101 protein-coding genes and 2 pseudogenes (2 of these 103 cut by a window edge) are annotated in these 115,343 nt (G+C 60.1%); 39 read left to right on the top strand and 64 right to left on the bottom strand.

Annotated features, from left to right (window positions below):
* Positions 1-120, top strand: the final stretch of a protein-coding gene (locus tag H097_RS25610; protein ID WP_032863349.1) for an acyl-CoA dehydrogenase family protein. Its footprint begins 1,029 nt before the window's first position; the window shows 120 of its 1,149 coding nt (coding positions 1,030-1,149); its start codon lies beyond the left edge, outside the window; its stop codon occupies positions 118-120.
* Positions 121-148: 28 nt separating this feature from the next.
* Here the strand turns inward: H097_RS25610 and H097_RS25605 are convergent, their stop codons facing one another.
* Both H097_RS25605 and fnr read right to left on the bottom strand, forming a co-directional pair.
* Positions 149-697, bottom strand: a complete 549-nt coding sequence (locus tag H097_RS25605) for an adenine phosphoribosyltransferase (RefSeq protein WP_032863448.1) — start codon at positions 695-697, stop codon at positions 149-151.
* A 90-nt stretch (positions 698-787) separates the two neighbouring features.
* Positions 788-1,522 (bottom strand): fumarate/nitrate reduction transcriptional regulator Fnr, encoded by a 735-nt coding sequence (gene fnr, locus H097_RS25600; protein WP_032863348.1) that lies wholly within the window; start codon positions 1,520-1,522, stop codon positions 788-790.
* Between the two features lie 154 nt (positions 1,523-1,676).
* Between fnr and H097_RS25595 the strand changes: the two genes are divergently transcribed.
* Complete coding sequence (locus H097_RS25595) at positions 1,677-2,147, top strand: hypothetical protein (protein WP_032863347.1); 471 nt, start codon at positions 1,677-1,679, stop codon at positions 2,145-2,147.
* A 6-nt stretch (positions 2,148-2,153) separates the two neighbouring features.
* On the opposite strand, the gene hemN is transcribed toward H097_RS25595, so the two are convergent.
* The 16 genes from hemN to ccoN (H097_RS25515) all read right to left on the bottom strand — a co-directional run bounded on the left by hemN (position 2,154) and on the right by ccoN (H097_RS25515) (position 17,071).
* Entirely contained in the window at positions 2,154-3,536 is a 1,383-nt protein-coding gene (gene hemN, locus H097_RS25590) for an oxygen-independent coproporphyrinogen III oxidase (protein ID WP_032863346.1), read from the bottom strand.
* 102 nt (positions 3,537-3,638) lie between these two features.
* A complete protein-coding gene (locus H097_RS25585) occupies positions 3,639-4,322 on the bottom strand; it encodes a sulfite exporter TauE/SafE family protein (protein ID WP_032863345.1) in 684 nt (227 codons plus the stop codon).
* Positions 4,315-4,542 (bottom strand): cbb3-type cytochrome oxidase assembly protein CcoS, encoded by a 228-nt coding sequence (ccoS, locus tag H097_RS25580; RefSeq protein WP_032863344.1) that lies wholly within the window; start codon positions 4,540-4,542, stop codon positions 4,315-4,317. Before ccoS ends, H097_RS25585 begins: the two co-directional genes overlap by 8 nt.
* A gap of 22 nt (positions 4,543-4,564) precedes the next feature.
* A complete protein-coding gene (locus tag H097_RS25575) occupies positions 4,565-7,015 on the bottom strand; it encodes a heavy metal translocating P-type ATPase (RefSeq protein ID WP_032863343.1) in 2,451 nt (816 codons plus the stop codon).
* A 115-nt stretch (positions 7,016-7,130) separates the two neighbouring features.
* Positions 7,131-7,670: a FixH family protein gene (locus H097_RS25570; RefSeq protein ID WP_032863342.1), complete on the bottom strand. Its 540-nt coding sequence runs from the start codon at positions 7,668-7,670 to the stop codon at positions 7,131-7,133.
* A 14-nt stretch (positions 7,671-7,684) separates the two neighbouring features.
* Positions 7,685-9,100, bottom strand: coding sequence for a cytochrome c oxidase accessory protein CcoG (gene ccoG / locus H097_RS25565; RefSeq protein ID WP_032863341.1), 1,416 nt, complete (start codon positions 9,098-9,100; stop codon positions 7,685-7,687).
* Between the two features lie 207 nt (positions 9,101-9,307).
* The gene (locus tag H097_RS25560) at positions 9,308-9,718 is read right to left on the bottom strand and encodes a type II toxin-antitoxin system VapC family toxin (RefSeq protein ID WP_032863340.1); all 411 of its coding nucleotides are present in this window, start codon (positions 9,716-9,718) and stop codon (positions 9,308-9,310) included.
* Positions 9,718-9,972, bottom strand: a complete 255-nt coding sequence (locus H097_RS25555; RefSeq protein ID WP_029300038.1) for a type II toxin-antitoxin system Phd/YefM family antitoxin — start codon at positions 9,970-9,972, stop codon at positions 9,718-9,720. Before H097_RS25555 ends, H097_RS25560 begins: the two co-directional genes overlap by 1 nt.
* Positions 9,973-10,127: 155 nt before the next feature.
* Positions 10,128-11,102: a cytochrome-c oxidase, cbb3-type subunit III gene (gene ccoP / locus H097_RS25550; protein ID WP_032863339.1), complete on the bottom strand. Its 975-nt coding sequence runs from the start codon at positions 11,100-11,102 to the stop codon at positions 10,128-10,130.
* Positions 11,099-11,284, bottom strand: a complete 186-nt coding sequence (locus H097_RS25545; protein ID WP_003175465.1) for a CcoQ/FixQ family Cbb3-type cytochrome c oxidase assembly chaperone — start codon at positions 11,282-11,284, stop codon at positions 11,099-11,101. The genes ccoP (H097_RS25550) and H097_RS25545 overlap by 4 nt, the downstream gene beginning before the upstream one ends.
* 5 nt (positions 11,285-11,289) lie before the next feature.
* Positions 11,290-11,898: a cytochrome-c oxidase, cbb3-type subunit II gene (gene ccoO, locus H097_RS25540; RefSeq protein ID WP_029300047.1), complete on the bottom strand. Its 609-nt coding sequence runs from the start codon at positions 11,896-11,898 to the stop codon at positions 11,290-11,292.
* Positions 11,898-13,340: a cytochrome-c oxidase, cbb3-type subunit I gene (gene ccoN / locus H097_RS25535; protein ID WP_032863338.1), complete on the bottom strand. Its 1,443-nt coding sequence runs from the start codon at positions 13,338-13,340 to the stop codon at positions 11,898-11,900. Before ccoN (H097_RS25535) ends, ccoO (H097_RS25540) begins: the two co-directional genes overlap by 1 nt.
* Before the next feature lie 545 nt (positions 13,341-13,885).
* The gene (gene ccoP, locus H097_RS25530; protein WP_032863337.1) at positions 13,886-14,809 is read right to left on the bottom strand and encodes a cytochrome-c oxidase, cbb3-type subunit III; all 924 of its coding nucleotides are present in this window, start codon (positions 14,807-14,809) and stop codon (positions 13,886-13,888) included.
* Positions 14,806-15,024 carry a cbb3-type cytochrome c oxidase subunit 3 gene (locus H097_RS25525; protein WP_032863336.1) on the bottom strand — a complete coding sequence of 73 codons (219 nt, stop codon included), beginning with the start codon at positions 15,022-15,024 and terminating at the stop codon, positions 14,806-14,808. The genes ccoP (H097_RS25530) and H097_RS25525 overlap by 4 nt, the downstream gene beginning before the upstream one ends.
* Positions 15,025-15,027: 3 nt before the next feature.
* Positions 15,028-15,636, bottom strand: a complete 609-nt coding sequence (gene ccoO / locus H097_RS25520) for a cytochrome-c oxidase, cbb3-type subunit II (protein WP_029300055.1) — start codon at positions 15,634-15,636, stop codon at positions 15,028-15,030.
* Positions 15,637-15,646: 10 nt separating this feature from the next.
* Positions 15,647-17,071 carry a cytochrome-c oxidase, cbb3-type subunit I gene (ccoN, locus tag H097_RS25515; RefSeq protein ID WP_029300057.1) on the bottom strand — a complete coding sequence of 475 codons (1,425 nt, stop codon included), beginning with the start codon at positions 17,069-17,071 and terminating at the stop codon, positions 15,647-15,649.
* Between the two features lie 79 nt (positions 17,072-17,150).
* On the opposite strand from ccoN (H097_RS25515), the gene H097_RS25510 reads away from it, so the two are divergent.
* Positions 17,151-17,843 (top strand): alpha/beta family hydrolase, encoded by a 693-nt coding sequence (locus H097_RS25510; protein ID WP_032863335.1) that lies wholly within the window; start codon positions 17,151-17,153, stop codon positions 17,841-17,843.
* Between the two features lie 83 nt (positions 17,844-17,926).
* On the opposite strand, the gene H097_RS25505 is transcribed toward H097_RS25510, so the two are convergent.
* The 11 genes and pseudogenes from H097_RS25505 to acnA form a co-directional block, all read right to left on the bottom strand.
* Positions 17,927-19,492: a PAS domain-containing methyl-accepting chemotaxis protein gene (locus H097_RS25505; protein ID WP_032863334.1), complete on the bottom strand. Its 1,566-nt coding sequence runs from the start codon at positions 19,490-19,492 to the stop codon at positions 17,927-17,929.
* Positions 19,493-19,586: 94 nt separating this feature from the next.
* Positions 19,587-20,765, bottom strand: coding sequence for a glycosyltransferase family 4 protein (locus tag H097_RS25500; RefSeq protein WP_032863333.1), 1,179 nt, complete (start codon positions 20,763-20,765; stop codon positions 19,587-19,589).
* On the bottom strand, positions 20,762-21,973 hold the full coding sequence (locus H097_RS25495; protein WP_032863332.1) for a glycosyltransferase: 1,212 nt from the start codon (positions 21,971-21,973) through the stop codon (positions 20,762-20,764). Before H097_RS25495 ends, H097_RS25500 begins: the two co-directional genes overlap by 4 nt.
* Positions 21,970-23,691, bottom strand: a complete 1,722-nt coding sequence (locus H097_RS25490; protein ID WP_032863331.1) for a hypothetical protein — start codon at positions 23,689-23,691, stop codon at positions 21,970-21,972. The genes H097_RS25495 and H097_RS25490 overlap by 4 nt, the downstream gene beginning before the upstream one ends.
* Before the next feature lie 13 nt (positions 23,692-23,704).
* A complete protein-coding gene (locus H097_RS25485; protein WP_229752172.1) occupies positions 23,705-25,903 on the bottom strand; it encodes a heparinase II/III family protein in 2,199 nt (732 codons plus the stop codon).
* A gap of 29 nt (positions 25,904-25,932) precedes the next feature.
* Positions 25,933-29,544 carry a glycosyltransferase gene (locus tag H097_RS25480; protein ID WP_050593447.1) on the bottom strand — a complete coding sequence of 1,204 codons (3,612 nt, stop codon included), beginning with the start codon at positions 29,542-29,544 and terminating at the stop codon, positions 25,933-25,935.
* A 10-nt stretch (positions 29,545-29,554) separates the two neighbouring features.
* Positions 29,555-30,817, bottom strand: a complete 1,263-nt coding sequence (wecC, locus tag H097_RS25475; protein WP_032863330.1) for a UDP-N-acetyl-D-mannosamine dehydrogenase — start codon at positions 30,815-30,817, stop codon at positions 29,555-29,557.
* Complete coding sequence (gene wecB, locus H097_RS25470) at positions 30,814-31,965, bottom strand: UDP-N-acetylglucosamine 2-epimerase (non-hydrolyzing) (RefSeq protein ID WP_032863329.1); 1,152 nt, start codon at positions 31,963-31,965, stop codon at positions 30,814-30,816. The genes wecC and wecB overlap by 4 nt, the downstream gene beginning before the upstream one ends.
* Positions 31,966-32,228: 263 nt before the next feature.
* Positions 32,229-33,020, bottom strand: a complete 792-nt coding sequence (locus H097_RS25465) for a CPBP family intramembrane glutamic endopeptidase (RefSeq protein ID WP_032863328.1) — start codon at positions 33,018-33,020, stop codon at positions 32,229-32,231.
* A gap of 10 nt (positions 33,021-33,030) precedes the next feature.
* A pseudogene (locus H097_RS28965) lies at positions 33,031-33,159 on the bottom strand (outer membrane lipoprotein carrier protein LolA); the annotation flags it as partial.
* Positions 33,160-33,229: 70 nt separating this feature from the next.
* Positions 33,230-35,971, bottom strand: a complete 2,742-nt coding sequence (gene acnA / locus H097_RS25460) for an aconitate hydratase AcnA (RefSeq protein WP_032863327.1) — start codon at positions 35,969-35,971, stop codon at positions 33,230-33,232.
* A gap of 190 nt (positions 35,972-36,161) precedes the next feature.
* On the opposite strand from acnA, the gene rlmM reads away from it, so the two are divergent.
* Both rlmM and tusA read left to right on the top strand, forming a co-directional pair.
* Positions 36,162-37,235 (top strand): 23S rRNA (cytidine(2498)-2'-O)-methyltransferase RlmM, encoded by a 1,074-nt coding sequence (rlmM, locus tag H097_RS25455; protein ID WP_032863326.1) that lies wholly within the window; start codon positions 36,162-36,164, stop codon positions 37,233-37,235.
* A 38-nt stretch (positions 37,236-37,273) separates the two neighbouring features.
* Complete coding sequence (gene tusA / locus H097_RS25450; RefSeq protein ID WP_032863325.1) at positions 37,274-37,525, top strand: sulfurtransferase TusA; 252 nt, start codon at positions 37,274-37,276, stop codon at positions 37,523-37,525.
* A 157-nt stretch (positions 37,526-37,682) separates the two neighbouring features.
* On the opposite strand, the gene H097_RS25445 is transcribed toward tusA, so the two are convergent.
* A complete protein-coding gene (locus tag H097_RS25445) occupies positions 37,683-39,065 on the bottom strand; it encodes an MATE family efflux transporter (RefSeq protein WP_032863324.1) in 1,383 nt (460 codons plus the stop codon).
* Between the two features lie 142 nt (positions 39,066-39,207).
* Here H097_RS25445 and pdxB point away from each other — a divergent pair, with 142 nt between their 5' ends.
* Complete coding sequence (gene pdxB / locus H097_RS25440; RefSeq protein WP_032863323.1) at positions 39,208-40,353, top strand: 4-phosphoerythronate dehydrogenase PdxB; 1,146 nt, start codon at positions 39,208-39,210, stop codon at positions 40,351-40,353.
* Positions 40,354-40,518: 165 nt separating this feature from the next.
* On the opposite strand, the gene H097_RS28460 is transcribed toward pdxB, so the two are convergent.
* Complete coding sequence (locus H097_RS28460; protein ID WP_032863322.1) at positions 40,519-40,692, bottom strand: PA1571 family protein; 174 nt, start codon at positions 40,690-40,692, stop codon at positions 40,519-40,521.
* Between the two features lie 245 nt (positions 40,693-40,937).
* Here H097_RS28460 and H097_RS25430 point away from each other — a divergent pair, with 245 nt between their 5' ends.
* A complete protein-coding gene (locus H097_RS25430) occupies positions 40,938-42,713 on the top strand; it encodes an ABC transporter transmembrane domain-containing protein (protein WP_162237660.1) in 1,776 nt (591 codons plus the stop codon).
* A 62-nt stretch (positions 42,714-42,775) separates the two neighbouring features.
* Here the strand turns inward: H097_RS25430 and H097_RS25425 are convergent, their stop codons facing one another.
* Positions 42,776-44,704 carry a transglycosylase SLT domain-containing protein gene (locus tag H097_RS25425; RefSeq protein WP_032863320.1) on the bottom strand — a complete coding sequence of 643 codons (1,929 nt, stop codon included), beginning with the start codon at positions 44,702-44,704 and terminating at the stop codon, positions 42,776-42,778.
* 212 nt (positions 44,705-44,916) lie between these two features.
* Between H097_RS25425 and H097_RS25420 the strand changes: the two genes are divergently transcribed.
* Positions 44,917-46,833 carry an ATP-binding cassette domain-containing protein gene (locus tag H097_RS25420; RefSeq protein ID WP_032863445.1) on the top strand — a complete coding sequence of 639 codons (1,917 nt, stop codon included), beginning with the start codon at positions 44,917-44,919 and terminating at the stop codon, positions 46,831-46,833.
* Positions 46,834-46,927: 94 nt separating this feature from the next.
* On the opposite strand, the gene H097_RS25415 is transcribed toward H097_RS25420, so the two are convergent.
* A complete protein-coding gene (locus tag H097_RS25415) occupies positions 46,928-47,365 on the bottom strand; it encodes a universal stress protein (protein ID WP_032863318.1) in 438 nt (145 codons plus the stop codon).
* 105 nt (positions 47,366-47,470) lie between these two features.
* On the opposite strand from H097_RS25415, the gene H097_RS25410 reads away from it, so the two are divergent.
* From H097_RS25410 to H097_RS25380, 8 genes and pseudogenes are all read left to right on the top strand, one after another.
* Entirely contained in the window at positions 47,471-47,908 is a 438-nt protein-coding gene (locus H097_RS25410) for a hypothetical protein (protein ID WP_032863317.1), read from the top strand.
* A 597-nt stretch (positions 47,909-48,505) separates the two neighbouring features.
* Positions 48,506-50,653: a fatty acid oxidation complex subunit alpha FadB gene (fadB, locus tag H097_RS25405; RefSeq protein WP_032863316.1), complete on the top strand. Its 2,148-nt coding sequence runs from the start codon at positions 48,506-48,508 to the stop codon at positions 50,651-50,653.
* 29 nt (positions 50,654-50,682) lie between these two features.
* Complete coding sequence (fadA, locus tag H097_RS25400) at positions 50,683-51,858, top strand: acetyl-CoA C-acyltransferase FadA (RefSeq protein ID WP_029300086.1); 1,176 nt, start codon at positions 50,683-50,685, stop codon at positions 51,856-51,858.
* Positions 51,859-51,953: 95 nt separating this feature from the next.
* Entirely contained in the window at positions 51,954-52,190 is a 237-nt protein-coding gene (locus tag H097_RS25395) for a DUF1653 domain-containing protein (protein WP_017137419.1), read from the top strand.
* 114 nt (positions 52,191-52,304) lie between these two features.
* Positions 52,305-54,926, top strand: a complete 2,622-nt coding sequence (topA, locus tag H097_RS25390; RefSeq protein ID WP_032863314.1) for a type I DNA topoisomerase — start codon at positions 52,305-52,307, stop codon at positions 54,924-54,926.
* 15 nt (positions 54,927-54,941) lie between these two features.
* Positions 54,942-55,046, top strand: a pseudogene (locus H097_RS28960) (outer membrane lipoprotein carrier protein LolA); the annotation flags it as partial.
* 20 nt (positions 55,047-55,066) lie between these two features.
* A complete protein-coding gene (locus H097_RS25385; RefSeq protein WP_032863313.1) occupies positions 55,067-55,588 on the top strand; it encodes a DUF6586 family protein in 522 nt (173 codons plus the stop codon).
* A gap of 132 nt (positions 55,589-55,720) precedes the next feature.
* Complete coding sequence (locus tag H097_RS25380) at positions 55,721-55,954, top strand: hypothetical protein (protein WP_029300092.1); 234 nt, start codon at positions 55,721-55,723, stop codon at positions 55,952-55,954.
* A gap of 148 nt (positions 55,955-56,102) precedes the next feature.
* Here H097_RS25380 and sulA read toward each other — a convergent pair whose 3' ends face one another.
* Together sulA and lexA are read right to left on the bottom strand one after the other, a co-directional pair.
* The gene (gene sulA / locus H097_RS25375; protein WP_032863311.1) at positions 56,103-56,582 is read right to left on the bottom strand and encodes an SOS-induced cell division inhibitor SulA; all 480 of its coding nucleotides are present in this window, start codon (positions 56,580-56,582) and stop codon (positions 56,103-56,105) included.
* Between the two features lie 10 nt (positions 56,583-56,592).
* The gene (lexA, locus tag H097_RS25370; protein ID WP_029300096.1) at positions 56,593-57,201 is read right to left on the bottom strand and encodes a transcriptional repressor LexA; all 609 of its coding nucleotides are present in this window, start codon (positions 57,199-57,201) and stop codon (positions 56,593-56,595) included.
* Positions 57,202-57,464: 263 nt separating this feature from the next.
* On the opposite strand from lexA, the gene psrA reads away from it, so the two are divergent.
* Both psrA and nagZ read left to right on the top strand, forming a co-directional pair.
* Positions 57,465-58,172 (top strand): transcriptional regulator PsrA, encoded by a 708-nt coding sequence (psrA, locus tag H097_RS25365; protein WP_032863310.1) that lies wholly within the window; start codon positions 57,465-57,467, stop codon positions 58,170-58,172.
* A gap of 140 nt (positions 58,173-58,312) precedes the next feature.
* Complete coding sequence (gene nagZ, locus H097_RS25360) at positions 58,313-59,323, top strand: beta-N-acetylhexosaminidase (RefSeq protein ID WP_032863309.1); 1,011 nt, start codon at positions 58,313-58,315, stop codon at positions 59,321-59,323.
* Positions 59,324-59,418: 95 nt separating this feature from the next.
* Here the strand turns inward: nagZ and H097_RS25355 are convergent, their stop codons facing one another.
* The 3 genes from H097_RS25355 to mfd are packed head-to-tail and all read right to left on the bottom strand — an operon-like array spanning position 59,419 to position 66,148.
* Complete coding sequence (locus H097_RS25355; RefSeq protein ID WP_032863308.1) at positions 59,419-62,112, bottom strand: DEAD/DEAH box helicase; 2,694 nt, start codon at positions 62,110-62,112, stop codon at positions 59,419-59,421.
* Positions 62,113-62,121: 9 nt separating this feature from the next.
* Positions 62,122-62,688 carry a CsiV family protein gene (locus tag H097_RS25350; protein ID WP_032863307.1) on the bottom strand — a complete coding sequence of 189 codons (567 nt, stop codon included), beginning with the start codon at positions 62,686-62,688 and terminating at the stop codon, positions 62,122-62,124.
* Positions 62,689-62,698: 10 nt separating this feature from the next.
* The gene (gene mfd / locus H097_RS25345) at positions 62,699-66,148 is read right to left on the bottom strand and encodes a transcription-repair coupling factor (protein WP_032863306.1); all 3,450 of its coding nucleotides are present in this window, start codon (positions 66,146-66,148) and stop codon (positions 62,699-62,701) included.
* A 338-nt stretch (positions 66,149-66,486) separates the two neighbouring features.
* Here mfd and H097_RS25340 point away from each other — a divergent pair, with 338 nt between their 5' ends.
* A complete protein-coding gene (locus tag H097_RS25340) occupies positions 66,487-67,950 on the top strand; it encodes a glyceraldehyde-3-phosphate dehydrogenase (protein ID WP_032863305.1) in 1,464 nt (487 codons plus the stop codon).
* 162 nt (positions 67,951-68,112) lie between these two features.
* Here H097_RS25340 and H097_RS25335 read toward each other — a convergent pair whose 3' ends face one another.
* The gene (locus H097_RS25335) at positions 68,113-69,411 is read right to left on the bottom strand and encodes an MFS transporter (RefSeq protein WP_032863304.1); all 1,299 of its coding nucleotides are present in this window, start codon (positions 69,409-69,411) and stop codon (positions 68,113-68,115) included.
* A gap of 263 nt (positions 69,412-69,674) precedes the next feature.
* Between H097_RS25335 and H097_RS25330 the strand changes: the two genes are divergently transcribed.
* Both H097_RS25330 and sthA read left to right on the top strand, forming a co-directional pair.
* Positions 69,675-70,688 carry an FAD:protein FMN transferase gene (locus H097_RS25330; RefSeq protein WP_050593446.1) on the top strand — a complete coding sequence of 338 codons (1,014 nt, stop codon included), beginning with the start codon at positions 69,675-69,677 and terminating at the stop codon, positions 70,686-70,688.
* Positions 70,689-70,878: 190 nt separating this feature from the next.
* The gene (gene sthA, locus H097_RS25325) at positions 70,879-72,273 is read left to right on the top strand and encodes a Si-specific NAD(P)(+) transhydrogenase (protein WP_024074093.1); all 1,395 of its coding nucleotides are present in this window, start codon (positions 70,879-70,881) and stop codon (positions 72,271-72,273) included.
* 42 nt (positions 72,274-72,315) lie between these two features.
* On the opposite strand, the gene H097_RS25320 is transcribed toward sthA, so the two are convergent.
* A complete protein-coding gene (locus tag H097_RS25320) occupies positions 72,316-73,038 on the bottom strand; it encodes a glycerophosphodiester phosphodiesterase (protein ID WP_032863302.1) in 723 nt (240 codons plus the stop codon).
* Between the two features lie 44 nt (positions 73,039-73,082).
* On the bottom strand, positions 73,083-73,667 hold the full coding sequence (locus H097_RS25315) for a PilZ domain-containing protein (protein ID WP_032863301.1): 585 nt from the start codon (positions 73,665-73,667) through the stop codon (positions 73,083-73,085).
* A 94-nt stretch (positions 73,668-73,761) separates the two neighbouring features.
* On the opposite strand from H097_RS25315, the gene H097_RS25310 reads away from it, so the two are divergent.
* Genes H097_RS25310 through H097_RS25300 form a run of 3 tightly spaced genes read left to right on the top strand, consistent with a single transcriptional unit; the run spans position 73,762 to position 77,008 of the window.
* Positions 73,762-75,012 (top strand): lipoprotein-releasing ABC transporter permease subunit, encoded by a 1,251-nt coding sequence (locus H097_RS25310; RefSeq protein WP_032863300.1) that lies wholly within the window; start codon positions 73,762-73,764, stop codon positions 75,010-75,012.
* Positions 75,013-75,019: 7 nt separating this feature from the next.
* On the top strand, positions 75,020-75,703 hold the full coding sequence (lolD, locus tag H097_RS25305; RefSeq protein ID WP_167360824.1) for a lipoprotein-releasing ABC transporter ATP-binding protein LolD: 684 nt from the start codon (positions 75,020-75,022) through the stop codon (positions 75,701-75,703).
* A gap of 60 nt (positions 75,704-75,763) precedes the next feature.
* Entirely contained in the window at positions 75,764-77,008 is a 1,245-nt protein-coding gene (locus H097_RS25300) for a lipoprotein-releasing ABC transporter permease subunit (RefSeq protein WP_032863297.1), read from the top strand.
* Positions 77,009-77,124: 116 nt separating this feature from the next.
* On the opposite strand, the gene H097_RS25295 is transcribed toward H097_RS25300, so the two are convergent.
* Together H097_RS25295 and H097_RS25290 are read right to left on the bottom strand one after the other, a co-directional pair.
* On the bottom strand, positions 77,125-78,486 hold the full coding sequence (locus tag H097_RS25295; RefSeq protein WP_032863296.1) for a heavy metal sensor histidine kinase: 1,362 nt from the start codon (positions 78,484-78,486) through the stop codon (positions 77,125-77,127).
* Complete coding sequence (locus H097_RS25290; RefSeq protein ID WP_032863294.1) at positions 78,486-79,166, bottom strand: heavy metal response regulator transcription factor; 681 nt, start codon at positions 79,164-79,166, stop codon at positions 78,486-78,488. The genes H097_RS25295 and H097_RS25290 overlap by 1 nt, the downstream gene beginning before the upstream one ends.
* A gap of 156 nt (positions 79,167-79,322) precedes the next feature.
* Between H097_RS25290 and H097_RS25285 the strand changes: the two genes are divergently transcribed.
* Together H097_RS25285 and queF are read left to right on the top strand one after the other, a co-directional pair.
* Positions 79,323-79,847, top strand: coding sequence for a cupredoxin family protein (locus H097_RS25285; protein ID WP_032863293.1), 525 nt, complete (start codon positions 79,323-79,325; stop codon positions 79,845-79,847).
* A gap of 67 nt (positions 79,848-79,914) precedes the next feature.
* Positions 79,915-80,745 carry an NADPH-dependent 7-cyano-7-deazaguanine reductase QueF gene (gene queF, locus H097_RS25280; RefSeq protein WP_032863292.1) on the top strand — a complete coding sequence of 277 codons (831 nt, stop codon included), beginning with the start codon at positions 79,915-79,917 and terminating at the stop codon, positions 80,743-80,745.
* A 523-nt stretch (positions 80,746-81,268) separates the two neighbouring features.
* Here queF and H097_RS25275 read toward each other — a convergent pair.
* A complete protein-coding gene (locus H097_RS25275; RefSeq protein ID WP_032863291.1) occupies positions 81,269-81,535 on the bottom strand; it encodes a DUF4404 family protein in 267 nt (88 codons plus the stop codon).
* 110 nt (positions 81,536-81,645) lie between these two features.
* Complete coding sequence (locus H097_RS25270; RefSeq protein WP_032863290.1) at positions 81,646-82,257, bottom strand: hypothetical protein; 612 nt, start codon at positions 82,255-82,257, stop codon at positions 81,646-81,648.
* 196 nt (positions 82,258-82,453) lie between these two features.
* Here H097_RS25270 and H097_RS25265 point away from each other — a divergent pair, with 196 nt between their 5' ends.
* The gene (locus H097_RS25265) at positions 82,454-83,140 is read left to right on the top strand and encodes a VacJ family lipoprotein (RefSeq protein WP_032863289.1); all 687 of its coding nucleotides are present in this window, start codon (positions 82,454-82,456) and stop codon (positions 83,138-83,140) included.
* Positions 83,141-83,200: 60 nt separating this feature from the next.
* Here the strand turns inward: H097_RS25265 and H097_RS25260 are convergent, their stop codons facing one another.
* A complete protein-coding gene (locus H097_RS25260) occupies positions 83,201-83,497 on the bottom strand; it encodes a PilZ domain-containing protein (protein ID WP_032863288.1) in 297 nt (98 codons plus the stop codon).
* 277 nt (positions 83,498-83,774) lie between these two features.
* On the opposite strand from H097_RS25260, the gene rssB reads away from it, so the two are divergent.
* Both rssB and rssC read left to right on the top strand, forming a co-directional pair.
* On the top strand, positions 83,775-84,956 hold the full coding sequence (rssB, locus tag H097_RS25255) for a two-component system response regulator RssB (RefSeq protein ID WP_032863287.1): 1,182 nt from the start codon (positions 83,775-83,777) through the stop codon (positions 84,954-84,956).
* Positions 84,956-85,438, top strand: a complete 483-nt coding sequence (rssC, locus tag H097_RS25250) for an anti-sigma factor antagonist RssC (RefSeq protein ID WP_032863286.1) — start codon at positions 84,956-84,958, stop codon at positions 85,436-85,438. The genes rssB and rssC overlap by 1 nt, the downstream gene beginning before the upstream one ends.
* A gap of 135 nt (positions 85,439-85,573) precedes the next feature.
* On the opposite strand, the gene tal is transcribed toward rssC, so the two are convergent.
* Positions 85,574-86,500 (bottom strand): transaldolase, encoded by a 927-nt coding sequence (gene tal / locus H097_RS25245; RefSeq protein ID WP_032863284.1) that lies wholly within the window; start codon positions 86,498-86,500, stop codon positions 85,574-85,576.
* 408 nt (positions 86,501-86,908) lie between these two features.
* On the opposite strand from tal, the gene H097_RS25240 reads away from it, so the two are divergent.
* Genes H097_RS25240 through H097_RS25230 form a run of 3 tightly spaced genes read left to right on the top strand, consistent with a single transcriptional unit; the run spans position 86,909 to position 91,539 of the window.
* Positions 86,909-88,492 carry a BCCT family transporter gene (locus H097_RS25240; protein WP_032863443.1) on the top strand — a complete coding sequence of 528 codons (1,584 nt, stop codon included), beginning with the start codon at positions 86,909-86,911 and terminating at the stop codon, positions 88,490-88,492.
* A gap of 27 nt (positions 88,493-88,519) precedes the next feature.
* Positions 88,520-90,529, top strand: coding sequence for a CocE/NonD family hydrolase (locus H097_RS25235; RefSeq protein WP_032863283.1), 2,010 nt, complete (start codon positions 88,520-88,522; stop codon positions 90,527-90,529).
* 50 nt (positions 90,530-90,579) lie between these two features.
* On the top strand, positions 90,580-91,539 hold the full coding sequence (locus H097_RS25230; RefSeq protein ID WP_032863282.1) for a LysR substrate-binding domain-containing protein: 960 nt from the start codon (positions 90,580-90,582) through the stop codon (positions 91,537-91,539).
* 39 nt (positions 91,540-91,578) lie between these two features.
* On the opposite strand, the gene H097_RS25225 is transcribed toward H097_RS25230, so the two are convergent.
* Both H097_RS25225 and H097_RS25220 read right to left on the bottom strand, forming a co-directional pair.
* Positions 91,579-92,712 carry a catalase family protein gene (locus tag H097_RS25225; RefSeq protein WP_032863280.1) on the bottom strand — a complete coding sequence of 378 codons (1,134 nt, stop codon included), beginning with the start codon at positions 92,710-92,712 and terminating at the stop codon, positions 91,579-91,581.
* A 29-nt stretch (positions 92,713-92,741) separates the two neighbouring features.
* On the bottom strand, positions 92,742-94,550 hold the full coding sequence (locus tag H097_RS25220) for a di-heme-cytochrome C peroxidase (RefSeq protein WP_032863279.1): 1,809 nt from the start codon (positions 94,548-94,550) through the stop codon (positions 92,742-92,744).
* A 258-nt stretch (positions 94,551-94,808) separates the two neighbouring features.
* On the opposite strand from H097_RS25220, the gene H097_RS25215 reads away from it, so the two are divergent.
* The 5 genes from H097_RS25215 (at position 94,809) to H097_RS25195 (ending at position 97,526) form a co-directional block, all read left to right on the top strand.
* Positions 94,809-95,537 (top strand): FKBP-type peptidyl-prolyl cis-trans isomerase, encoded by a 729-nt coding sequence (locus H097_RS25215; RefSeq protein ID WP_032863277.1) that lies wholly within the window; start codon positions 94,809-94,811, stop codon positions 95,535-95,537.
* Between the two features lie 342 nt (positions 95,538-95,879).
* Complete coding sequence (locus H097_RS25210) at positions 95,880-96,335, top strand: YkvA family protein (protein ID WP_032863275.1); 456 nt, start codon at positions 95,880-95,882, stop codon at positions 96,333-96,335.
* A 97-nt stretch (positions 96,336-96,432) separates the two neighbouring features.
* Positions 96,433-96,771: a helix-turn-helix transcriptional regulator gene (locus H097_RS25205; protein WP_032863274.1), complete on the top strand. Its 339-nt coding sequence runs from the start codon at positions 96,433-96,435 to the stop codon at positions 96,769-96,771.
* A complete protein-coding gene (locus H097_RS25200) occupies positions 96,768-97,139 on the top strand; it encodes a hypothetical protein (protein ID WP_029292807.1) in 372 nt (123 codons plus the stop codon). Before H097_RS25205 ends, H097_RS25200 begins: the two co-directional genes overlap by 4 nt.
* On the top strand, positions 97,140-97,526 hold the full coding sequence (locus tag H097_RS25195) for a sel1 repeat family protein (RefSeq protein WP_032863273.1): 387 nt from the start codon (positions 97,140-97,142) through the stop codon (positions 97,524-97,526). It begins immediately after the preceding gene.
* A gap of 78 nt (positions 97,527-97,604) precedes the next feature.
* Here H097_RS25195 and H097_RS25190 read toward each other — a convergent pair whose 3' ends face one another.
* Both H097_RS25190 and H097_RS25185 read right to left on the bottom strand, forming a co-directional pair.
* Positions 97,605-99,362: a bifunctional diguanylate cyclase/phosphodiesterase gene (locus H097_RS25190; protein WP_275656681.1), complete on the bottom strand. Its 1,758-nt coding sequence runs from the start codon at positions 99,360-99,362 to the stop codon at positions 97,605-97,607.
* 118 nt (positions 99,363-99,480) lie between these two features.
* Positions 99,481-101,562, bottom strand: coding sequence for a carboxy terminal-processing peptidase (locus tag H097_RS25185; RefSeq protein ID WP_174553288.1), 2,082 nt, complete (start codon positions 101,560-101,562; stop codon positions 99,481-99,483).
* Positions 101,563-101,700: 138 nt separating this feature from the next.
* On the opposite strand from H097_RS25185, the gene H097_RS25180 reads away from it, so the two are divergent.
* Positions 101,701-102,663, top strand: coding sequence for a zinc-binding dehydrogenase (locus H097_RS25180; protein WP_032863270.1), 963 nt, complete (start codon positions 101,701-101,703; stop codon positions 102,661-102,663).
* Between the two features lie 95 nt (positions 102,664-102,758).
* Here H097_RS25180 and H097_RS25175 read toward each other — a convergent pair whose 3' ends face one another.
* From H097_RS25175 to H097_RS25150, 6 genes are all read right to left on the bottom strand, one after another.
* Positions 102,759-103,412 carry an HAD family hydrolase gene (locus tag H097_RS25175; protein ID WP_032863269.1) on the bottom strand — a complete coding sequence of 218 codons (654 nt, stop codon included), beginning with the start codon at positions 103,410-103,412 and terminating at the stop codon, positions 102,759-102,761.
* Positions 103,413-103,443: 31 nt separating this feature from the next.
* A complete protein-coding gene (locus H097_RS25170; protein ID WP_032863268.1) occupies positions 103,444-104,433 on the bottom strand; it encodes an ABC transporter ATP-binding protein in 990 nt (329 codons plus the stop codon).
* Complete coding sequence (locus H097_RS25165) at positions 104,430-105,230, bottom strand: ABC transporter permease (protein ID WP_032863267.1); 801 nt, start codon at positions 105,228-105,230, stop codon at positions 104,430-104,432. The genes H097_RS25170 and H097_RS25165 overlap by 4 nt, the downstream gene beginning before the upstream one ends.
* Positions 105,217-106,062, bottom strand: coding sequence for an ABC transporter permease subunit (locus H097_RS25160; protein WP_032863266.1), 846 nt, complete (start codon positions 106,060-106,062; stop codon positions 105,217-105,219). The genes H097_RS25165 and H097_RS25160 overlap by 14 nt, the downstream gene beginning before the upstream one ends.
* Positions 106,059-106,865 carry an alkaline phosphatase family protein gene (locus tag H097_RS25155; protein ID WP_032863265.1) on the bottom strand — a complete coding sequence of 269 codons (807 nt, stop codon included), beginning with the start codon at positions 106,863-106,865 and terminating at the stop codon, positions 106,059-106,061. Before H097_RS25155 ends, H097_RS25160 begins: the two co-directional genes overlap by 4 nt.
* A gap of 134 nt (positions 106,866-106,999) precedes the next feature.
* Positions 107,000-108,067, bottom strand: a complete 1,068-nt coding sequence (locus H097_RS25150) for an ABC transporter substrate-binding protein (protein WP_032863264.1) — start codon at positions 108,065-108,067, stop codon at positions 107,000-107,002.
* A 349-nt stretch (positions 108,068-108,416) separates the two neighbouring features.
* Here H097_RS25150 and H097_RS25145 point away from each other — a divergent pair, with 349 nt between their 5' ends.
* Positions 108,417-109,130 carry a UTRA domain-containing protein gene (locus H097_RS25145; RefSeq protein WP_032863263.1) on the top strand — a complete coding sequence of 238 codons (714 nt, stop codon included), beginning with the start codon at positions 108,417-108,419 and terminating at the stop codon, positions 109,128-109,130.
* Here the strand turns inward: H097_RS25145 and H097_RS25140 are convergent.
* The 7 genes from H097_RS25140 to minC form a co-directional block, all read right to left on the bottom strand.
* Positions 109,106-111,283 carry a mechanosensitive ion channel domain-containing protein gene (locus H097_RS25140; RefSeq protein ID WP_032863262.1) on the bottom strand — a complete coding sequence of 726 codons (2,178 nt, stop codon included), beginning with the start codon at positions 111,281-111,283 and terminating at the stop codon, positions 109,106-109,108. The two genes, H097_RS25145 and H097_RS25140, sit on opposite strands and share 25 nt — an antisense overlap.
* A 73-nt stretch (positions 111,284-111,356) precedes the next feature.
* On the bottom strand, positions 111,357-111,533 hold the full coding sequence (locus H097_RS28455; protein WP_162843703.1) for a hypothetical protein: 177 nt from the start codon (positions 111,531-111,533) through the stop codon (positions 111,357-111,359).
* A gap of 186 nt (positions 111,534-111,719) precedes the next feature.
* Positions 111,720-113,009 carry a M18 family aminopeptidase gene (locus H097_RS25135; RefSeq protein WP_032863261.1) on the bottom strand — a complete coding sequence of 430 codons (1,290 nt, stop codon included), beginning with the start codon at positions 113,007-113,009 and terminating at the stop codon, positions 111,720-111,722.
* Between the two features lie 172 nt (positions 113,010-113,181).
* Entirely contained in the window at positions 113,182-113,817 is a 636-nt protein-coding gene (locus H097_RS25130; protein WP_032863260.1) for an RluA family pseudouridine synthase, read from the bottom strand.
* Positions 113,818-114,006: 189 nt separating this feature from the next.
* Positions 114,007-114,261 carry a cell division topological specificity factor MinE gene (gene minE / locus H097_RS25125; protein WP_032863259.1) on the bottom strand — a complete coding sequence of 85 codons (255 nt, stop codon included), beginning with the start codon at positions 114,259-114,261 and terminating at the stop codon, positions 114,007-114,009.
* Between the two features lie 3 nt (positions 114,262-114,264).
* The gene (gene minD, locus H097_RS25120; protein WP_032863258.1) at positions 114,265-115,077 is read right to left on the bottom strand and encodes a septum site-determining protein MinD; all 813 of its coding nucleotides are present in this window, start codon (positions 115,075-115,077) and stop codon (positions 114,265-114,267) included.
* Positions 115,078-115,277: 200 nt separating this feature from the next.
* Positions 115,278-115,343, bottom strand: the 3' portion of a protein-coding gene (gene minC, locus H097_RS25115; RefSeq protein ID WP_032863256.1) for a septum site-determining protein MinC. 672 nt of this gene lie beyond the right edge of the window; 66 of the gene's 738 nt are visible here — the last part of the coding sequence; its start codon lies beyond the right edge, outside the window; its stop codon occupies positions 115,278-115,280.

Genomic DNA, 115,343 nt, shown 5'->3' with positions numbered 1-115,343 from the left:
CTGGGTTATATGCGCGGCAGTCTGGTGGAGCGGCTGTACCGGGACAATCGGATCTTGTCGATTGGTGGCGGCACTCGGGAGGTGATGAACGAGATCATCAGTAAGCAGATGGGTTTGTGATTGATGAGGCCCGTCCAGGCACCGCAAATCAGCGCTCAGTCAACCCAAACTGCGTCAAACAAAACGTCGGAACCCCCATATCCTCCAACCGCTGCGAGCCACCCAGTTCCGGCAGGTCAATAATCGCCGCCGCTTCGAAAATCCGCGCACCCATACGCCGTGCCAGGTTGGCCGCAGCAATCAAGGTGCCACCTGTGGCAATCAGATCATCGAACATCAACACCGAATCCCCTTCACACAGGCTGTCGGCGTGCACCTCAAGAAAGGCCTCGCCGTATTCGGTCTGGTAGCCCTCGGACAATACGTCTGCCGGCAGCTTGCCTTGCTTGCGGAACAGGATCAGCGGCTTGTTCAGTTGGTAGGCGATGATCGAACCGATTAGAAAACCACGGGCATCCATCGCGCCGATGTGCGTGAACTCGGCTTCGACGTAGCGATGGATAAAGGTGTCGGCCACCAGGCGCATGGCCTTGGGCGATTGGAACAGCGGCGTGATATCACGAAAGATCACCCCAGGCTTGGGGAAGTCGATGACGGGGCGAATCAGGGATTTGATGTCGAATGAGTCGAAGGCCATCATCGGGAGTCCTGGGGGCAAAGACTCGTCAGTATACCTGCGGCCCAACCGGTTGGCTTGGCCGCAAGTGTCGCATCCCTTGTACGGCGATCAGCCGTCGAGGGAGCCGCCGGCCAGTGCACACAGCTGGATCGGGTCGAGGATGTGGACTTCCTTGCCCTCGGCGGCGATCAGTTCGTTTTGCTGGAAGCGGGTGAATACCCGGGACACGGTTTCCACCGCCAGGCCCAGGTAATTGCCGATTTCGTTGCGCGACATGCTCAGGCGGAACTGGTTGGCCGAAAAGCCACGGGCGCGGAAACGTGCGGACAAGTTGACCAGGAACGTGGCAATCCGTTCGTCGGCGGTTTTCTTCGATAACAGCAGCATCATTTGCTGGTCGTCGCGGATTTCCCGGCTCATCACGCGCATCAATTGGCGGCGCAACTGCGGCAATTGCAGGGCCAGCTCATCCAGGCGCTCGAATGGAATCTCGCACACCGACGTGGTTTCCAGGGCCTGGGCCGACACCGGGTGAATCTCAGTGTCCATGCCCGACAGGCCAACCAGCTCGCTGGGCAGGTGGAAGCCGGTGATCTGCTCTTCGCCGCTATCGCTCAGGCTGAACGTCTTCAAGGCGCCCGAGCGTACTGCATAGACGGAATCGAACTTGTCGCCCTGGCGAAACAGAAATTCGCCTTTCTTCAGTGGGCGACCACGTTTAACGATTTCGTCCAGCGCATCCATGTCTTCCAGATTCAGCGAAAGTGGCAAGCAGAGGGGCGCCAGGCTGCAATCCTTGCAGTGAGCCTGGCTATGAGCGCGCAGTTTGACTGGCTCGGACATTTCTTAAATCCTTGTGGGAAAACACACATAAGACGTAAGGGTACCGCACTGAGGGACTATCAGGCCAGCCTGTACAAAAAACCGGCAGGGGTATAAAGAATTTTACACAGCGGCCGATGAACTGCTATCGACCAAGAGCTTGGAGGCTCAAGATATGCTTTCCATCGACGGCAATCTCCCGTCCCGCACCACGGTGCCGACTCTGCTTGAACCGAAAAAACCCAGCACCGTCAGCGAGGCGGGCGAGACCGCAGCGCTGAGTGAAACCAAGCCTGCCGAAGGTGTGAGCGTGACCTTTTCCGGTGCTTCGTTGAGGGCGGCCAACGCCGAGAAAACGGCCAACAACGATATCGAAGAAAGCGGCCTGGACGAAAACGTGCAGAAGCTGCTGAAAATGATTCGCCAGTTGAAGCAGCAGATCGCGGAAAAGATGGCTGAGATGACGGCGATCATGGCCGACAAGCGCCTGAGCCCCGACCAGGCCCAGGCGAAACTGGGCGCCGTGCAAGCGGCGTTAGGCAGCCTGCAAGCCGCATTGACCTCCGCCTATGCGTCCTTGAACGAAGTAATGAAGAACTTGAGTGCCGAGGACGCGGTGAAAGCGGCCTCGTTGATCGCCAAGTAACCTGCTTCAGATCACCCGTGAAAATCGCTGCCTGTTCTGCTGTTGCAGATAGGCATCGAACACCATGCACACCGAGCGCACCAACAGGCGCCCAGCGGGCAATACACGAATCCCCTCGGCGTCGAGTGCGATCAGGCCATCGTTGGCCATCACTTGCAGTTGCGGCCAGACTTCGGCGAAGTAACCGCGAAAATCCACGGTGAACGCCTGCTCGATGTGCTCGAAGTCCAGGCGCAAGTTACAGATCAACTGCTGGATCACTTCCCGGCGCAGACGGTCATCGGCTGTGCAGAGCAGGCCGCGACTGGTGGCCAGTTGTGCGCCGGCCAAGGCGTTCTGGTAGTGATTCAGGTCGCTGCTGTTCTGGCAGTACAAATCCCCAATCTGACTGATGGCCGAGACTCCCAGCCCGATCAAATCGCAATGGCCGTGGGTGGTGTAGCCCTGGAAATTACGCTGCAGGGTCGATTCTTCCTGGGCGATGGCCAACTCGTCGTCGGGTAGGGCGAAATGGTCCATACCGATGTAGTTGTAACCGGCTGCGGTCAGTTGCTCGATGGTGTTGTGCAGCATCTGCAATTTGTCGGCAGGGGCCGGCAGGTCGTCGCTGTTGATCCGTCGTTGGGGCAGGAAGCGCTCCGGCAGATGGGCGTAGTTGAACACTGACAGGCGATCAGGCTGCAGGCTGATGACCTCGGCCACGGTGTGGGCGAAATGCTCTGGTGTCTGCTTGGGCAGGCCGTAGATCAAGTCGATATTGATCGAACGAAACTGCAGGGTACGCGCCGCATCGATCACCGCGCGGGTCTCTTCCAGGCTTTGCAGGCGATTGACTGCGCGCTGCACTTCGGGATCGAGGTCCTGCACGCCGATGCTTACGCGATTGAAGCCCAGTTCGCGCAGCAGGCCCATGGTGGCCCAGTCGGCCTCCCGGGGGTCGATCTCGATGCCGTAGTCGCCGGAATCGTCATCCTGCAAGTTGAAGTGGCGGCGCAGTTGGGCCATCAGTTGGCGCAGTTCGTCGTGGCTGAGAAAGGTCGGTGTGCCGCCACCCAGGTGCAGTTGCTGCACTTGCTGGTTGGGGTCCAGGTGGCAGGCCACCAGTTGGATTTCCTGTTCCAGGCGTTGCAGGTAGGCCTGGGCGCGACCGCGGTCCTTGGTGATGACTTTGTTGCAGGCGCAGTAGTAACAAATATTCGCGCAGAACGGCACGTGCACATACAGCGACAGCGGGCGTACGGCCTTGCGGCTGTCGCGCAGGGCGTGCAGCAGGTCGAAGGTGCCGACCTGGCTGTTGAACTGCGCGGCGGTGGGGTAGGAGGTATAGCGCGGCCCCGCCAGGTCGTAGCGATGAATCAGATCTGTGTCCCAACGAATGGCGTCGAGCATGCGGGCGTTCCCCGGAATGGCTAGTGGGCCGAGTCTAGGGGCATGGCTGGGCGGTCATCTTGATTTGTATCAACGGGGAGCGGCGCTATGCCACATGGCCTTTTAGTGGCCCATCAGCCAGTGCTGGTGTGGGCCAGGCAGTGTCCAGATACCGAACAGGATCACCAGCAGGCCGCCGGCCATGCGCACACTGCGCTTGCGCAAGAGCGCGGTGATGCGTTCGGCGGCGAGCCCGGTGGCCAGTAATACCGGCCAGGTGCCGAGGCCGAAAGCCAGCATCAACAGCCCGCTATCCAGTGCGTTGCCCTGGCTGGCCGCCCAGAGCAGCGTGCTGTAGACCAACCCGCACGGCAACCAGCCCCAGAGCGCGCCCAGCAGCAAGGCGCGCGGCAGGCTCGACACTGGCAGCAAACGGTTGGCAACCGGCTGGATATGGCGCCACAGGCCGCGCCCGAGGCTTTCGATGCGGGTCAGGCCGCTCCACCAGCCGGCCAGGTACAGGCCCATGCTGATCAACAGCAGGCCGGCGAGGATGCGCATGAACATCGCGGCCGGGCTGTTGGCCACTGCCCAGCCGGCCAGGCCAATCAGCACGCCGGCCGTGGCGTAGCTGAGGATACGCCCCAGGTTGTAGGCCAGCAGCAGGCGAAAGCGCCGGCTGCGCTGCTCCGCAGGGATCGCCAGGGTCAGCGCGCCCATCAGGCCGCCGCACATGCCCAGGCAATGACCGCCGCCCAGCAGGCCGAGGATCAGTGCGGAAACCAGCAGCGGCGCTAGCTCAAGCATGGGGTGGCGCCGGTTCGTCAGGCTTGCTCGGTGGCTGCGGATGGCTGCTGGCTTCGTCGACGGCGGCCAGGTGCTTGGGGTCCTGGTCATCGAACAGCACGCTGTGGGCCGGCCCGTCGAGGTCGTCATACTGGCCGCTGTCCACCGCCCAGAAGAAGATGTAGATGGCGATGGCGACGATCAGCAGTGCTGCTGGAATCATTACGTAAAGAGCTGGCATCGCTACTCCATGCCCGTGCGGCTCAAGCCGGCAGCGGACGGGGCTGAGGGGTGGCGCTCGCGGCGCTGGCGCGCGGCAGGCGAGTCAGGCGCAGGGCGTTGAGCACCACAGTCAACGAACTGAGGGACATGCCGATCGCCGCCCAGATCGGCGTGATCCAGCCAAGGGCGGCGAACGGCAACATCAGGCCATTGTATAGCCCGGCCCACAGCAGGTTTTCAATGATTACGCGGCGCGTGCGCCGTGCCAGGCTGAAGGCTTGTACCAAGGCATCGAGGCGGTTGGACAGCAGTACCGCATCGGCGCTGGTTTTCGCCAGGTCAGTGGCCGAGCCCATGGCCACGCTGATATCGGCGGCGGCCAGTACCGGCACATCGTTGACCCCGTCGCCGAGCATCAACACCTTGCGGCCGTCCTTGTGCAACTGTTGCAGCACTTGCAGCTTGTCATCCGGGCGCAGGCCACCACGGGCTTCGTCGATGCCCAACTCGGCGGCGACGCTGGCGACCATCGGTGAGCTATCCCCCGACAGCAGCAAGGTACGCCAGCCCCGTGCCTTGCACGCGGCCAGCAGCGCCGGTGCATCACTGCGCAGGCGATCATCGAGGACAAACCAGGCCAGGGCGCCGTTGGTGTCGCCCAGCAGCAGCCATTGGCCAGCGTCTTGCGGCGAGTCGGGAATTGCGCAGCCGCTCAGTTCGCAGACAAAGGCCGGCTGGCCGATACGCAGCAGGCGCTCGCCAACCCGGCCTTCCAAGCCCAGGCCAGGCGTGCTCAGCACTTCGTCGGCGGCCATCGGCGCACGGCCGAAGGCCCGGGCAATCGGGTGTTCGGAGCGGTTTTCGAGGGCGGCGGCCAGGGCCAGGGCGAGGTCGCTGCTCATGCTGCCCAGCGGCCGAATGGCGCGCAGGGCCAGGCGGCCTTCGGTCAGGGTGCCGGTCTTGTCGAAAATCACCGTGTCGATCTGATTCAGGCCTTCCAGCACATGGCCGCGGGTCAGTAGCAGGCCGAGTTTGTGCAGGGTGCCGGTGGCGGCAGTCAACGCGGTGGGGGTCGCCAGGGACAGGGCGCACGGGCAGGTCGCCACCAGCATCGCCAGGACAATCCAGAATGCCCGTGACGAATCCAGTTCCCACCACAGCAGGCCGATCACGGCGGCAGCGATCAATGAGCACAGAAGGAACCATTGCGCAGCGCGGTCGGCGATTTCGGCCAGGCGTGGCTTTTCTGCCTGGGCCCGCTCCAGCAGGCGCACGATGGCCGATAAACGGGTGTCATGGCCCAGGGCGCGCACTTCAACGGTCAACGCGCCTTCGACGTTGAGGGTGCCAGCGGTGACGCTATCGCCGGCTTGTCGTGGTTGTGGCAGGTATTCGCCGGTGAGCAGGGATTCATCGATGCTCGACTGGCCATCCAGGATCACGCCATCGGCCGGCAGGATCGCGCCCGGATGCACCAGCACCCGGTCGCCCAGGGCCAGTTCGGTGAGCAGGATGCGTTCGCTATGGCCATCGCTTTTCAGGCGCAGGCACGAGGCCGGCAGCAGGTTGACCAACTGGGCGGTGGCCGCAGCGGTGCGCTCGCGGGCCCGGCGCTCCAGGTAGCGTCCGGCCAGCAGGAACAGGGCGAACATGCCCACGGCATCGAAATACAGCTCGCCGACCCCGGTGATGGCGGTCCAGATCCCCGCCAGGTAAGCGCCGCCGATGGCCAGCGAAACCGAGACATCCATGGTCAAGTGACGGGTGCGCAGGTCACGCATGGCGCCCTTGAAAAACGCTGCGCAGCTGTAGAACACGATCGGTGTCGTCAGAAACAGCGCGACCCAGCGCAGGATCACATGCAGTTCGGGGCTGAGGTCGATATTGAATTCCGGCCAGGTGGCCATCGTCGCCATCATCGCCTGGAACCACAACAGGCCGGCAACGCCGAGTTGGCGCAGGGCCAGGCGGTTTTCGCTGGCCAACTGTTCAGCGGCACGGTCGGCTTGATAAGGGTGGGCGGCGTAGCCGATCTGGCGCAGCTCGCTGAGCACTTGGCTCAACGGCAATTGCGCGTCGGCCCAGCGTACATGCAGGCGATGGTTGGACAGATTCAGCCGCGCCTCGGCCACGGCCGGCAGGCTGCGCAGATGTTTCTCGATCAGCCAGCCACAGGCGGCGCAGCTGATGCCTTCCATCAACAGGGTAGCTTCGGCCAGGTCGCCGTCGTGGCGCACGAAAGGTTTTTGCACATCGGCGCGGTCGTACAGCGCCAGTTCGTCGACCAACTGCACGGGCAAGGCTTCGGGGTTGGCCGAGGCCTCGCTGCGGTGTTGGTAATAAGTCTCCAGGCCGCCTGCGACAATCGCCTCGGCCACCGCCTGGCAACCCGGGCAGCAGAGCTCACGGGGCTCGCCGAGGATCACCGCAGTGAAGCGGCTGCCGGGCGGGACGGGGAGGGCGCAGTGGTAGCAGGGGATTGGGGTGGTCATGGCTTTGGATCTGTGTGGGCGGGGAGGGCCTCATCGCCGGCAAGCCGACTCCTACAAGGTTATCGCACACTCCCTGTAGGAGCCGGCTTGCCGGCGATGCGCGAAGCGCAGGCTTTCAGTTCTTCAGGTCTTCGGCACCCTGCAACGGCTCGTCACCCAACTTCAGGTCGGTGCCGTGGCTGACTTCTTCCTCTTCAAACATGCGCCAGGTCCTGTCGCCTTCCACCCCCAGCAGTTCGACGAAGCGCCGGCCTTCGACCTTGTCGGTGACCTGGCCGATATACCGACCCGGCTCGCTCTCGCTACGGGTGAGCATGACCTTGCGGTCTTTCTCCGGCTGGGTCGGCGAAATCAGGTTCAGTTCCAGCGTGGCCGGCCCGCTGTTGCCGGTGAGGTGCAACTCGACTTCGCCGGTCAGCTCATCCAGATGCATGGTGGCGCGCATTTGCAGGGTCTGGGCCAGCAATTCGCGGTCCAGGGAGCGGTTGATGCCTTTGCCGGCCTCGTAGTAGTTGTCATTGACCAGGTTGTCCGGGTTGTTCACCGCGATGGTCACCATGGACAAGGTCAGCGTCACCGAACAGGCCAGGATGGCAATGATGATCCAGGGCCAGAGGTGCTTGTACCAGGGGCTTGCGGCAGTTGCTACGGGCATTGTTCTGCTCTCTTTCAACGAATTTGTGGGCCGATGAACCGGCTCTTGGCTTCAACGTGGACGCTGTCATCGTCCGCATCCTTGAGGATGAATTTCACCTCGTTGGTGGTCGATGGCATTTGTTCCGGCGCGCTCGACAGTTCCACCGGCATGGTGAAGATTTCCCCGGCGGCGACCTTGATCTCGCGCTTGCCTTGCAGCTTGAGGTCCGGCAGGCCCGTGGCGTCTAGCACGTAGGTGTGGTCGCGCTGGTCCTTGTTCATGATCTTCAGGCTGTAGACGTTCTCGATCCGCCCTTCGGCGTTTTCGCGGTACAGCACGCGGTCCTTGCTGACGTCGAAACCCACCAGCGAGCGCATGAAGAATGCGGTGGCCAGCAGGCTGATCATCGCCAGCAGCACCAGCGCATAGCCGATCAGGCGCGGGCGCAGCTTGTGGGTCTTTTGCCCCGACAGGTTATGTTCGGTGGTGTAGCTGATCAAGCCGCGCGGGTATTCCATCTTGTCCATGATGGTATCGCAGGCGTCGATACAGGCGGCGCAGCCAATGCACTCGATTTGCAGGCCGTCACGAATGTCGATACCGGTGGGGCAGACCTGCACGCACATCGTGCAGTCGATGCAATCCCCCAGGCCCTGAGCCTTGTAGTCGACACCTTTCTTGCGTGGGCCACGCACTTCGCCACGACGCGGGTCGTAGGACACGATCAGGGTGTCCTTGTCGAACATCACACTCTGGAAGCGCGCATACGGGCACATGTAGATACACACTTGCTCGCGCAGCCAGCCGGCGTTGCCATAAGTGGCGAGGGTGAAGAAACCGACCCAGAAGTACGACCAGCCATCGGCCTGGCCGGTGAAGAACTCGAACACCAGTTCGCGGATCGGCGAGAAGTAGCCGACAAAGGTCATGCCGGTGACAAAACCGATCAGCAGCCACAGCGTGTGCTTGCTGAGTTTACGCAGGAACTTGTTGGCGCTCATCGGCGCCTTGTCCAGCTTGATGCGCTGGTTGCGGTCGCCCTCGGTGACTTTTTCGCACCACATGTAGATCCAGGTCCACACACTTTGCGGGCAGGTATAGCCACACCAGATACGCCCGGCGTACACCGTGATAAAGAACAGGCCGAAGGCCGAGATGATCAGGATGCCTGACAGCAGGATGAAGTCCTGGGGCCAGAATGTCGCACCGAAGATAAAGAATTTGCGTTCTGGCAGGTTCCACCAGACCGCCTGGTGTCCGCCCCAGTTCAGCCACACCGTACCGAAGTACAACAGGAACAGGCCGGCACCGCCGAGCATCCGCAGATTGCGGAACAGCCCGGTAAAGGCACGGGTGTAGATTTTCTCTCGCGAGGCGTAGAGATCAACGGTGTTGCTGGTTTTTTTGGCAGGCGGGGTAACGTCATGTACCGGAATCTGGTTGCTCATCATTGCATCCCACGGCAGTGGAGATTTGCCTCGGCCAGTACGTGCCAGCCGGGGTCAAAATAGGGGTGTTGCAGTGGCGTAATGATACGCCTGTAGTACCGATGAACGGGTGCGACCTTTGGTCGCGTTGGGGGAAATCAATTGATGGTGTACGTGACTTGAATCAATTGACAGGTTGAGTATGGACGGTTTTTCAGGGCCCGAAGGTCATTCGTCCCATGGATTGATCAGTGTCACACCGCAGCTTTGGAAGTCGGCGACATTGCGGGTGACCACGGTCAGGCCGTGAACCAGAGCGGTTGCGGCGATCAGCGCATCACCTTCGTTGGCACGATCCGGTACATGCAGGCTGGCGCAGCGCAATGCCACGGCAGCGTCAATCGGCAGGATCCTGGCATCGAAGGCCGGCATGACGTGGCGTTTGAGCCAGGTGCGCAAGACCTTGCCCTGCGCGGGGTCACGGCGCTCCATTCGCAGCACCCCAGTCTCTAGCTCCTTCAAGGTAATCGCCGAAATGTACATGCGTGGCGCGGCGATGGTTTTGGCCCACGCCACCACATTTTTGTCGGCCTGGGGTTTGCGTAACTCGGAAATGACATTGGTGTCGAGCAGATACATCAAGAGAGGTCCACGGGTCGATGAATAATCACGGCGCGCTCGGTTTCAAATTCGATATCCGCCGCTTCTGGCATCACCAACAGATCAACAATGTCGGCGTTGATACCTGTCAGTTTTTGGTAGTCCTCAATACTTAGCAGTACATGGGCAGGCTTGCCTCGGTCGGTGATAAAAACCGGTCCTTGGCGCGCGGCTTTTTTGGCACCGCTTGTGTCTTGGTTGAATTCGCGACTGGAGATGGTCGTAATTGTCATGGGGCGCCTCCCAGTGGATGGGTGAATGTAGTTACGTTACTACGTCGCAGTGAAAAGCTACAAGCTTCAAGCTACAAGCGGTCGATGTGTTTCTCCAGAAAGAAAAAAGCCCCGCCAGCATGCGCTGTACGGGGCTTTTTCTTGCGGCTTGCCGCTTACTTCTGCTCTTGCTGCTCTTTGTGCGACAGGCTGTAAACATACGCCGCCAGCAAGTGCACCTTGTCATTACCCTGCAACTGCTCTTGTGCAGGCATCTGGCCCTGGCGGCCGTAACGGATGGTCTGCTGCAGTTGGGCGAAGCTCGAACCGTAGATGAACGCGCCCGGGTGGGTCAGGTCAGGCGCGCCCATCGCTGGGGTGCCTTTGCCGGTCGGGCCGTGGCACGCCACGCAGTTGGCGGCGAACAGTTTCTCGCCGTTGGCCACGTCGGCCTTGGCGCCTTCCGGCAGCTTGCGGCCATCGAGGTTGGTCAGCACGAAACCGGCGACGTCGGCCACGCCTTGTTCACCGATCACTTCAGCCCAGCCCGGCATGACCGCGTGACGGCCAGCCATGATGGTGGCCTTGATGGTTTCCGGTTCGCCGCCCCAGCGCCAGTCGGCGTCGGTCAGGTTGGGGAAGCCATAGGCACCCTTGGCGTCGGAACCATGGCACACCGAGCAGTTGGAGGCGAACAGGCGGCCACCCATCTTCAGGGCTTGCGGATCCTTGGCCACTTCTTCAATGGGCATGGCGGCAAACTTGGCGAAGATCGGCCCGAACTTGGCGTCCGAGCGGGCCATTTCCTTTTCCCACTCGTGCACGCCGGTCCAGCCGCTCTGGCCGTTGGCGAACGGGGTTTGCTTCTCGTTGTCGAGGTAGGCATAACCCGGCAGCAGGCCTTTCCAGTTGCCAAGGCCCGGGTACAGCACCAGGTAGCCCAAGGCGAAGATGATGGTGCCGACGAACAGCATGAACCACCACTTTGGCAGCGGGTTGTCGTATTCCTCGATGCCATCGAACGAGTGGCCAACCGTCTCGTCCGTTTGTTCGGCGCGCTGGCCCTTGCGGGTCGACAGCAGCAGCCAGGTCAGGGCAAAAATGGTACCCAGACTGAGGACTGTGACGTACAGACTCCAGAACGTAGTCATTCTTTGTTACTCCTAGAAGCTTGCTCGACGTGCTTGATGGCTTCGGGATCATCCGCAAAAGGCAGCAAGGTCGCGTCTTCAAACTCTGACTTGCGCTTGGGGCTGAACACCCACAACGCCAGGCCGATAAAGGCCACCATCACGACAACGGTGCCCAGGCCTCGAATCATCCCGATATCCATTCAGATCACCGTTTGCTTTTGATGATGGTGCCCAGGCCTTGCAGGTAGGCCACCAGCGCGTCCATTTCGGTCTTGCCCTTTACAGCTGCCTGGGCACCGGCGATGTCTTCGTCGGTGTAAGGCACGCCGAGGGTGCGCAAGACTTCCATTTTCTTGGCAGTGTCTTTGCCGTCGAGCTTGTTTTCCACGAGGAACGGGTACGCCGGCATTTTCGACTCGGGCACCACGTTGCGCGGGTTGTACAAGTGCGCACGCTGCCAGTCATCGGAGTAACGACCACCCACGCGGGCCAGGTCCGGGCCGGTACGTTTGGAACCCCACAGGAACGGGTGGTCCCACACGCTTTCACCGGCAACCGAGTAGTGGCCATAGCGTTCGGTTTCGGCACGGAACGGACGGATCATCTGCGAGTGGCAGCCGACACAGCCGTTGGCGATGTAGACGTCGCGGCCTTCCAGTTCAAGGGCGGTGCGCGGCTTCATGCCTTCGACCGGCTTGTTGGTCACGTCCTGGAAAAACAGCGGAACGATCTGGGTCAGGCCGCCGATACTCACGGCGATGACCATGAAGAAGGCCAGCAGGCCGATATTCTTCTCGACTACTTCATGCTTCATCAGTGAGCTCCCACGACAGCGATCTTGGCGGCGGCTTCAGCGGCTACAGGGTCCGCGGCACGCACGGTGCGCCAGACGTTGTAGGCCATGAACAGCATGCCGCTGGCAAAGAACGCACCACCAAGGGCGCGCACGATGAAACCAGGATGGCTGGCTTGCAGCGCTTCGACGAAGGAGTAGGTGAGGGTGCCGTCATCGTTGATTGCACGCCACATCAGGCCCTGGGTGATGCCGTTGACCCACATCGAGGCGATGTAGAGCACGGTACCGATGGTGGCCAGCCAGAAGTGCGTATTGATCAGGCTGGTGCTGTGCATCTGCGCACGGCCGTAGAGCTTGGGAATCATGTGGTACAGCGCGCCGATGGAGATCATCGCGACCCAGCCCAGAGCGCCGGCATGTACGTGGCCGATGGTCCAGTCGGTGTAGTGGGACAGCGAGTTGACGGTCTTGATCGCCATCATCGGGCCTTCGAAGGTCGACATGCCGTAGAACGCCAGCGATACCACCAAAAAGCGCAGGATCGGGTCGGTGCGCAGCTTATGCCAGGCGCCCGAGAGGGTCATCATGCCGTTGATCATGCCGCCCCAGCTTGGAGCCAGCAGGATGATCGACATGGCCATGCCCAGGGACTGTGCCCAGTCCGGCAGTGCGGTGTAGTGCAGGTGGTGAGGACCGGCCCAGATATACAGGGTGATCAGCGCCCAGAAGTGCACGATGGACAGGCGATAGGAGTAGATCGGACGCTCGGCCTGTTTCGGCACGAAGTAGTACATCATCCCCAGGAAGCCGGTGGTCAGGAAGAACCCTACGGCGTTGTGGCCGTACCACCACTGGATCATCGCATCGGTCGCACCGGCGTAGGCCGAGTAGGACTTGAAGAAACTGACCGGCAGGGACGCGTGGTTGACGATGTGCAGCATCGCGGTCACCACGATGAACGCACCGTAGAACCAGTTACCGACGTAGATGTGCTTGGTCTTGCGTTTGACGATGGTGCCAAAGAACACGATGCCGTAGGTCACCCAGACGATCGCCAGAAGGATGGCAAGGGGCCATTCCAATTCCGCGTATTCCTTGGTGGTGGTGAAGCCCATTGGCAGGGTGATGATGGCGCCGACGATGACTGCTTGCCAGCCCCAGAAGGTGAAGGCGGCGAGGCCGTCGGAAATCAGTCGCGTCTGGCAGGTTCGCTGCACGACATAGTAGGAAGTGGCAAACAGTGCACATCCGCCGAAGGCGAAGATCACCAGGTTGGTGTGCAGTGGGCGTAGGCGTCCAAACGTCGTCCATGGCAGGTCGAAGTTCAACTCCGGCCAGACCAGTTGCGAGGCGATGAAGACACCGAGCCCCATGCCAAGGATCCCCCAGACCACCGTCATGATGGCGAACTGGCGGACTACCTTATAGTTATAAGCAGTCGGACTGATTGCTGTGCTCATTCTAAGGTTCCACGGTTTAGGTGTTTTATTAGGATAAAAATCGGCCGCAAGTATGGACAATGCGAAGTGCCATTGCAACGTAACGCTGACCTGCGTCAATGCGTTTCAAGCCAGATTCTGCGCCCTTTCCCTGTTTGGCGTAAGGACAAAATCAAAAATGAAAAGCTGACGGGTTGGACAGGAATTTTGAGGGGGCGCAGGTACTTGCAACGTGATGTGTAGGGACACGCTGCCAAGGTGACGAATGGTCGGTGGCGCGATAGCCGGTAACTGTCAGCCCTTGCGCCTGTCACCCTGCTGGAATGTCTGACTCATCGCGTGCAAGTTAAGCTGCGACCGATCAACGCCGGCCCACTGTCGAAACAAGCGTAGACCCGAATGGCGAGAGGGGAAAGGTGTGCTTTAGAAGGGTGTGACAATAGGGCGCAGGGCGCAGCGGTTAGTAGCAAGCTGCAAGCGGCAAGTTTGGAGCGGGGAGAGGGAGGGTTGAAAAGGCTGCAAGAGCCGAGTTGAGGACTCTTCTCTTGCAGCGTGTAGCTTAAAGCTTACTTCTGCTCTTTCTGCGACAGACTGTAGACGTAGGCGGCCAGCAAGTGGACCTTGTCGTTGCCTTGCAGTGCTTCCTGCGCCGGCATCTGGCCTTGACGGCCGTGGCGGATGGTTTGTTGCAACTGCGCAAGGCTGGTGCCGTAGATGAAGCCGGCAGGTTGCGTCAGGTTTGGCGCGCCCATGGCTTCAACACCGTGGCCCTCTGGGCCGTGACATGCCACGCAAGTGGTGTCGTATGCTTGCTTGCCAGCGGCCAGGTCGACCTTGCTGTCAGCCGGCAGCGGCAATTTGGCCAGGTCGTGACGTACATAAGCGGCGACGTTTTTTACACCGTCTTCGCCCAGCACTTCACCCCAGGCCGGCATCGCTGCGTGGCGACCGTTCATGATGGTCAGCTTGATTGCATCAGCCGAACCACCCCAGCGCCAGTTGTCGTCCGCCAGGTTCGGGAAGCCGTAGGCGCCCTTGGCGTCGGAGCCATGGCACACCGCGCAGTTGGAGGCAAACAGGCGACCGCCCATTTTCAACGCTTGCGGGTCCTTGGCCACTTCTTCCACGGGCATGGCTGCGAATTTGGCGAAGATCGGCCCGAACTTGGCGTCGGCCTTGGCCATTTCCTTGTCCCATTCCTTGTTCTGGGTCCAGCCGTCTTCATAGCCCGGCAATACGCCTTTCCAGTTGCCCAGGCCCGGGTAGAGGATCAGATAGCCGACGGCAAACACCAGGGTGCCGGCGAACAACAGGAACCACCATTGCGGCAGGGGATTGTCATATTCCTCAATCCCGTCGAAGGCGTGGCCCATGGTCTGGTCGACGCTGCCCTTGGTCTCGCCCTTGCGGGTGCCGAACAGCAGCCAGGTCAGGCCGATCAGGCTGCCCAGGGTCAGTACACAGATCCATGTACTCCAAAAGGTAGTCATGGCCGAATGCTCCTTGTTACAGGCTCTTCTTGAGCGTCGGATGGGGTGCCAATGGCGTCAGGCTTAGGCTCATCGGCAAATGGCAGCAGGCAGGCTTCGGCGAACTCCGGGTTGCGCTTGGCGTTGAACACCCACAGCGACAGGCCGATGAAGGCAATCGCCACCACCAGCGTGCCGAGTCCGCGGATCATTCCGGTATCCAGTTCAAAACCCATGGGTCACCTCTTGCTCTTGATTGCAGTGCCGAGCACTTGCAGGTAGGAGACCAGAGCGTCCATTTCGGTCTTGCCCTTGAGGCTGTCCACGGCCGCGGTGATGTCCGCGTCGGTGTACGGCACGCCGAGGGTACGCATGACCTTGAGCTTGGTTTCGGTGTGGCTGCTGTCGACCTGGGCTGTCACCAGCCATGGGTAGGCCGGCATCTTCGACTCAGGCACGACGTTGCGCGGGTTGTACAAGTGCGCGCGGTGCCAGTCGTCGGAGTAGCGAGCGCCGACCCGGGCCAGGTCGGGACCGGTACGCTTGGAGCCCCAGAGGAACGGGTGGTCCCATACGCTTTCGCCGGCAACCGAGTAGTGGCCGTAGCGTTCGGTTTCGGCGCGGAACGGCCGGATCATTTGCGAGTGGCACTGTACGCAGCCTTCGCGGATGTAGATGTCACGGCCTTCCAGTTGCAGCGCGGTATAGGGCTTCATGCCTTCGACCGGCTTGTTGGTCACGTCCTGGAAGAACAGCGGGACGATCTGCGTCAGGCCGCCGATACTCACGGCCAGCACCATCAGTAGCATCAGCAGGCCGACGTTCTTTTCAATCGTTTCGTGTTTCATCATCGACTCCTCAGGCCATCTGCGCCGCAGCGGCTACTTCGGCAGGTTGTGCCGAACGCACGGTGCGCCAAGTGTTGTAAGCCATCAGGAACATGCCGCTGAGGAAGATCGCACCGCCCACCAACCGCACGATGAAGCCTGGGTGGCTGGCCACCAGGGTTTCGACGAAGGAGTAGGTCAAGGTGCCGTCTTCGTTGACCGCACGCCACATCAGGCCCTGGGCAATGCCGTTGACCCACATCGAAGCGATGTAGAGCACGGTGCCGATGGTGGCCAGCCAGAAGTGCGCGTTGATCAGGCCGAGGCTGTACATCTGCTCGCGACCGAAGACTTTCGGGATCATGTGATACAGCGCGCCGATGGAGATCATCGCCACCCAACCGAGGGCGCCGGCGTGTACGTGGCCGATGGTCCAGTCGGTGTAGTGGGACAGGGCGTTGACCGTCTTGATCGCCATCATCGGACCTTCAAAGGTCGACATGCCGTAGAACGCCAGCGATACCACGAGGAAGCGCAGGATCGGGTCGCTGCGCAGCTTATGCCAGGCGCCAGAGAGGGTCATCATGCCGTTGATCATGCCGCCCCAGCTGGGTGCCAGCAGGACCAGCGACATCACCATGCCCAGGGACTGTGCCCAGTCCGGCAGCGCGGTGTAGTGCAGGTGGTGAGGACCGGCCCAGATGTACAGGGTGATCAATGCCCAGAAGTGCACGATGGACAAGCGATAGGAGTAAACCGGACGCTCGGCCTGTTTCGGCACGAAGTAATACATCATGCCCAGGAAGCCCGCGGTCAGGAAGAAACCTACGGCGTTGTGGCCATACCACCACTGCACCATGGCATCCGTCGCACCACCGTAGAGGGAGTAGGACTTGGTCAGGCTGACCGGGATTTCCAGGTTGTTGACGATATGCAGGATCGCCACGGTGATGATGAAGGCACCGAAGAACCAGTTACCGACGTAGATGTGCTTGGTGTTGCGCTTGGCCACGGTGCCGAAGAACACGATGGCGTAGGCGACCCAGACGATGGTGATCAGGATGTCGATCGGCCATTCCAGCTCGGCGTATTCCTTGGAACTGGTGTAGCCCAGTGGCAAGCTGATTGCTGCCAGCAGGATCACCAATTGCCAGCCCCAGAAGCAGAACGCGGCGACTTTGGGCGCGAACAACTGGGTCTGGCAGGTGCGTTGCACCGCGTAGAAGGAGCTGGCAAACAGCGCACAGCCACCAAACGCGAAAATCACCGCGTTGGTGTGCAGTGGGCGCAATCGACCGAAACTGGTCCAAGGCAGGTTGAAGTTGAGTTCGGGCCATACCAACTGGGCGGCGAGAAAAACCCCGAGCCCCATGCCGACGATGCCCCACACCACCGTCATAATGGCGAATTGGCGGACCACCTTGTAGTTATAGGCGGTACTTAAAGTAGTGTTCATGGTTCCCCATCCACGGTTCAACCCAAGCAGATGCGGCACTTGGGCTGGAGTTATAGGCAGACTAAAAAGCGAGGCAAGCATGGGCAAAGAGCACAAGGCCAGTATTGACGGGGATCAATGGGCGCAGTGTGTGCGTGAACAGGGCTGGTTGTGGAATGCGGCTACGCGCGTTGGCGCAGGCCCATCACCGACGCTGATCCTGGCCCACGGTGCGGGTGCGCCGATGGACTCGGGTTTCATGAGCGATATGGCTGTACGCCTTGCCGGGCATGGGGTGAACGTGTTGCGCTTCGAGTTTCCCTACATGGCCCAGCGCCGTGTGGACGGGGGCAAACGCCCACCGAACCCAGCGCCGAAACTGCTGGAATGCTGGCGCGAGGTATATGCCCAGGTGCGACGTCATGTCGCTGGGCCTTTGGCGGTTGGCGGCAAGTCCATGGGCGGGCGGATGGCCAGTCTAGTGGCCGATGAGTTGGCGGCTGATGCGCTGGTGTGCCTGGGTTATCCGTTCTATGCGGTGGGCAAGCCGGAAAAACCGCGGGTCGAACACTTGGCTGGGCTGAAGACGCCGACGTTGATCGTGCAGGGCGAGCGCGATGCTCTGGGCAATCGGGCGGCGGTGGAGGGTTATGTGCTGTCGCCGAGCATCGAGGTGATGTGGCTGGTCGCGGGGGATCATGATTTGAAGCCGTTGAAGGCTTCGGGGTTCAGTCATGAGCAGCATTTGGAGGCTGCGGCGGTGAAGGTGGCTGGGTTTTTAGGCGCCTGTTAGAGCCTCATCACAGGCAAGCCAGCTCCCATTTTGATCTGTGAATACATTCAAAATGTGGGAGCTGGCTTGCCTGCGATAGCGATCTAGCGGTTAAACCGCTCCACCAGCGAATACTGCGTATTGGCCGTATGGGTCAGTTCTTCACTCAACTGCGCCGAATTCAACGCCTGCTCCGAGGTCTGGTCGGCCAACAGCGCAATGGTGCTGATATTGCGGCTGATCTCTTCGGCCACCGAGCTTTGCTCTTCAGTCGCCGCAGCGATCTGGGTGGTCATGTCGGTGATATGCGCCACCGCTTCACTGATCCCCACCAGCGCCGCGTCCGCTTCCATTACCCGCGCCACACCTTCTTCAGCCTGGCGATGCCCGGCATCCATGGTCTGCACGGCGGTGCTGGCGGTCTGTTGCAGCTTGGCGATCAGGGCATGGATCTGCCCGGTGGATTCGCTGGTACGTTGCGCCAGTTGCCGCACTTCATCGGCCACCACCGCAAAGCCCCGGCCCATCTCACCGGCACGCGCCGCTTCGATGGCCGCGTTCAAGGCCAGCAGGTTGGTCTGGTCGGCAATGCCCTTGATCACATCCACCACGCCGCCGATCTCGTCGCTGTCCTTGGCCAGTTGGGTCACGGTCACGCCGGTTTCCCCGACCACCACCGACAGGCGCTGGATGGCTTCGCGGGTTTCCCCGGCAATGTCGCGGCCGCGGCTGGTCAGGCGATTGGCTTCCTGGGTGGCATCCGCCGTGCGCTGTACATGACTGGCGACTTCCTGGGTGGTCGCGGCCATCTGATTGACGGCGGTGGCCACCTGTTCGGTCTCCACGCGCTGGCGCTCCAGCCCGGTGGAGCTGTTGTGCGCCAGGGTATTGGACTGCGCGGCCTGGTCGTTGAGGTGCTCGGCGGTGTCCTGCAAACGGGTCAGGCAGGTCTTCAGACGCGCTTCCTGGCTGAGGATCGACATCTCCAGTCGCGCCTGGGCGCCACGGCTGTCGGTGTACATCTGCGCGATCAGCGGGTCGGAGGTGGTCTGTTCGGCCAGGCGCAGCAGGCGCTTGAGGCCACGCTGTTGCCAGCTCAGGCCGAGCAGGCCCAGCGGCACCGACAAGGCGGCGGCCAAGGCAAAGCCCCAGTGGGAATTGAGCCAGATGCCAATCAGGAAACTCAGCTGGCTGACCAGGATAAACGGCAGCCAGTCCTGCAGCACCGGTAGCCACTTGTCACTGCTTGGAATCGCCGACTTGCCCTGGTTGATCCGCTGGTACAGCGCTTCGGCACGGCGGATCTGCTCGGCAGTCGGCTTGACCCGTACCGATTCGTAGCCAATCACCTGTTCGCCGTCGAACACCGGGGTCACATAGGCGTTGACCCAGTAGTGATCGCCGGTCTTGCAGCGGTTCTTGACGATGCCCATCCATGGCAAGCCTTGTTTGAGCGTCGCCCACATATGCCCGAACACCGCGGCTGGCACGTCGGGGTGACGTACCAGGTTGTGCGGGGCGCGCATCAGTTCATCCCGGGAAAACCCACTGATCTCGACAAACGCATCGTTGCAGTAGGTGATCACGCCTTTGGCATCGGTCGTGGAGATCAACCGTTGTTGAGCGGGGAAGGTACGTTCGCGCTGGGTAACGGGTTGGTTATTACGCATGATTGATCAATCCGCAAGGCTTTGACAGGTTGTCGGCCGGCGCGGGCTTTTATTTAGCTTATTTTTGCAATAATCGGCGGGGCCTTGTGCTGTTCTATGGATTGCTCCCGGTACCCAATATGTCCAGCGCCATGCGTTGCTGGATGGTCGTACGCGTGTAGTCGCGGACGAATGCTGACCGGTCGGTTGCTCCCAGATGCAGTCGCGTCAGTGCGGCAACGGCCGAATCCAGGTCGGCGGGGGTAAACACCGAGGCATTGGCGATATGCGTGTTGGTGAAGTGTTTTGCATAGCCTTCCAGGCCCGCCAGGATCGGCTTGCCGGTAGCGGCGTACTCAAACAACTTGGAGGGGATGACTTTGAGGAAGGCCTTGAACGTATTGAGGTGCAAAAACAGTACATCGGCTTGGCGGTAGTAATGGATCAACTCAGCGCGGGGTGTCGGGGCAATCAGCTCGACATTGGTTATCTGCCGGCGCTCCAGCACGTCACGCAACTTTTGTACGGTGTTGCCATGCCCAATGATGTAGAAGTACGCGCGTTCAGCCAGTCTTTCTGCCAGTTGCGGGATGATCTTTTCCAGGCCCTGGCCTGCACCGATGTTGCCGGCATACACGATTTTCAAGCGGCCTTTGTTTGGGTAAAGGCCGGCAGGAGGGAGAGGCTGAAGAAACAGTTCGTCAACACCATGGGTATAAGTGGAAAAATTTTTGTCGGGATAATGCTCTTTGAAGTAAGCGAGAAACCCCGGTGAGATCAGGTTAATCCGTGATGCCTGGTTGATGGTCAGCCGTTCGACCCGTGTAAACATACCGGCCAGTATCTTGCCGACGATTCCCGGGAACAGCTCGGGCAAGACATCGACGAAGATATCGCGAATATCAAGGTACAGCGGTGTTTTGCGCCAACGCGCGATAGCGCTGGCCAGGGCCGCCGTCATCAGGCGTGAGGAGGAACCAAGGATCATGTCGTACTCCCTGTTCTTCACCGCTTTGCGCACGCCATCGGCATAGACACAAAATCCCCACGCCTGGCCCAGGAGGCCGTTTTTATGCTTGGGCAGGGCAATGCGTGTAATGGTCAGCCCCGGGCGTGGCGGGTCGTAGTCGCCGGGGGTGTAGTGTGAGGGATAGCGGCTGGGATGGGTGGTCACTACGTCAACCTGTACGTTGTGGGTTGATTGGGCGAGTAATGCCTCCACGAGTGCTTCGATGCGAAACGCTGCAAGGTCAGGCGGGTAATGAAAGCTCAACAGCAGAATACGGACAGTCATGGATAAACCTGCGCTTTTCCCGCGAGCAGGCGCTGGTAGAGGGTTACCAATTGGCTCTCTTGCTGTTCCCAGTTCAGATGTGGCCTGGCCCTGGATGCGTTGCGAGCGTACTTGCGGCGCAGGGTGGGGGAGTCGACCAGGCTTTGGAGGGCTGTGCGCAGTTGCAGGTCGTCGCCGGCGTTGGCCAGTAGTCCTAGGTCATGGGTTTTGACGACCCGGCGGATTTCCGGAAAATCCGTAGCCACCACGGGCAGCCCGGCAATCACGTATTCGAATAGCTTGTTGGAGTCTGTGCTGAAGTGGTTCAGGCAGGTATTTTCGATAGGCTGGACGCCAATATCGGCCGATGCGGTATAGCTGGGTAAATCGGCCAGGGAAACGGTGGGGATGAAATGCACGCGTTCGCTCAAGCCCAGTTCGCGACTTAGCGCCATGAGTGGCAAGGTCAACCGGCCTGCGCCTATCAATACAAAATAGGCCTCTTGCACGTTGGCGGCTACTCGCAACAGACGCTCCAGCCCGCGCCCCTGCTGCAACCCGCCTTGATAGACGATAATTGGCCAGGCCTGTTGCAAGCCCAACTCTTCACGAATACGTTGGGTTGGCGGGCACACAGTCAATCGCGGGCGATTTTGCAGGACCAACGGGCGAACAATTCCATAGGCACGGGCAAAAAACTTTGCTCGCGTCGTCGTGGTGGTCAGGGTGGCCTGGGCCCTGGGCATCAACGTTTGCTCAATTCGCGCCACACACCCACGAAAGCGCGAGTAGCCCTCGCGGCTGGTGCTGATTTCGTGAGCGTCATAAACCAACTGCGCGCCACTGAGGCGGGCGGCCAACCAAGCGGTTGGCAGTGTATTAACGTCATGGGCGTGGATGACCGCTGCACGATGCAGGGCCATGCGTACCAGCAGGCCGACATGAGTCCATAGCCGGGCGATGAGGCGCATTGGTGACAGTGTGTTCCCCGTTGCCGATGGGGCCACGGCGTGGCCAGGCCCGGCGGCCCGTACCCGCCAGAATGGGCGCCGGGCTACGCGGATCACTTGGATGCCTTCGTTGAGGGTTTCTTTTTGCCGGGTGACGCCCGGGGTGTGCAGCGCAAACACCGTGACCTGATAGCCGGCCGCCTGCAGTGTCTGGGCCTGTTTCAATACGCGGGCGTCGTGACGGAACTCGTTCCAGACGATCATGGCGATCTTTTTCATATCCGCGACTCCTGCTGTTGCGGGGCCGTTTCCTGGGCATAGGCGGCCATGATGGGGGGAAGTAACTTGGCTGCCGAAATGAAGTGTTGCTTTGCCACAAGCCTGTCCAGCGCTGATAACAGGACTGAAAGGGTGAATAGTTGAAATGAAAGATGACGTGTGTCGTCGCGATTCAGTTGCAGGTCATGAAAAATGCCGTGCAGTTGTTGTAGCTCTTTTTTCGACGTGGGCCATCCTGCTCCGACGGGTTCGAGACTCCACAGGCCCCAGTGGCTTACATAGAGCTTGCCCTGTGGGTCGCTTAATAAATGATCTTTGTGTATGTCGAAATTTGCTATTTGCAGTGGGACTTTTTTCAAGTGGGACACTATATCTGCGCGTGCTGCTATAAACGCTTGCAGGATGTCTGCATAGTGAGTGGTGTCGATCGCTAGTTCAAATGCTGAAAGATTGTGTGGGGTGAGGCGATCCCATAGTAAGGGCTGAGAGTTTAAAAACAGCTCAGTAAGATTTGCCGCTGGCAGGGTTCTCATCATGTCTTTAAATACACTATGCATGGGGTGTTTTATGTATAAAGGGTCGCACTTTTCGAGTGAGGTCCATTCAAAGACATGACAGTTGAAATTTTCTATAGCGCTGGCCCCCAGGAACGGAAGAGTGGGTAAGTTAGTATGCTGGGTGTTCGCCAGTAACATTGCTTCACTGATGGCCAGGTTTTTTCTTTTTGAGTTGAAGATTTTTATAAGAAACCGGTGTTTCTGCGCAGTGGCCGTATGGCGGGCGGTGACCTCGAAGGCCGCAATGTCGTGTATTCCGATTTGGTGCCATTTCGCGTCGATGACGTTGTAAGAGGCTCCTGTAATTTCAGAGATGGCGTTGCCGATAAGAGAGTGGCGTACATCAGGCTTGAGAAGTGTCCATAAAATATCAGGGCTGTTGTCAGAAGTTGCGAGAAATGGCATGTTAAAAAGTAAGTTCGAAATTTTAACATGTTGAGTCATCAAGCTATGGGTGTCCTGAATCAGGATGGCCGCGCGTTGCATTATCTGGCGCGCCAACATAAGCCCAATCAATGCTGCGATTATGTTGGAGGAAGTTGTATTCAGCAGGTCGTAAAATATAAAACCGAAGGCGGCAAGAAATCCCAGTGAAGCAACGGTGTTGGGTATTTCTAGAACCTCTGTGGTGGGGGCGGGTCGTACAAATATGTACACGCTGCCCGCTAATGCGCAGATACCCAGGAGTGCGAAAAATAGTCCTTTATACATGATGCCCAGCACCATCAGGGCAGCGGTGATGAATAGCGTGTTTGCCAGGCTTCTGGTCAATCTTGAGAATGTACGGGTTGTGAGATTTTCCTGGTCTTCGAACGGAATCATATTGGCGCAGTTGACGATAAGTTGCTGGGCGCCGCGCTCGGTAAAGCTCTTGATTTTATTTTCTGCAAGCAAATGGGTCAGGTATAAAAATATTGCCGCTATGCTCAAGTAGGTAAAGAGGGTTTTGCGCCCCAGGGATGCAAGTGCTGCGGGGAAGTAATCCGGGATGAAGGGGGACCCCATCAAGATAATGGCTTTTATCGGCAGGAAAAATGCACTGAGTAAACTGAGCTGCGATACCAGCATGAGTACGATCAGCAAAAATGTATGACCGGGAACGCTGCCCACGACTTTTACGCAGACGGAGCAATACCAATGCAGTGGAGTGGCTGGGTGCATACAAGCTCCGGGTTTATGGGGTCGGCGTATTCGAAGAGGCGCTTATCTGAAAGGTTGAACACCCAGGCAGGGGGATTCTGAACGCCACCACTGTCGTTGCCTGTGCTTGCATGAAGCCGAGGCCGGCCATGGCATTCAGATCAGCGGACTCGTGCCATCCATAAATGACGGTAAAGCGGTTGCTGCTGAGAATATCCAGGCTGCATCGTGAATGGGGGTGGGACAACTGCACCCCTTGTTCAACGGGGGTCACGATGACCCCATCGCCACAATGAAAGAGGGTGAACGCCTCGGTAGTGCCGTCACCCGTCACCGTGTCCGTGATACGAAAATCCAGTACGTCGAGGGTGCCTTCAATAGACCTTGAAACCACATATCCGTGGTAGGCAGAGTGCGAGCTGTGCATGTGGAAAATTGAGTTCTCCACAGCGCCGGTGAGCTGTGCAAGATTTGGTTCAATGCTGTAATGAGCGCCCCTGATTGCGACGTTGTTATGTGCCCACGCACTTCTGAGGAATGTTTCCAGCGGTTTTTTATATTCGTGAGAGTTGAAGCTTGGATCTATCAGCCATTCAATGCCATCCATGTATAGCGTGAACGAAAGATTGTCCTCATGTTTGTGCGTCTGGCACAGAGAAGTTGCAAATAAGCACAGCATATAAGCGTGCGTTTGGTGGTTGCTCTTGATGACTGCATAGCCAGCCTTTGGCAGTATCTCGACGCTATTGTTGCTGTAAGGGGTGAGTGCTCCAGGTGCGCTCGTAGGGTTGGCCTTGCGGAACGTATCGCCTTGCGCGGGGGTTCTATTGTCGGGGTACTTTAATAGCTCCGAAAACTGCATAAGCTCATGGGCTATGTCCGGGATGCTGCTGTGTCCTCCATTCAACAAGGCCAGTTCGCCGGCAAAGGTAATCAGGCGTTGCACGCCCTGATGATAGCCAATCGAATTTTCGATAAAGATGGCGTAGCCATTGTCGCGGATGATCAAGTTGTCCAACTGATCTTCAAGGCGTACCTGCGCCCTGCAAGCCCAGTTTTGCGCACAAGGCAGCTCTGGCATGGCTAATGCTGCGGCCAAGAGTGCCGTATCCTGAAACCACGCATGGTTGTGATAACGCGTCAACTGGTGCGAAGCATAAAAGGCCTCGGAGGCCAGCAACTGCGCGTGCCTGAACATTGCACTGCGTAAGCGTGACATGAAGCGTCGGTCGAAATTGTACTGTGCACCCATGTCCCACATCAGGATAAACGCAAGCATTCGTTCGGCGGTGCCGTGGTCGTACCAGGCATATTTTTTATCGGCGTCATGGGTGAAATAACTGTGTTCGAGCCAGTTGCCGATAAACTCCCGGGCAGAAAAAACAGCGGCGATATCCTCATGGTTGCGCGCATAGACCATCAGCATTGCGGCAGGATGCAATGCGTGCCAGGAAAATCGGTAGGTTCCAGTATCTTGCAGCCTATCCGGAAGTTTTTTTTCAGCAGGCCAGGCGAGACTCACGTCACCGGACAGAGGACAGTCGCCATGGGCAAGGTAGGCTTGGACTTGCTGCTCTGAATGGGTAAAGCATTGCTCAAAATAGGCATACAGCTTTTCGATAAAAACCGCCGGTAAGCGCGATATTTTGCTTTTCTGGTTCGGGTCAATTTGATCAGGCCCGCTCGACCATGGAGGTGGCGTTGTACGTTCTCGCCAACAGATAACTTCTTCAACTTTCAGTTCGGAGCCCTCTGGCAGTGGATGCCCCTTGAAGAATATTTTTACCTCGCAAACTGTCGAATCGACGACGTGTTGCCAGTCGTTTTGTATGCCAAAAGCGAGATCGCCATAGCCAAACGAAAAATCTACCCATTGGTTGATAGCCGTGTTAGCCAGCTTTATGTGTTTATATCCTTCACTGGAGTCGTAGCCGATAGCCATGTATTTCAATGACTGCCAACCAGATATTTTAAAGCGAATGCTAAGCCCGTTTGCCACGTAGGGATTGGGGAGTGAAAGCCTTATTTGATGCGTGTTTTTGTCTTCATGGAATAAAAACGCCAAGCCGCAAACCGTTTTCCGAGCTTTGGCATTACCCTTGAATGCTGTCGCTTCAAGCGGGTAATAGTCTTCCCCGGATATCTTGTTGGTGAAATGTAAGCTGCTTTCTATTTGCCTGTCTGGAGTGCGGCATTCCGGGTGCGAGGTTTGGCTAGACGCTTTTTTTATCATGAGGTTATGTACGCTCAGTCGCTGTTTAACTAAACATCAATCAGTTTTAATTCCTGCGCCAAGATTCTGTTCATCGACGTTTGGCGTTCTATTCTTGCGCGCGCAGCCATGGATAACTCATGGAATAGTTGGGGCGTTTCTACAAGCCTGGCGATGCCCGCTGCGAGTGCTTCGGCGTCGTTGGCAGGTGCCAGGATTGCGCAACGCTCGTCGACAAATTCCGGGATGGCGGTCACGCCATTGGTGATGGGGACCAACCCTGAAGCCATTGCCTCATCGCGGGAAACACCGTGGGTATCTGCCCGACTAGGGCACAGGAAAATCCCATATTGCTTGTGTAAGGCGGCTATTTCCTGCTGCCTGAGGAAGCGGTTTTCTATCTTTACATTTGGGTATTTGCGCAGGGGGGCCAGGGTTTCCTCAAACAGGGTGCCGTCTCCCACTAGATGGAATTCCAGCTCGGCAAAGTACGGTTTGAGGGCGAGCAGTTCGATAGCCCGCACGCTCAAATCATTGGCATATTTTGCAGAGGCATAGGGGCGAATCGACAAGATTTTCCTACGCTGCTCGACGGGTTTTTCTTCATAGGAAAACAGCACTGTATCGATCGGGTTATGAATGATCTCGTACTGGGCGTCTGGCAGGCGGAAACCGAGGTCCTCCATGACTTCTTCGGCAAAATGACGGGATACGAATACCAGCTTGAGATTAGCAGGCATGGGCGCAAGCAGGTTGTGCCAGAAGTGCAGGCGCTTTTCGCTGTCAAGTTTGGCCAGTTGCCGGTGCTCTTCGCTATTGCTGTTGTATACACGACGCCACCATGGCTGGATCTCGGCGCCATGGACCCAGACGATGATGCGGATGCTCTGCGCGTACCGGCGTAGGACTTCCCACATCGACGGATCCAGGAAGTGCACCAGGACGACGTTGTACGATCCCGACTCAAGCATTTTCACCAGGCTGTCCTGGGAGCCGGTCATCACATCGACGTTTTCGAACTCCTGATAACCCGCTGATTGATTGGCGCGTAGACGGAAGACATCGACTGCAATACCGCGCTTCTGGTAGGCGATAACACGTGTGTGAACGAAACCGTTGCGATACAGGTCGTCATAGGCGGGGTAATGGTTGGTCAGCAGCAAGTGCCGGGCCTTGGCGAGCAAGGTCGAGGGTTGCAGGTTTCGATGCCCGAGCAACAGTGCCGTGATGGCTGCAGTTCCACTGCCGTAGACCCGCAGTCCCAAGCGCAGGTGCGCCGTTTCCGGCGGTATGTCACAGGTCTGATTGCGATTGGCCGGTGCCATGGAGTGTCCGATACGTTGCTCATGCGTATCCAGGAACAGGACGACCAATTGGATGTTCAGGCCGGGTGTGGCGTCCAGGCACAGTTTCAGTGGCGCGCCGCCCAGTTGCGCAACGCTCAGTACCTGCTTGGCATACCAGTACTCGTGTTTGCCATCTGCGAGGGATGAACTGATATGCCAGGTCTCCCCATCGATGCGATCCTGCAACACCCTGCTGCTGATCGGGCCAAACTGCCGGGCCAATGTCTGGCCGCTGAATTGCGCGTTGTGGGTGCTTGTTTTCAGCGCCGGGATGGCTTCTGCCCGTTGCAGTAATTGATCGAGGTGGATACCGGTATTGATCTCAAGATCGTCGACGGTCTCGCTGACCTGCTGCTCGTTGTTATTCGCGGCATTCTTGCAGTAATTGAAGGCGTCGATCGCCAGGCCCTGTGGATCCCGGTATTCAAGGGTTTGCGAGCCGTTGAGCCAATCGCCTGCGGTTTGCCTGGGCAGGGATGAGGTTTTGATCAGCGAACAACGCGCCGCGATTGCGCTTGCATGTCGGTATTCCTGATCGGCGTTGTGCAACTGGATAGCGCCGCTGTTCGCCGCGTAATGAGTTACCTTGCCGATCACCGTGGCCTGGCTGTAGCCCGCTGCCAGGGCCAGGTCCAGCAGGTAGTTGGCCCCGTAGTAGTCCTCGGCCAGCATGGTGCCGAACCAGGAGGCGCCGTTGGCCAGTTCTTCCAGCGTGAGGGTATTGAGTTGCTGATAGCTGAGTAGGCGTAAACGTGGATCCAACGGGCAGGCTTCAAAATTCACTGCAACATACATGACGACATTGGCGTAGCGCTGGCGCTGCAAGTGTCGGCCCAGGGCTTGGAACTCGGTATCGTCAGCGGCACAGGCGAGGAGGCAAATCGAGGGCAGGCTATCGTGTTTGGCACTGCCGTTTACCTTGGTCATGACATAACTCAAGCGGTGCGCGTAGGTGTGTTCCTGCATGACCTTGCGCAGCCCGGCCAAGCGCAGTTTGGCGCTGTTCTGGGGGGTGTCCGTGAGCATTGTGAGACGTTGCAGGACTTGTGCACTGTTGTCGCTGGTGATCACCAGATCGCCAAACAACAAACGCAGGCCACGGGAAAAATTGCTGACCGTCAGGGTGTTGGAACCGAGCAGCTCGAAAATGCGTCGGGCAAACATGGATTGCGATTGCTTGATCGAGTTGAGGTTGACCCCATAGCGATAGCCTTTGTAGGCCAAGTCCATGTGTGCGCTGCTCAACGTACCGACAATGTACGGTCGATACGCGAGGGGGAACTGATAGTTGGGGTCTTGTTTTTCCAGGTTGCGATCGAAGATGTCCAGCGGGCGAAACTGCGGTAGATCCCGCAGGAAATGGTCCAGATCACGGGTTCGTTCGGGATAGCGCACGTAGTACGCACCAGCAAAGCAGAGCGCATCTTTGCGCTGATACAGTTCAATCGGATTGTGCAGCACCGGTTGGCAGGCAAAAGGCAGCAAGTAGACGCGCTCATGGCCCAGTGCGCCTTTGTAACGATGAATGCAGTCGATATCGGTGGTAAAGACAGTATCGAATTGCTTGGCGGTGGAAAGGAACGTCTCAAAGTGCACCGGATCTTCTTTGTTCCAGAACACCGTGGGCACGCCTTGCGCTTTGCACCACTTCAAGACACCTCGCAGTTCCTCGCTGTTGTGACCCACCTTGTTTTTCCATAAGGCGTCCTTGCCGCACCAGGCTGACTCGATAAACAGCAGCTCGGGTTGGAATGCCTGCAACTCGGCCAGGCTGTTGGCGGGTGTCAGTTGTAATAGCTGGCATTCGTGGCGGTACGCCTCGTAGGAAAATTCGTCCATTACACAGGCGACTTTCAGGCCCTTGCTACTGTGGTTGGCACCAGGCAGCAGGTGATTGCGAATGTGCCTGGCATTCTCCAGGGGCTGGGGCGTGGGTGTCGCCATGATGGCGCGCACGGCCGGCAGTGGCACTCGCTCGATGCGCGCATTGGTTTGAGTGAGCGCACGGTTCTTGCGGGCCTGGCGGTACAACTTGAACAGCGTCGCCGGTAGGCGCACCCACCCGCCCAGGGTGCGAATGCCCACCTTCAGCTCATAGCCCAGCCGATAGGTCATGCTTGCGCGCGTCTTGATCAGCCGTTGCTCCGCCAGGTGGCGCCTGGCGTTGGCGGTGTGCAGTTGCTCATGGCTGGCTGAGACTTGTTCAAGGGCCTGGGCGAGGGCGGTCTGGAGCTGATGGATCTGTTCGGTGGCCGTGTGATGTTCCTGCTGGGTCTGGGACAGTTGTTGGCGCAAGGAGCGTTCGACTGCATTCATTGTCACCCCCTCAGGTCGCCAGCACGCCGGCAGCGTCAATCACTAGAAGGTCTGCGCCCCTGCTGGACATCAAGGCGAACTCGCGGTGCCTGACCAGTAATACATGAATCTGTGCGCGTTCCAGGGCATCGGCGGTATCGGTCAGTGAATGCATAGACATATCAGCCGGCAGTGCCTCAATGTTCGGCTCCACCAGCAACAGTTTTACCCCAAGCACCTCCCCCAACTGCTGGGCGATAAACAGGGCAGGGCTCTCGCGCAGATCATCAATGTCGGCTTTGAATGCCAGGCCATAGCAGGCAATGCGTACGTTGCCGGCCCGCAAGTCCGCGCGCTTGAGCAACAGGTTTGCCAGTGCCAGCTTGACCTGTTGGATGACCCACTGCGGTTTTCTGTCATTGACTTCGCGGGCCGTGCGGATCAATTGCGCCAGCTCAGGGGTCTTGCTGACGATGAACCACGGATCAACGGCGATACAGTGGCCACCGACCCCTGGCCCTGGCTGGAGTATGTTCACCCGCGGGTGATGGTTGGCCAGGCGAATCAGTTCCCAGGGGTTGATTTTCAATTGTGCGCAGATCATTGAAAGCTCATTGGCGAAGGCGATGTTGACGTCGCGAAAGCTGTTTTCAGTGAGCTTGCACATCTCCGCTGTACGCGCATCAGTCACGATGCACTGGCCTTTGACGAACGTCTGGTAGAGCTGTGCGGCGGCAGCGGAACAGGCTGGCGTGATACCACCGATGATCCGGTCATTGCTCACCAGCTCGCGCAGCACATGGCCCGGCAACACCCGCTCCGGGCAGTGGGCAACACGGATATCACTGGCTTCGCCGTGGGTGGTGGGGAAGGTCAGGTCGGGGCGGGCCCGGGCGAGCCACTGGGTCATGCGCTCGGTGGTACCCACCGGAGAAGTGGATTCGAGGATGACCAGGTCACGCCTTTTCAGGACCGGGGCTAGGGCTTCGACAGCCGCCCTGATGTAGCTCAAGTCAGGCTCATGGTTGTCCTTGAACGGTGTGGGGACGGCGATCAGGAATGCTTGCGCAGGCTCCACCGTGGTGGTTGCCCGCAGATAGCCTTGGGTGATCACCGCATGTACCAGCAGTTCCAGCTCGGGTTCGACAATATGCACGGCCCCGCGATTGATGATGTCCACGGTGCTCTGGTTGATATCCACCCCGATTACCTGCTTTTTGCGCGAGGCAAAAATGGCGGCCGTCGGTAAGCCGATATAACCGAGGCCCATCACACAAATCCTTGCAACACTCATGCAACTGCCTCGTTCTTTTGAGCAAGGCTCAACAGCGCAGCGCGAATACGGATGCATGCATCGCCGTCGCCATAAGGGTTATGGGCGATGCTCATTTGCCGATAATCGGCTTCGTTTTCGAGCAGCCTGCTCAGGTGATGGGTAATACAGCCGACATCGGTGCCGACCAGCTTGACCGTCCCCGCTTCGACCGCTTCGGGGCGCTCGGTGGTATCGCGCATCACCAGCACCGGCTTGCCCAGCGCAGGTGCTTCTTCCTGGATACCGCCTGAGTCAGTGAGGATCAGGTACGCACGGGTCATCAGATATACGAAGGGCAGATAGTCCTGGGGAGCGATCAGATGCACATTGTCGATCCCCGTCAGTAGGCGCTTTACTGGCGTCTGCACATTGGGGTTCAGGTGTACCGGATAAACAAAGGCTACCTCTGGAAAGCAGCGGGCACTGTTGGCCAGGGCTTGGCAAATGCGCTCAAAGCCGTCGCCAAAGTTTTCCCGGCGGTGGCCGGTCACCAGGACCATGCGTTGCCCCTCGGGCAGGAAGGCGAATTGGCAATCCAGCGCGATACGCAGCGGTGATAAGGGGGGGCCCAGTTTCTCTACCGTACTGAGGAGCGCATCGATCACCGTGTTCCCTGTGACATGGATGCGTTCAGGTGCGACGCCTTCATTGAGCAGGTTCTGCCGGGATGTGTGCGTCGGCGCAAAATGAATCGTCGCCAGGCTGCCGGTCAGGCGCCGATTGCCTTCCTCGGGCCACGGCGAGTAAAGGTCGTTGGTGCGCAGCCCGGCCTCGATATGGGCAATCGGGATTTTGCGGTGATAGGCCGCGAGGCTGGCGGCGAAGGTGGTGGCTGTATCGCCGTGTACCAGGATGATGTCTGGCGTGAAGTCGTCCAGTACCGCCTGCAGCCCTTGAATGATGGCCGTCGTTACATCCGCCAGGTTCTGGCCGGCCTTCATGAGGTTCAGGTCGTAGTCAGGTACCAGTTCAAACAGGTCAAGTACCTGGTCCAGCATCTCCCGGTGCTGTGCGGTGACACAGACTCTTGAGTTGAAGTGCGCGTCATTTGCCAGTTGGATGACCAGCGGGGCCATCTTGATGGCTTCCGGGCGAGTGCCAAAAACGGACAGGGTCTTGAGGGGCATGGGCGTGGACTCTTGTTCAAGGCCTGATGGAAAGACGCAGACGGGTCGTCCCTGGAAGGCGGGTGCGCGGGTTCCTTCAACGCAGATCAAGGCAAGTGAAGGCCTAGTGACTGGGTTGTGTTTATTGGTGTGGTATGAAGGGGTTGTGGGCATTGTGCCCAAAGGTGCTGGGGGTGCCTACTGACCGAACGGTTAGTCGAGTGGGGGCTCGAAAACACACAGCCGCCCGAAGGCGGCTGTGTGTTCACTGCGTGGGGGCTGGTTCAGCCCGCGAGCATCGGGTAGGTAAACAGTCCGAAATGCAGCAGATTCAAGCCAAAGTGCGTAGCAATCGCCGCGCCCAGGCCACCGAAGCGGTACGCCAGGCCATAACCCGCGCCGGCGATACTGGCCAGCAGCACCCACTGCCAGCCTGCGCCCACGTGTACCAGGCCAAACAGCAACGAAGCCAGCAACAAGGCGAGGTTTTCGCCATAGGGCAGTTGCTGGAAGCGTCGGCTCAAGCCGCCCTGGATGTAGCCGCGAAACAGCGCCTCCTCGACCAGGGTCACCAGCAACAGGTTGTTCAGCACCCATAGCCATGCCTGGTCCGGCCACTTTGGCGCCCAACTGATGATGCCCAGAAGCACCGCACCGCCGAGGGCGGCAATAGTTGTCAGGGTCAAGGCCAGGGCCGTGGCATAGATCGACAGGCGCAACGGGCGGCGGGCGACGATCCATGGACAGGCGAGCAGCAGCCACAAGCCAATCAGCGGTTTGTCCTGGTTCAAGTACATCGAGAAGGGCACCGCATCGGCGGTGAAGCGCTGCGGGTCGATCCCACGACCGTTGTAGAAACCGGGCAGCCAATGCATCGCCAGGCCCAGGGCCAGTACGATGAACAGGCCATGGCCGAGGTAGCGCGCCCATGGGTTGCGTTGTTGGCGCACGGCATACCCGGCCACCAGTAACAGGCCGATAGATACCAGGGCCAGTAAACCCAGTTGCCCGTAGGTCAGGGCCAGTCCATAGCCAATGGAAAGAAGTACCAGGTACAGCCAGGGTAAAGCGGGCATTGAGAATCCTTACACAGGTCGATGTAGGAGCGAGCTTGCTCGCGAAAAACCTCAAGGCACCTCGCGCGTCCAGGCTGCCCGCGTTTTCGTTGGCGACCTTCGCGAGCAAGCTCGCTCCTACAGGGAAATAGGTGCGCATTATAGCTGCGGTGACTGAACGCTAAAATGAAAACACCGCCCGAAGGCGGTGTTTTGTCTGGCTTGACGCGTTACGAAGCAATCAACTGGCGCAGCACGTAATGCAGAATCCCACCCGCCTTGAAGTATTCCACTTCATTGAGGGTGTCGATCCGGCACAGCACTTCGACCTTCTCGCTGCGGCCATCTTCGCGAGTGATCACCAGCGTCAGGTTCATGCGTGGCTCTACCTCGGTATCGGTCAGGCCCAGGATGTCGATCTTCTCCTTGCCGGTCAGCTTCAGCGCCTTGCGGTTCTGGTCCAGCTTGAACTGCAGCGGCAGCACGCCCATGCCCACCAGGTTGGAGCGGTGGATCCGCTCGAAGCTCTCGGCAATCACCGCCTTGACCCCTAGCAGGTTGGTGCCCTTGGCAGCCCAGTCACGGCTGGAGCCGGTGCCGTATTCCTGGCCGGCGATCACCACCAGCGGCGTGCCGGACGCCTGGTATTGCATGGCGGCGTCGTAGATCGGCATTTTCTCGCCTGTCGGGATGTAGAGGGTGTTGCCACCTTCTTCGCCGCCGAGCATTTCGTTGCGGATACGGATGTTGGCAAAGGTGCCGCGCATCATCACTTCATGGTTGCCGCGCCGTGAACCGTAGGAGTTGAAGTCCCGGGGTTCCACGCCCTGTTCGCGCAGGTAGTGGCCGGCCGGGCTGTCGGCCTTGATATTGCCGGCCGGGGAGATGTGGTCAGTGGTCACCGAGTCGCCGAGCAGGGCCAGGATATTGGCGCCTTGCACATCCTTGATCACCGGCAAGGGGCCGGCGATGTCATCGAAGAAGGGCGGGTGCTGGATATAGGTGGAGTCCTTTTGCCACACATAAGTCGCAGCCTGTGGCACTTCAATGGCTTGCCACTGCTCGTCACCGGCAAACACTTCGGCGTATTCCTTGTGGAACATGCTTGTGCTGACTTGCGCCACCGCGTCGGCGATCTCCTGGCTGCTGGGCCAGATATCGCGCAGGTACACAGGCTGGCCATCCTTGCCGGTGCCCAGGGGCTCGCTGCTGATGTCGATCCGCACGGTTCCGGCCAGCGCATAGGCCACCACCAGCGGCGGCGAGGCCAGCCAGTTGGTTTTCACCAGCGGATGCACGCGGCCTTCGAAGTTACGGTTGCCGGACAGCACTGACGCCACGGTCAGGTCGGCTTTCTGGATGGCTTTTTCGATCGGTTCCGGCAGTGGCCCGGAGTTGCCGATGCAGGTGGTGCAGCCGTAGCCGACCAGATCGAAGCCCAGTTGATCGAGGTACGGCGTCAGGCCGGCGGCGTTGTAGTAGTCGGTGACCACCTTGGAGCCCGGTGCCAGGGAGCTTTTTACCCAAGGCTTGCGGGTCAGGCCCTTTTCCACGGCTTTTTTCGCGACCAGGCCGGCGGCCATCATCACACTCGGGTTGGAGGTGTTGGTGCAGGAGGTAATCGCGGCGATCACCACCGCGCCGTTTTTCAGGCGATAGGTCTGGCCTTCGAAGTCGTAGTCGGCTTCGCCTACCAGGTCGGCATTGCCCACCGCGACACCGCCGCCACCTTCGCTTTCCAGGCGACCGACTTCTTTATTGGCCGGCTTGAACTGCAAGTCGAGAAAGTCAGTGAATGCCTGGCTCACGTTGGGCAGCGAGACCCGGTCCTGCGGGCGTTTCGGCCCGGCCAGGCTGGCTTCGACGCTGCCCATGTCCAGGGCCAGGCTGTCGGTGAACACTGGTTCTTCACCGGCCTTGCGCCACAGGCCCTGGGCCTTGGTATAGGCCTCGACCAGCTTGACCGTGGCGTCAGGCCGGCCGGACAGGCGCAAGTAGTCCAGGGTCACTTCATCCACCGGGAAAAAGCCACAAGTGGCGCCATATTCCGGTGCCATGTTGGCAATCGTGGCGCGGTCGGCCAGGGGTAGGTCGGCGAGGCCGTCGCCATAGAACTCGACGAATTTGCCCACCACGCCTTTTTTACGCAGCATCTGCGTGACGGTCAGCACCAGGTCGGTGGCGGTGATGCCTTCTTTCAATTTGCCGGTGAGCTTGAAGCCGATCACTTCCGGGATCAGCATCGACACCGGCTGGCCGAGCATCGCCGCCTCCGCCTCGATACCGCCCACGCCCCAGCCCAAAACGCCGAGGCCGTTGATCATGGTGGTGTGGGAGTCGGTGCCCACCAGGGTGTCGGGGAAGGCATAGGTACGGCCGTCTTCGTCCTTGGTCCACACCGTGCGGCCCAGGTATTCCAGGTTGACCTGGTGACAGATGCCCGTACCCGGCGGGACCACGCTGAAATTATCAAAGGCGCTCTGGCCCCAGCGCAGGAACGCATAGCGTTCACCGTTGCGCTGCATTTCGATATCGACGTTTTGCTCGAAGGCGTCGGCATTGCCGAACTTGTCGACCATCACCGAGTGGTCAATCACCAGGTCCACCGGCGACAGCGGGTTGATGCGCTGCGGGTCGCCACCGGCCTTGGCCACGGCGGCGCGCATGGCGGCCAGGTCGACCACGGCGGGCACGCCGGTAAAGTCCTGCATCAGCACCCGGGCCGGGCGGTACTGGATCTCGCGGTCGGAGCGGCGCTCCTTGAGCCAGGCGGCAAGCGCCTTGAGATCGGCGCCGGTCACGGTTTTTTCATCCTCCCAGCGCAGCAGGTTTTCCAGCAGCACCTTGAGGGACATCGGCAGTTTATCCAGGTCACCCAGGCTCTTGGCGGCTTCGGGCAGGCTGAAGTAGTGGTAGGTCTGGCTGTCGATTTGCAGGGTCTTAAGGGTTCTCAGGCTATCAACGGATGACATTACATGACTCCTTATGGTCCGCACGGCTACGGACCTGACGGGACGAACAGAGCTTCTAACCTAGCCTTGTTTTCAGTAGCTGGCTAATAACTGGACTCTATGGACAAGTCCAAGGTTCCGAAGTCAGTTATCATGCGCGCGTTTTCATGACAGGCATTGCGATAGAGCAAGCCAGTTGCCAGGAGAGTTGATGAACACCCTTTTTATGCACTGCCGCCCGGGTTTTGAAGGCGAAGTCTGTTCCGAGATCGCGGAACACGCCGCGCGCCTGAACGTTTCGGGCTATGCCAAGGCCAAGACCGGCAGCGCCTGCGCCGAATTTGTCTGCACCGAGGAAGACGGCGCCCAGCGCCTGATGCGCGGCCAACGCTTTGCCGAGCTGATCTTCCCGAGGCAGTGGGCGCGTGGGGTTTTCATCGATTTGCCGGAAACCGACCGCATCAGCGTCATTCTCGCGCACCTGCGGGACTTCCCGGTGTGCGGCAGCCTGTGGCTGGAGATGGTCGATACCAATGACGGCAAGGAACTGTCGAACTTCTGCAAGAAATTCGAAGTGCACCTGCGCAAGGCCCTGCTGGGCGCCGGCAAACTGGTGGAAGATGCAAGCAAGCCGCGCCTGCTGCTGACTTTCAAGAGCGGCCGCGAAGTGTTCATGGGGCTGGCCGAGTCAAACAACTCGGCCATGTGGCCGATGGGCATCCCCCGTCTGAAATTCCCTCGCGACGCACCCAGCCGCTCGACCTTGAAGCTGGAAGAGGCCTGGCACCACTTTATCCCCCGGGACCAGTGGGACGAGCGCCTGCACGGTGACATGACCGGCGTAGACCTCGGCGCAGCGCCAGGCGGCTGGACCTGGCAACTGGTCAACCGTGGCATGCTGGTCACCGCCATCGATAACGGGCCGATGGCCGAAAGCCTGATGGATACCGGTCTGGTGCAACACTTGATGGCCGATGGTTTTACCTTCACCCCCAAGCAGCCGGTGGACTGGATGGTCTGCGATATCGTCGAGAAACCGGCGCGCAACGCGGCCCTGCTGGAAACCTGGATCGGCGAAGGGCATTGCCGCGAAGCGGTGGTCAACCTCAAGTTGCCGATGAAGCAGCGTTACGCCGAAGTGAAGCGCCTGCTGGAGCGTATCGAAGAAGGCTTCAAGGCGCGGGGCATTCGGGTGGAGATCGGTTGCAAGCAGCTGTACCACGACCGCGAGGAAGTGACCTGCCACTTGCGTCGTCTGGACGTAAAGAAACCCAAGGCCCGGTAAGCGCAACCTTGTAGGAACCGGCTGTTTAGGAGTGAACGATGAGTGACATTTTTGACCCTGCCGTCGACGGCACCCTCGACGCCACCGGCCTCAACTGCCCGGAACCGGTGATGATGCTGCACCAGCACATCCGCGACCTGGCGCCCGGCGGCCTGCTCAAGGTCATCGCGACTGATCCCTCGACCCGCCGCGATATCCCCAAGTTCTGTGTGTTCCTCGACCATGAACTGGTGGAGCAGCGCGAAGAGGCTGGCACTTACCTGTACTGGATCCGCAAGAAGTCCACTTGAGGCTGGTGTCTACTGTAGGAGCGAGCTTGTCTCCGGGCGGCGTTCCGACGAAAAACGTTAAAGATAACGCGAGAAAACTGACACCCCGCGTCGCTCTCAGATTTCTCGTCGGAACGCCGCCCGGAGACAAGCTCGCTCCTACAGCGGGCAGTCGCGCTTAAACCTGGCGAATGCGCTTGCGCGCACTACGTGCCAGGCGCACCACCAGCATGGCCGCCGCGCAACTGAGGCCAACGATCAGCCCCTGCCACAAGCCGCTCGGGCCGTTGGCCTGGCCCAGCCAGTCGGTCAGCCCCAGCAAGTAACCGACCGGCAGGCCCACGCCCCAATAGGCGAACAGGGTCAGGATCATCGTCACCCGGGTGTCCTGATAGCCGCGCAAGGCGCCTGCCGCCGTGACCTGGATCGCATCGGAAAACTGGAACAGCGCCGCAAACACAATCAGCATCGCCGCCACCTGGACCACCAGCGGGTCGGCGGTGTAGATCGTGGCGATCTGCTCGCGGAACAACAGCATCAGGCTGCACGATACGCAGGCATAGGCCAGTGCGGTGCCCATCCCCACGCCTGCGGCAAAGCGCGCTTCGCGGGGCTCGCCACGGCCCAGGGCCTGGCCGACGCGCACGGTCACCGCCATGCTCAGGGAGTAGGGGATCATGAACACCAGCGAGCTGAAGTTCAGGGCGATCTGGTGCCCGGCCACCACGGTCGCGCCCAGGCTGCCGATCAGTAGGGCGATTACCGCAAAGATGCTCGACTCGGCAAAAATCGCAATGCCGATCGGCAGGCCAATGCCCAGGATGCGCTTGATCACCGCCCACTGTGGCCAGTCGAAGCGCTTGAACAGCTCGCTGGCCTGATAGACAGGTGCCCAGCGGGTCCAGCCGGCGAAGCCCAGCATCATTGCCCACATCACAATCCCGGTGGCCCAGCCGCAGCCCACGCCGCCCATGGCCGGCACACCGAAATGGCCATAGATGAACACGTAGTTCAGCGGGATATTCAACGCAAGCCCGGCCAGTCCGAGGATCATGCTTGGACGTGTGCGGCCCAGGCCGTCACTGAAACAGCGCAGCACGTAATACAGCGCCACTGCCGGCATGCCCGCGGCAATGCCATGCAGGTAGCCCATGCAGGGTGCGATCAGTTCGGGGTCGACATTCATCGCATGCAGGATCGGTTCGGCGCTGATCAGCAGCACTGACGCGGTACACCCCACCACCAGCGCCAGCCACAGCGCCTGGCGCACCAGCGGGCCGATCTCGGTGTGGCTGCCGGCGCCAAAGCGCTGGGCGACTTTGGGGGTGGTGGCCAGCAAGGTGCCAGTCATCAACAGATACACCGGGATCCAGATGGAGTTGCCCAGGGCTACCGCCGCCAGGTCCCGCGAACTGACGCGCCCGGCCATCACCGCATCGACAAAGCCCATGGCGGTGGTTGCCAGTTGCCCGATCATGATCGGCAGGGCCAGCGCCAGCAGGCTACGGACTTCCCGGCGAACGCGGGCAGGGCGGGAGAGGGGTAGGGTGGCAGTGTTCACGTGCAGATGTCCGATAAGGGGGAGCGCAGGACGGCGCATTCTACGCCTTGACGGATGAGTCAGGAAAATACCTGTGTAGCGGATTTGTAAACGTTCCACGGGCCGGTGCCTGTACACTGCGGATCCGCCAAAGGAGCCTGCCATGCTGATTGTTGCCGACGAAAATATCCCGCTGCTCGATGCGTTCTTCGAAGGGTTTGGCGAGATCCGCCGGGTGCCAGGGCGTGCCATCGACCGCGCCGCCATTGAACAGGCCGATGTGTTGCTGGTGCGTTCGGTGACCAACGTCAACCGTGCGCTGCTGGAAGGCACACCGGTGCGTTTTGTCGGCACCTGCACCATCGGTACCGATCATTTGGACCTCGACTACTTTCACAAGGCCGGTATCCAATGGTCCAGCGCGCCGGGCTGTAACGCCCGGGGGGTGGTGGACTATGTGCTGGGCAGCCTGCTGACCCTGGCCGAAATCGAAGGGGCGGACCTGACCCGGCGCACCTATGGCATCGTCGGTGCCGGTGAGGTGGGTGGGCGGCTGGTCAAGGTACTCAAGGGCCTGGGCTGGAACGTGCTGGTCTGTGATCCGCCACGCCAGGTCGCCGAAGACGGTGATTACGTCAGCCTGGAGCAGATCATCGAACAGTGTGATGTGATCAGCCTGCACACCCCGCTGAAAAAGTCCGGCAGTGGCTCGACCTGGCATTTACTGGATCGCCAGCGTCTTGAGCAGCTCAAGCCGGGCACCTGGCTGATCAACGCCAGCCGTGGCCCTGTGGTGGATAACGCGGCGCTGCGCGAGGTGTTGCTGGAGCGCGAAGACCTGCAGGCGGTGCTGGACGTGTGGGAAGGCGAGCCGCAAGTGGATGTCGAATTGGCCGAGCTGTGCGTGCTGGCAACCCCACATATCGCCGGCTACAGCCTGGACGGCAAGCAGCGCGGCACCGCGCAGATCTACCAGGCGCTGTGCGCGCACCTTGGTCAGCCGGCGACTATTTCGTTGAGTGACCTGCTGCCTGAACCCTGGCTGGCCGAGGTTACCCTCAATGCCAGCACTGATCCGGCCTGGGCCCTGGCGACGTTGTGTCGCAGCGTCTACGACCCGCGCCGCGACGATGCGGACTTTCGCCGTAGCCTGGTAGGAACAGTGGAAGAACAGCGCAAGGCATTCGACCTGCTGCGCAAACACTACCCGGAGCGCCGCGAGATCGATGGTTTGAAAGTGCGGATCAACGGTGGGTCGCCAGTGTTGTCGGGCATCGTCGCCGCACTGGAAGCACAGAACATCCTGTAGGAGCGAGCTTGCTCGCGAAGGTCGTTAACGATAACGCGATAAACCTGATGCACTGCGGTGCTCTCAGGTTTTTCGTCGGAACGCCGCCCGGAGACAAGCTCGCTCCTACAGGAAAGGCATAAAAAACCCGGCCACTTGGGCCGGGTCTGAAAGAGCTGGGGCGTATCAGCCTTGCTGGGCAGGCTTGACCAGTTTCTGCTCCAGTTCGGCGCACGCGCCCTGGATCATCTCTTCGGTAATCTGCACTTCGCGACCCTGGGCATCGATGTACGAGCAGGGCAACTGCTGTGGCTGGCGGATTACTTCAACTTTGTCAGTGCTGCTGGTTTGCAAGGACATGGCCTGTCTCCTCATCAGGTTGTGTACCTACTCTAATTCCCCCGCGTGACCGAGCTGTTACAACTCCAGAGCCCGTCGGTGGATCGAATGCCCAGTCCAGCAGAAATCGCCGCGGATTTCCAGCCGGACTTTAGACCGATAGCCTCTAGGACCTAGTCTTGCCGGGCATAATTAACCTGACTCATTGTGATTTACCCAAGTTCAATCCGATTGCGGTGTAGGCTTGAGGGTGTCTTCCTCAGGTGATGCTCTCCATGCTTTCAGCCCGTCAACGCCGCGCCATCCGCCTGGCCATGCGCTTTATCGCCCCGTATCGCTGGCAGGCCACCGGTGCCTTGCTCGCACTGATTGTCACTGCAGGGATTACCTTGTCCATGGGCCAGGGCATTCGCCTGCTGGTGGATCAGGGTTTCATGACCCAATCGCCGCACCTGCTCAACCAGTCCATCGGCCTGTTCATGATCCTGGTGCTGGGCCTGGCGGTGGGCACCTTTACTCGTTTTTACCTGGTGTCGTGGATCGGTGAGCGTGTGGTGGCGGACATTCGCAGGCTGGTGTTCAACCATCTGATCTACCTGCATCCAGGGTTTTATGAAAACAATCGCAGCTCGGAAATCCAGTCACGCTTGACCGCCGACACCACCTTGCTGCAATCGGTGATCGGTTCATCCCTGTCGCTGTTCCTGCGCAACGCATTGATGGTTATCGGTGGGATTGTGTTGCTGTTTGTCACCAATCCAAAACTCACCAGCATCGTGGTGGTGGCGTTGCCGCTGGTGCTGGCGCCGATCCTGATTTTCGGCCGCCGCGTGCGCAGCCTGTCACGCCTGAGCCAGGACCGGATTGCCGACGTCGGCAGCTACGTGTCTGAAACCCTGGGCCAGATCAAGACGGTGCAGGCCTACAACCATCAGGTGCAGGATGAGCAGCGCTTCGCCGTGACCGTTGAGGAGGCGTTCGCCACGGCGCGCAAACGCATCGTCCAGCGCGCCTGGTTGATCACCCTGGTGATCATGTTGGTGCTGGGTGCGGTAGGCGTGATGCTGTGGGTGGGCGGCATGGATGTGATCGCCGGACGCATCTCCGGTGGCGAGCTGGCGGCGTTCGTGTTCTATAGCCTGATCGTGGGCAGCGCCTTTGGCACCTTGAGCGAAGTGATCGGCGAGTTGCAGCGCGCGGCCGGGGCGGCGGAGCGGATCGCCGAGTTATTGCAGTCGCGCAATGAAATCCAGGCCCCGCCCGATGGTGCGGTCAAGCTGCCAGAACGGGTCAGTGGTCACCTGGAGCTACAAAACCTGCATTTTTCCTACCCGTCGCGTCCCGATCGCTATGCCATCGATGGGCTGAGCCTGAGCATCAATGCCGGTGAAACCCTGGCTTTGGTTGGGCCGTCCGGTGCCGGTAAATCAACGATTTTTGATCTATTGCTGCGTTTCTACGACCCGCAACAGGGGCAAGTGCTGCTGGAAGGCCGGCCTCTGAGCGCATTGGACCCGTTGGACCTGCGCCGCTGTTTTGCCCTGGTATCCCAGAGCCCGGCGCTGTTTTTTGGCAGCGTTGAAGAAAACATCCGCTACGGCAACCCCAAGGCCACACCTGCCCAGGTCGAAGAAGCGGCGCGCATCGCCCACGCCCATGATTTCATCCTGCAAATGCCCCAGGGCTACCAGACACATCTGGGGGATGGCGGCATGGGCCTTTCCGGTGGGCAGCGCCAGCGCCTGGCCATCGCCCGGGCCTTGCTGGTCGATGCGCCGATCCTGCTGCTGGACGAAGCCACCAGCGCCCTCGACGCCCAGAGCGAGCATCTGATCCAGCAGGCACTGCCGCAACTGATGGAGGGGCGTACCACTCTGGTGATCGCCCACCGTCTGGCCACAGTGAAAAACGCCGACCGGATTGCGGTGATGGATCAGGGGAAATTAGTGGCGGTGGGCACGCATCAGCAACTGATCGCCACTAATCCGCTGTATGCGCGCCTGGCAGCCCTGCAATTCAACGACAATCACGACGCCCTATAAAAAATGCCCGCGTTTCACAACGCGGGCACTTGCTGCTTCAAGCTTGCCGCTTTCGGCTGTTGTTACTGATCATCAAAATAGCGCTCGTGCCAATCCACCAGCGGTTGTGGCGAGTTGAGCTTCTGCCCGTAGATCACCGAATAAGACAGCACGTTCTGCACATACTGGCGGGTTTCGTCGAACGGGATGCTTTCCACCCACACGTCGAAACTCAGGTGATCGGCGCCGCGCAGCCATTGGCGTACGCGCCCTGGGCCGGCGTTGTAGGCGGCAGACGCGAGCACGCGGTTGCCGTTGAACTGGCTGTGCACCTGGCTCAGGTAGGCGGCGCCGAGTTGGATGTTCTTGTCCGGGTCCAGCACCTGCTGCGGTGACGCCAGTGGGATGCTGAATTTTCGCGCGGTTTCCTTGGCGGTGGCGGGCATCAGTTGCATCAGGCCGCTGGCGCCAACGCCGGAACGGGCGTCATCCATGAAGGCGCTTTCCTGGCGAGTGATGGCAAACACCCAGCTCGAATGCAGGCCACGGACCTTGGCTTCACGTACCAGGGTGTCGCGGTGGGCCATGGGGAAGCGGATATCCAGGTCGTCCCAGTACTTGGCCTGGCTGATGGTGCGGATCGCCGGGAAGTACCATTTCATGTCGTAGGCGAGCTTGGCCTGGGCGACCATTTCGTCACGGTTGAAGTGGCGGCTGACGTGATACCACTCGCGGCGGCCGTCGACGATCTGGCCACGGGCATAAAACTCCAGGGCGCGGCGCACACCCGGGGTGTTGCGCACCTTGTTGATCAGGGCCTGGCTCATGACCAGAGGCTGGTTGTTCAACTGATAGGGGGCCTGGGAGCGATCCGCCGCGAGGAAGCCATAAAAATCCCGCTCCTTTGCCAGGCCTTTGTACAGCACCAGCGCTTGCGGGTTCTTCGGCTCGGCCAGTTCCAGGGCGCGGGCCTGCCAGTAGCGCCAGCGGTTGGTAGTGGCCAGGTCCTGAGGCAGCTTGCGGGTCAACTGGTAGGCATCTTCCCAGCGGGCCAGGCGCAGCAGCAGGCGCAGGCGCCATTCGGAGACGGTGTTGTCACGCAGCTCCGGGTCGTACTTGCTCATCACGTCCAGGGCGCGGGGGTCATAGCGTCGCGCCAGGGTCAGGCCGATTTCCCGGGCGATGGACACTTTTTCGTCACGGGAGAAGTGCATGCTGCTGGCATAACCATCCAGCAGGGCCATGGCTTGTTCCGGGTCCTGGCGCGCCAGGCGGCGCAGGCCCAGGCCGACGGCGTCGGACATGGCTTCAGTGGCAGGCAGGAAGCGCGAGGGGTCACTGAGCATGGCGGGCTTTTGCGCCACGTCCACCATCAGGCGGCCCTGGGCGCCCAGGGTGGGCAAGGTTTTCACCAGGCTGTTGGCCAGCGGATAGTTGCGGGCTTCGGCGGCGAGTTTGGCGCGGTCCCAGATTTTCTGCTCGGTCAATTGGCCGGCGGCGGCCCATTGGCCAAAGGTGGCATCACAGGCAGCCGGTTGGGATTTGCCGGTCATCCACAGGGCTTCGGCGGTCTTGTAGCCTTCGGCCTTGAGGTTGTTGCCCAACTGGTATTGGCCGTGCAGGCAGTCCAGCTCGGTGAAGTTGAGCTTGGCGTCGTAGTACTTTTCAAAGGTCTTCCAGTCGCCACGCTCGGCGAGCCAGCGCAACCAGCGCAGCTTCATCCAGTTGGCCTGGGGCAGGTCGCCATGCTTGGCCAGGAACTGTTCGATTTCCTGGTTGCTCGCGGATTTGAGGCGCGCGGTCAGTTCGTCGTAGGCCAGGTAAGGCGTCAACGGGTAATCGGCCAGGGCCTGGCTGTATTGCATGTACGGGCCGGTGTCGCCCTTGGCCAGGGCCCGCTTGGCTTGATCGTAATATTGGCGTTGGGTGGTCAGGTCCACTGCCTGGGCAGTCTGGACGGCGGTGGAGGAAAGAAGCAGGCAAGATAAAAAGCTGAAAAGGCGACTGCGCATGAGACGTCCGTGCAAAGAAATCAGGACTAGTGCCGGCGCCGCCGACACTGATTGCCCCTAGCTTAGCCTTTTGCCCGCAGCCGGTGAAAGCTTTGCAGGTCGCTTCGCTGAAGTTCTCAAGAAATGTCCTACAGAACGTGTCGGGCATGAAAATGCCGGCCGCTTCACCCCCCAACTCAGGTAGAATGCGCGCCCAGTTTTTGGAGAAGCGTATGACCCTGCTCAAATTCAGCGATGTGTCCCTTGCTTTCGGCGCTATGCCGTTGTTGGACAAGGTGTCCTGGCAGATCGCCCGTGGTGAGCGGGTGTGCATCATCGGCCGCAACGGCACCGGCAAGTCCAGCATGATGAAGCTGGTCAAGGGCGACCAGAAGCCCGATGACGGCTCCGTGTGGCGTGCCCCGGGCCTGAAGATCGGCGAGTTGCCGCAAGAATTGCCGGTGGCCGACGAACGGACCGTGTTCGACGTGGTTGCCGAAGGCCTCGACGGCGTAGGCGAATTGCTTGCCCAATACCATCATCTGGCGCAGAACTGCGTCACCGAGGAAGACCTGGACAAACTGATGCACGTCCAGCAAGACCTTGAAGCCCGTGATGGCTGGCGCTTGCAGCAACTGGTCGACAGCACCTTGAGCCGCCTGCAACTGCCGGCCGACAAGACCCTTGCCGAACTGTCCGGCGGCTGGCGTCGCCGTGTGCTGCTGGCCCAGGCCCTGGTGTCCGAACCGGACCTGCTGCTGCTCGATGAACCGACCAACCACCTGGATATCGGCGCGATTGCCTGGCTGGAGGAAGCCCTCAAGGACTTCCAGGGCGCCGTGCTGTTTATCACGCACGACCGTTCTTTCCTGCAGAACCTTGCTACGCGCATCCTCGAACTGGATCGCGGCGGCCTGATCGACTGGAACGGCGACTACGCCAGCTTCCTGGTGCACAAGGAAGCCGCGCTGTCCGCTGAAGAAACCGCCAACGCGCTGTTCGACAAGAAACTGGCCCAGGAAGAAGTCTGGATCCGCCAGGGCATCAAGGCGCGTCGCACCCGTAACGAAGGCCGCGTACGTGCCTTGAAAGCCTTGCGTGTCGAGCGTAGCGAACGTCGCGAACGCACCGGCAAGGCCAATATCCAGCTCGATACCGCCGACAAGTCGGGCAAGCAGGTCATGGTCCTGGAGAACGTCAGCTTCCATCACCCGGATGGCCCGTTCCTGATCAAGGACTTCTCCATGGTCCTGCAGCGCGGCGACCGTATCGGTCTGCTGGGCGCCAACGGTACCGGCAAGACCACTTTGCTCAAGCTGATGCTCAGCGGTCTGCAACCGACCAGCGGCACCGTGGAAGAGGGGACGCGCATCGATGTGGCCTACTTCGACCAGTTGCGCCACCAGTTGGACCTGGAAAAGACCGTGATCGACAACGTCGCCGAAGGCCGCGACTTTATCGATATCGACGGCCAGAGCCGCCACGTGCTGAGCTACCTGGGCGACTTCCTGTTCAGCCCGCAACGTGCCCGCACACCGGTCAAGGCCTTGTCTGGCGGTGAGCGTGCGCGCCTGCTGCTGGCCAAGCTGTTCAGCAAACCTGCCAACCTGCTGGTGCTCGATGAGCCGACCAACGACCTCGATGTGGAAACCCTCGAACTGCTGGAAGAGGTCCTGCTGACCTTCAACGGCACCGTGCTGATGGTCAGTCACGACCGGGCATTTCTCGACAACGTGGTCACCAGCACCCTGGTCTTCGAAGGTGAAGGCAAGGTGCGCGAATACGTCGGTGGTTATCAGGACTGGCTGCGCCAGGGCGGCTCGCCGCGCCTGCTGGGCGTGACCGAGAGCAAGTCCGGCAAGGCCGACTTGAATTCTGCGGTGGTTGCACCTGCCGCTGCTGAGCCTGTTCAGGACGCTGCGCCGGCGGCCAAGAAAAAGCTCAGCTACAAGCTGCAGCGTGAGCTGGAAGCCTTGCCGGGTGATATCGACGCCAAGGAGCAGCAGATCGCTGCTGTGGAAGCCGAAATGGCTGACGCGGGTTTCTACCTGCGTCCTGCGACGGAAACGGCCAAGGTCATCGAGTCCCTGGAGAAGCTGAACCAGGAGTTGGAAGTGCTGGTTGAGCGTTGGGCCGAGCTGGATGCCTGATTGATTCAGCGGCAATAAAAAACCGGCGCTCTTAGGAGCACCGGTTTTTTTATATGAAATGCAAGCCAGCTCCTACATTTGATTTGCAGTGTTCTTACGAGCTCTTTACCAGCTTCACTGCCAGTACGTCGCACGGCGCGCCGTGCAGTACATCATTGGCCGTGGAGCCCAGCAGCAGCGCCAGGCCATGACGCCCATGGCTGCCAACGACGATAAGGTCGCAGTTCTGTTCTTTGGCCAGGTGATGGATTTCCTGGCGTGGTTGGCCATAGGTCAGGTGGCTTTGGTCTTTTTTCAACGCGGGATACTTGGCAATCAGCCGGTCCAGGCGCTCCTTGGCCTGATCGAACTGCTGCTGTTGCAGTTGCGACAGGTCCATCGGCACATCGCCGCCAAAGGCCATGGCCATGGGTTCGACGATATGCACCAGGGACAGCTTGACGCTATCGCCGGCGATGGCCACGGCGCGCTTGATCACCGGATCGCACTCTTCGGTCAGGTCCACGGCGACCAGAATATGTTCGTAAGTCATGAGGCGTTCCTCCAGGGGACTGCAATAAGTTCAGTATGGCTGCTTTCAAGCGGATGGGGTTGCGTCAGGTCAAATCCGCTCATCTAGAAATTCGGGAGTACACATATGACGGTCTGGATAGTGGTGTCAATCCTTGTGGTGGTGTTGAGCCCCCTGGCATGGCTGCGACCTTCGCGCCACCAGAGCGGGCGCATGGCCCTGCGCATGGAGGCCCGCCGCATTGGCCTGGCGATGCAATTGTCGCCCCAGGAATGGCCGCACTGGCTCAAGCAGGAGCCGCCCAGCCCGTGTGCGCAGTACTGCCGGCCACGGCGCAGCAGTAAGCCGGCCCTCTGGTGTTACTGGCAGTTGGAGCCGGGGGTGTGGGTCAATCAGTGGCGGGAAATCTGCGTCGACGAGAAGTTGTTGCCGCATTTTGCAAAGCTGCCGGATAACGTCTACAAAATCGAAGCCGACGGGCAAATGATCGCCTTGTATTGGGGGGAGAAGGGCGAATTGAGCGTCTTGCAGGACATCAATGCCTTGCTCAAGGCCCTGGCCTGACAGCGTTCCACTGTTCCACTGTAGGAGCGAGCTTGCTCGCGAAAAACCTGAGCACGCCGCGTTAAACCAGGTTTAGCGCGTTATCGTTGACGATCTTCGCGAGCAAGCTCGCTCCTACAGTGACGAAATCACAGGCAATAAAAAGCCCGACATCATCATCGGGCTGGAGTTGGCCAGGCAGGCCGGTAATTCTTCAATTCATCACGCCGCGCATTCGCACAGGCGTTCAAACGTGCGGCTAGCCTAGCCGGATATTCGCCGCTGTACAGGCCTTTTCTAAGCTTTTTGTATTATTGATTATGTGAATGCCTGCGCATTGATTCGCCTTGGCGGTTCTGAAATGACTGAAAAGTCGCGTTTTAGCGGCCCTTTCGAGCGATTGACAATTGTCGGAAATTGGCTGAAGGTGGCGTACCCAAATCAAACGGGCGTATGAATTGAGTGTTTGTCTGTCAGATATCTCAGACATAATCCCGACTATCGCATTGGCGGGTGTGCCTGGCGCATTGGCGTAAGCATTGACGTAATGATCAATGCCCGACCAGAGGCCAGCGTCCAGTGTGTACTGTTCAGCTTCCATATCGTGGAGATCAGTTGATGATTTACGAAGGTAAAGCCATCACGGTTAAGGCTCTTGAAAGTGGCATCGTCGAATTGAAATTCGACCTCAAGGGTGAGTCCGTCAACAAGTTCAACCGTCTAACCCTGAACGAACTGCGTCAGGCCGTAGACACCATCAAGGCTGATGCATCGATCAAAGGTGTGATCGTCTCCAGCGGCAAGGACGTGTTCATCGTCGGCGCTGACATCACCGAATTCGTCGACAACTTCAAGCTGCCCGATGCCGAGCTTGTGGCTGGCAACCTCGAAGCCAACAAGATTTTCAGCGATTTCGAAGACCTCAACGTGCCGACCGTTGCCGCGATCAATGGCATCGCCCTGGGCGGCGGTCTGGAAATGTGCCTGGCCGCGGACTTCCGCGTCATGGCCTCCAGCGCGAAAATCGGCCTGCCGGAAGTCAAACTGGGCATCTACCCAGGCTTCGGCGGTACCGTGCGCCTGCCGCGTATCATCGGTGCCGACAATGCCATCGAGTGGATTGCCGCCGGCAAGGAAAACCGTGCTGAAGACGCGCTGAAAGTGGGCGCAGTCGATGCCGTGGTTGCTCCGGACAAACTCGCAGAAGCTGCACTGAACCTGATCAAGGGCGCCATCAGCGGCGAATTTGACTACAAGGCCAAGCGTCAGCCGAAGCTGGAAAAACTCAAGCTCAACGCCATCGAACAAATGATGTCGTTCGAAACCGCCAAGGGTTTCGTCGCCGGTCAAGCGGGTCCTAACTACCCGGCCCCGGTCGAAGCGATCAAGACCATCCAGAAAGCCGCGAACTTCGGTCGCGACAAGGCCCTGGAGATCGAAGCCGCCGGCTTCGTCAAACTGGCCAAGACGTCTGCTGCACAGAGCCTGATCGGCCTGTTCCTGAACGATCAGGAACTGAAGAAAAAGGCCAAGGCCTACGACGAAATCGCCAAGGACGTGAAACAGGCCGCTGTACTCGGCGCCGGTATCATGGGTGGCGGTATTGCCTATCAGTCGGCGTCCAAAGGCACGCCGATCCTGATGAAAGACATCAACGAGCACGGTATCGAGCAAGGCCTGGCAGAAGCCGCCAAGCTGCTGGTTGGCCGCGTTGATAAAGGTCGCATGACGGCTGCGAAGATGGCTGAAGTGCTCAACGGCATTCGTCCTACGCTGTCCTACGGCGATTTCGGCCACGTCGACCTGGTGGTCGAAGCGGTTGTCGAGAACCCGAAGGTCAAGCAAGCGGTCCTGGCGGAAGTTGAAGCCCAGGTCAAGGACGACACCATCCTGGCGTCCAACACCTCGACCATTTCCATCACCTTGCTGGCCAAGGCCCTCAAGCGTCCGGAAAACTTCGTCGGCATGCACTTCTTCAACCCGGTGCACATGATGCCGCTGGTGGAAGTGATCCGTGGCGAGAAGTCCAGCGAGCTGGCCGTTGCCACCACCGTTGCCTACGCCAAGAAAATGGGCAAGAACCCGATCGTCGTCAACGACTGCCCGGGCTTCTTGGTCAACCGCGTGCTGTTCCCGTACTTCGGCGGTTTCGCCAAGCTGGTCAGCGCTGGCGTGGACTTTGTGCGTATCGACAAGGTCATGGAAAAATTCGGCTGGCCAATGGGCCCGGCGTACCTGATGGACGTGGTCGGCATCGACACCGGCCACCACGGTCGCGACGTCATGGCTGAAGGCTTCCCGGACCGCATGAAAGACGACCGTCGTTCGGCCGTTGATGCGCTCTACGAGGCCAAGCGCCTGGGCCAGAAGAATGGCAAGGGTTTCTACGCCTACGAGACCGACAAGAAGGGCAAGCAGAAGAAAGTTGCCGATCCATCGGTTCACGAAGTGCTGGCTCCGATCGTCTACGAACAGCGTGAAGTGTCCGACGAGGACATCATCAACTGGATGATGATCGCCCTGTGCCTGGAAACCGTGCGTTGCCTGGAAGACGGCATCGTTGAAACCGCCGCCGAAGCCGATATGGGCCTGGTGTACGGTATTGGTTTCCCTCCATTCCGTGGCGGTGCGCTGCGTTACATCGACTCTATCGGTGTGGCCGAGTTCGTTGCCCTGGCTGATCAGTACGCTGATCTGGGCCCGCTGTACCACCCGACTGCGAAGCTGCGCGAGATGGCCAAGAACGGCCAGAGCTTCTTCGGTTAAGCGCCCAAACGACTAGAGCGAGAATATTTATGAGCTTGAATCCAAGAGACGTCGTGATTGTCGACTTCGGTCGTACTCCGATGGGCCGCTCCAAGGGCGGCATGCACCGCAACACCCGTGCCGAAGACATGTCGGCGCACCTGATCAGCAAGCTGCTGGAGCGCAACGTCAAGGTCGACCCGAACGAAGTCGAGGACGTGATCTGGGGTTGCGTCAACCAGACCCTGGAGCAGGGCTGGAACATCGCCCGCATGGCGTCCCTGATGACCCAGATCCCGCATACTGCTGCCGGCCAGACCGTCAGCCGCCTGTGTGGTTCGTCCATGAGCGCACTGCACACTGCCGCCCAGGCGATCATGACCGGCAACGGTGATGTGTTCGTGGTCGGCGGCGTGGAGCACATGGGCCACGTCAGCATGATGCACGGCGTCGATCCAAACCCGCATATGTCGCTGTACGCGGCAAAAGCCTCGGGCATGATGGGCCTGACTGCGGAAATGCTTGGCAAGATGCACGGCATTACCCGTGAAGCCCAGGACGCTTTTGGCCTGCGCTCGCACCAGCTCGCCCACAAGGCAACCCTGGAAGGCAAGTTCAAGGATGAGATCATCCCGATGAACGGCTACGACGAGAACGGTTTCCTGAAGCTGTTTGACTACGACGAAACCATTCGTCCGGATACCACCCTGGAAAGCCTGGCGGCCTTGAAGCCGGCATTCAATCCAAAGGGCGGCACCGTGACTGCCGGTACTTCGTCGCAGATCACCGATGGTGCCTCGTGCATGATCGTGATGTCGGCCCAGCGCGCCCAGGACCTGGGGATCCAGCCTCTGGCAGTGATCCGTTCCATGGCCGTGGCGGGTGTGGACCCGGCGATCATGGGCTATGGTCCAGTACCGGCCACACAAAAAGCCTTGAAGCGCGCAGGTCTGAGCATCTCCGACATCGACTTCTTCGAGCTCAACGAAGCTTTCGCCGCACAGGCCCTGCCCGTGCTGAAAGATCTGAAAGTACTCGACAAGATGAACGAGAAGGTTAACCTGCACGGCGGTGCGATTGCCCTGGGCCACCCATTCGGTTGCTCCGGTGCACGTATTTCCGGCACTTTGCTTAACGTGATGAAGCAAAATGGCGGCAACCTTGGGGTTGCAACCATGTGCATTGGTCTCGGCCAAGGCATTTCCACCGTCTTCGAACGCGTCTAAGCGTTGAGTTGACGGAAGCCGGGGCCCAGTGCCCCGGTTTTTGTTTTTTGGAATTTTTAATTTTTTTTTAATAAATTTTGTAAGAGGGCCAGAGCATGAAAGTCGAACCAGGGCTCTACCAGCATTATAAAGGTCCCCAGTACCGCGTTTTTAATGTGGCGCGGCACTCCGAGACCGAAGAAGAAGTGGTGTTTTACCAAGCACTGTATGGCGATTACGGCTTTTGGGTGCGCCCCTTGAGCATGTTCCTGGAAACCGTCGAAGTTGACGGCGAGCAGGTCCCGCGCTTTGCTTTGGTGCAGGTCGAACCCAGCCTTTTTTCAGGGCAATAACGGCCGGTTGCGCAGAATGCTGCGCTTGACCTCACTGTGTTGCCACTATATATAGCGTTGCCGCGTCAGGCGCCAACCGCCTTTCTCTTCTCGAATTCAGGAATTTTCCGATCCATGGGCAAATCGCTGGTCATTGTGGAATCCCCGGCTAAGGCCAAGACCATCAACAAGTACTTGGGTAACGAGTACGTGGTGAAGTCGAGTATCGGCCATATCCGAGACCTGCCCACCAGCGGTTCGGCTAGCGCCAGCAAGGAGCCTGCTGCCAAGCGCGGCAAGGCGGCTGCGGGCGAAGGTCCGGTGCTCTCGCCTAAAGAGAAGGCGCGCAAGCAGCTGGTCTCGCGCATGGGTGTGGACCCGGATCATGGCTGGAAGGCCAAGTACGAGATCCTTCCGGGCAAGGAAAAGGTCATCGAGGAGCTGCGCCGGCTCGCCAAGGATGCCGACACCATCTATCTCGCAACGGACTTGGACCGCGAAGGGGAAGCCATTGCCTGGCACCTGCGCGAAGCCATCGGTGGGGACGACAGCCGCTACAAACGCGTGGTGTTCAACGAAATCACCAAGAAGGCGATCCAGGAAGCCTTCTCCAAGCCAGGCGAGCTGGACATTGACCGCGTCAATGCCCAGCAGGCCCGTCGCTTCCTCGACCGCGTCGTGGGCTACATGGTCTCGCCGCTGTTGTGGGCGAAGATCGCCCGTGGCCTGTCCGCCGGCCGTGTGCAATCGGTCGCGGTGAAGCTGGTAGTGGAGCGCGAGCGCGAGATCCGTGCGTTCATCCCTGAAGAATACTGGGAAGTCCACGCCGACCTCGGCACCGCCAAGGGCGCGACCGTGCGCTTTGACGTGGCCCGTGAGAAAGGCGAGGCCTTCAAGCCGCTTAACGAAGCCCAGGCCATGGCTGCGCTGGAGAAGCTCAAGGCTTCCAGCTACAGCATCGTCAAGCGCGAAGACAAACCGACCAGCAGCAAGCCGTCGGCGCCGTTCATCACCTCCACCCTGCAACAGGCCGCGAGCAACCGCCTGGGCTTCGGGGTGAAGAAGACGATGATGATGGCCCAGCGTTTGTACGAAGCGGGCTACATCACGTATATGCGTACCGACTCCACCAACCTGTCGCAAGACGCGGTGGCGATGGCGCGCACTTATATTGAAAGCGAATTCGGCAAGAAGTACCTGCCGGAGAAGCCAAACGTCTACAGCAGCAAGGAAGGCGCACAAGAGGCTCACGAAGCGATTCGTCCGTCTGACGCCAATACCGAGCCAAGCAAGCTCACGGGCATGGAGCGCGACGCTGAGCGCCTCTACGAGCTGATCTGGCGCCAGTTCCTGGCCTGCCAGATGCTGCCGGCGCAATACCTGTCCACCACCGTCACCGTGGGTGCCGGGGACTTCGAGCTGCGTGCCAAGGGGCGTATCCTCAAGTTCGACGGCTACACCCGTGTGATGCCGCAAATCGCCAAGCCCGGCGATGATGACGTGCTGCCAGACATGGCCCAGGGCGATGTGATGAAGCTGATCAAGCTTGATCCGTCCCAGCATTTCACCAAGCCGCCTGCGCGTTATTCGGAAGCCAGCCTGGTAAAAGAGATGGAAAAACGTGGCATTGGTCGTCCTTCGACCTACGCGGCGATCATTTCCACCATCCAGGACCGTGGCTACGTGGCCCTGCATAACCGTCGTTTCTATTCGGAAAAGATGGGCGATATCGTCACTGAGCGTCTGTCCGAGAGTTTCTCCAACCTGATGGACTACGGCTTTACCGCCGGCATGGAAGAGAACCTCGATGACGTGGCCCAGGGCGAGCGGGACTGGAAGAATGTACTCGACGAGTTCTATGGCGACTTCAAGAAGAAACTCGAAGTAGCCGAGAGCCCGGAACACGGTATGCGCGCCAACCAGCCGGTGATGACGGATATCCCGTGCACCACTTGCGGTCGGCCGATGCAGATCCGCACTGCGTCTACCGGTGTGTTCCTCGGTTGTTCGGGTTATAGCCTGCCGCCTAAAGAGCGCTGCAAGGCCACCGTCAACTTGGTGCCAGGCGATGAAATCGCTGCCGATGACGAGGGTGAGTCCGAGTCGCTGGTACTGCGTGGCAAGCACCGTTGCCCGATCTGCAGCACCGCGATGGATGCTTATCTGCTGGATGAGAAGCGCAAGTTGCACATCTGCGGTAACAACCCGGATTGCAACGGCTACGAGATCGAAGAGGGCACCTACCGCATCAAGGGCTACGAAGGCCCGAGCCTGGAGTGCGACAAGTGCGGCAGCGAGATGCAGCTCAAGACCGGCCGTTTCGGCAAGTTCTTCGGTTGTACCAATGCGACCTGCAAGAACACCCGCAAACTGCTGAAAAGCGGTGACGCGGCGCCGCCGAAGATGGACCCGGTGAAGATGCCTGAGCTCAAGTGCGAGAAGGTCAACGACACCTATATCCTGCGTGATGGCGCTTCGGGCTTGTTCCTGGCGGCCAGCCAGTTCCCGAAAAACCGCGAGACTCGTGCACCCCTGGTGATGGAGATCGTGCCGCACAAGGACGAGATCGACCCGAAGTACCACTTCCTGTGTGAAGCGCCGAAGAAGGATCCCGACGGTCGTCCGGCCGTGATCCGCTACAGCCGCAAGACCAAGGAGCAGTACGTGCAGACCGAAGTAGACGGCAAGCCTACGGGTTGGAAAGCGTTCTACGACGGCGGCAAGTGGAAGGTCGAGGACAAGCGCCAGGGCGCTTGATCTGTAGGCGCGAGCTTGCTCGCGAAGGTCGTTAACGATGACGCGATAAACCTGGTGCACTGCGGTGCTCTCAGGTTTTTCGCGAGCAAGCTCGCTCCTACAGGCCGTATCATACTTATGTCGTTGTGGAGACTGCCGTCATGGCCAACGAACTCTATACCCGTACCAACCAGAAAATTTACTTCGCGGGTTTGTCCCTGGACGCCCTTGGCCGTGCCGAGGAAGGAAAGGAGATGAACGCTATCGCGCTGGTCCAGGCGGGGCGAGAGTCGGCGTTGTTCCATCTGTATGGCGCCTTGTTGGGTCTGTGCCATGAAATTGCCGGCTTCTATCGTTTGCCTCAGGCGCATGCGCCGCGGGCCGAGGATATCCTGACCCGTGAGGTGCTGGAGTCGCTGGCCATTCCTGAGTTGGCTGAGCTGGTGGAGATGGCTCGCAGCCCTGACAGTTGGCTGGCACGTTTGCTGGCTGCGCATTCGGCGATGTTTCAGCCGCCGCGTGTGCCGCACAAGCCCAAGGGCGATGTGACCCAACCGCTGATCGTTGCGGTCAGCCTGGAAGAGGAAGGCCCCGAGCCACTGAGCCGGGCCGAGTTGGAGAGCTGGCGCCAGGAACTGAAAAAACTGGCGATACGCTTTCGGGATGGGTTGAACGAGTGCTGAGCCGGATAGCGTTGGCAGGGTAATGAGGCGCTACAGACCATTCATCCAGCTGTACAGAAAGCTGTTCAGATCCTGAGCGAGGCTCTGCTTATGACTGATATAATGCCGGCCTTTCGTGGAGAACAGATTTTTATGCCAACGTCCTTTCTGGAAATTGTTGAACTGCCCGACGGCCGAATTGAGCTGCGCAGGGCTGAGGACGAGGGTTCTCTGGTGACTTTGGATTTTTCCGAGGATGCCAAGGCATTCCTGCAAGGCCAACACGTGGAAGTGGCAAAAGCCATGCTGAGCGTTGGTGTGCAGATGGCGGGGCGCCTGGCTGAGGGCGAACCGGAGAAAGACGACGGTCCACGGATTCTTCACTGAATCCGCTTGTCGTTTTAAGATTCAAATGCTCAATCGGCTTCTCAATTCTGTAGAAGCCTAGCGTCCATCGCAGGCACTGACCTGACGTCAGGCTGCAATCGGACGACCTGTACCACTCCCGATAACGCGTTGCGCGTCAGGCTCGGGCTTATCCCAAACGAATATTCAAGCTCTGTGCATCGCCCGTACGCGCTGCGCTGATCAACTGCTGCTTGGCCGAAGCGCCCAGTGGATTCAGCCAACTGACCACCGTGTGGCTGCGTCCGAGGCGCAGCGCTTCACAGGTCAGTTGCTGGGCGCTCTGGGTGCCGCGTGGTTGCAGCAGCAGGATGCGTTCGCGGTTCAGGCCCGCATCCCGCAACCAGGCCTGGGTCAGGCTGGAGGGCGGGGCGATCAGGGTCAGCCAGCGGGCGTCCTGTTCTTCGCTCAGGTTGCGAAGAATGGGGGCCAGCAGGCTCAGGCAGTTCCCGGCAGCGCCGCGCAACGACAATTCACTGAATACCTCAGGTTCAGCGGTGGCGGTCCATGGGGACTGCACCGTCTCGTTGAGGATAGGTGCAAGTGGCTGGGCCAAAAAGGCCTCAAACAGCGGCAGTTGTGTGTGTTGTTGCACGTGTGGGAACTGCATGATGCCTCCGTTAGCGGCGAATAACGCCGACACTCAAGCCTTCGATCACCAGGTCCTGATCCTTCAGGTTGACTTCAATCGGCGAAAACTCGGGGTTTTCTGCCAGCAGCCATACTTTGCTGCCTTCGCGCTTGAAGCGCTTGACCGTCACTTCATCGCCGATGCGGGCCACGACGATCTGGCCGTTGCGCGCTTCGCGGGTGGTGTGGACGGCCAGCAGGTCGCCGTCGAAGATGCCCACGTCCTTCATGCTCATGCCATGGACCCGCAGCAGGTAGTCGGCGCGAGGATGGAAGAAGGTCGGGTTGATATTGCAGGACTCTTCGACGTGCTGTTGTGCAAGAATCGGCGCACCGGCAGCGACCCGGCCGATGATCGGCAGGGTCGATTCGTCAGCCTTGGCCTCAAAGCCAGGGATACGAATGCCGCGCGATGCACCAGGGGTCATTTCGATCGCGCCCTTGCGGGCAAGGGCCTTCAGGTGTTCTTCGGCAGCGTTGGGGGATTTGAACCCCAGCTCCAGGGCGATTTCCGCCCGGGTCGGCGGATAGCCGTTGTCGTCGAGGCAGCGCTTGATAAAAGCGAGAATCTCAGCTTGGCGTGGCGTCAGTTTTAGCATGTTGATCGCTCTGTCTTTTTATACAGTGACTGGGATTATATACAGTGAACTGCGCTTGGCAATCATCGTTTTTGCCGACTCCGCCGGACGGTCATCCGTCGGTCCTTGCAAAGCCTTGGGATAGCGCTGCCAACAGGCCGTTGAAGATGTGATTAAATAGGTGCGAATCGGGTGACTGCCCGGCCGGAAAACGGACCTGCAGGCTTGACATTGCACAAGGTGAAACGTATGTTTCAAACAAGTGTTTGTCAGGCGGAGTAGCCATGGCCCAGTCGGAAACCGTTGAACGCATTCTCGATGCTGCCGAGCAGTTGTTCGCGGAAAAAGGATTTGCTGAAACTTCATTGCGGCTGATCACCAGCAAGGCCGGGGTCAACCTGGCGGCAGTGAACTATCATTTCGGCTCGAAAAAGGCTTTGATCCAGGCGGTGTTCTCACGCTTCCTCGGGCCGTTCTGTATCAGCCTCGACCGTGAGCTGGAGCGGCGCCAGGCCAAGCCTGACAATAAGCCAAGCCTGGAAGACCTGCTGGAAATCCTCGTCGAACAGGCCCTGGTGGTACAACCGCGCAGTGGCAACGACCTGTCGATCTTCATGCGCCTGCTGGGCTTGGCTTTCAGTCAGAGCCAGGGCCACTTGCGACGTTACCTTGAGGACATGTACGGCAAGGTATTCCGTCGTTATATGTTGCTGGTCAACGAGGCGGCCCCGCGTATTCCCCCTATCGAATTGTTCTGGCGCGTGCACTTCATGCTCGGTGCTGCGGCATTCAGCATGTCGGGGATCAAGGCCTTGCGCGCCATTGCCGAGACGGATTTCGGGGTCAATACCTCCATCGAGCAGGTGATGCGCCTGATGGTGCCTTTCCTGGCAGCCGGCATGCGTGCCGAAAGCGGTGTCACCGACCCGGCCATGGTGGCCGCGCAGTTGCGCCCCCGCAGCAAGTCTGTGCCCGTGCCTGCCAAGGTTTAACCACTGGCGTCTGGGCGCCACCGCTTGCATCCGCTAAGCTAGCCGCCCATGCCGATTTCAAACAGTTACCCGCACCCCGTCACCTTGCCAGGTCAAGCCTGGCAAGGTGACGGGGTGCGCGCGTCATTCAAGGAAAAATTATGACTGCTGCCCTGCAAGGCTCTTTGATGGTGGACGTCGCCGGCACCTGGCTGACGGCTGAAGATCGTCACTTGTTGCGCCAGCCTGAAGTGGGTGGCCTGATCATTTTTGCGCGCAACATCGAACATCCACGGCAAGTGCGGGAGTTGAGCGCGGCTATTCGCGCGGTACGCCCGGACCTGCTGCTGGCTGTCGATCAGGAAGGCGGGCGAGTGCAGCGCCTGCGCCAGGGCTTTGTGCGTCTGCCGGCCATGCGCGCCCTGGCGGACAATCCCAATGCCGAATACCTGGCCGAGCAGTGCGGCTGGGTCATGGCCACGGAAGTACTGGCTGTTGGCCTGGACCTGAGCTTCGCCCCGGTGCTGGACCTCGACTACCAGCGCAGCGCCGTCGTAGGCACGCGCTCGTTCGAAGGCGATCCCGAGCGCGCCGCGTTGCTGGCCGGGGCCTTTATCCGGGGCATGAACAGCGCCGGCATGGCTGCCACTGGCAAGCATTTCCCGGGCCACGGCTGGGCCGAGGCAGACTCCCACGTCGCCATTCCCAATGACGAACGCAGCCTGGAACAGATTCGCGCCCATGACCTGGTGCCGTTCGCACGCCTGAGCAAGCAGTTGGCTGCTGTGATGCCTGCGCATGTGATCTACCCGCAGGTCGATAACCAGCCGGCAGGTTTCTCGCGCCGCTGGTTGCAAGACATCCTGCGCGGTGAGTTGCAGTTCGATGGGGTGATTTTCAGTGATGACCTGTCCATGGCCGGTGCTCATGTGGTGGGGGATGCGGCGAGCCGTATCGAGGCCGCTTTGAGCGCAGGTTGCGATATGGGTCTGGTGTGCAATGACCGTGCGGCCGCCGAGCTGGCCCTGAGTGCAGCCCAGCGCATGAAGGTCACGCCGTCGGCGCGGATTGCCCGTATGCGTGGGCAGGCGATTGCCTCGACTGACTATAAGCAGGACCCACGTTGGTTGGCGGCGCTCGGCGCGCTTCGGGATGCTCAGTTGATCGAATAGGATTGAGGTGCGCCTATCGCAGGCAAGCCAGCTCCCACATTTGAATGTATTCACAGATCAAAATGTGTGGCTTGCTTGCGATAGTGGCCTAACAGTCAGCGCTTCTCTTGCTTATTGGGCAGCGGCGCAAACAGCGCCTCGATATCCTCGTTGCCCAACTTCCAGTCGCCAGTGGTGCGTCCATCCAGCACGCCCGCCGCCAGGTCTGACTTTTCCTGCTGCAACGCCTGGATCTTCTCTTCCACGGTACCGCGCGCAATCATCTTGTACACAAACACCGGTTTTTCCTGGCCGATGCGGTAGGCGCGGTCGGTGGCCTGGTTTTCCGTGGCAGGGTTCCACCACGGGTCGTAGTGGATCACGGTGTCGGCTTCGGTCAGGTTAAGCCCGACGCCACCGGCCTTGAGGCTGATAAGGAAGATCTGCAACTTGCCACTCTGGAAGTCCTTGACCGGCGTGCGCCGATCACGGGTCTGGCCGGTCAGCAAGGCATAGGCGACTCCGCGTTTTTTCAGCTCGATCTCAATCAGGCTGAGCATTGAGGTGAACTGGGAAAACAGCAGAATCCTGCGCCCTTCGGCAAACAGCTCGTCAAGCATCTCCATCAGGCTGTCGAGCTTGCCCGAGCTGCTGCCGCGTGCGGGCAGGGTGGCATCGTTGACCAGGCGCAGGTCACAACAGACCTGGCGCAGCTTTAGCAGCGCTTCAAGAATGATGATCTGGCTGCGGGCCACGCCCTTGCGGGTGATCTCGTCGCGGACCTTCTTGTCCATGGCCAGGCGCATGGTTTCGTACACGTCACGCTGGGCTTCATTGAGATCGACCCAGTGGATGATCTCGGTCTTGGGCGGCAGCTCGGTGGCCACCTGTTCCTTGGTGCGGCGCAGCAGGAACGGTTTTATCCGGCCGTTGAGGTGCTGCAATCGCACCTCGCTGCCGCGTTTTTCGATGGGCACGCGGTAATCACGGTTGAAGCTCTTAACATCACCCAGCCAACCCGGCAGCAGGAAGTGGAACAGCGACCACAGCTCGCCCAGGTGATTTTCCAGCGGCGTGCCGCTCAGGCACAGGCGCTGGCGTGCATTCAGCTCGCGGGCGGCCTGGGCGGCCTTGCTGGTGGGGTTCTTGATGTATTGGGCTTCGTCGAGGATCAGCACATGCAGCGGCTGCGCGGCCAGTTGCTCGATGTCCTTGGGCAGCAGGGCATAGGTGGTCAGCAGCAGGTCGTAATCTTGCAGTTGCGCGAAGTGCTTCTTGCGTGCGGCTCCGTACAGCGCCAGGACCTTGAGCTGCGGGGTGAAGTGCGCCGCTTCGTCGAGCCAGTTGGGGATCAGGCTGGTCGGCATCACCACCATGCACGGTCGGTCCAGGCGCCCGGCGATTTTCTCGCTGAGAATATGCGCCAGGGTCTGCAGGGTTTTGCCCAGGCCCATGTCGTCTGCGAGAATCCCGCCCACTTCCAGTTGCCGCAGGGACTGCATCCAGCTCAGACCTTCGAGCTGATACGGGCGCAATGTCGCGTTCAGGCCCTCGGGCGCCGTGCAGGTGAAGTCCTTGATATCCCGCAGGCGTTGGGCAAAGTTGCGGATAAGTTCGCCGCCTTCCCATTGCAGGGGCAGGTCTTCCAGCGAGTTGAGGCGAATGGCGTCGGCCTTGGCCAGGCGCAAGGCGGTGCTGCCGGGCTCTTGCAGGTAGAACTCGCCGAGGGTTGCCAGCACCGGTTTGAGCCGGCCATAGGGCAGCGCCACCTGCAGTGGGCCGTGGCCGCCATTGGGCAAACCGGGGATGTTCACCAGGATCAGTTCGTCGTCGCGGCGGCGCGCGAGCTTTTCCGGGTTGAGGATTTCGGTGTGGGAGCGCATCAGGTTCAACAGGATCGGCAGCAGGCTCAGGCGTTCGCCATTGACGATAATCCCCAGCTCCAGGTCGAACCAGTCGCGTTCCGGCACTTCATCGACGCTGGCGTACCAGTCATCGACGGGGCTCAGGTCGAAGCCGAAGTCCTCATCGATCTGCAACTCCCAACCCTCGGCGCGCAGGGTGGGCGAGGCGTTGAGGGTGAAGTTCAGCCAGGCGCTGTCATTGACCATCTCAAACAGCTCGCCGGCGCTTTCCGGCAAGGCCTTGCTCTGGCGGGTGGCGATCTTGAAACCGAGCAGGCGCAATTGTTCGCGATACTGTTGCTCGATCTCGGGATGGCGCTTGATCCGCAGGCTCTGGGTTTCCTGGCGGACTACGATGTCGGCATTTTTCTGGCCGCTGACGTAGTTGTCCAGGTAGTTGAACGACAGCGCCGCGCGGTGCTGGATGTAGCGCTGCATCTTGCCGTTGCGCGGCTCAAAGGCGCTGAACTCGATGCTGGCCAGCCACAGGCGCGGGATCGGCTGCACGTCTTCGAGCACCACTTGTGGCAGCACTACGCGGTTATCCAGCACGGCCTGGAGCTTCTCCAGCAGCTCGGCGTCCTTGGCCGCTGCCGGAAAGGCCAGGGTTTCCTGAACCTGCAGAAGTACTGCGGCAATGTGTTTGCAGTTGGTGTGCACGGGGCAGGTGCAGCGGCTGTCCACCAGGATCAAGGTGCCTTTGGCCGATTCGCGCAGGGAGATGGTCTGGCGGTAGACATTGCCGCCTGAGCCTTCGCAGCTGGCGATGATGGTGCTGTCGCCTGACTCGACGATGCGTACGCGGTTTTCCAGGGCGTAGCGCCGGCCGCGCTCCAGGCTTTGCTCCTTGAAGCGGTTGGCCCAGGAAGGCGCCAGGGGTTTGGTCAGCGGCGACGGCAGGGACATGGTACTGGATCAGTCCGCCAGGCCGGGCGGTGGTGCGCTCGGTGGTTTGGCGGTGAGGGAGGTGATCTTGACCAGTAGGGCCAGGTGGCCGCCGTCCAGGTAGTTGAGTTGGTTGTTCTTGGTGCGTACGTCCGGCTGGCTCAGGTGTTCACTGGCAATCACGCTGCCGTTGCTGTCGAACTGGTTGAGCCAGAAGCTCGCATCAATCCGGGTGAAGCGCCCCAGTTGTAGGTCCAGGGTGCCCTGGATGGGGAACTGGCCGAACTGTTCCTGGCCATCGGTGATCTTCAGCTTGACCGCCTGTTCGCCCAGGTTCTGTTCCCAGGCCTTGTGCAGCAGCACGGTGTAGTCACCACTGGCCTGGAGTTTCTCGACGATATTGTTCAGGCGTGGCGGGCTGATTTTCTCGATGCCCTGGCGCGCGTCGACAGCCCAGTTTTCCGGGGCGGGCCGGCTGTTGAGCTGGGGTTCCGCATTCTGGCGGACGAGGATCATTTCCACCTGGTAGAGGCTGTCGGCAAACGCCGAAGGTGCGACTACCACCAACAACAGGCTCAGGATACGAAACAGGCGCATGGGGCGTCCTTCAAGCAGATTTCGGGATGAGGCGTTCAAACAGCGCCTCCAGTGTATTAAAGCGCTCTTCTGCACGTTCCATCGGCACCATGAACTTGAACAGCGTGGCACCTTCGAATTTGTAGCGGTTGGGCTGGCCCTGGATCAACTTGATCAACACCAACGGGTCCACCGGCGTCTGCGCTTCGAACTCGATACGCCCGCCTTGAGGGCCGGCGTCGACCTTCTTGATCCCCAGTTGCTCGGCCTGCAACTTGAGCAGGGTCAGGCGCACCAGGTTCTTGGTCGGTTCCGGCAACAGGCCGAAGCGGTCGATCATCTCCACTTGCAGGTCCTTGAGGCCTTCTTCGTCGGTGGCCGAGGCGATGCGCTTGTACAGGATCAGCCGCGCATGCACGTCTGGCAGGTAGTCCTCGGGAATCAACGCCGGCAAACGCAGGTTGATTTCCGGGCCGCCGCCCAGTGGTTGGTCGAGGTTCGGCTGCTCGCCTTTGCGGATGGCCTTCACCGCGCGCTCCAGCATCTCCATATAGAGGGTGAAGCCTACGGCCTGGATCTGCCCGCTCTGGCCGTCGCCCAGCAGTTCACCGGCGCCACGGATTTCCAGGTCGTTGGTGGCCAGCACAAAGCCCGCGCCCAGGTCCTGGGTGTTGGCGATGGCTTCCAGGCGTTTTTCGGCGTCACCGGTAATCTGCTGGCGCGGTGGCGTCAGCAGGTAGGCATAGGCCTGGTGGTGACTGCGCCCGACCCGGCCACGCAGTTGGTGCAACTGCGCCAGGCCGAACTTGTCGGCACGCTCGATAATGATGGTGTTGGCGCTCGGCACGTCAATGCCGGTCTCGATGATGGTCGAGGCGATCAGCACGTTGAAGCGCTTGTGGTAGAAGTCGCTCATCACCTGTTCGAGTTCGCGCTCGCGCATCTGCCCGTGGCCGATGCCGATCCGCGCTTCCGGCACCAGTTCGGCGAGGTCGGCGGCGCATTTCTCGATGGTTTTTACATCGTTGTGCAGGTAGTAGACCTGGCCGCCGCGCAGCAGCTCGCGCAGCAGGGCCTCTTTGATCGTGCTGTTGTTCTGCTCCATGACGAACGTGCGCACCGACAGGCGTCGCGCCGGCGGCGTGGCGATGATCGACAGGTCGCGCATGCCCGACACCGCCATGTTCAGCGTGCGTGGGATCGGCGTGGCGGTCAGGGTGAGGATGTCGACCTCGCTGCGCAAGGCCTTGAGCTGCTCCTTCTGGCGCACGCCAAAGCGGTGTTCTTCGTCGATGATCACCAGGCCCAGGTTCTTGATCTTCACGTCGTCCGACAGCAGTTTGTGGGTGCCGATGACGATGTCGATCTTGCCTTCGGCCAGATCGGCGACAGCGGCATTCACTTCCTTGGCCGACTTGAAGCGGCTCATCACCTCCACGGTCACCGGCCAGTCGGCAAAGCGGTCGCGGAAGCTGTTGTAGTGCTGCTGGGCGAGCAGGGTGGTCGGCACCAGGATCGCCACCTGGCGGCCGCCATGCACCGCGATAAACGCGGCGCGCATCGCCACTTCGGTCTTGCCGAAGCCCACATCGCCACAGACCAGGCGGTCCATGGGCTTGGGTGCGAGCATGTCGGCGCGCACCGCATCGATGGTGGTTTGCTGGTCCGGGGTTTCTTCGAAGGCGAAGCCGGCGCTGAAGGTGGCGTAGTCGGCCTTCGGGTCGGCGAACGCATAACCTTCGCGGGCTGCACGACGGGCATAGATGTCCAGCAGTTCGGCGGCCACGTCGCGCACCTGTTCGGCGGCCTTGCGCTTGGCTTTCTGCCAGGTCTCGGAGCCCAGGCGGTGCAACGGCGCGAGGGCGTCGTCGCTGCCGGTGTAGCGTGCGATCAGGTGCAGGTTGGCCACGGGCACGTAGAGCTTGGCGCCCTCGGCGTATTCCATAGTGAGGAATTCAGCGGCTTGGTTGTCGATCTCCAGGGTCTGCAGGCCCAGGTAGCGCCCCACACCGTGGTCGATATGCACCACCGGTGCGCCTTCGCGCAGTTCGGTAAGGTTCTTGATCACCGCGTCGTTGTTGGCGTCTGCACGTTTTTCCCGGCGCCGGCGCTGCATCACGCGTTGGCCGAACAGCGGGCTCTCGGCAATCAGCGCCAGGGCCGGATCATCCAGTTGCAAGCCTTCGTTGAGCGGGGCAATGGTGATCGCCAGGCGGTCCTTGCCGGCCACGAAGTCCGGCCAGCTGTCGACGGTTTTTGGCCGCAGCTTCAGGCGTTCCAGCAACTCCAGCAGCACTTCGCGGCGCCCGGCGGATTCGGCGGTAAACAGCACGCGGCCCGGGAAGTCGCCGAGGAAGTCGGACAGCGCTTGTAGTGGTTGGGTGGCCTTGGCTTCGATGGCCAGGTTCGGCAGGGCCTGGGCGGGGAAGCGTTCGCGACCGACACCGGCTTCCACATCCTGTTGGCTGGCGACCACGCGCGGCCAGTTCTTGAGGCGGGCGAAGCAGTCTTCTACCGGCAGGAACAGCTCGGCAGGCGGCAATAAAGGCCGGGATGGATCGACGCGGCGCTCTTCATAACGGTTACGCACATCGTTCCAGAAGTTTTCCGCTGCCTGTTCGATGCCTGGCAGCGAGAACACCTGGGTGTCCTGGGGCAGGTAATCGAACAGGGTCGAGGTTTCATCGAAGAACAGCGGCAGGTAGTACTCGATACCGGCGGGGGTAATCCCGCTGCTCAAGTCCTGGAAGATCGGGCAACGGCGGAAGTCCACGTCAAAGCGTTCGCGAAAGCGCGCCTTGAAGCGTGTGACCGCGTCTTTTTGCAGTGGGAATTCCCGGGCCGGCAGCAGCTTGATCGACTGCACCTTGTCGATGGAACGCTGGTTTTCCGGGTCGAAGGTGCGCAGGGTCTCGATTTCGTCGTCGAACAGGTCGATGCGGTAGGGCAGTTTGCTGCCCATCGGGAACAGGTCGATCAGCGCACCGCGCACCGCGAACTCACCATGCTCGTACACCGTATCGACGCAGCGATAGCCGCTGGCTTCCAGGCGGGTGCGCATTTGCTCCACATCGAGCTTCTGGCCGATATCCAGCACCAGGCTGCTGCCGAGCAGGAACTTGGTCGGCGCCAGGCGGTGCAGGGCGGTGGTGATCGGCACCACCAGCACGCCGTGGGCCAGTTCCGGCAAGCGGTACAGGCTGGCGATGCGCTGGGAGATGATGTCCTGGTGCGGCGAGAACAAGTCGTAGGGCAGGGTTTCCCAGTCCGGGAAATGCAGCACCGGCAAATCGGGGGCGAAGAAGCTCAGCTCCTGCTCCAGCCGTTCGGCACTTTGGCTGTCGGCGGTCAGTAGCAGGGTAAAGCGCTTGGCTGCACTGGCAGCCTCGGCAATGGCCAGGCTCAGGGCGGCACCGGGCAGATTGCCCCAATGCTGTTTACCTGCCTCGGCAGGGAGTAGCGGTAGACGCAGGACGGGCACGGAAGGTTGAGCTCCAGCGTTGCGACAAAGTCGGTAATTGTAACGGCCCGGAGTGCCGCCTGTCAGTTGCTGACTGTGCCTATTACGGTTTGTAGGAAATGTAGTGGCTAAGACAAACAATGCGCGGTTTTGACTCGATATGTAGTGCAAAAATGCATGGATGTTTCGGAGGGTTACGGACAAGTCGCCCGGGTCTTTCCCTGAGGGGTACGCTGGAAGCCGCGTATTTACTGGGCTGTAGCGCGGCGAAAATTATTTGCAAGGGCTTTTGTTGCGTGGCGCGCATTGCTCCGAGGGCGGTCGGGCGGCATAATGTAGCCCCTTTTTTCTGCCCCTACATGTGGAAGGTTCCCGTGACTCAGAAGCCCGACCAGTGTCTTGGTGAATGGATCGACCGTGAAGCACTCGCTGAAGCGATGATTCCGCTTATCGGTCAGCTGTACCGCAATAACAATGTGGTGAGCTCGATCTATGGCCGCAGCCTGATCAACCAATCAGTCATCGCGATTCTCAAGGCTCATCGCTTTGCTCGCCATCGTTCTGCCGACGATAGCGAACTCTCCGTCCACGAAACATTCCCTCTGCTTAAAGCCATGAGCGAGCTCAAGCTCGGCGCGGCTTCGGTGGACCTGGGCAAGTTGGCCTATAAATTCCGCAACGAAGGCAATGGCCGTACTGCCGAGCAGTTCGTCCGTGAAGAAATGGCCGACGTGGTTGGCCAGCAAAACGCTGCGGCCCGCAAAGGCACCGACGTTGTGTTGTACGGCTTCGGTCGTATCGGCCGCCTGCTGGCGCGCATCCTGATCGAAAAAACCGGCGGTGGCGACGGCCTGCGCCTGCGGGCCATTGTCGTGCGCAAAGGCGCCGAGAACGACCTGACCAAGCGCGCCAGCCTCTTGCGCCGCGACTCGGTACACGGTTCGTTCAATGGCACCATCACCATCGACGAAGAAAACAACACCATCACCGCCAACGGTAACCTGATCCAGGTGATCTACGCGAAGAACCCGACTGAGGTGGATTACACCCAGTACGGCATCCAGAACGCATTACTGGTGGACAACACCGGTGTATGGCGTGATGCCGACGGCCTGGGCCAGCATTTGGCCTGCCCGGGTATCGACCGCGTTGTGTTGACCGCGCCTGGCAAGGGCAAGCTGAAGAACATCGTTCACGGCATCAACCACAACGAAATCACCGCTGACGACAAGATCGTGTCCGCCGCTTCCTGCACCACCAACGCCATCGTGCCGGTGCTCAAGGCAGTGAATGACAAGTTCGGCATCATCAACGGCCACGTCGAAACCGTTCACTCGTACACCAACGACCAGAACCTGATCGACAACTTCCACAAGGGCGATCGCCGTGGCCGTAGCGCCGCGCTGAACATGGTCATCACCGAGACCGGTGCGGCCACCGCTGCTGCCAAGGCCCTGCCTGAGCTGGCCGGCAAGCTGACCGGTAACGCGATCCGTGTGCCAACGCCGAACGTGTCGATGGCCATTCTCAACCTCAACCTTGAGAAAGCCGCCACCCGTGAAGAGATGAACGAGTATCTGCGCTACATGGCGCTGCACTCCGATCTGCATAAGCAAATCGACTTCGTCAATTCCCAGGAAGTGGTATCGACTGACTTCGTTGGCTCACGCCACGCCGGTGTGGTGGATGCTGAAGCGACCATCACCCAGGATAACCGCGTTGTTCTGTACGTCTGGTACGACAACGAGTTCGGTTACAGCTGCCAGGTGGTACGCGTGATGGAAGACATGGCTGGGGTCAACCCGCCTGCGTTCCCACGCTAAGCATCAGCGCTAAATGAAAAAGCCCCGACTGGTTCGGGGCTTTTTTATGCCTGGGGGTTTTGTGTTGGGTTTCAAGGCCTCATCGCGGGCAAGCCTGCTCCCACAGTTTGATTTGCGAATACATTCAAATGTGGGAGCGGGCTTGCCCGCGATAGCGATCTATCAGGCCCCACCGACCACCGAAGCCTGCGCAGTGCGCAGTTCATGCCGGTTACCCTTGAACAGCACCAGGGTCGCAACCAACCCCAGCACCGCCGCCCCACTGAGCCAGATCCCCGGCGCGGCCTTGTTATCCAGCACATGGATCAGGTAGGTACAGGCCGCTGGAGTAAAGCCGCCAAAGGTCGCGGTCGCCAGGCTGTAGGCCAGGGAGAAACCGGTGGTGCGCACCTCAACTGGCATGATCTCGGTCAGGGCGACCACCATGGCGCCGTTATACGAGCCATAAAGGAACGACAACCACAGCTCGACGATCAGCAGATGGCTGAAGCTGGGGTTGGCCACCAGCCACGACAGAGCCGGGTACGCCGTGAGGATGGCCAGAATAGTCGCCCCCAGCAGTAGGGGTTTACGGCCAATCTTGTCCGACACTGCCCCCATGACCGGCAGCCAGAAGAAGTTCGACAAGCCGATGCACACGGTAACCAGCAACGCATCGAGGTCTGACAGGTGCAACTCGGCCTTGCCGAAGGTCGGTGTGTAGGCGGTGATCAGGTAGAACGACACCGTGGTCATCACCACCAACGCCATGCCGGCCAGGACGATGCCGAAATTCTGGCCAATGGAGCGGATGATTTCCTGCAGGGTAGGGCGATGTTTGCGCGCCTGGAATTCCGGGGTTTCTTCCAGGGAGCGGCGAATCACGAAGATCACTGGCACGATCAGGCAACCGATCAGGAACGGCACGCGCCAGCCCCATTCACCCATTTCCTCGGGGCTCAGCCAATGGTTCAGGCCTACGCCCAGCAGGCCGGCAAATACCACGGCGGCTTGTTGGCTGGCGGACTGCCAACTGACAAAGAAACCCTTGCGCCCCGGGGTGGCGATTTCTGCCAGGTACACCGAGACCCCGCCCAGCTCGACACCCGCAGAAAAGCCTTGCAGCAACCGGCCAAACAGCACGATCAGCGGTGCGGCCACCCCGAGGGTGGCGTAGCCAGGGACGCAGGCGATCAGCACGGTGCCGGCAGCCATCATGGCCAGGGTGATCACCAGGCCTTTTTTACGGCCGTGGCGGTCGATGTAGGCACCGAGGAAAATCGCCCCCAGCGGGCGCATCAGGAACCCGGCACCGAAGGTCGCCAGGGACAGCATCAGGGACGCAAAGGCGCTGTCGGCAGGGAAGAAGGTCTTGGCGATGGCCGTGGCGTAGAAGCCGTAGACCATGAAATCGAACATTTCGAGGAAGTTACCGCTGACAACGCGAAAGATCGCCTTGCCTTTGCCCGTGGTGCTGGACATGTCATTTACTCAACTGGCTATCTTGTTGGAAATCCCTGGTTGTTGTTCGTCCGTGCTGCAGGATCTAGGCGCGCGGCGGCGCCAAAGAGTTTTGTAACCATATGTGTATCCGTGGTGGTGAGCAACAAAAACCGTTAGCAAGCTGGCTATTAGCCCCTGGCCAGGCCTCATCAGGCGACGACATGCCGCATAATGGCCCGCCCCGAAAATATGCTTGAGTGCGGCTTCATTCAGTTTTCAGTAGCGATAAGGTTGTGTGGCTTATGGACGGTTTGCGATACGCAGTGGTGGGGGCTTTGTTGGCTATCCTGGCGGGCTGCGACAAAGGTGAGTCTCTGGAGGCTTTTGGTGGCCCGACCATGGGCAGCACTTATTCGATCAAATATGTCCGCACCCCCGGCACGCCGGCGGCCAGTGATGTGCAGCCGCAAGCGGAGAGCATCCTTGGTGAGGTCGACCGGCAGATGTCGACCTATCGCAGCGATTCCGACATAGAGCGCTTCAACGATCTGCCGGCCAACAGTTGCCAGCCGATGCCCGAGCCGATCCTGCACCTGGTGCGCACCGGCGAGCAGTTGTCCCAGGCCAGTGGCGGCGCTTTTGACCTGACGGTCGAGCCACTACTGAACCTGTGGGGCTTCGGTCCCCAGGCGCGGCAGGTAAAGGTCCCGGACCCCATGGCGTTGGCCCAGGCACGCCAGCGCGTCGGCCATCAGCATCTGCGCATCGAGGCTGGCCAGTTGTGCAAGGATGCGGCGGTTCAAGTGGACTTCAACAGCATCGCCGCCGGCTACACGGTGGACCGGATTGCCGGGCGGCTTGAGCAGTTGGGTATTCACCGGTATCTGGTCGAAGTGACTGGCGAACTCAAGGCCGCCGGGCGCAAACCTGACGGCACGCCCTGGCGCGTGGCCCTGGAAGAACCGCGTGATGACCAGCAGGTGGCCGAGCGGATTATCGCGGTGGACGGTTTCGGCGTATCGACTTCAGGTGACTACCGCAATTATTTCCAGCAGGATGGTCGCCGCTATTCCCACACCCTCGATGCCCGCAGTGGGGCGCCGATTACCCATCACCTGGCGTCGGTCACGGTGCTGGATCCTTCGGCGTTGATGGCCGACGGTTTATCGACGTTGCTGTTGGTGTTGGGGCCTGAAGAAGGCTGGGACTATGCAGAAAAACACCAAATCGCGGCATTTTTTGTGATGCGTGAGGGGGATGTTTTCGTCACACGCAGCAACAAAGCGTTCGAACAACTGACGCCGGTCAAGCCGTAATCAATACGGTGTAGTAAAGGCAAAACTGGCCTACGACGCGACCAAGGGTTAATGTGCGCGGCGTTGAGCCTTATATAGACTGTGCCCCGGCTCACACACCTGAGCCTATTTGATCCTTCATGACCGCTGGCCGCGGCATGATTTAGCCAGGCGCCCAACCGTGCGCCCTGGCCTGTTCTGAGGAGTACGCATGGCTGTCTACAACTACGACGTGGTGGTACTGGGTTCCGGCCCAGCTGGAGAAGGTGCGGCGATGAACGCCGCCAAAGCTGGGCGCAAGGTGGCGATGGTCGATAGCCGGCGTCAGGTCGGCGGTAACTGCACCCACCTGGGCACCATCCCGTCCAAGGCCCTGCGTCACTCGGTGCGCCAGATCATGCAGTTCAACACCAACCCGATGTTCCGGGCCATTGGTGAGCCGCGCTGGTTCTCGTTCCCGGATGTACTGAAAAGCGCCGAAAAGGTGATTTCCAAGCAAGTTGCCTCGCGTACCGGCTACTACGCCCGTAACCGCGTCGACTTGTTCTTTGGTACCGGCAGCTTCGCCGACGAGCAAACCGTCGAGGTGGTCTGCGCCAATGGCGTGGTCGAGAAACTGGTGGCCAAGCACATCATTATCGCCACCGGCTCGCGCCCGTATCGCCCGGCGGATATCGATTTCCACCACCCGCGTATCTACGATAGCGACACCATCCTCAGCCTGGGCCACACCCCGCGCAAACTGATCATCTATGGCGCCGGCGTGATTGGCTGTGAATACGCCTCGATCTTCAGCGGCCTGGGTGTACTGGTGGAGCTGGTGGACAACCGCGACCAGTTGCTGAGCTTCCTCGACTCGGAAATTTCCCAGGCGTTGAGTTACCACTTCAGCAACAACAACATCACCGTGCGCCACAACGAGGAATACGACCGCGTTGAAGGCCTGGACAACGGGGTGATCCTGCACCTCAAGTCCGGCAAGAAGATCAAGGCCGATGCCTTGCTCTGGTGCAATGGCCGTACCGGCAACACCGACAAGCTGGGCATGGAAAACATCGGGGTCAAGGTCAACAGCCGTGGCCAGATCGAGGTGGATGAAAACTATCGCACCTGCGTCACCAACATCTACGGTGCGGGCGATGTGATCGGCTGGCCGAGCCTGGCCAGTGCTGCCCACGACCAGGGCCGTTCGGCCGCTGGCAGCATTGTCGACAATGGCAGCTGGCGCTACGTGAATGACGTGCCGACCGGGATCTACACGATTCCCGAGATCAGCTCCATCGGCAAGAACGAACACGAGCTGACCAAGGCCAAGGTGCCTTACGAAGTGGGCAAGGCGTTCTTCAAGAGCATGGCGCGTGCGCAGATCGCCGGCGAGCCGCAAGGCATGCTGAAGATTCTGTTCCACCGCGAGACCCTGGAAGTGCTCGGCGTGCATTGCTTCGGCTACCAGGCCTCGGAGATCGTGCACATCGGCCAGGCCATCATGAACCAGCCGGGTGAGCAAAATACCCTCAAGTATTTTGTGAACACCACGTTTAACTACCCGACCATGGCCGAAGCCTATCGGGTTGCCGCGTACGACGGCCTCAACCGGCTTTTTTGAGCGGCTCCGGCCGGTGGCCTGAGCCGGCCGGGGAGACCGATTTCAGTAATTCCCGAGAGTGGCAGTGGCCAAACCGGGAAAGTCTGTAATCAGGCTATCTACGCCGAAGTCGGCGAGCCTGCGCATCAGCGCGGGTTCGTTGACTGTCCACACAGACACGTGCAGGCCCTGGCGCTGGGCTTTTTCCAGTCGCTCGGGGGTGCACAGCGTCCAGTTCAACGCCAGAATCTCACAGCCGTAGTTCTGCGCGACCTTCAGCGGGTCGAGCCAGGCATATTCGGCGACCAGTCCACGGGACAGGTCCGGCGTCAGGTCCAATGCGGCCTTCAACACTTCCCGCGAGCTTGAGGTCACGGTGACCTTGTCCAGCAGGCCAAACCGCTGGGCCATTTCCCGAATCGCCAGCACGGTGGTCGCGGCGCGGGTGCGCGAGGCACTTTTGACTTCCAGTTGCCAGTGGTCGAAGTCGCACTTTTCGAACAGCTCTTCCAGGCGTGGGATCGGGCAGGGGGTGACCCAGCCCGGGCCGCCCTTGCGCGCGTCCATCTTCACCAGGTCGGCGGCGGCGTATTCCACCACCTTGCCACGGCGGTCGGCGGTGCGCTTGAGGGTCGGGTCGTGGATCACCATCAACTCGCCGTCCATGGACAGGTGCAAGTCCAGTTCGCAACGGCGCACGCCGTGCTTGAGGCATTGCTGGAAGCTGGTCAGGGTGTTTTCCGGTGCTTCGCCTTTGGCGCCGCGATGGCCATAAATCAGGGTCACAGATGCTCCTTTGCGCCAGGTGTCCTGGCTGGATAAATACGAAATCAGGTGTCTAGGCCGTCGTTTTGTTCGCGGGCCAGGCGCCGTTCCTGGGCCTGTTTTTGCAGAATGTAGCGGGCCAGCAACTGGCGCTGGGCGTCGGTCATGGACTCGAACTCGGTGCCAACGTCGAAGCCGCTGCCTTTCGGGTCGCAATGGGTGACTTTGGCTCTTAACAGTAGGCCAAGGGCCTGGGGCATCAGTACCAGCTTGACCGCCAGGTGGCTGCCCGGCGGCAGTGGCGTGGGGTGCTGGAAGTCGATACCGCCTTCGGAGATGATCACCGGCTGCGGTGCGCCGATCTCACCCAGCAGGCTTTGCGCCATGACCTGGCTGAGCAAATCCATGCGTTTGTTCTGCACCTTGAGGAAGGCGGCGAGGGTGCGGTCGCGCTCGCCAAGCTGGCGCAGCAGGTGCTGGGATTCGAATTCGCTCAGGTGCAGTTCACTGAGCAGATTGAACAGTGGGGAATCATCCAGCAACACTTCCTTGCTCACCGCTTGGGCGGCAGGCAGGCTTTTGATTTGAAGTGCGATCATGTCGTCGATACGGTAGTATTCGCGGCGATCTTCTTCATCTAATGTCGTCATGGCGAACCCCAGGTAACGGTAATGGTCTGAGTGTAAAGCTGCTTACCAGACCCCGCCACCGGGACGTCTTCTTTTCCTCCGAACAAGCCCCGACATGTTCAGACCTCTCTTCGTATTTATCGGCACGCGTTATACCCGTGCAAAGCGTCGCAATCATTTTGTGTCGTTCATTTCCCTGACCTCCATGATCGGACTCGCCCTGGGCGTGGTCGTGATGATTGTGGTGCTATCGGTGATGAATGGCTTCGATCATGAGATGCGCACCCGCGTGCTGGGCATGGTGCCCCACGCGACCATCGAGTCCGGTGAGCCCCTGGCTGACTGGCAAGGCCTGGCCGACAAGGTCAAGCAGAACCCCAAGGTGCTGGCCGTCGCGCCGTTTACCCAGATGCAGGGCCTGTTGACCAACGATGGCAAGGTGCAGAAAGTCCTGCTCAATGCCATCGATCCGGCGCAGGAGCGCAAGGTCTCGATCATTGACCAGTTCATGCAGCAGGGCCAACTCGACGCCCTTACGCCTGGCAGTTTCGGCATCGTCATTGGTGACCGCGCAGCAGCCAAGCTGGGCGTGGCCATCGGCGACAAGCTGACCTTTGTCGCCCCTGAGGTCACGGTGACCCCGGCCGGTATGTTCCCGCGCATGAAGCGCTTTACCGTGGTCGGCATCTTTCATGTCGGTGCCGGCGAGATCGACGGCTTCCTCGGCTTGACCAACCTTACCGACCTGGCCCGCCTGCACCGCTGGAAGCCGGATCAGGTGCAGGGCCTGCGCCTGAAATTCAACGACTTGTTCGAGGCGCCGCGCGGTGCCTGGGAAATCGCCCAGCAGTTGGGTGAAAGCCAATACTACGCCCGCGACTGGACCCGTACCCACGGCAACCTGTACCAGGCGATCCGCATGGAAAAAGCCATGATCGGCCTGTTATTGCTGCTGATTGTCGCGGTGGCGGCCTTCAACATCATCTCCACCCTGGTGATGGTGGTGAACGACAAGAAGGGCGATATCGCCATCCTGCGCACCCTCGGCGCCACGCCGGGGCAGATCATGGCGATCTTCATGGTCCAGGGTACGGTGATCGGTGTGGTCGGTACCGTGATCGGCACGGTGGTGGGGATTTTCGCCGCGCTGAACGTCAGCGCCGCCATCGCCGGTGTCGAAACCCTGATCGGCCACAAGTTTCTCAACGCCGACGTCTACTTCATCGATTATTTGCCATCCCAGGTGCAGAGCCAGGATGTGTTGATGGTGGGCGGCGCCGCGTTGGTCCTGAGTTTCCTTGCCACCCTGTATCCAGCCTGGCGCGCGGCACGTACCCAGCCGGCGCAGGCTTTACGTTATGAGTGAATCGGGCATGAGTGAAAAAGCAATCCTGAGCTGCCGCAACCTGGGCAAATCCTACGAGGAAGGCCCGGAATCGGTGGTGGTGTTGTCCAACCTGCAGCTTGAACTCCACCCTGGCGAGCGCGTGGCGATCGTCGGCAGTTCCGGCTCCGGTAAAAGTACCTTGCTCAACCTGTTGGGCGGCCTCGATACGCCGTCCCATGGCAGTGTGTGGCTGGCCGGTGAAGAACTCTCGGCCTTGAACGAGAAGGCCCGTGGCCAGTTGCGCAATCGCTCCCTGGGCTTTGTGTATCAGTTCCACCACTTGCTGCCAGAGTTTACCGCCCTGGAAAACGTGTGCATGCCGCTGTTGATCGGCAAGACCGCGATCCCGCAGGCGCGCCAGCGTGCCACGGCGTTGCTGGAGCGCGTCGGCCTTGGCCATCGCCTGGAGCACAAACCGGCAGAGTTGTCCGGCGGCGAGCGCCAGCGTGTGGCGATTGCCCGTGCCCTGGTGAACAACCCGGGCCTGGTGATGCTCGACGAGCCGACTGGCAACCTCGACTCCCACACTGCCCAGGGCATCAAGGACTTGATGTTGGAGCTGAGCACCCAGATGCGCACCGCGTTCCTGGTGGTGACCCATGACATGAGCATGGCCCGGCAGATGGACCGTGTGCTGCACCTGCAGGAAGGTCATCTGGTCGCCATTTGACCTGTTTCAAGCCCGGGCCCCCGTGCCTGGGTTTTCTATTTTTTCAGGCGGTGCAAGCGAATGTTCAGACCGTTATCGATTTTCATCGGCACGCGCTATACCCGCGCCAAGCGCCGCAACCGTTTTGTCTCGTTTATCTCGATGACCTCGATGATCGGCCTCGCCCTGGGCGTGCTGGCGATGATCGTGGTGTTGTCGGTGATGAATGGTTTCCAGCGGGAAATGAGCTCACGCATCCTTGGCATGGTGCCGCACGCCACCATCGTCGGCGTCAACCCGATCAGCGACTGGCAACCGGTGGCGGCGGCTGCCCTGAAGAACCCGGAAGTCACGGCGGCCGTGCCGTTCACCGAGATGGAAGGCATGCTGTCGTACAAGGGCTCGATGCAACCGATCCAGATCAGCGGCATTGATCCGGCCCAGGAAGGCAAGGTGTCCATCGTCACCCAGCATATCGTCCAGGGAAGCCTGGAAAACCTGCAGCCGGGTGAGTTCGGCGTGGTGATCGGGGAAATTACCGCGCGCCGTTTCCGCCTGAATGTGGGCGACAAGCTGACGCTGATCGTCCCGGAAATCAGCACTGCTCCTGGCGGTATCACCCCGCGCATGCAGCGGTTGAACGTGGTGGGCGTGTTCAAGGTCGGTGCCGAGCTGGATGGTTCGATGGCCCTGATCCACGTCGCCGATGCCGCGCAAATGCTGCATTGGCAGCCCAACCAGGTGCAAAGCGTGCGCCTGGCGGTCAAGGATCTGTATGCGGCGCCCAAGGTTTCGGCGGATATCGCCACAGGCCTCGGTGCAGCCTACAAGGCGGACGACTGGACCCATACCCAGGGCAGCCTGTTCAGCGCGATGAAGATGGAAAAGACCATGATCGGCCTGTTGTTGCTGATGATCGTGGCTGTCGCGGCCTTCAATATCATCGCCACGCTGATCATGGTGGTGAACGACAAGGGCGCGGACATTGCGATCCTGCGCACCATTGGCGCCACGCCGCGGCAGATCATGGCGATCTTCATGGTCCAGGGCACGGTGATCGGTATCGTCGGCACCCTGATTGGCGGCGTGCTGGGGGTGATTGCCGCGCTGAACGTCAGCGAACTGGTGGGCTGGATGGAGCGCGTGACCGGGCAGCATATCTTTAGTTCGGACGTGTATTTTGTCAGCAACCTGCCTTCGGAACTGCAAGGTGGCGATGTGCTGCTGATTTGCAGTGCCGGGTTTGTGTTGAGCTTTTTGGCGACGATCTACCCGGCGTATCGCGCGGCGAAGATTGAGCCGGCGCATGCCCTGAGATATTCGTAGGGTTCAAGACCGCTTTCGCGAGCAAGACCGCTCCCACATTTGTACCGCGTACTCTCTTTGAAATGGGGTCAAATGTGGGTGTGGGCTTGCTCGCGATGAGGCCCGCCCAGCTTGCATCAATCCCTCTTGGGCAACTCAATCACAAACCGCGTCCACCCCGGCTGTGACTCACAGAAAATCCTCCCCCCATGCGCCCGCACTATCGACTGGGTAATCGCCAACCCCAGCCCCGCATGCTCACTGCTGCCTTCATGCCGTGCCGGGTCCACGCGGTAGAACCGGTCAAACAGCTTGGTCAGCAACCCCTGGGGAATCCCGGTTCCGGTGTTTTCCACGCTCAGGTTCACGCCCTGGGCGTTTTCGCTGATCCTCACCCGCACTTCACCGCCCGGCGGGGTAAAGCGCAGGGCATTGTCCAGCAGATTGGAAAACGCCCGGCGCAGCATGCTGCGGTCACCGGCGGCGCTGGCGCTGCCGTCGCGCAACAGGTTGACCTGGGCATCCTCGGCCAATGGCGCGAAGAACTCCAGCAAGGCATCTACCTCGTCGGCCAGGGCCAGGGGCTCGCGTCTGGGGTTGAGTAAACCGTGGTCGGCCTTGGCCAGGTACAACATGTCATTGACCAGTTGGGCCATCCATTGCAGTTCTTCCAGGTTGCTGTGCAGCGCTTCGCGGTAGTCCTCCAGCGGCCGAGGCTGAGTAAGGATGACCTGGGTCTGGGTCAGCAGGTTTGATAAAGGTGTGCGCAGTTCGTGGGCGATATCGGCGGAGAATGCCGAAAGCCGCTGGAACGCATCGTCCAGGCGACTGAACATGGCGTTGAAGGCCTGGGCCAGTTCCGCCAGTTCGGCCGGCATCTGTTCCTGGGGCAGGCGCTGGGTCAGGGAGTGGGCGCGCACGCGGCTGGCCACTTCGGTCATCCGCCGCAGGGGCCGCAGCCCGCTGCGTGCGGCCCAGGCGCCGAGAAGCGCGGTTGCCAGGGCAGACAGGCCGACCGTCAGCCAGATCAGGTGTTGCATGCGTTGCAGGAAGTGTTGGTGATGGGTGATGTCCAGCATCAGGATCAACTGCGCGGAGCCCGGTTTGCCTGGGTTCAAGGGGGCGTTGTACACCCGGTAATTGGTGCCGGCGTTTTGCAGGCTGTGCAGGCCAGGCGTGGTGGGCAATTCGGCGGGAATACGCGGGGAGCTGTCAAACCAGCGCTGGCCATCGGCGGCATTGATGCGCACGGACAGATCGGGTTGATGGCTCAGTTCGTCTGCCAGTGCGGCTTGGCGCTGGGCGAACAGCGTTGGGGTATCGGCGTCTTGCAGGGCGCTGCGCAGGGCCATCAGCTTGCTGTCGAGCAGTTGCTGGTCCAGTTCGATGAAGTGTTTCTCGCTGGCCTGGCTGAACAACACGCCTGCCAGCAGCGAGACCACGGCGGTGCAGCCGGCAAACAACAACGCCAGGCGGCTGGACAGGGAGATGCGCTTCATCAACTGAACCGCTCTTCCAGCACATAGCCCATGCCGCGTACGGTGTGGATCAGCTTGTTGGGAAAACCGTCATCGATCTTCAAGCGCAGGCGGCGGATGGCCACTTCGATGATATTGGTGTCGCTGTCGAAGTTCATGTCCCAGACCTGGGAGGCAATCAGCGATTTTGGCAGCACTTCGCCCTGGCGGCGCAGGAGCATTTCCAGCAGGGCGAACTCCTTGGCGGTCAAGTCGATGCGCTGGTTGCTGCGCTCCACGCGACGCCGGATCAAGTCCAGGCGCAAGTCGGCCAGGTGCAGGCTGGTCTCCTGGGGCGTGCTGCTGCCCCGGCGCAACAGGCTGCGCACCCGGGCCAGCAGTTCGGAGAACGCGAACGGCTTGACCAGATAATCATCGGCGCCCAGTTCCAGGCCGTGGACCCGATCCTCGACCGCATCCCGCGCGGTCAGAAACAATACCGGGATTTCCAGACCGGCACTGCGCACCGCCTGGAGAATTTGCCAGCCAGTGCGACCCGGGAGCATCACATCGAGGATCAGCAAGTCGTAGTCGCCGGTCAGCGCCAGGTGCTGACCGGTGGTGCCATCGGCCACCAGTTCGGTATTGAATCCGGCTTCGGCCAGGCCCTGGCGCAGGTATTGGCCGGTTTTAGGTTGGTCTTCGACGATCAGCAGTTTCATAGGCAACTCATGGCAACGGGTAGCAGCGGGCTTTATACCGTGTGCACAGGGGAACTGGCATAACCTGACAATTTTGTAATCTAGCAGTCAGGTAGCTGGCAGCGGTGCATTATTAGAGTGTCCCACAGGCTGTTCCTATACCTTTGGAGGATAAACATGTTTTTGCGTAAATCTTGGTGGTTGGCAAGTTGCCTGTTGGTGTTGAGCGTCCCGGCACTGGCCGATGGCGCCCACACTTTCGCGTTTGGCGAGGCTGCGCCGGCAACCAAGGCCACTCGTACAGTGGAGGTGGTGCTGCAGGATATTTCCTTCGCCCCTACGTCTCTTGACGTAAAAGCCGGTGAGACGGTGCGCTTTGTGCTGGTCAACAAGGGCCAGTTGCTGCACGAATTCAATCTGGGTGACGCGACCATGCATGCCGATCACCAGAAGGAAATGCTCAAGATGCAGGCCAGTGGCATGCTGACCGCCACCGGCATGGGCCAGATGGACCACGCAGCCATGGGCCATGGCGACATGGGCGGCATGAAGCATGACGATCCCAACAGTGTGCTGGTGGAGCCGGGCAAGAGCGCCGAACTGACCTGGACCTTCAGCAAGGCCGGTGCGCTGGAGTTTGCCTGCAATATCCCTGGGCACTATCAGGCAGGGATGGTCGGCAAGCTGACTATCAGCAAGTAAACCCTGGGCTCAAAGGCGGGAGCAAAGGCTGTTAGACTGGCGGGGTTTATTTAGCCAGGTTTCCGCCATGCATCCCGCAGCCGAACATTCGCCGCTGGGCAAGTCCAGTGAATACATCTCCACTTACACCCCTTCATTGCTGTTCCCGATTCCGCGCGCGGCCAAGTGGGCCGAGCTGGGCCTGAGCGCCGAGACGCTGCCCTATAAAGGCGTGGATTTCTGGAACTGCTTTGAATTGTCCTGGCTGCTGCCCTCTGGCAAGCCGGTGGTGGCTATCGGTGAGTTCAGCATCCCGGCTGACTCGCCGAACATCATCGAGTCGAAATCTTTCAAGCTTTACCTCAACTCGTTGAACCAGACGCCGTTTGCCGACATGCCAAGTCTTGAGGCAACCCTGCGTACGGACCTGAGTGCGGCAGCTGGCAAACCGGTAGGCGTGCGCATTCGCAGCCTGGCCGAAGTGGAAGGCGAAGGTGTGGGCAGCCTGCCGGGCGTGTGCATCGATGAGCTGGATATCAGTGTCAGCAACTACGAGCACCCACGCCCGGAACTGCTGCGCTGTGACGATTCCCGCGTGGTGGAGGAGAGCGTGCATAGCCATCTGCTCAAATCCAACTGCCCGGTGACCAGCCAGCCGGATTGGGGCAGCGTGGCGGTGGAGTATCGCGGCGCGGCGCTGGATCACGCCAGCTTGTTGGCGTACCTGGTGAGTTTCCGCCAGCACTCGGACTTTCATGAGCAGTGCGTGGAGCGGATCTTTCTCGACCTGCAGCGGTTGCTCAAGCCTGAGAAATTGACGGTGTATGCGCGGTATGTGCGTCGGGGCGGGTTGGATATCAACCCGTATCGCAGTACCGAGGATGTGTCGTTCCAGAACCTGCGCCTGGCCCGTCAATAAATCTGATGAGCGATGGGGTGGCGGAAAGATTCACTTCCACCACCCTTACTAGCTAAGCGTCCAAACCGTTACTTTCAGTATGTGATTTTGTCTGAATCCAGTTTAGCCTGCTTTAAGCTCGCAATATCCTCTGGCGTTGCAACCTGGAACGATCCCAAGACTTCTGATGTACTTGAGCCCTTTTCTTGTGACCGATCGTTGGGTTGAAGCGATGATTGTGTTTGTGGCGATGCGGGATTGTTTGCAATAGCTTCCATTGTAGGTAAATGCTCCGAAATCAAATAAGAGGGTCATTCCTCTCACAGGCTAGGTGGCAAATACTGCAGATTGGGTTCCGCTATACGACGAAGTTTTTCATGGGGGTGTTAACAGATGACTCTTGTCTGTGACCCAAGGGGGAGCGATGTTGCGAGGTGGTGTCCGTGCGTGCATAAAGATCCGATGCCAGCTAAAGCATCGGACTTTTGTTGTGTCGAAAGAGAACAAGCAGGAGCACGTGGCTAATGGGCTTGAATGTTTACTATCAGATGCCGATACCACCCAGAGTCACCACAATGTTACGCAGTACTCCGGCAATACCTGGATGGTCTAGCTCGAAGCGTCCGACCGCCTGGTTCAGATCCTCGGTAATACTGGGCGGCTGAGTAGCGGGTTCCAATTGGAGCTGCACTTCAAATTTTGCAATCAATGCTATTAGTGAGTCACGTTTTTCCTGGGGTAGCTCTGGATGCTTCTCCAGTTGCTCGCGCAAGATATTGACCTGTTCTTGTAGCTGTTCGCGGGCAGGCATGGTGTTCTTCCTTCTATCAATAGGCACTGGCATAGACCACGGCACGCCGAGAAAGGTCTACGGGATGACCTGTAGATTAATCCACTGGCAGCAACTGTGCATGATCTTGATCAGGGCTTCTCGCCTTTGAGCCGGCGCAGGCTGATGTCTGCCAGGCAGGTGCCCAAGTCACCCAGATGATCGATCACCGAGTGCACGCCCAGCCCGTACAGCGCGACGGTGGCCTTGGCACGTTTGTGTTCGCGGGCCTGTTCGCTCAGTGCCTGCCATTGGGACGGAGAGAGCCCGCACAATGACCCGCAGGACGCCAGCCCAATCGTCCAGAGCCCGGCGTTGAGCCCCGCTTGCAGCAGTCGCGGCTCGCCACTGACCAGCACGCAGCCATCCAGGCGTTCGATGTTGAGGTCCATCAGGGCTTGCCAGCAGGCATGGGGTGCAGGCCAGGGCGTGGTGGCGGAGCGGGTACCCTGGAGCCACTGCGGCAGGGCTGCGGCCAGCGGTGTCGTGACGGCCGGCGGTAACTCATCCAGCCAGGCACAGGGGGTGCCTTGATCATTGAGCCATTGCAGAATTTTCAGGGCGCCAGGGGTGGCCAGGGTTTCGCTCGCGGGTACGGAGTCGGCATGGGCCATGGAACCGAAGTCCACCAGGCAACCACTGAGGCCAAACAACACGGCGGTCAAGGAGGGGGCGTTGTCTGCAACGATCTGAGGGTGAGGCATTTCGACGTCCCTGAAAATAGCTGTGACGCTATCGGAGGTCCGTGACAGGCAGATGACACCTGATGAGATTGTGGGAAAATTGTACATTTTCTGAATGACAATTCCTTCAAGCTGCCTAATCTTACACTTACGTCATATACTGGCGGCCTTATTCAGGGCATAGCGCCCGTGACAGATCAATCAAGGAGTTCAAGCTATGCGCTGGAGCCAGTGTCTTGCTCAACTATCCGTGTGTGCCAGCGTCCTGCTGGTGCCTTTCGCCGCCCAGGCTGCGGAAGAGGATCCGTGGGAAAGCATCAACCGCCCGATTTTTACCTTCAACGACACCGTTGATACCTACGCACTCAAGCCATTGGCCCAGGGTTACCAGTTCATCACCCCGCAATTTGTCGAAGACGGTATCCACAACTTCTTCCGCAATATCGGCGATGTAGGCAACCTGGCCAACAACGTGCTGCAGCTCAAGCCCCATCAGGCCGGTGTCGATACTGCGCGCCTGCTGGTCAACACCACGTTTGGTGTGTTGGGCTTTATTGACGTGGGCACCAAAATGGGGCTGCAGCGCAGTGATGAAGACTTCGGCCAGACCCTCGGCTACTGGGGCGTGGGCAGCGGTCCCTACGTGATGCTGCCGCTGCTGGGCCCAAGCACCCTGCGTGATGCGCCGTCCAAGTACGTCGACAGCTACACCGAACCGTACCGCTATATGAACGACATTCCATCGCGCAACAGCGCCTTTGGCCTGGATATCATCGATACCCGCGCCAGCCTGCTGTCGGCGGAAAAGCTGATCAACGGTGACAAATACACCTTTATCCGCAATGCCTACCTGCAGAACCGCGAGTTCAAGGTAAAAGACGGCAATGTGGTGGATGACTTTTAAGGCACATGCCTTGAATGAAAAAGGTGGCCTTCGGGGCCGCCTTTTTTGTGTGCATTGATTTCAGTACATCTTGAGAATTTTCAGGCCCAGGTGCTGATCGTCGCCTTCTTTGCGGGCCCATACCACCTCAGTGTCGGCTTCCAGGCCTTTGAGCGCGGCGTGCTCTGAGTCGATGCGCACCTTCAGTTGGTCACCCACATTGAATGGGTGCTGCGCCTGAACCTGCATTCCAGAGCTGGAGAGGTCCAGGCAGACCCCGGCAATCTCTTGCCCGGCATGGATCAACGACACGCCAGCATCCACACGCATGCGGATGAAATCGCGCTTTTCTGCATAGTCACGTTCATTTGCGCTCATAGGTTTCATCCGTCCATTGCGTTGTGGTTTTGCCTGTTCTTATAACTCCCGGTGATTTGCGATGTAAAGACGCCCAGCGACCATCGGCATGAGCTTGAAACCCCTGACGGATGGGAGTACCGTCTGCGCCTTAGAAGGGCACCTCTGCTTTACCTTTGTGCGTCGGTTAAAAGCGCATGTTTTGTAGGACAGAGAGGCTAGAAAGCGAATCCAGTAGTGCGAGCCGGGCCATTGCCTGACTGCCTACGCCAACCTAATTCTGGCGCCGTTTGCCCACATGCAGAAAACCAGTGCCACGCTGCTGATAATCGATGACGACGAAGTAGTGCGCGCGAGTCTCGCGGCCTATTTGGAAGACAGTGGCTTCAGCGTCCTGCAGGCCGGCAATGGTCTTCAGGGTCTCCAGGTGTTCGAGCGCGACCAGCCCGACCTGGTGATCTGCGACCTGCGCATGCCCCAGATGGGCGGCCTTGAGCTGATCCGCCAGGTGACCGAGCTTGCCCCGCAGACACCCGTGATTGTCGTGTCCGGTGCCGGGGTGATGAACGACGCTGTGGAAGCCTTGCGCCTGGGCGCCGCCGATTACCTGATCAAGCCCCTGGAAGACCTGGCCGTATTGGAGCACTCGGTGCGCCGTGCGCTGGATCGTGCCCGCCTGCTGCTGGAGAACCAGCGCTACCGCGAGAAGCTCGAAACCGCCAACCGTGAACTCGAAGCGAGCCTCAATCTGCTCCAGGAAGACCAGAACGCCGGTCGCCAGGTGCAGATGAACATGCTGCCGGTGAGTCCGTGGAGCATCGACGAGTTCCAGTTCGCCCACCAGATCATCCCGTCACTGTACCTGTCGGGTGATTTTGTCGACTATTTCCGTGTGGATGAGCGCCGGGTCGCGTTTTATCTGGCCGACGTCTCCGGACACGGTGCTTCCTCCGCTTTTGTCACCGTGTTGTTGAAGTTCATGACCACACGGTTGTTGTTCGAATCCAAGCGCAATGGCACCTTGCCAGAGTTCACCCCCTCGCAAGTGCTGGGCCACATCAACCGGGGCCTGATCAGCTGCAAGCTGGGCAAGCACGTGACGATGGTGGGCGGCGTGATTGATGAAGAAACCGGTCTTTTGACCTACAGCATTGGCGGTCACCTGCCATTGCCGGTTTTATACACTCCAGACAGTGTGCGTTACCTGGAAGGGCGTGGTCTGCCGGTTGGCTTGTTCAATGAAGCCACCTATGAGGACCACATCCTGGAACTGCCGCCGGCCTTCAGCCTGACGCTGATGTCCGACGGCATCCTGGACCTTCTTCCAGAGCCTACACTCAAGGAGAAAGAAGCCGCCTTACCCCAACGGGTCAGGTCGGCGGGCGGCAGCCTGGATGGTCTGCGGCAGGTTTTTGGATTGGCCACGCTAGGGGAGATGCCGGATGATATCGCCCTATTGGTGTTGAGCAGGAATCTTTGATGAGTACCGGAAGAATCCAATTCGCCGAACAAGAAGGGACCTTCGTCCTGAAATTTGTCGGTGAAGTGCGCCTGACCTTGTGTTCGGCGCTGGATGCAACGATTGAGCGGATTTTCACAGCCTTGAACTTCTCGGCGATCGTGATCGATCTGACCGAAACCCGCAGCATCGATAGCACCACCCTTGGGCTGTTGGCTAAGCTGTCCATTCTGTCTCGGCAGAAGGTCGGACTGCTGCCGACCGTCGTCACCACCCACGAAGACATCACTCGGCTCTTGCAGTCGATGGGTTTCGATCAAGTGTTCAACATCGTTGACCGCCCGATCCCGTGCCCGGAATGCCTGACCGACTTGCCATCCCAGGACCAGTCCGAGGAAGTGGTACGACTCAAGGTGCTGGAGGCGCACAAGATCCTGATGGGCTTGAACGAATCCAACCGCGAAGCGTTCCACGACCTGGTCAACGCCCTGGAGCGGCACTGACCTCACGGTTGGAGCACGGTCAAAATGTGGGAGCTGGCTTGCCTGCGATAGCGCCAGCCCAACCAACACATACTGAGCGGGTACAAAAAAGGGCGGCATCCTAACGGATACCGCCCTTTTTACCGCGCCCGCTTTTTACAGCTTGGCGCTCAACAACGCCTCCAGTTTTTCCTGGTCACGAGCAAACTGGCGAATACCTTCGGCCAGCTTCTCAGTGGCCATGGCATCCTCGTTGGACTCCCAACGGAATTGCGCCTCGGTCATGTGCACACGGGCTTCACCGGCATGGCCTGGGGCCAACTTGCGCGCAAGCTTGCCATTGTCGGCTGCCAGCTTCTCCAGCAAATCCGGACTGATGGTCAAGCGATCGCAACCGGCCAGCTCTTCGATTTGGCTCAGGTTGCGGAAGCTCGCGCCCATCACCACAGTCTTGTAGCCATTGGCCTTGTAGTAGTTGTAGATGCGCGTTACTGACTGCACGCCTGGGTCATCGGCCCCGGTGTAGTCGTTGCCATTGGCCTTTTTGTACCAGTCGTAGATACGACCCACGAACGGCGAAATCAGGAACACCCCGGCTTCAGCGCAGGCCACGGCCTGGGCGAAGGAAAACAACAGAGTCAGGTTGGTCTGAATACCTTCCTTTTCCAACTGCTCGGCGGCACGAATGCCTTCCCAGGTGGACGCGATCTTGATCAGCACGCGGTCGCGGCCAATGCCAGCGTCTTCGTACAGGCCGATCAGGCGATGTGCGCGCTTGAGTACCGCGTCAGTGTCGAACGACAGGCGGGCATCCACCTCGGTGGAAATACGCCCTGGCACCACTTTAAGGATCTCTTGCCCGACGGCCACCGCAAAACGGTCACTGGCCAGGCCCACATCACCGTTGCAATCCTGTACGCAGGCATCCAGCAGCTTGGCGTAGGCTGGAATTGACGCCGCCTTGAGCAAGAGGGACGGGTTGGTAGTGGCATCCTGCGGCTTGACGCGAGCGATAGCTTCAAAGTCGCCGGTATCGGCCACTACAGTCGTGAATTGCTTGAGTTGTTCCAGCTTGGAAGTCATGGGCGTGCTCTATCCTATGGGTCTGATGACATTACCCGAGGGTCGATAGCCGCTCAAGGGCGCAAATGCATTCGATCGTTTGCGAGGGCAACAACCTGAAAACAGTCGTTTGAATGACCATACACTTGCACCTATCCTCCGCCATCGCAGGCAAGCAAGCTCTCACATTTTTGACCTCCATAGATCAAGTGAATGTCATTCTGCTTTTGTTGAAAGTCTCTGATCGCTCATGAGCTGACGGAATACCCCCATACCTATTGGTCGATTGCATCGCAGCCGGCACTCACGCTTATCTATACCCACGCGAAGACTTCAAGGCGGGCGGCCAGCAGCAGGATGCGCGGTGCCCGCTTTCTAACAATGGCCTGCAAAGGCAATAAAAATAGTCTGTCTGGGGAAGCGCACGAGATGAAATACCCATTGCGTCCTTTGGTCTTCTGGCCAACCTTTCTGATTCTGCTGGTGGCGGTGATCGCCAGCTACGTTGACCTCAAGGCATTCCTCGCCGTGAGCAAGCAACTCAATACGGTGATCCTGCAAAACTTTTCCTGGCTGTTCAGCGCCGGTTCCTTTGCCATGGTGGTACTGACCGCGATCGTCTATTTTTCGCCCCTGGGCAAGGTGCGCATCGGCGGAGAGGGCGCCACGCCCCTGTTGAGCAAATGGCGTTGGTTCATGGTTGCACTGTGTACCACCCTGGCGGTGGGCGTGTTGTTCTGGACCACGGCTGAGCCGCTCTACCATGTGTATTCACCGCCCAGCAGCCTGCCGATCGAGGCGGGCAGCGCGGCGGCCAAGAGTTTTGCCCTGTCGACGATGTTCCTGCACTGGACGATCACCCCTTACGCGATTTACCTGGTGCCCTCCCTGGTCTTTGCTCTGGTGTTCTACAACCTGCGCAGCCATTTCTCGATTGGCGCTATGTTGCAACCCTTGCTCGGCGCCGCGCGGGTCAAGCGGTATGCCGGGCTGATCGACACCCTGGCAATGTTCGCCCTGGTGGCGGGCATGGCCTCGTCCCTGGGCACCGGCGCGCTGACTTTGTCCGGCGGCCTGAGCCAATACATCGGCGGCGAAACCACGCCGTTGCGCCTGGCGCTGATCATCGCGGTGATCGTCATCACTTTCGTGGCCTCGGCTGCCAGCGGCCTGCAACGCGGCATCGTCATGCTGTCGTCGTTCAACACCTGGATCATGCTGGCCCTGGGCGGGTTTGTATTGCTGTGCGGGCCGACCCTGTACATGTTCAGCCTGGGCGTCGAGTCCCTGGGGGTCTACCTCGATACCTTCTTCAGCCGCAGCCTGTTCACCGGCGCTGCCAGTGGCGACAGCTGGCCGCAGAGTTGGACGGTGTTCTACTGGTCGGTGTGGTTCGCCTGGGCCCCGGTCAGTGCGCTGTTTCTCGGCAAGATCGGCCGGGGCTACACGGTGCGCGAATTTATCCATATCAACATGCTGTACCCGGCGTTGTTCACCGCGCTGTGGATCTGCATCTTTTCCGGCAGCAGCCTGTACTTCGATGCCCTGGGCGACGGCAGCTTGAACCGCGTGCTCAACGAACAAGGCGTGGAGCATGTGTTGTACCAGATGTTCCAGCAGTTGCCGGCCAGCGGCTTGATGATCGCGTTCCTGTTGTTTGTCGCGTTCATCTCGTTCGTCACCGCCGCCGACTCCAGCACCGACGTGATCGCCAACCTGTGCAGCAAGGGGGTTACCGCTGATTCGGACCTGGACGGCAACCCGCTTTTGAAGATCGTCTGGGGCGTGATCATCGGCACGGTGTCCTGGGTCATGGTGGCCTTTGTCGGTATCGACGGGGTGAAGATGCTCTCCAACCTCGGCGGCTTGCCGGGAATGATCCTGGTGCTGCTGGCCAGCACGTCGTTGATTTACTGGTTGAAGAACCCGGCGCTGCTGGAGGTAAAGGCAGTGGCACCGACGATTGAGCCTGGCTTGCGTGATGCCAGCCCCGTGGCGGATTTTGCCCGCTGACTTGCCTGTTTGTTGCTGGAGTTACCGATGGAAATCGTCACCGAATTTGCCTACACAGTCCGTGAAATAGAACATTGCCTGATCCCCATGAGCGACGGCACGCAACTGGCGGCTCGCATCTGGCTGCCTGAAACCGCCAGCGCGCAGGCCTTCCCGGCGATCCTCGAATACTTGCCCTATCGCAAGCGCGATGGCACGGCGGTGCGCGATGCGCTGACCCATCCGTGGATGGCGGGGCAGGGCTATGTGTGCGTGCGCGTTGATATGCGCGGCAACGGCGAATCCGAGGGCTTGATGGCCGACGAATACCTGTTGCAGGAACAGAACGACGCCCTCGAAGTGATCGAGTGGCTGTGCCAGCAACCCTGGTGCGACGGCAACCTGGGGATGATGGGCATCTCCTGGGGGGGGTTCAACAGCCTGCAAGTCGCGGCGCGCCAGCCCGAGGCGTTGAAGGCGATCATCACCCTGTGCTCCACCGATGACCGCTTTGCCGATGACATCCATTACAAGGGCGGCAACCTGCTGCTGGAGAACTTCGGCTGGGCCGCAACCATGCTCAACTTCAGTGCGGCGGCGCCGGACCCGCAACTGGTCGGCGATGCCTGGAAAACCCTGTGGCAACAACGCCTGGACGCCATGCCGCTGCTGGCCGAAACCTGGTTGCAGCACCAGACCCGCGATGCCTACTGGCGTCACGGCTCGGTCTGCGAGGACTACTCGGCGATCAAGGCGGCGGTGTACGCCGTGGGCGGTTGGGGCGACGCCTACAAGAATGCGGTGCCGCGCCTGATGCAGCATCTGCCAGGCCCGAAGAAAGCCATGATCGGCCCCTGGATCCACAAGTACCCGCATTTCGCCGTGCCCAACCCGGCCATTGGTTTCCTGCAGGAGGCCAAGCGCTGGTGGGACCATTGGCTCAAAGGTATCGAGAACGGGGTAATGGACGACGCAGCCTGCACCTTTTACCTACAGGATGTGTTGGCGCCCAAGGGCAGTTATGCCGAGCGGCCGGGCATTTGGGTGCAGACGTCGGGTTGGCCCGATTCCCAGGTCCAATGGGCCGACTACAGCCTCGACGACCGTGGCCTCACGCCCGGCCTGCAGCCACTGGGCAGCGCACGCAGCATCTGTTCGCCACTGACCACTGGCCTGCACCAGGGCGAATACTGCGCCATCTGGTTCGGCCCCGACGGCCCGACCGATCAGCGTCGCGACGATGCGCAATCGCTGTGTTTCGACTCCCAGCCACTGGCCGAACCCCTGGCGCTGCTGGGCGATGTGCGTTTGCAACTGCGCCTGGCCAGCGATACCACCTGCGGGCAACTGGTGGCGCGACTGAATGCCGTGGCGCCCGACGGCCAGGTCACGCAGATCACCTACGGCGTGCTTAACCTTACCTTGCGTGAGGATGCCTCGCGTCTGACACCACCCGTGCCAGGCGAACCCATGGACGTGCAGTTGAGCCTGGACCACATCGGCACGCGGGTGCCGGCCGGCCATCGTCTGCGCCTGGCCCTCAGCACCGCGAGTTTTCCGTTGCTGTGGCCCAGCCGTGAGCTGACCACCCTGACCGTGCTACCCGCCCTGCAATGTGTGCAATTGCCGATCTTCAGTGGTGCGGCGGTGCCATGCCCATTCGGCACTCCGCAGGCGGCTGCCCCGGCGGCACTGCAGATTCTGCGGGCGGCCGCACCCAAGCGCACGTTGATCGAGGATGTGGGCAGTGGCGAAGTCTGCGTGAAAATCGAGGACGACCTGGGCGCTGTGCGCTTCACCGAGCACGGCCTGGCGGTGGACCAGCGCTGCACCGAGCTCTATCGCACCTTGCCCTGGGACCCGTTGTCGACCCGGGCCGATATCCAGTGGCACTACCGCGTCGAGCGCGGGCCGTGGTCGGTGGAAGTCGACAGCCGCCTACAGGTGCATGCCGACGCCCAGTGGTTCTACGTCGAGGCCCAACAGCACGCGCGGGAAAACGGGGCACAGGTCCATCACCGAACCTGGAACAAACGTGTCGCGCGGGTCGCGTTGTGAGTGGGCAAATGGCAGGATACCTGCTTGTCTGATCAAGCACGGGCCCCTGCATGTCGCGCCGAAACGTCGATCTTCCACCGCTCAATTGTTTGCAGACGTTTGAAGCGGCCGCCCGTCATTTGAGTTTCACCCAGGCGGCCCATGAGCTGAACCTGACCCAAAGCGCGGTGAGCCGGCAGATCAAACGCCTGGAGGAAGACCTGGCGCGGCCGCTGTTTTATCGGCTGGCCTTGGGCCTGAGCCTGACACCGGCCGGCGTGCGTTACTTTCGCACCATCCAGCGGCTGCTGCGCGAGCTTGATCGCGAGTCGGCGGAGCTGCGTCGGCGTGGCGCCGATCGCCAACTGACCCTGGCCAGCACGCCGACTATCAGTTCCATCTGGCTTGCTGCGCTGCTGCCGGCCTTCCAGCGTGAGCACCCGGACCTGGATATCCGCATCTTGTGCAGTGAAAGCCCAAGCCACCTGGATGTCAGTGAATATGACCTGGGCCTGTTCTATCACCTGGATGAACTGCCGCCGCCCCTCGGCCTGGAACTGACCCCGGTATTTGCCAGCGAACAGGTCATTGCCGTGTGCAGTCCCGGTTACATTGAGCGTCACGGCATGATCCGCGACGCCCAACACCTGCTGCACAGTCACACCTTGTTGATCGTCGAAGACCACTATCACGACTGGCTGACCTGGGCCGACTGGTTCGCCGATATCGGTGCGCAATACCACACGCCCCGTCATGCCTTGCGCACCAACAGCTATCAGTTGCTGATGCAATCGGCGGTGATGGGGCACGGTGTGGCCCTGGGCTGGAAGTGCTTGCTGGAGGGTGAACTGGCGGCTGGCCGCCTGCAACTGGCCTTGCCCCATCACATGCACAGCCGTGGCCGTCTGCAACTGATGCAGCCACAGCACCGCAACCCGCCCTCGGCGGCGCGCAGCTTTCAGCAATGGTTGCTGGCCAATCCTGTGGGAGCGGGCTTGCCCGCGATGGTCGTTAACGATAACCCAGGGTGACTGACACCCTGATCGTCATCGAGCTCCTACAGGGTTTAGTCAGGGAGTGTTACGGCCATGCCGATAATCACTCACCGCCTCATACACCGCCTTGCGCAACCGGTTGATCCCACCAATCGGTCGGTGTTCCTCCACGCCAAACCACGGGTTGAACGACTGGTTGTCACAGGCCAGGTTAAGCGCAGGGGTGTCGAAATCCTGCGCCGGAATGCGAATTTTCGCCACGCTCTCGTAGGGCGCGTCGCTTTCCTTCCATTCGATACTGGTGTCTTCGATAGGCATGTATTTCTGTGGGTTCTGGCGCTGGATCTGCAACACAAAACAGGCGTCGATACGGTCGGTGGACAACTGCTGGTTCAAGGCGCTGCGCAAGAAGTTCGGCAAGTCCTGGTTCTGTTTCGGCAGGCTGTATGGCGGGCAGCTTTGCGGGTCAGGCGCAACGCGGAACTTGGCGTTGGCCGCACCAAACTTGTAGGGCGATACTGAAAAATACGTCGCCTCTGTCGGGCTGGCCGGCGCCGGCGCCAGCGTTGCGAGGGCGATAAACAGATGTCGCACCTGCCAACTGCGTGGGTCGAAGCTGGGGAAAAACGCCATGGCTTTCTGGCCATTGGCCTGGGCCCCGATGTTTTGCGCGTACTCCGCCACGTCGCTGACGAAAAAGTTGGGGTGGCTGAACATCACAAAGTCCTGCTCGGCACGCGCCTGCTGATCGGCCAGCAGTTGCTTGCCCGGCACGTCCAGCAGTTTGATCGCCATGCCGCGGGCGTCGCGGATGCTGTCGAACTGTGGATAAGCGTTGCCGTTGGACAGGCGCATCAGCGCCTGCCAGGTCTTGCCCGGTTCAGCGAACACGCCCTGGCGCAACGCCGGGTCGAGGCCCGGCAGTACGCTGACTTCGGCCTTCACGCAGCCGTGGGCCTTGGCATGCGCGTCACGCAGGTAGCGGGTGCCTTCGCGATGCTGGTCGACGATGCGCACCGCCGTCTGAATGATGCCTTGAGTCATGGCGGCTTCGCCGGGCGGGATCTGTTCCTCTACAGGCACCGGGCCGCTGTGGTGCCAGGCAAACCACAGGGTGGCCGCCAGCCAGCCGAGCAAGCCCAGGCCCACCAGCCATAACAGTGTCTTGCCGAGAAATGCGCCGAGGCGCAGCCACAGTCGAGCGAGCATGGAGCGATCCTTGTATCGAAAGGGGGAAGTCATGGCAGTTGCTGCTCCAGCGGGCCGCCCAGTACTTTCAGGTATTCGAGCAGCGCCCAGCGTTCCTCAGGCTCCAGGCCCCGGCCAATCACCCCGTTGCCACGCTTGCCTGCGCGAAATTCGTGGCCGCTGTTGTGGTTGCCGGTGATATTCGTATCGAACAGGAAGGCGTTTTTAAAGGCCTCGGTGCGATAACCCAAGTGACGTGGGTCGTAATCGAAGGTGCCTTTATAGAAAGTACGGCTGCGTTCGTACTGCGGTGAAAGCAACTGGTAGAGCGTGGGCACCGAGCCATTGTGCAGGAACGGCGGCGTGGCCCACACGCCGGCCAGTGGGCGGGCCTTGTAGGCCCACAGTTCGCGCACGCCGATAGGCAGGCCGTAGCCGTCCAGGCGCGGGCGTTCTGCCGGGGTGATGCCGGCGGCGCGGTAGGCGTGTTCTTCGACAAATGCGGTGACATAAGCCAGGCCCTTGGCCACAGACAGGCTGCGCAGGTCCAGCGGTTCGGTCGGTGTCGGGTGCAACTCGACATTCAACTGCGCCAACTCGGCGGGGTCCCATTGCAGGGCGCTGAGGTCATAGCGCTGGTTGGCAATATTGCTGGCGGTGCCGGGGTCGGTGCCGATGTAGTCCACGGGCAGCATTTTCAGTTGTTGCACCGGGCGCCCGTTGACCAGGGTTACGCTGGGTACGTGGCAGCCGGCGCAGTTTTCGGTAAACAGCGCGCGGCCCCTGGCGGCCAGGGGTTTGTCCACGGCCCCGAACAACGCTTCAGGCCAGGTCGGTGGTTTGAGCCGTTGCAGGGTTTCTTCGATCAGGTTCAAGTCACGCACCCGCACACTGGAGGGGTAGCGCGCCTCGCCCTTGAGCGGCTGGCCGGCGCTGTCGAAGAAGTCCAGGGTCGCGCCCACGCCTAACGCCTCGCCGATATTACGCGCCATGGGTTGCTGGGCCGAGCCATTCCATTGCACCCAGTCGAAGGTCCACATGTCCCACAACTGCGGGTAGTCCACCGGTGCGTTGGCGATACGGTAGTTGTCCGGCGAAATGGCATCACCAAAGCTGGCGTTGGCGATACGACCGAAGGCGTCGGTGCGCCCCGGGCCTTCTTCGGTGGGGTAGAGGCCACGGTGGGTATCGTTCCAGGCCACCTTGAGGAAGGTGTCCAGGGACTTTTTGAAGTCCTGGCGCAACTGATCGTACTGGGCGTCGTATTGATCCCCCAGCACGTTGTGGGCAAAACGCCTGAACTTCAGCGGGTTGTAATAGGTGGCGGTGAGGCTGGCCACTAGGGCCTGGCCGAAGCTGCCACCGCGCAGGGTCGGCACGCTGGAGGGCAGCACGTGTTGCGCAGCGCCCCCGTCGATGCGCAGCGCCTGGCCATTGAAGCGCAACTCGCCGGTGTGGCAGGCGGCGCAGGTGATATCGAGAAACTCCGCGTTGCTGCCGGCATTCTTGTGCCGGGCGAAGCCAGCGGGCAGGTTGCCGGGGTTCTGGGGTGTGGCCTGTTGCCGCGGGTCTACCAGGAAACCGAACCGCGCAAGGTAAGCCGGTTCGGCAAAGCGCTGCTCGGAAAACGGCAGCTCCAGCGCCGTGAACCAGTCATAGCGCAAGCCCTTGACCTGGGTGCCCTGGGGCGTGAAGTAGTAGACCTGGCGGTCGGCGGTGGTCCATTGGTCCTGGTAGTGCACCTGGTCCACCGGCACGTAATCCGGCAGCTTCGGGTTGAGCACGTAATAGAGCACCACGGCCAGCGCCAGTCCCATAAGTGACAGGATCAGGAGTAAAACACGGGAAAAAATGCGCAAGATAACTATCCTTGTCGAGTTGTTGCGTCCTTATGCCACCGAGCGAGGCAGGCGGCAAGTAGCCATGATCGGTCTGCACCGGTGGTTTTCGGCTGGCCTGCTGTCCTTCGTCGGACTTTGACGCAGATGAAAATGCTTTTAAACACGTGAACTTATCAGAAGTTTCCTGCTCACATGCCGGTAGCCATTGGTCGTGGCCGCCTGATAAGCTCGCGACTTTATTCGAATGCCCTTTTGGCGCATGAACAAGGAAATAGCATGAAACAGCATCGGTTGGCGGCGGCGGTGGCCCTGGTTAGCCTGGTACTTGCGGGTTGTGATTCGCAAACCAGCGTAGAGCTGAAAACCCCGGCGCAGAAAGCTTCCTACGGTATCGGCCTGAACATGGGCAAAAGCCTGGCTCAGGAAGGTATGGATGACCTGGACTCCAAGGCAGTTGCCCAAGGCATCGAAGATGCCGTTGGCAAGAAAGAACAGAAGCTGAAGGATGAAGAACTGGTTGAAGCGTTTTCCGCACTGCAAAAGCGTGCCGAAGAACGCATGACCAAGATGAGCGAAGAGTCGGCAGCCGCCGGCAAGAAATACCTCGAAGACAACGCCAAGAAAGACGGCGTGGTCACCACTGCTTCCGGTCTGCAATACAAGATCGTGAAGAAGGCCGAAGGCGCCCAGCCCAAGCCGACCGACGTAGTGACTGTGCACTACACCGGCAAGCTGACCAACGGCACCACCTTTGACAGCTCCGTGGATCGCGGCAGCCCGATTGACCTGCCGGTCAGCGGCGTGATCCCGGGTTGGGTCGAAGGCCTGCAACTGATGCACGTGGGCGAGAAGGTCGAGTTGTACATCCCGTCCGACCTGGCCTACGGCGCCCAGAGCCCGAGCCCGGCGATTCCAGCCAACTCCGTACTGGTCTTTGACCTGGAGCTGCTGGCAATCAAGGACCCGGCCAAGGCCGAGGCTCCTGAGGCACCTGCTGCCAAGTAAGCAGCAGTTGAACATCCAACGCCCCGTTTATACGGGGCGTTGTTGTTTCTGGGCCGGGGCTCGACAGCTCCCACAGTTGACCGTGGTTGTGGAGGGGGCGTGGGTTAAATCCGAACGAACGCCTGCGACTTAGAGCAGTCTGATGCTATACCTCGGCACGGGTAGCCGCAGATGTACCCCAAGTCAATGAAATCTTGGGATTTTTTTATGTGCGCAAAAAACGCCCGATCTGACTGTAGGCCTTGTACTACGTGGCTTTCAGCCGCGAAAATGGCCTCTGTTCACAAGGTTATCCACAAGTTGTGTGGATAACCTTTTCTCTCGCCTGGAACTGGAGTGACGATGAAAGCACCCTGGAATTTCACCCGCTTCCTACCGTTGGCCGCACGGCTAATCGGGCGTGGACGCCTGCCGACCTTGTTGTTCGCGGTTGCCGCCAAAGGCTCAAGCCAGGGTAACCGCCTGGGCAAGCTCAAGGACGACCTCAAGCTGCTCCAGGCGCTGTGCCTGGCCTACTGGCGTGGCGAGTACCGGGCGATCAGCCCCAAGGCGCTGATATCGGTGGTAGCGGGGCTGATGTACTTCCTCAGCCCGATTGATGCGATCCCGGACTTTTTGCCCATGTTCGGCATGCTCGATGACATCGCGGTACTGGCCTGGGTCATGAAGTCCCTGGACGGGGAGTTGAGTGCCTTCCGCGCCTGGCGTGAACGCCAACGCCCGGAGAAGCTGGTGGTGGTCGAGCGCTTGCCCGCCACACCGCAGCTTCTGGAGCAGGAAAACCCGAAAAAAAACTGAAGGCGCGGATTATCCCCCTGCGCTCTTTGCGGCTGTTAGGATTACACTCCTAAGGAAAGTACTTACTTCGTAAGTGTTGTGATCCTACGGGGCAGTCATGGATATACAGATCATTTCACGGGATGGCGAACCCGAATATGCGGTTCTGCCATGGGCTCAGTACCAGGTGCTGTTAACAGCCGCCGGCCTGCAGCAACCAAGCACTCCTGCTGCACAGACCCCTCCCGTCGCGACCGCGACGGATCTACGCCCCCTGGCGCACTTGCGCAACCTGCGCGAAGCCAAGGGCCTGGCCATTGAGGCATTGGCCCGCACCGTGGGCATCAGCCCGTCCTACCTGGGCTTGATTGAAAGTGGTGAACGCCAGCCGGATGCCGCGATCCGTCGCAGCCTGGCCTGGGAGTTGGGGATTGCCGGTTGGAGGGATGAAACGTGAGTGTGCGCATCAGCCGTCAACATTGGGATGGGTTGCTCAACGAACTTGATCAGGCCCGTCGCCAACGCCATCTTTTGACTTATCGTGCATTGCTTGAGCGCCTGCAGTTTCCGACGCCGGCGATGCAAACCCTGACCGCGGCCCTGGAACACCTGGCCGCCCTGGATGCCAAGGCCGAGCAACCGCTACGCAGTTCCCTGGTGATCAGCCAGGGCGCGAGCCGGTTGCCGCGTACCGGTTTTTTTGAATGTGTCGAACGCCTTGGGCGTTTCTGTGGACCTTCCGATGGTGTCGCCGCAGCATCCTGGCATGCCTCGGAAGTGGTCCGAGTGTTCGAGTACGAATATCCTGAATCAGCGGAGGCCTGAGTGTTCTGGAAACTCAAAGCGTATGCCAGCTATTGGCTGGCACGCCGGTTGTTTCATTGGTCATGGTTTGTGCGTCAGCCCCGTGGCTGGCACTGGCTGGAGGGCCAGTTCGCACGCATGGCCAACCTGGGCAATGTCGATGCACAAAGTTTTTATGGGCATATCCTGACCTTTCGTGGCCAAGGGTTGGGCGCGCGGGAAGAAGGCGTGCGCTTGCTGCGCCTGGCGGGGCAGGCAGGCGATGGCAAGGCGGCCTATCAAGTCGGTGTGCTGAGCCTGGCAGGCAGCCTGGGCAAGGCCCCGGACCCGGCTGAAGCCGCGCGCTGGTGGACCATCGCCGCCAAGGCCGGGCATCCGCTGGCGCAGATACGCCTGGAGCAGTTGTAGGCGTCGGCAAGCCTGCGAAAAACGCCGGGTGCCTGGTGCTCCGTGTTGCTCTCTGGTTTTTCGCTGGCAAGCCAGCTCCTACAGGCGTTCGCGGCTGTCGATCACGTGGATGCTGTAGCCGGCCACGTTCTTGGCGTGATGCTTGGCCTGCGAGGCCAATTCGGCCAGTTGGCTGGCATCCAGGTGGCCACAGCTCAATGGATGCAGATGTACCACGCCAATGGACAGCGACAGCAGGGCGAATTCCTGACGCAGGCCTTGGCGATTCAGGGCGATAAAACAGCCGGCCTCCAAATGCTCACTGCGGTAGAAGCGCCGGCACTGGGTCTGGAAATCATCCACCAACTGGTTGAGCCGCTTACGCCAATCCTGGGCGCCGAGCACCAGCAAAAAGTCATCGCCACCAATATGCCCGACAAAGTCGCGGCTGGGGTCCACCCGGTCGTTGAGGCATTGTGCCAGGCACAGCAGCACTTCATCGCCACGCCCATAGCCGTAGATATCGTTGAACGGCTTGAAACTGTCGATATCCACATAACAAATCACTGACTCGCGCTGCTGCTGCAACAGTCGCGTCAGGCACTGCTGGATTGGCACGTTGCCCGGTAGCAGGGTCAGCGGGTTGGCGTAGCGCGCCTGTTGGATTTTCAGCTCGGTAATCAACTTGAGCACGTCGATCACTCGGCCCAACCCCAGGTAGTTGCCGTTCTGGGTGATGATGAAATCTTCTTCGATCCGTTGCCGCGCCCGGCTGGTCAGCAGGCGGCTGACCTGTTGCAACGACTGGCTCAGCTCCACGGCCAGGAAGTCATCGCTCATCAAGCGGCTGATGGGCTTGCGCGCAAACAGGTCGGTGGCAAACGGCTTGAGCAGCGCATCTGACAACGAGTGCCGATGCACGATACCGATGGGCTGGCCAAGCTCGTCCAGCACTGCCAGGGAGTTGAGGTTGGCCTGGCGGCGAAAGGCTTCCAGCACATTGGCGGTAGGTGTGTGCTGGGCCACGGCGGGTTGTTCGTTGAGCAGGGCGCTGAGGTCGCTGGCTTCTTCGTTGAGCGAGACGCTGGTGCTGTCGGGCCTGGCCAGCATCAACCGCGCTTCCTGGGGCGGATGCTCCTGGGGACGACACAGCAGGTAGCCCTGGATCAGGTCCACACCCATTTCCGTCAGTACTGCCAATTCCTCCTGCAACTCGATACCTTCGGCAATCACCTGCGCGCGGGAGGCCCTGGCGATTTGCAGGATCGAGCCGACAAACTCACGCTTGAGCGCATCCTGGTGGATCCCGTCGATAAAGTGTCGGTCGATCTTCACATAGTCGGGGCGCAATTCAGACCACAGCCGCAGGCTCGAATAACCGGCGCCCAAGTCATCCAGGGCAATCGAAAACCCCATGTTGCGATAGTGATGCAGGGCGGTTTGCAGCAGTTGGAAGTCGTCGGTCGGGGATTGTTCGGTGAGTTCGATCACCACCTGGCTGGGCGCGATGCCGAAGTCGCGCAGCATGTGCAAGGTGCGCCCTGGTTGGTGGGTGGTCTCCAGCAACGATTCCGGTGAGACGTTGAGAAACAGCTTGCCCGGCAACTGTTGCTCGCTGAAGCGCCGACATGCGCTTTGCCGGCACGCCATCTCCAACTCATTGAGAAGCCCGCCCTGGCGTGCGACCGAAAACAGCGCCAGGGGCGAGTGCAACGGGCTGTTGGACGGGCCGCGGCTCAGGGCTTCATAGCCGAGGATGCGACGTTCGGAGAGGCAAATGATCGGTTGGAACAGACTGTGCAAACTGCCTTGAGCCAGGATGGAGCCCAGGGCATTCAGCTGTTCGGTCATGGTCATGATGATCTCGGTCGAAAAAAAAGGACCGGGTGCCTGGGGCGCCCGGTCCTTCATTTCACGACAGAATGATGTCTATTTGATGACGCTCCGTGGAGCGCTCACATTAAATTGCCATCACTTACTGCTTGGCCACCGTCTTGCTGATTTTCAGGTAGTCCAGCAGAATCCGCCCGGTTTCGCTCAGGTAGGCATCATCTTCCGGCTTGGTCTTTTCAGGTTCGGTCGGCAGCGCGTCTTCGTCTTCTTTCTTCAGCTCCTTGAGGGCTTCTTCACCCTTGGCCTTGCGTCGGATGTTCTCCAGGGCCAGTTGCTGATTTTCGATGTCGGTGTGCTGCGCACGACGGTCCACTTCATTGAGGCTGACGGTCTTCTCGGCCATCAGCTTCTTGGCCAGGGCCAGCTTGTCGCGGATAAACACGAACTCGGCATCCTTGGCGGAGCGGGCGTCATGTTCGGTCTTGAGCTGGGCCAGGTACGGCTTGAAGGGGTCCGAGGCAGGCTTGATGGCCGGGCGGATGGTGTCCCACGGCATGGCTTCGGGCAGGGCGCTTTCGCCGATTTCCTTGGTGTCGATGATCGACGGGAAATCAATGTCCGGCAGCACGCCCTGATGTTGGGTGCTCTGCCCGGAAACCCGGTAGAACTTGGCCAACGTCAGCTTGAGCTCGCCATGGTTGAGCGGCTGGATAGTCTGCACCGTGCCTTTGCCGAAGGTCTGGCCACCGATGATCAATGCGCGGTGGTAATCCTGCATCGCCCCGGCAAAAATCTCCGAGGCCGAAGCCGAGAGGCGGTTGACCAGCAACGCCATCGGCCCTTTGTAGAAGGCCCCCGGGTTTTCGTCTTCCAGCACATCTACGCGGCCATCGGCGTTGCGCACCAACACGGTCGGACCCTTGTCGATAAACAGGCTGGTCAGCTCGGTGGCTTCCTGCAAGGAGCCGCCACCGTTGTTGCGCAGGTCGATGACCACACCGTCAACTTTCTCTTTGGAAAGCTCGGTGAGGATTTTCTTCACGTCGCGAGTGGTGCTCTTGTAGTCCGGATCGCCAGCACGGAAGGCCTTGAAGTCCAGGTAGAAGGCCGGGATTTCAATGATGCCCAGCTTGTAGTCCTTGCCATCCTGCTTGAGGTTGAGGACTTTCTTCTGCACGGCCTGGTCTTCGAGCTTCACCGCTTCGCGGGTGATCGACACCACCTTGCTGGTCTGGTCGTTCGGCGCATTGGTGTGCGGAATCACTTCCAGGCGCACCACGCTGCCTTTCGGCCCACGGATCAGCTTGACCACTTCGTCCAGGCGCCAGCCGACTACGTCGACCATTTCTTTGTCAGCCTGGGCCACGCCGATGATCTTGTCGGCCGGAGCAACCTGCTTGGTCTTGTCCGCCGGGCCTGCCGGCACCAGGCGCACGATCTTGACCTGATCGTTGTCGCTCTGCAGCACGGCACCGATGCCTTCGAGGGACAGACTCATGTTGATATCAAAATTTTCCGCGTTATCTGGCGACAGATAATTGGTGTGCGGATCGTAGGACATCGCGAAGGTGTTGATATAGGCCTGGAAGATATCTTCGGCGCGGGTCTGCTCCAGGCGGCTCAATTGATTCTTGTAGCGCTTGGTCAGCAGTTCCTGGATCGCCTTGGGCTCTTTGCCGGCGATCTTCAGGCGCAGGACTTCATCCTTGACGCGCTTGCGCCACAGGTCATCCAGGGCGGCGGTGCTGGTCAGCCAAGGGGCGTCCTTGCGATCCACCAGCAGGGTTTCCTTCTGGGTGAAGTCGAGCTTGTCGACGCCTTTGTTCAGCTCACCCAGAGCGAAGTCCAGACGCGCTTTGACACGGTCCAGGTAACGCTTGTAGATGGTGAAGCCAGGCTGCAGGTCGCCGCTCTTGAGCAGGTCGTCGAACTGGGTCTTCCACTTGTCGAACTCAGCGATATCGCTGGCCAGGAAGTAGCTGCGCGAGGGATCCAGCAGCTTGAGGTAGCTGTCATAGATGATCACCGAACGCGCATCGTCCAGCGGCGGCTTGCTGTAATGGTGGCGCTTGAGCAACTCAACGACGTTAAGGCTGGCAATCACCTCGTCGCGATCGGGCTGAAGCTTGTCCCAGCTGTTGGCTGCGAACGTATTGGTCGACAGCGGCAACAGGCCGAGACCAATGAAAAGAGCGAGGGCGGTGCTGGGGAACAAATGCTTCATGCTGATTCGACGCGGGGGCAATTGATAACGCATATTAGGCCGTCTTTGAAGTCGCCGGTTCCATTTGGGCCGGTCGCATAATGCAAAAAGCCCGGCGCTACAGCAACGGGCTCAGTCCAGACTCACTATGGAGGCACTGTGAAAGCATTGCAAGGCGTTGAAGGTCATGTGGAGTGGGTTGAGACCCCAAGTCCTACATGTGATGTAGGCCAAGTTCGTATTCGTGTGGCGGCAGCCGGCTTGAATCGGGCCGACTTATTACAGCGTGCAGGGCTCTATCCGCCACCGCCAGGGGCTAGCGAAGTGCTGGGCCTGGAGTGTTCCGGGGTCATCAGCGAAGTCGGCGCCGGCTCGGCCTGGCAAGTGGGAGACCGGGTCTGTGCGCTGCTGGCGGGCGGTGGCATGGCCGAAGAAGTAGTGGTGGATGCACGCCACGTACTGCCGGTGCCGGAGGGATTGTCCCTGGCCGAGGCGGCGGCGTTGCCGGAGGTGTACAGCACGGCCTGGCTCAACCTGTTCCAGTTGGCGGCGCTCAAGCCCGGTGAAAAGGTGCTGTTGCACGCGGGCGCCAGTGGTGTCGGCTCGGCAGCGATCCAACTGTGCAAGGCGTTTGGCAGCCCGTGCTGGGTCAGCGTCGGCTCGGCGGATCGCCTGGCCTATTGCGAAGCCCTCGGCGCCCAGGGCGGCGTGGTACGTACCGACGGTATCGAGGCCTTGCGCGATTTCGGCCCGTTCGACGTGATTCTCGACCCGGTGGGCGGCAATTACGCCGCGATCAACCTCAAGCTACTGGCCCGCGATGGGCGCTGGGTGTTGATCGGCCTGATGGGCGGGCGCGAGGCCCAACTGGACCTGGCGCAGGTGCTGGCAAAACGCGTGCAAGTGCTGGGCTCGACCTTGCGTAGCCGTGATGAGCAGTTCAAGGCCGATTTGTTCAGTGATCTGAGTCAGCATGTATGGCCGTTGTTTGGCGAAGGGCGGTTGAGCCCGCAGTTGGCCAAGACCTTTGCGATTACGGATGCCGAGGCTGCGTTTGCGGAGCTGGCGACCAACCAGATTTCCGGGAAGTTGGTGCTGGTGATCGACGCAAGCCTGGCTTAAATGCCAATGCCGAATTGAAACCGGGTCAAAAAAATGTGGGAGCGAGCAAGCCCGCTCCCACATTTTGATTGGGTTTCAATTCAGGAAAAGGGGGGTCAGGTCCACTGGTGGATCGGCCAGCCGGCCTGTTCGGCATGGGCCCGCAGCACCGGATCCGGATTCACCACCTGGGGAAAGTCCACTTTGCTCAACAGCGGCAAGTCATTGCGCGAATCCGAATAGAAGTACGCGCCTTCCAGGCTTTCACCTTCCTGCTCCAGCCATTGCATCAGCCGGGTGATCTTGCCTTCACGGTAGGTCAGTACACCGACTGTCTTGCCGCTGTACACCCCATGCGCCACGTCCAGTTCAATCCCCAGCACTTCCTCGATGCCAATGCGTGCTGCAATCGGCTTGACCAGATGGGTGCCCGAGGCCGAGATCACCAGGATCCGGTCACCGTTCTGGCGGTGGCGGGCGATGGTCTTGGTGGCGTCGCTGTAGATCAGCGGCTCGATAATATCTTCCACCCAGGGCTCTACCAGATGTGCGACTTCTTCCGGGGTGCGCCCGATCATCGGTTCCAGGCTGAAGTCCATGAATTCTTCCATGGCCAACTCGCCGCGGCTGTAGGCGGACATCAGTTCATGGTTCTTGCGCATGAACGATTCACGGTCCACCCAGCCCAGGCGGCCCATCTGTTCGCTCCACAAGGTGGCGCAGTCGCCGTGGATCAGGGTGTCGTCCAGATCAAAAATTACCAAAGCCATCAGTCATGCTTCCTCAATAAACGCTGCATCCTCAGGCTACCTCACACAGCGCAGCGGGATCGATAGAAAGTGCTAGGCGCTGGCCATCCGCATGCAGATCCTGGGCCGAGCGATTGAGTACGTCCACCACCAATTCCACGCCCCGGGCTTCGATCCGATAGCGGATCACATTGCCCAGCAGGCTATGGCTGCGGACCAGGGCGTCCAGTTCGCCGCTGCGGTTGAGCTCGATGGATTCAGGGCGGATGGCGATGCGCCCGTTGACCGGGCGCTGCAACAGCTTGCTGGCCTGCTCGGCGTCCAGCAGGTTGTAGTTGCCGATAAAACCGGCCGCGAAGGCATCCACCGGAGCGGTGTACAGGGTCTCGGCGTCGCCGCTCTGCACAATCTTGCCCTGGTTCATCAGGAAGATGCGGTCGGACATGACCAGCGCTTCTTCCTGGTCATGGGTCACGAAGATGGTGGTCAGCCCCAGCTCGCGCTGGATCTGGCGGATCTGTTCGCGCAGGTGCTTGCGAATCCGTGCATCCAGCGCCGACAGCGGCTCATCGAGCAGCAACAGGCGCGGCCGGGTGACCAGGGAGCGGGCGAGGGCGACGCGCTGGCACTGGCCGCCGGACATCTGGTGCGGGTAACGCCCGGCCAGATCCTTGAGTTCGACCAGTTGCAGCACTTCCTGGACACGCTTATGGCTGTCGTCGCTGTTGACCTTCTGCATACGCAGGCCGAAGGCGACGTTCTGCTCTACGGTCATGTTGGGGAACAGCGCGTAGCTCTGGAACACCATGCCGATATGGCGCTTCTGCGGGCTAACAGGAACGATGTCCTGGCCGTCCAGTAGGATCTGCCCGCTGTCCACTGGCGTCAGGCCGGCGATGCAGCGCAGCAGCGTGGACTTGCCGCAACCGGACGGGCCGAGGAGGGTGACGAATTCGCCCTTGGCGATCTCGCAATTGATATCGCTGAACACCGGGGTGGCGGCATAGCTTTTTTGCAGGTGCTGGACGCTGACGAAGCTCATTGGCTTTTGTCCTTGTTCAAGAGGTTGGCGGCCCAAGTGAGCAGCAGCACGAAGAGGAAGTAGGAAATGACCACGGCGCTGGTGAAGTGGCCGCTGCTGTTGCGCATGTTGTTGAGGTACACCTGCAAGGTCTCGTAGCGCGTGCCGACGAGGATATTGGCAAACACAAACTCGCCGAACAGGAACGAGAACGACAGCAGCAACGCCACCATCAGGCCCTTGCGCAGGTTAGGCAACACCACCAGGATCGCCGCCTGCCAGGTGCTGGCGCCGAGCAGTTGGGCGGCATCCATCAAGTCGCGCAGGTTGATCGCTTGCAGGTTGTTGGTGATCGCGCGGTACATGAACGGCAGCGCCACGGTGAAGTAGCAGCCAATCAGGATCCACGGCGTGCCGACCATCGCCAGCGGCCCCGAGCCGTATAACTGCAACAGCCCCACCGACGACACCACCGGCGGCACCGCGAAGGGCAGCAGGATCAGGATGTTCATCAGCGCGTCGAGCTTGGGAAAGTGGTAGTGCACCACAAACAGCAGCGGCAGGATCAGCACCACCGACAGGATTAGCGCGCCGACGCAGACCAGCAATGACTGACCAAAGGCGTGCAGGAAGCGCGGATCGCTCCACAGTTGCACATACCATTTGAAGGTAAAGCCTGAGGGCAGGATGGTTGCCGACCAACTGCTGGCGAGGGAATACACCAGGGTGCCAATCAACGGCAGCACCAGGATTGCGAACAGCAGGTACACCACCACGCGATGATAGAGGGCGACGGGGCTGGCTTCAGCGCGAGACATGGTAGCTCCTCTTGAGCAGCAGTTGATGGACCACGGTGACCACGGTCATCAGCGCTACCAGGATCACGGCCAGGGCGCTGGCCATGTTCGGGTCCAGGGAAATATCGCCGGAAACCATCGCTGCGATGCGGATCGGCAGCACGTTGAAGTTGCCGGTGGTCAACGCATAGACCGTGGCGTAGGCGCCCAGGGCATTGGCCACCAGGATCACGAAGGTGCCCAGCAGCGCCGGGGTCAGCACCGGCAGGCCGATATGCCGCCAGTACTGCCAGCCATTGGCCCCTAGCAACGCGGCGGATTCGCGCCAGTCTTCGCGCAGGGCATCGAAGGCCGGGTACAGCAGCAACACGCCCAGGGGGATCTGGAAGTAGGTGTACAGGATGATCAGGCCGGTCTTGGAGTACAGGTTGAAGTCCTGAATGATCCCGGCCTGCTTGAGCATGATGGTGATGCTGCCGTTGAACCCCAGCAGGATGATGAAGGCAAAGGCCAGGGGCACGCCGGAGAAGTTGCTGGTCATGTTGGCAAACGCAGTGACGAAGTTGCGCAGCGGCGAATCCACCTTGCGCAGGGAATAGCTGCCCAGCAACGCGATGATGATGCCGAAGATGCTGGAGTAGAAACTGATCTCCAGGCTGTGCTTGATTGCCTGCACGTAGAACTTCGAGCTGAAGATCTTGCTGAAGTTGGCCAGCCCCCAGCCGAACTCTTCCGATTGCAGGCTGTTGACCATCACCCAGAACAGCGGCGCGATCTGGAACACGATAAAGAACAGGGCGAAGGGCACCAGGCACAGGGCGGCCAGCCATTTGCCACGGATTACTGAATTCACTTCAACAGCTCCTGGCAGACAGGTTTGTCGTGGGCCACGCCAAGCAGGGCGCAAACGGTGCCGCAGATTTCGGTTTGCTTGGGCTGGGCCTTGGGGTCGAGGCTGAACGCATCGCCGAGGACAAACAGCGGTACTTCGCGTTCCTCCGCCAGCAGGCCGTTGTGCGAACGGTCGTTGTTCATGCCGTGGTCGGCGGTGACCAGCACCTGGTAACCGGCATCGAGCCAGCCTTGCAGGTAGTCGGCCAGGATGATGTCGGCCGAGCGGGCGCTGTTGCGGTATTGCGGGGTGTCGAGGCCGTGCTTGTGGCCGGCGTCGTCGATATTCATCGGGTGTACCAGCAAAAAGTTCGGCGCGTGCTTGAGGCGCAGGCTTTCGGCATCGGCAAACAGGTGGGCGTCGGGATAATGATCGCTCCAGTAGAAATGCCCGTGCTGGATCGCCAGGGCCTCGTCATCGGTATGCCGGTCGCGGGCTGCGCTGAAGGGCGAGCGGTTATACAGCTCGCTGACCCAGTGGTAAGCCGCCGCTGCGGTGCTCAGGCCGGCATCCGTGGCGTAATGGAAAATGCTGCGCTGGGTGGACAGGCGCGAGACGTGGTTGTGGACGATGCCGCTGTCGATCGGCGCTACGCCGGTGAGGATGCATTCGTACAGCGGGCGGGAGAGGGAGGGCAATTCGCATTCCAGCTTGTACAGCGCTGCGCGTCCTGCGCCGACGTAGGCCTGGAGATGCCCCATGGCATGCCGGGCGACCTCGTAGTTCAGGCCGTCGAGCACCACAAGGATGACGTTGTGCTTCATAGGGGCTCCGCAACAGTAAACATCGGTATGTCTGGAGGAACAGGGTCAAAACTGTGGGGGCGGGCTTGCTCGCCCCCACACAAGCCTGTTCCCACATTGGGTCTCCAGTGGATTGCCAATGTGGGGTGCTGGGCTTACTGCATATTGATAATGACTTCTTCCTGCCATTTCTGCGGCAGCGCCTTGGAGGTCTTCTCCCAGGCATCGGCGTCCTTGATCGGGGTCACGCCCTTGTACTGCTCGTTGGGCAGCAGCTTGGCCTGGACTTCTGGGGGCAGGGTCAGGTGTTCGGCACGGATCGGCCGCGCATTGCCCTTGGCCAGGTTGATCTGCCCGGCATCACTGAAGATGTATTCGCGGGTCAGTTTGGCGGCGTTGGGGTGCTTGGCGTATTTGTTGATGATGGTGGTGTAGCCGGAAATCACCGAGCCATCCGATGGGATCAGCACCACATAATCATCCGGGTTGGCCATCTTGGCCTTGTAGCTCAGGCCGTTGAAGTCCCAGACCACGCCTACTTCAACTTCACCTTTTTCCATGGTGGCGATGGTCGGGTTGGCCAGGGAGATCCGCCCCTGCTTGGCGATCTCGGCGAACATCAGCAGCGCCGGCTGGATGTTCTTTTCGTCACCACCGTTGGCCAGGGCTGCTGCCAGCACACCGTTGGCGGCCTGGGCGGCGGTGCTCACGTCACCAATCGAGACCTTGTACTTGCCGGTCTTCAGGTCAGACCACTTGGTCGGGACTTCGGAACCGTGCAGCAGCTTTTTGTTGACGATAAACGCGATGGTGCCGGTGTAGGCCAGTGCCCAGTTGCCGTCCTTGTCCTTGGCCCAGGCCGGGATCTGCTCCCAGGTGCTTGGCTTGTAGGGTTGGGTCACGCCCTGCTTGACCGCAATCGGGCCAAAGGCTGCGCCCACGTCACCGATATCGGCGCTGGCATTGTCTTTTTCTGCGGCGAACTTGGCGATTTCCTGGGCCGAGCTCATATCGGTATCGATGTGCTTGAGGCCGTACTTGGCCGCCAGGTCTTCCCAGGTGCCGCGCCAGTTGGCCCAGTCATCGGGCATGCCGACGCTGTTCACAGAGCCTTCTGCCTTGGCGGCAGCCTCCAGGGTTTTCAAGTCGGTGTCAGCGGCCATGGCGGCGGTGCACATGGCAATGGTCGAGCCTAACAGTGATGCCAGGAAAAGCTGTTTCATCCGAAGCTCCTTTGGGCGTTTTCAACGCTGCGTTTTTTATGATGCGCGGTTGGTTTGGTCTAGGTCAGCAATACACGAGCCAATTTAGGCGCGCTGGATGACAGTTTCATGTCGATGTCGTTTTTATAACGCCTGCGCAGGCGCCTGCCGGGTAAGCGTAGACCAATGCATGGACCCCGTATTTACTGGACTTGGCCGATGTATTGCAGGGCGTATGAGGCAGCGGCGCAAGGCGCTGTCATCTGTCGGTCATGTGTGATGCCTAGGCTTGCACGCAATGACCGCCGCCCATTCCAGGGGCATTTGGTGCACCCAGACAGTGCTGGCCTAGTCCAGATAGGTAACGTTGATGCGTGATGAGGCAACCAAAGCGGTGACAGCCATTGGCCAGGCGCTGCAAGAGCAGATCAGCCACGGCTTATTGACGCCTGCGAGCAAATTGCCGGCCGAGCGCAAACTCAGTGAGTTGTTTGGTACCACCCGGATAACGGTGCGCGAAGCCTTGCTGCAATTGGAGGCCCAGGGCCAGATCTACCGCGAGGAACGCCGCGGCTGGTTTGTCTCGCCGCCCCGTCTGGCCTACAACCTGATGCAGCGCAGCCACTTCCACGCGATGGTCAGCGCCCAGGGCCGGGTGCCGTCTACCGAGGTCATCTCGGCACGCCTGCAACCGGCGTCGGCGGCAGTCTGCGCGTGGTTGCAACTGCCGGCCCTGTCCAGCGTGATCCAGATCCGCCGCAGGCGACGGATTGATGGGCGATTGGTGCTGTATGTCGAGCACTACCTCAATCCCCAGTATTTCCCGGGGATCCTGGCGTGCGACTTGAATGAATCGATGACCGAGTTATATGCACGCAAGTACGACCTGCATTACGGGCGCGTGCGCTTCGAGATTGTGCCGACCTCATTGCAGGTAGACGCGGCAGCAGCCCTGAAAGTCTCGGTGGGCAGCCCCGGGCTGCGGATCGCCCGGGTCAACTACGATCAACATGAGCGGCTGATCGATTGCGATCTGGAGTTCTGGCGCCATGACGCGATTCATGTGGGGGTGGATGTGACCTGAGTGTCCTGCGGGCCACTCGCCGCCGTCACCACCTGCACACTCAAGCGCGGCATCGCCAGGTCCATCCCGGCCTCGTCCAGATGCCGCTTGAGCGACAGGTTGAACGCCCGCGACACCTCCCACTGCTTGATCGGCGCGGTCTTGAAGCGTGCGCGCAGAATAGCGTTGCCGGACTCGAAACTCTCCACACCCTGGAACTCCAGGGGCGACCAGATATTGCGACGTTGCAGCGGGTCGGCGCGCATTTTCTGCCCCACATCGCGCATCAGCTTGATCGCGGTGTCGATGTCCATGCTGGCGGGTACCGCGACGCGGAAAATCGCGTAGCCGAATTCCCGCGAGTAGTTCTTGATGCTCTTGATCTCGCTGAACGGGATGGTATGGACGATGCCGTCGATGTCACGCAGGCGCACGGTGCGGATGGTCAGGCCTTCGACGGTGCCCAGGTGGCCGCCGACGTCCACGTAGTCATCGATGGCCAGGGAGTCTTCGATGATGATGAACAGGCCGGTGATCAAGTCCGCCACCAGGGACTGCGCACCAAAGCCGATGGCCAGGCCGATCACACCGGCACCGGCCAGCAGTGGCGTGACGTTCATGCCCATGTTCGCCAGGGCGACGATGGCGGCGATGATAAAGATCGTCACGAACAGCACGTTACGGATCAACGGCATCATGGTCTGCGCCCGCGCGTTGGCCAGGCCTTTGCGTGAGCGGGTGAGGGCGTGATGGATCGCGGTATCGGCGAGGATCCAGATCAGCCACGAAAACAGCAGCGTACCGGCCAGGCCAAACAGTTTGACGCTGATTTCATGCCCGTCGCCTTCGGTAAAGCGGATCAGCGACCAGCCCCACACGCGCAGGCCCAGCTCGATAAACACCAGCCATACCAACAGGTGGACCAGGGTGTAGAAGAAGCTTTTCAGCCGCTCGGAATACAGCGCGTGACGCTTGTGCCCGCGTTGCGGCTTGAGGGCCTGGCGGCGCACCAGGCCATTGATCACCATGCACAACACCAGCAACACCGTGCAAAACAGCGACTGACGCAGCGCGGTGCTGGTGTCGCCGGCGGAAACAAAGGTGGCAAACAGCGAAATACCCACCAGCAACAGTGCCGGCAAATACCAGAAGGTGCCGATGATCGACAGGGTATCCGTCAGCGCACGGCGGGTCAGGCGCCGTGACAGTGGCTGGTTGCGGATCAGGTGGGCGATGGGGCGGCGGAAACGCAGGATGAACACGCCGGTGGACAGCGCGGCCAGTACATTGGCGACCGTCGCCGCGCTGTGCGCGAGGTGGATCCCCAGGGCTTCGGTCAGGCGCGGGTCGCTCAGCGCCTCGCCAAAGGCGGCAAAACTGCCGATCAGCCACAGCGGGCGAAAGGCCTGGTGGCGCAGGATATACAGCGCCCGGTGGCGGTGCGGGCCGTCGAGTACAGAGAAGGCAATGACGCAGATCGCCGAGAAACAGGTGCCGACCACCAGCGCGTACGCCAGCACCATGGCCAGGGATTTGCCCAGGGATGAGGGCAGGGCGTAACTCATATAGACCGTGATCACCAAGGCAATCAGCCAGGGCCCTAGCTTGCGCAAGGCAAAGCGCAGCATGTCCCAGGTCTTGGGGTGTTGTGGCAGTTCTTCACTGAGGCCAAAGCGCAGGCGCACCCAGTGACCGAGCCAGATCAGCGCGGCAGCCAGCAGGCTCCAGAGCATCAAAATCACGGCAAAACCGAAGATGATCGGCAGCCATTCGCTGGCCGGCAGCATCAATGCGGAAAACTCGGACTTAGCCTGGTCGAATTCGGCAGACCAGCGATTGAGCGGGCTGTCGGTGCCGGACAGCTGTTGCTCCAGACTGGCCAGGGTCCCACCGATCAAGCCCAGTACCCCTTGCTCGGCGGCGGGCTGGGCCTTTTTCGTGGCTTCGCGCAGCTTTTTCAGGTCGGCCAGCAGCTTGGCGCGCTGCTGGTCGTTTTCCAGGTTCTTGATCACCTCGTCCAGGGACTGCCCCAACGGCACATCGGCCTGCGGCTGGGCCTTGGAGGAGCTGCCGAGGATGCCGGGCAGGCCGACCGCCTGGGCAGGGGCGATGGGCAGCAGGGTCAGCAGACACAGGAGCAGGCAGTACGGCAGGGCAAACAGACGGGCAAGCACGAGGCGGTCAACCTTGAAAACGACAGATCGACCGAGTGTACGAGGGCGCTATGCCCAATGCGAGTGCATTTGTCTATTCGGCCAGTTTGGCGAGGATCCGGAAGACGATGGTGCCGAGGATCAGCAGCATGCCGACCCACATGCCAAACACACCGAGGTTCTTGTCGCGGAAGTTGAAGCCAACGGCCAGCAGGATCATGCCCGCGAGGATGGGGATGAGCATGGCGTGGAAGGCGGACATCGGGATCATGGTGGGGACGGCCTTGTCGTTGGAAGATGATTACCAGTCTAGGCGTGTTTGGTGCAGGGTGCCTTGATGTGTGTCAGATAGAGATGGAGTGCGGTCGAAATCGCCATCGCGGGCAAGCCCACTCCCACATTTTGACCGCAGTCTTCTGTAGGAGCGGGCTTGCCGCGATTGGCAGCGCCGCCGATCTCAGGGCAGGTCACGACTCGCATAAAACGCACTCAACACCTTCACCAGGTGCGCCAGGTCATGGCTGCCGCACAGCTCGCGGATCGAGTGCATGGCGAATGTCGGCAGGCCGATGTCCACGGTGCGCACGCCGAGGTGGCTGGCGGTGATCGGGCCGATGGTCGAGCCGCAGCCCATGTCGCTGCGCACCACGAAACTCTGCACCGGTACTTCTTCGGCCATGCACAGGTGGCGGAAGAACCCGGCGGTTTCGCTGTTGGTGGCGTAGCGCTGGTTGCTGTTGACCTTGATCACCGGGCCGGCATTGAGTTTGGGGCCGTGGTTGGCATCATGCTTGTCGGCATAGTTGGGGTGGATGCCGTGGGCATTGTCGGCAGAGACCAGCAGTGACTTCTGAATCGTACGTACGAACTCATCACCTTCAGGCAGCAGGCGGCGCAAGGTCTGCTCCAGCATCGGGCCGTCGGCACCGCAAGCCGAGCAGGAGCCGACTTCTTCGTGGTCGGTACACACCAGCACGCAGGTTTCGTCGGTCTCGCTGGTGAGCAGGGCTTGCAGGCCGGCGTAGCACGACAGCAGGTTGTCCAGGCGTGCACCGGCGATAAAGTCGCCATGCAGGCCAATCACGGCGGCGCCTTGGGTGTCGTAGAAACTCAACTCGTAGTCGAGCACTACGTCGGCGTTCAGGCCATGTTCGCGGGCCAGTTGGTCGGTGAGCACGGCGCGGAAGTCTACGCGCTCGTCACCGGCAAACTGCGCGAGGATTGGCGGCAGTTCGGTCTGGGCGTTGATCGCCCAGCCCTGGTTGGCTTCCCGGTTCAGGTGGATGGCCAGGTTGGGGATAATGGCGATCGGCAACTTGAAGTCGATCAACTGGCTTTCGACCTTGCCGTCACGGCGGAACGTCACGCGCCCGGCCAGGGACAGGTCGCGGTCGAACCACGGCGCCAGCAATGCGCCGCCGTAGACTTCCACACCCAGTTGCCAGAAACCCTGGCGTTGCAGCTCGGGTTGCGGCTTGACCCGCAGGCACGGGCTGTCGGTATGGGCGCCCACCAGGCGGATGCCGTCATGCAGGGGCGATTGGCGGCCCATCTTGAACGCGATGATCGAGGAGTCGTTACGGGTTACGTAGTAGCGACCGTTGGCCTCGGTGGTCCAGGTCTCGCGCTCGTCAAGACGCTGGAAACCGGCGGCTTCCAGGCGTTGGGCCAGGGCAGCAGTGGCATGAAAGGGGGTGGGAGAGGCCTTGAGGAAGTCGATCAGGCCTTGATTCAACGCTTCGCGCATAAGTAGCTCCAGACAGCAATGGCGCGAGTTTACCGTCCGATGTGATAAGTGCACAGAACAAATGTGGGAGCGGGCTTGCTCGCGAATGCGGTGTGTCAGTCAGCCTTTCTGTGACTGATAGACCGCATTCGCGAGCAAGCCCGCTCCCACATTTTTGATCGGGTTGCCAATTTTAGAACGGCGCAGGGCACTCGAAGCGCAAACGTTCGCCGCTTTGCGGGTGAGTAAAGCTCAGCATGCACGCGTGCAGGCACAGGCGGGGCCAGGCAGCCAGGGCCTGTTCGTGGGCATACAAACCGTCGCCCAGCAGCGGGTGACCGATGGACAGCATATGCACGCGCAACTGGTGTGAACGTCCGGTAATCGGCGTCAGCTCAACTCGGCACCAATCCCCGCAACGCTCCAGGACTTTCCAGAAGGTCAGTGCGTGTTTGCCGAACTCATGGTCCACCACATGTCGCGGCTTGGTCGGCGGGTCATAGCGCAGCGGCAGGTCGATGCTGCCACTGTCCAGTTCCGGTTGGCCCCAGCACAAGGCGGTGTAGGCTTTTTCGGTTTCGCGGTCGTGAAACTGACGGGACAGTTCGCGGTGGGTGTCAGCATCCCGGGCCAGCAGGATGATCCCCGAAGTTTCCCAGTCCAGACGATGGACGATGCGGGCCTCGGGATAGCCGTTTTCCTGCAGGCGGGTGATCAGGCAATCCTTGTTGTCGTCGGCGCGACCTGGCACCGACAGCAGCAGGGTAGGCTTGTTCACCACCAGCACAGCGGCATCCTGGTGGAGAATATGGATATTGGACAGCGGCATTAAACAGCCTCGTAACAAACGCCAACGGCGGCTGCGCCCATCGCCTCTTGTAGGAGCGAGCTTGCTCGCGAAGAACCTGAGAGCGTCGCGTTTATCCAGGATGAACGCGGTGCACTTGAGTCCTTCGCGAGCAAGCTCGCTCCTACAGGGGGCGATATAGCGGAGCCGCCGTGGCGACCGCCTGTTCGATCAACGATCAGGCAGGGTGATATTGAGTTCCAGAATCGAGCAGCTGCCGTCATTTTCCAGGGCGACATGCACGTCATCGTTACCGATATTGACGTACTTGCGGATCACCTCCACCAGTTCCTTTTGCAGGGCTGGCAGGTAATCCGGGGTGCTGCGTTGGCCGCGTTCGTGCGCCACGATGATCTGTAGACGCTCTTTCGCTACCGACGCAGTGCTAGTTTTTTTGGTGGAGCGAAAGAAGTCAAAAATACTCATTGTTTAGTTGCCTCCAAACAGGCGCTCGAAGAATCCCTTCTTCTGTGCATCGAGGAAGCGATGTTCCACGGTCTTGCCCAGCAAGCGATCGACAGCATCGCTGTACGCCTGGCCGGCGTCGCTCTGGTCGTCGAGAATGACCGGTACGCCCTGGTTGGACGCCTTGAGTACCGCTTGGGATTCTGGGATCACACCCAGCAGCGCAACTGCCAGGATCTCTTTAACGTCTTCTACGCCCAGCATCTCGCCCTTGCTTACGCGCTCAGGGTTGTAGCGGGTCAGCAGCAGGTGCTCCTTGATCGGGTCTTCGCCTTTCTCGGCGCGACGGGATTTGCTGGCCAGCAGGCCCAGCATACGGTCCGAGTCACGTACCGAAGACACTTCCGGGTTGGTCACGACGATGGCTTCATCGGCGAAGTACATCGCCAGGTGAGCACCGGTCTCGATACCGGCCGGGGAGTCGCAGACCACGAACTCAAAGGTTTCCTTGAGTTCCATCAGGACTTTTTCCACGCCTTCTTTGGTCAGCGCGTCTTTGTCACGGGTCTGGCTGGCGGCCAGTACATACAGGTTCTCAAGGCGCTTGTCCTTGATCAGTGCCTGTTGCAGGTTGGCTTCGCCGTTGACCACGTTGACGAAGTCGTACACCACGCGGCGCTCGCAACCCATGATCAGGTCAAGGTTACGCAAGCCCACGTCGAAGTCGACGATGACTGTCTTGTGGCCGCGCAGAGCGAGGCCGGTACCGATAGCGGCGCTGGTGGTGGTCTTACCCACACCACCCTTGCCGGATGTAACCACGAGAATCTTGGCCAAGGTGTTTCACCCCTAAGGAAAAAGGACTTTTCGGTCCCTGAAAAACATCTCTTGAAACTCGCTGCAGGCGGACAGCCTTCGTAAGAAAAAGATGTGGTTCCCGTAGGGAAACGCCAACTTCCTATTGTTCCTACACAAGTCTTGCCGGTTTCGCTTTGCTATCAGAGTCTAGAGATGCTTGGAAAATGCGGCAGTATCCGTTAAAGACGGATGATGTTCAACACATCGCCCGACAGGCTGATCTGTACCCCGGCCCCCCACAGCGG

Source organism: Pseudomonas sp. FH4 (assembly GCF_000510915.2).
Classification (GTDB): Bacteria; Pseudomonadota; Gammaproteobacteria; order Pseudomonadales; family Pseudomonadaceae; genus Aquipseudomonas; species Aquipseudomonas brenneri.
This window is presented reverse-complemented; position numbering and strand designations above follow the sequence as displayed.

Bases quoted from the DNA above. Each gene is read 5' to 3' on its own strand.
- ccoO (WP_029300047.1), bottom strand. From the start codon at position 11,898: ATGAAGCATGAAGTAGTCGAGAAGAATATCGGCCTGCTGGCCTTCTTC.
- H097_RS25270 (WP_032863290.1), bottom strand. From the start codon at position 82,257: ATGCCTCACCCTCAGATCGTTGCAGACAACGCCCCCTCCTTGACCGCC.
- wecB (WP_032863329.1), bottom strand. From the start codon at position 31,965: ATGCCCCTCAAGACCCTGTCCGTTTTTGGCACTCGCCCGGAAGCCATC.
- H097_RS25145 (WP_032863263.1), top strand. From the start codon at position 108,417: ATGCGTGATGAGGCAACCAAAGCGGTGACAGCCATTGGCCAGGCGCTG.
- H097_RS25295 (WP_032863296.1), bottom strand. From the start codon at position 78,486: ATGAAGCGCATCTCCCTGTCCAGCCGCCTGGCGTTGTTGTTTGCCGGC.
- H097_RS25235 (WP_032863283.1), top strand. From the start codon at position 88,520: ATGGAAATCGTCACCGAATTTGCCTACACAGTCCGTGAAATAGAACAT.
- H097_RS25490 (WP_032863331.1), bottom strand. From the start codon at position 23,691: ATGCACCCAGCCACTCCACTGCATTGGTATTGCTCCGTCTGCGTAAAA.
- queF (WP_032863292.1), top strand. From the start codon at position 79,915: ATGCATCCCGCAGCCGAACATTCGCCGCTGGGCAAGTCCAGTGAATAC.
- nagZ (WP_032863309.1), top strand. From the start codon at position 58,313: ATGACTGCTGCCCTGCAAGGCTCTTTGATGGTGGACGTCGCCGGCACC.
- H097_RS25155 (WP_032863265.1), bottom strand. From the start codon at position 106,865: ATGAAGCACAACGTCATCCTTGTGGTGCTCGACGGCCTGAACTACGAG.
- H097_RS25500 (WP_032863333.1), bottom strand. From the start codon at position 20,765: ATGACTGTCCGTATTCTGCTGTTGAGCTTTCATTACCCGCCTGACCTT.
- H097_RS25210 (WP_032863275.1), top strand. From the start codon at position 95,880: ATGAAAGCACCCTGGAATTTCACCCGCTTCCTACCGTTGGCCGCACGG.
- H097_RS25395 (WP_017137419.1), top strand. From the start codon at position 51,954: ATGAAAGTCGAACCAGGGCTCTACCAGCATTATAAAGGTCCCCAGTAC.
- H097_RS25555 (WP_029300038.1), bottom strand. From the start codon at position 9,972: ATGACAATTACGACCATCTCCAGTCGCGAATTCAACCAAGACACAAGC.
- psrA (WP_032863310.1), top strand. From the start codon at position 57,465: ATGGCCCAGTCGGAAACCGTTGAACGCATTCTCGATGCTGCCGAGCAG.
- H097_RS25215 (WP_032863277.1), top strand. From the start codon at position 94,809: ATGAAACAGCATCGGTTGGCGGCGGCGGTGGCCCTGGTTAGCCTGGTA.
- H097_RS25495 (WP_032863332.1), bottom strand. From the start codon at position 21,973: ATGAAAAAGATCGCCATGATCGTCTGGAACGAGTTCCGTCACGACGCC.
- H097_RS25480 (WP_050593447.1), bottom strand. From the start codon at position 29,544: ATGAATGCAGTCGAACGCTCCTTGCGCCAACAACTGTCCCAGACCCAG.
- H097_RS25185 (WP_174553288.1), bottom strand. From the start codon at position 101,562: ATGAAGCATTTGTTCCCCAGCACCGCCCTCGCTCTTTTCATTGGTCTC.
- H097_RS25175 (WP_032863269.1), bottom strand. From the start codon at position 103,412: ATGGCTTTGGTAATTTTTGATCTGGACGACACCCTGATCCACGGCGAC.
- H097_RS25260 (WP_032863288.1), bottom strand. From the start codon at position 83,497: ATGAGCGCAAATGAACGTGACTATGCAGAAAAGCGCGATTTCATCCGC.
- H097_RS25225 (WP_032863280.1), bottom strand. From the start codon at position 92,712: ATGCTCGCTCGACTGTGGCTGCGCCTCGGCGCATTTCTCGGCAAGACA.
- H097_RS25130 (WP_032863260.1), bottom strand. From the start codon at position 113,817: ATGCCGCTGTCCAATATCCATATTCTCCACCAGGATGCCGCTGTGCTG.
- H097_RS25275 (WP_032863291.1), bottom strand. From the start codon at position 81,535: ATGCCTGCCCGCGAACAGCTACAAGAACAGGTCAATATCTTGCGCGAG.
- H097_RS25355 (WP_032863308.1), bottom strand. From the start codon at position 62,112: ATGTCCCTGCCGTCGCCGCTGACCAAACCCCTGGCGCCTTCCTGGGCC.
- H097_RS25465 (WP_032863328.1), bottom strand. From the start codon at position 33,020: ATGCCCGCTTTACCCTGGCTGTACCTGGTACTTCTTTCCATTGGCTAT.
- sulA (WP_032863311.1), bottom strand. From the start codon at position 56,582: ATGCAGTTCCCACACGTGCAACAACACACACAACTGCCGCTGTTTGAG.
- lolD (WP_167360824.1), top strand. From the start codon at position 75,020: ATGAGTGAAAAAGCAATCCTGAGCTGCCGCAACCTGGGCAAATCCTAC.
- lexA (WP_029300096.1), bottom strand. From the start codon at position 57,201: ATGCTAAAACTGACGCCACGCCAAGCTGAGATTCTCGCTTTTATCAAG.
- ccoN (WP_029300057.1), bottom strand. From the start codon at position 17,071: ATGAACACTACTTTAAGTACCGCCTATAACTACAAGGTGGTCCGCCAA.
- topA (WP_032863314.1), top strand. From the start codon at position 52,305: ATGGGCAAATCGCTGGTCATTGTGGAATCCCCGGCTAAGGCCAAGACC.
- ccoP (WP_032863339.1), bottom strand. From the start codon at position 11,102: ATGACTACGTTCTGGAGTCTGTACGTCACAGTCCTCAGTCTGGGTACC.
- fadB (WP_032863316.1), top strand. From the start codon at position 48,506: ATGATTTACGAAGGTAAAGCCATCACGGTTAAGGCTCTTGAAAGTGGC.
- H097_RS25165 (WP_032863267.1), bottom strand. From the start codon at position 105,230: ATGTCTCGCGCTGAAGCCAGCCCCGTCGCCCTCTATCATCGCGTGGTG.
- ccoS (WP_032863344.1), bottom strand. From the start codon at position 4,542: ATGCCAGCTCTTTACGTAATGATTCCAGCAGCACTGCTGATCGTCGCC.
- H097_RS25425 (WP_032863320.1), bottom strand. From the start codon at position 44,704: ATGCGCAGTCGCCTTTTCAGCTTTTTATCTTGCCTGCTTCTTTCCTCC.
- H097_RS25385 (WP_032863313.1), top strand. From the start codon at position 55,067: ATGGCCAACGAACTCTATACCCGTACCAACCAGAAAATTTACTTCGCG.
- H097_RS25300 (WP_032863297.1), top strand. From the start codon at position 75,764: ATGTTCAGACCGTTATCGATTTTCATCGGCACGCGCTATACCCGCGCC.
- H097_RS25205 (WP_032863274.1), top strand. From the start codon at position 96,433: ATGGATATACAGATCATTTCACGGGATGGCGAACCCGAATATGCGGTT.
- tal (WP_032863284.1), bottom strand. From the start codon at position 86,500: ATGACTTCCAAGCTGGAACAACTCAAGCAATTCACGACTGTAGTGGCC.
- H097_RS25350 (WP_032863307.1), bottom strand. From the start codon at position 62,688: ATGCGCCTGTTTCGTATCCTGAGCCTGTTGTTGGTGGTAGTCGCACCT.
- H097_RS25605 (WP_032863448.1), bottom strand. From the start codon at position 697: ATGGCCTTCGACTCATTCGACATCAAATCCCTGATTCGCCCCGTCATC.
- H097_RS25335 (WP_032863304.1), bottom strand. From the start codon at position 69,411: ATGTCCAGCACCACGGGCAAAGGCAAGGCGATCTTTCGCGTTGTCAGC.
- H097_RS25525 (WP_032863336.1), bottom strand. From the start codon at position 15,024: ATGGGTTTTGAACTGGATACCGGAATGATCCGCGGACTCGGCACGCTG.
- H097_RS28455 (WP_162843703.1), bottom strand. From the start codon at position 111,533: ATGATCCCGATGTCCGCCTTCCACGCCATGCTCATCCCCATCCTCGCG.
- sthA (WP_024074093.1), top strand. From the start codon at position 70,879: ATGGCTGTCTACAACTACGACGTGGTGGTACTGGGTTCCGGCCCAGCT.
- ccoO (WP_029300055.1), bottom strand. From the start codon at position 15,636: ATGAAACACGAAACGATTGAAAAGAACGTCGGCCTGCTGATGCTACTG.
- hemN (WP_032863346.1), bottom strand. From the start codon at position 3,536: ATGCTCGACGCCATTCGTTGGGACACAGATCTGATTCATCGCTACGAC.
- acnA (WP_032863327.1), bottom strand. From the start codon at position 35,971: ATGTCATCCGTTGATAGCCTGAGAACCCTTAAGACCCTGCAAATCGAC.
- H097_RS25290 (WP_032863294.1), bottom strand. From the start codon at position 79,166: ATGAAACTGCTGATCGTCGAAGACCAACCTAAAACCGGCCAATACCTG.
- fadA (WP_029300086.1), top strand. From the start codon at position 50,683: ATGAGCTTGAATCCAAGAGACGTCGTGATTGTCGACTTCGGTCGTACT.
- fnr (WP_032863348.1), bottom strand. From the start codon at position 1,522: ATGTCCGAGCCAGTCAAACTGCGCGCTCATAGCCAGGCTCACTGCAAG.
- H097_RS25575 (WP_032863343.1), bottom strand. From the start codon at position 7,015: ATGACCACCCCAATCCCCTGCTACCACTGCGCCCTCCCCGTCCCGCCC.
- H097_RS25505 (WP_032863334.1), bottom strand. From the start codon at position 19,492: ATGCGTAATAACCAACCCGTTACCCAGCGCGAACGTACCTTCCCCGCT.
- H097_RS25330 (WP_050593446.1), top strand. From the start codon at position 69,675: ATGGACGGTTTGCGATACGCAGTGGTGGGGGCTTTGTTGGCTATCCTG.
- H097_RS25315 (WP_032863301.1), bottom strand. From the start codon at position 73,667: ATGACGACATTAGATGAAGAAGATCGCCGCGAATACTACCGTATCGAC.
- H097_RS25135 (WP_032863261.1), bottom strand. From the start codon at position 113,009: ATGCGCGAAGCGTTGAATCAAGGCCTGATCGACTTCCTCAAGGCCTCT.
- H097_RS25150 (WP_032863264.1), bottom strand. From the start codon at position 108,067: ATGAAACAGCTTTTCCTGGCATCACTGTTAGGCTCGACCATTGCCATG.
- minE (WP_032863259.1), bottom strand. From the start codon at position 114,261: ATGAGTATTTTTGACTTCTTTCGCTCCACCAAAAAAACTAGCACTGCG.
- H097_RS25510 (WP_032863335.1), top strand. From the start codon at position 17,151: ATGGGCAAAGAGCACAAGGCCAGTATTGACGGGGATCAATGGGCGCAG.
- H097_RS25240 (WP_032863443.1), top strand. From the start codon at position 86,909: ATGAAATACCCATTGCGTCCTTTGGTCTTCTGGCCAACCTTTCTGATT.
- H097_RS25585 (WP_032863345.1), bottom strand. From the start codon at position 4,322: ATGCTTGAGCTAGCGCCGCTGCTGGTTTCCGCACTGATCCTCGGCCTG.
- H097_RS28460 (WP_032863322.1), bottom strand. From the start codon at position 40,692: ATGTCCTTGCAAACCAGCAGCACTGACAAAGTTGAAGTAATCCGCCAG.
- H097_RS25430 (WP_162237660.1), top strand. From the start codon at position 40,938: ATGCTCTCCATGCTTTCAGCCCGTCAACGCCGCGCCATCCGCCTGGCC.
- H097_RS25560 (WP_032863340.1), bottom strand. From the start codon at position 9,718: ATGTATCTGCTCGACACCAATGTCATTTCCGAGTTACGCAAACCCCAG.
- H097_RS25420 (WP_032863445.1), top strand. From the start codon at position 44,917: ATGACCCTGCTCAAATTCAGCGATGTGTCCCTTGCTTTCGGCGCTATG.
- rssB (WP_032863287.1), top strand. From the start codon at position 83,775: ATGCAGAAAACCAGTGCCACGCTGCTGATAATCGATGACGACGAAGTA.
- wecC (WP_032863330.1), bottom strand. From the start codon at position 30,817: ATGAGTGTTGCAAGGATTTGTGTGATGGGCCTCGGTTATATCGGCTTA.
- H097_RS25265 (WP_032863289.1), top strand. From the start codon at position 82,454: ATGCGCTGGAGCCAGTGTCTTGCTCAACTATCCGTGTGTGCCAGCGTC.
- H097_RS25170 (WP_032863268.1), bottom strand. From the start codon at position 104,433: ATGAGCTTCGTCAGCGTCCAGCACCTGCAAAAAAGCTATGCCGCCACC.
- ccoN (WP_032863338.1), bottom strand. From the start codon at position 13,340: ATGAGCACAGCAATCAGTCCGACTGCTTATAACTATAAGGTAGTCCGC.
- H097_RS25485 (WP_229752172.1), bottom strand. From the start codon at position 25,903: ATGATAAAAAAAGCGTCTAGCCAAACCTCGCACCCGGAATGCCGCACT.
- tusA (WP_032863325.1), top strand. From the start codon at position 37,274: ATGAGTGACATTTTTGACCCTGCCGTCGACGGCACCCTCGACGCCACC.
- H097_RS25570 (WP_032863342.1), bottom strand. From the start codon at position 7,670: ATGCCCGTAGCAACTGCCGCAAGCCCCTGGTACAAGCACCTCTGGCCC.
- ccoG (WP_032863341.1), bottom strand. From the start codon at position 9,100: ATGAGCAACCAGATTCCGGTACATGACGTTACCCCGCCTGCCAAAAAA.
- ccoP (WP_032863337.1), bottom strand. From the start codon at position 14,809: ATGACTACCTTTTGGAGTACATGGATCTGTGTACTGACCCTGGGCAGC.
- H097_RS25380 (WP_029300092.1), top strand. From the start codon at position 55,721: ATGCCAACGTCCTTTCTGGAAATTGTTGAACTGCCCGACGGCCGAATT.
- H097_RS25230 (WP_032863282.1), top strand. From the start codon at position 90,580: ATGTCGCGCCGAAACGTCGATCTTCCACCGCTCAATTGTTTGCAGACG.
- rssC (WP_032863286.1), top strand. From the start codon at position 84,956: ATGAGTACCGGAAGAATCCAATTCGCCGAACAAGAAGGGACCTTCGTC.
- H097_RS25340 (WP_032863305.1), top strand. From the start codon at position 66,487: ATGTGGAAGGTTCCCGTGACTCAGAAGCCCGACCAGTGTCTTGGTGAA.
- H097_RS25545 (WP_003175465.1), bottom strand. From the start codon at position 11,284: ATGGATATCGGGATGATTCGAGGCCTGGGCACCGTTGTCGTGATGGTG.
- H097_RS25285 (WP_032863293.1), top strand. From the start codon at position 79,323: ATGTTTTTGCGTAAATCTTGGTGGTTGGCAAGTTGCCTGTTGGTGTTG.
- pdxB (WP_032863323.1), top strand. From the start codon at position 39,208: ATGCTGATTGTTGCCGACGAAAATATCCCGCTGCTCGATGCGTTCTTC.
- H097_RS25410 (WP_032863317.1), top strand. From the start codon at position 47,471: ATGACGGTCTGGATAGTGGTGTCAATCCTTGTGGTGGTGTTGAGCCCC.
- H097_RS25190 (WP_275656681.1), bottom strand. From the start codon at position 99,362: ATGACCATGACCGAACAGCTGAATGCCCTGGGCTCCATCCTGGCTCAA.
- H097_RS25595 (WP_032863347.1), top strand. From the start codon at position 1,677: ATGCTTTCCATCGACGGCAATCTCCCGTCCCGCACCACGGTGCCGACT.
- H097_RS25415 (WP_032863318.1), bottom strand. From the start codon at position 47,365: ATGACTTACGAACATATTCTGGTCGCCGTGGACCTGACCGAAGAGTGC.
- H097_RS25310 (WP_032863300.1), top strand. From the start codon at position 73,762: ATGTTCAGACCTCTCTTCGTATTTATCGGCACGCGTTATACCCGTGCA.
- rlmM (WP_032863326.1), top strand. From the start codon at position 36,162: ATGAACACCCTTTTTATGCACTGCCGCCCGGGTTTTGAAGGCGAAGTC.